General features: G+C 39.6%; 117 protein-coding genes, 1 pseudogene and 1 other annotated feature (1 of these 119 running past the window's edge). Of the genes and pseudogenes, 36 read left to right on the top strand and 82 right to left on the bottom strand.

All coding sequences use genetic code 11. From position 1 onward, the window contains the following. Positions 1-652, bottom strand: the beginning of a protein-coding gene (locus tag BN1609_RS03160) for an ABC-F family ATP-binding cassette domain-containing protein (protein ID WP_088840525.1). The gene continues 860 nt to the left of window position 1, outside the view; the window shows 652 of its 1,512 coding nt (coding positions 1-652); it begins with the start codon at positions 650-652; its stop codon lies off the left edge, out of view. Between the two features lie 390 nt (positions 653-1,042). Here BN1609_RS03160 and BN1609_RS03155 point away from each other — a divergent pair, with 390 nt between their 5' ends. Beyond that, positions 1,043-1,459: a hypothetical protein gene (locus BN1609_RS03155; RefSeq protein WP_088809288.1), complete on the top strand. Its 417-nt coding sequence runs from the start codon at positions 1,043-1,045 to the stop codon at positions 1,457-1,459. Positions 1,460-1,525: 66 nt separating this feature from the next. Beyond that, a complete protein-coding gene (locus BN1609_RS03150) occupies positions 1,526-2,044 on the top strand; it encodes a GNAT family N-acetyltransferase (protein WP_240310317.1) in 519 nt (172 codons plus the stop codon). Between the two features lie 36 nt (positions 2,045-2,080). On the opposite strand, the gene BN1609_RS03145 is transcribed toward BN1609_RS03150, so the two are convergent. From BN1609_RS03145 to BN1609_RS03090, 12 genes are all read right to left on the bottom strand, one after another. Then, on the bottom strand, positions 2,081-2,683 hold the full coding sequence (locus BN1609_RS03145) for a DJ-1/PfpI family protein (protein WP_088840502.1): 603 nt from the start codon (positions 2,681-2,683) through the stop codon (positions 2,081-2,083). Between the two features lie 90 nt (positions 2,684-2,773). After that, positions 2,774-3,832 carry a Gfo/Idh/MocA family protein gene (locus tag BN1609_RS03140; RefSeq protein WP_088840501.1) on the bottom strand — a complete coding sequence of 353 codons (1,059 nt, stop codon included), beginning with the start codon at positions 3,830-3,832 and terminating at the stop codon, positions 2,774-2,776. After that, a complete protein-coding gene (locus tag BN1609_RS03135; RefSeq protein ID WP_088809292.1) occupies positions 3,832-4,800 on the bottom strand; it encodes a sugar phosphate isomerase/epimerase in 969 nt (322 codons plus the stop codon). The genes BN1609_RS03140 and BN1609_RS03135 overlap by 1 nt, the downstream gene beginning before the upstream one ends. A 6-nt stretch (positions 4,801-4,806) precedes the next feature. After that, complete coding sequence (locus tag BN1609_RS03130) at positions 4,807-5,529, bottom strand: ThuA domain-containing protein (protein WP_088809293.1); 723 nt, start codon at positions 5,527-5,529, stop codon at positions 4,807-4,809. Next, entirely contained in the window at positions 5,526-6,260 is a 735-nt protein-coding gene (locus BN1609_RS03125; RefSeq protein WP_179946618.1) for a sugar phosphate isomerase/epimerase, read from the bottom strand. Before BN1609_RS03125 ends, BN1609_RS03130 begins: the two co-directional genes overlap by 4 nt. Positions 6,261-6,276: 16 nt before the next feature. Then, entirely contained in the window at positions 6,277-7,347 is a 1,071-nt protein-coding gene (locus tag BN1609_RS03120) for a Gfo/Idh/MocA family protein (RefSeq protein ID WP_088825517.1), read from the bottom strand. Between the two features lie 62 nt (positions 7,348-7,409). Next, entirely contained in the window at positions 7,410-8,297 is an 888-nt protein-coding gene (locus BN1609_RS03115) for an AraC family transcriptional regulator (protein ID WP_088809296.1), read from the bottom strand. Between the two features lie 61 nt (positions 8,298-8,358). Further along, entirely contained in the window at positions 8,359-9,726 is a 1,368-nt protein-coding gene (locus tag BN1609_RS03110; protein WP_088840499.1) for an Nramp family divalent metal transporter, read from the bottom strand. A 226-nt stretch (positions 9,727-9,952) separates the two neighbouring features. Then, a complete protein-coding gene (locus BN1609_RS03105) occupies positions 9,953-11,089 on the bottom strand; it encodes a low temperature requirement protein A (protein WP_088840498.1) in 1,137 nt (378 codons plus the stop codon). After that, positions 11,086-11,391: a GNAT family N-acetyltransferase gene (locus tag BN1609_RS03100; protein ID WP_369821460.1), complete on the bottom strand. Its 306-nt coding sequence runs from the start codon at positions 11,389-11,391 to the stop codon at positions 11,086-11,088. The genes BN1609_RS03105 and BN1609_RS03100 overlap by 4 nt, the downstream gene beginning before the upstream one ends. Beyond that, on the bottom strand, positions 11,381-11,632 hold the full coding sequence (locus tag BN1609_RS03095) for a (4Fe-4S)-binding protein (RefSeq protein ID WP_088809300.1): 252 nt from the start codon (positions 11,630-11,632) through the stop codon (positions 11,381-11,383). The genes BN1609_RS03100 and BN1609_RS03095 overlap by 11 nt, the downstream gene beginning before the upstream one ends. A 12-nt stretch (positions 11,633-11,644) precedes the next feature. Then, positions 11,645-12,271 carry an MBL fold metallo-hydrolase gene (locus BN1609_RS03090; RefSeq protein WP_088840524.1) on the bottom strand — a complete coding sequence of 209 codons (627 nt, stop codon included), beginning with the start codon at positions 12,269-12,271 and terminating at the stop codon, positions 11,645-11,647. A 134-nt stretch (positions 12,272-12,405) separates the two neighbouring features. Between BN1609_RS03090 and BN1609_RS03085 the strand changes: the two genes are divergently transcribed. Beyond that, positions 12,406-12,786 (top strand): VOC family protein, encoded by a 381-nt coding sequence (locus BN1609_RS03085; protein ID WP_088809301.1) that lies wholly within the window; start codon positions 12,406-12,408, stop codon positions 12,784-12,786. 41 nt (positions 12,787-12,827) lie between these two features. On the opposite strand, the gene BN1609_RS03080 is transcribed toward BN1609_RS03085, so the two are convergent. Next, positions 12,828-13,862: a nucleoid-associated protein gene (locus BN1609_RS03080; RefSeq protein ID WP_088809302.1), complete on the bottom strand. Its 1,035-nt coding sequence runs from the start codon at positions 13,860-13,862 to the stop codon at positions 12,828-12,830. 86 nt (positions 13,863-13,948) lie between these two features. Between BN1609_RS03080 and BN1609_RS03075 the strand changes: the two genes are divergently transcribed. Next, positions 13,949-14,248 carry an MGMT family protein gene (locus BN1609_RS03075; protein ID WP_088809303.1) on the top strand — a complete coding sequence of 100 codons (300 nt, stop codon included), beginning with the start codon at positions 13,949-13,951 and terminating at the stop codon, positions 14,246-14,248. On the opposite strand, the gene BN1609_RS03070 is transcribed toward BN1609_RS03075, so the two are convergent. Continuing rightward, positions 14,245-15,033 carry a Cof-type HAD-IIB family hydrolase gene (locus BN1609_RS03070; protein WP_088840497.1) on the bottom strand — a complete coding sequence of 263 codons (789 nt, stop codon included), beginning with the start codon at positions 15,031-15,033 and terminating at the stop codon, positions 14,245-14,247. The genes BN1609_RS03075 and BN1609_RS03070 overlap by 4 nt on opposite strands. Before the next feature lie 190 nt (positions 15,034-15,223). Here BN1609_RS03070 and BN1609_RS03065 point away from each other — a divergent pair, with 190 nt between their 5' ends. Then, complete coding sequence (locus tag BN1609_RS03065) at positions 15,224-15,559, top strand: DUF898 family protein (protein WP_088809305.1); 336 nt, start codon at positions 15,224-15,226, stop codon at positions 15,557-15,559. 189 nt (positions 15,560-15,748) lie between these two features. Here BN1609_RS03065 and BN1609_RS03060 read toward each other — a convergent pair whose 3' ends face one another. The 11 genes from BN1609_RS03060 to BN1609_RS03010 all read right to left on the bottom strand — a co-directional run bounded on the left by BN1609_RS03060 (position 15,749) and on the right by BN1609_RS03010 (position 29,364). Beyond that, positions 15,749-16,078, bottom strand: coding sequence for an Imm59 family immunity protein (locus BN1609_RS03060; RefSeq protein WP_088815411.1), 330 nt, complete (start codon positions 16,076-16,078; stop codon positions 15,749-15,751). Positions 16,079-16,081: 3 nt separating this feature from the next. Then, entirely contained in the window at positions 16,082-17,899 is a 1,818-nt protein-coding gene (locus BN1609_RS14035) for a glycohydrolase toxin TNT-related protein (RefSeq protein WP_244169927.1), read from the bottom strand. 846 nt (positions 17,900-18,745) lie between these two features. Beyond that, the gene (pepF, locus tag BN1609_RS03050; protein ID WP_088840496.1) at positions 18,746-20,560 is read right to left on the bottom strand and encodes an oligoendopeptidase F; all 1,815 of its coding nucleotides are present in this window, start codon (positions 20,558-20,560) and stop codon (positions 18,746-18,748) included. Positions 20,561-20,635: 75 nt separating this feature from the next. Further along, positions 20,636-21,739, bottom strand: coding sequence for a competence protein CoiA family protein (locus tag BN1609_RS03045; RefSeq protein ID WP_088815413.1), 1,104 nt, complete (start codon positions 21,737-21,739; stop codon positions 20,636-20,638). A 122-nt stretch (positions 21,740-21,861) separates the two neighbouring features. Continuing rightward, positions 21,862-22,518, bottom strand: coding sequence for an adaptor protein MecA (gene mecA / locus BN1609_RS03040; protein WP_088809308.1), 657 nt, complete (start codon positions 22,516-22,518; stop codon positions 21,862-21,864). 190 nt (positions 22,519-22,708) lie between these two features. After that, on the bottom strand, positions 22,709-23,104 hold the full coding sequence (gene spxA / locus BN1609_RS03035; protein ID WP_007474633.1) for a transcriptional regulator SpxA: 396 nt from the start codon (positions 23,102-23,104) through the stop codon (positions 22,709-22,711). Between the two features lie 336 nt (positions 23,105-23,440). After that, positions 23,441-24,397, bottom strand: a complete 957-nt coding sequence (locus tag BN1609_RS03030) for an ABC transporter ATP-binding protein (protein WP_240310315.1) — start codon at positions 24,395-24,397, stop codon at positions 23,441-23,443. Beyond that, positions 24,390-25,469 (bottom strand): ABC transporter ATP-binding protein, encoded by a 1,080-nt coding sequence (locus BN1609_RS03025; protein ID WP_088809310.1) that lies wholly within the window; start codon positions 25,467-25,469, stop codon positions 24,390-24,392. Before BN1609_RS03025 ends, BN1609_RS03030 begins: the two co-directional genes overlap by 8 nt. Positions 25,470-25,486: 17 nt before the next feature. Continuing rightward, positions 25,487-26,518 carry an oligopeptide ABC transporter permease gene (gene opp3C / locus BN1609_RS03020; protein WP_088809311.1) on the bottom strand — a complete coding sequence of 344 codons (1,032 nt, stop codon included), beginning with the start codon at positions 26,516-26,518 and terminating at the stop codon, positions 25,487-25,489. Next, positions 26,518-27,447 (bottom strand): oligopeptide ABC transporter permease, encoded by a 930-nt coding sequence (gene opp3b / locus BN1609_RS03015; protein WP_088809312.1) that lies wholly within the window; start codon positions 27,445-27,447, stop codon positions 26,518-26,520. The genes opp3C and opp3b overlap by 1 nt, the downstream gene beginning before the upstream one ends. A gap of 237 nt (positions 27,448-27,684) precedes the next feature. Then, on the bottom strand, positions 27,685-29,364 hold the full coding sequence (locus BN1609_RS03010; protein WP_088809313.1) for a peptide ABC transporter substrate-binding protein: 1,680 nt from the start codon (positions 29,362-29,364) through the stop codon (positions 27,685-27,687). A 636-nt stretch (positions 29,365-30,000) separates the two neighbouring features. On the opposite strand from BN1609_RS03010, the gene BN1609_RS03005 reads away from it, so the two are divergent. Both BN1609_RS03005 and trpS read left to right on the top strand, forming a co-directional pair. Then, positions 30,001-30,348, top strand: a complete 348-nt coding sequence (locus BN1609_RS03005) for a DUF3899 domain-containing protein (protein WP_088809314.1) — start codon at positions 30,001-30,003, stop codon at positions 30,346-30,348. 46 nt (positions 30,349-30,394) lie between these two features. Beyond that, positions 30,395-30,605 (top strand) — a binding site (T-box leader). Positions 30,606-30,676: 71 nt separating this feature from the next. Further along, a complete protein-coding gene (gene trpS, locus BN1609_RS03000) occupies positions 30,677-31,669 on the top strand; it encodes a tryptophan--tRNA ligase (RefSeq protein ID WP_088809315.1) in 993 nt (330 codons plus the stop codon). Between the two features lie 41 nt (positions 31,670-31,710). On the opposite strand, the gene BN1609_RS02995 is transcribed toward trpS, so the two are convergent. The 6 genes from BN1609_RS02995 to BN1609_RS02970 all read right to left on the bottom strand — a co-directional run bounded on the left by BN1609_RS02995 (position 31,711) and on the right by BN1609_RS02970 (position 37,426). Continuing rightward, complete coding sequence (locus BN1609_RS02995) at positions 31,711-32,127, bottom strand: organic hydroperoxide resistance protein (RefSeq protein WP_088840495.1); 417 nt, start codon at positions 32,125-32,127, stop codon at positions 31,711-31,713. Between the two features lie 11 nt (positions 32,128-32,138). Continuing rightward, complete coding sequence (locus tag BN1609_RS02990; protein ID WP_088809317.1) at positions 32,139-32,579, bottom strand: MarR family winged helix-turn-helix transcriptional regulator; 441 nt, start codon at positions 32,577-32,579, stop codon at positions 32,139-32,141. Between the two features lie 114 nt (positions 32,580-32,693). After that, the gene (gene fabF, locus BN1609_RS02985; protein WP_088809318.1) at positions 32,694-33,935 is read right to left on the bottom strand and encodes a beta-ketoacyl-ACP synthase II; all 1,242 of its coding nucleotides are present in this window, start codon (positions 33,933-33,935) and stop codon (positions 32,694-32,696) included. A 254-nt stretch (positions 33,936-34,189) separates the two neighbouring features. Next, the gene (locus BN1609_RS02980) at positions 34,190-35,131 is read right to left on the bottom strand and encodes a beta-ketoacyl-ACP synthase III (RefSeq protein ID WP_088809319.1); all 942 of its coding nucleotides are present in this window, start codon (positions 35,129-35,131) and stop codon (positions 34,190-34,192) included. A gap of 129 nt (positions 35,132-35,260) precedes the next feature. Continuing rightward, the gene (locus BN1609_RS02975; protein WP_088809320.1) at positions 35,261-36,214 is read right to left on the bottom strand and encodes a DUF4822 domain-containing protein; all 954 of its coding nucleotides are present in this window, start codon (positions 36,212-36,214) and stop codon (positions 35,261-35,263) included. Positions 36,215-36,334: 120 nt separating this feature from the next. Then, the gene (locus tag BN1609_RS02970; protein ID WP_088809321.1) at positions 36,335-37,426 is read right to left on the bottom strand and encodes a glucosaminidase domain-containing protein; all 1,092 of its coding nucleotides are present in this window, start codon (positions 37,424-37,426) and stop codon (positions 36,335-36,337) included. Between the two features lie 286 nt (positions 37,427-37,712). Here BN1609_RS02970 and BN1609_RS02965 point away from each other — a divergent pair, with 286 nt between their 5' ends. Then, positions 37,713-37,901 (top strand): YjzD family protein, encoded by a 189-nt coding sequence (locus BN1609_RS02965; protein ID WP_007474606.1) that lies wholly within the window; start codon positions 37,713-37,715, stop codon positions 37,899-37,901. A gap of 30 nt (positions 37,902-37,931) precedes the next feature. Here BN1609_RS02965 and gpmA read toward each other — a convergent pair whose 3' ends face one another. The 7 genes from gpmA to hemE form a co-directional block, all read right to left on the bottom strand. Next, on the bottom strand, positions 37,932-38,621 hold the full coding sequence (gene gpmA / locus BN1609_RS02960) for a 2,3-diphosphoglycerate-dependent phosphoglycerate mutase (protein WP_088809322.1): 690 nt from the start codon (positions 38,619-38,621) through the stop codon (positions 37,932-37,934). Between the two features lie 180 nt (positions 38,622-38,801). Beyond that, the gene (gene clpB / locus BN1609_RS02955; protein WP_088809323.1) at positions 38,802-41,402 is read right to left on the bottom strand and encodes an ATP-dependent chaperone ClpB; all 2,601 of its coding nucleotides are present in this window, start codon (positions 41,400-41,402) and stop codon (positions 38,802-38,804) included. A 139-nt stretch (positions 41,403-41,541) separates the two neighbouring features. Further along, a complete protein-coding gene (locus BN1609_RS02950; RefSeq protein ID WP_088809324.1) occupies positions 41,542-42,213 on the bottom strand; it encodes a Bax inhibitor-1/YccA family protein in 672 nt (223 codons plus the stop codon). A gap of 99 nt (positions 42,214-42,312) precedes the next feature. Beyond that, the gene (locus tag BN1609_RS02945) at positions 42,313-43,101 is read right to left on the bottom strand and encodes a GNAT family N-acetyltransferase (RefSeq protein ID WP_088809325.1); all 789 of its coding nucleotides are present in this window, start codon (positions 43,099-43,101) and stop codon (positions 42,313-42,315) included. Positions 43,102-43,278: 177 nt separating this feature from the next. Further along, positions 43,279-43,626, bottom strand: a complete 348-nt coding sequence (locus BN1609_RS02940) for a hypothetical protein (protein ID WP_088809326.1) — start codon at positions 43,624-43,626, stop codon at positions 43,279-43,281. Between the two features lie 144 nt (positions 43,627-43,770). Then, positions 43,771-44,706, bottom strand: coding sequence for a ferrochelatase (hemH, locus tag BN1609_RS02935; protein ID WP_088809327.1), 936 nt, complete (start codon positions 44,704-44,706; stop codon positions 43,771-43,773). Then, positions 44,700-45,761: a uroporphyrinogen decarboxylase gene (gene hemE / locus BN1609_RS02930; protein WP_088840494.1), complete on the bottom strand. Its 1,062-nt coding sequence runs from the start codon at positions 45,759-45,761 to the stop codon at positions 44,700-44,702. The genes hemH and hemE overlap by 7 nt, the downstream gene beginning before the upstream one ends. Before the next feature lie 162 nt (positions 45,762-45,923). Here hemE and BN1609_RS02925 point away from each other — a divergent pair, with 162 nt between their 5' ends. Then, entirely contained in the window at positions 45,924-46,427 is a 504-nt protein-coding gene (locus BN1609_RS02925; RefSeq protein ID WP_088809329.1) for an antibiotic biosynthesis monooxygenase, read from the top strand. Positions 46,428-46,590: 163 nt separating this feature from the next. On the opposite strand, the gene BN1609_RS02920 is transcribed toward BN1609_RS02925, so the two are convergent. Beyond that, the gene (locus tag BN1609_RS02920; protein WP_088809330.1) at positions 46,591-47,811 is read right to left on the bottom strand and encodes an ABC transporter permease; all 1,221 of its coding nucleotides are present in this window, start codon (positions 47,809-47,811) and stop codon (positions 46,591-46,593) included. Further along, complete coding sequence (locus tag BN1609_RS02915; RefSeq protein WP_088840493.1) at positions 47,798-48,547, bottom strand: ABC transporter ATP-binding protein; 750 nt, start codon at positions 48,545-48,547, stop codon at positions 47,798-47,800. Before BN1609_RS02915 ends, BN1609_RS02920 begins: the two co-directional genes overlap by 14 nt. Before the next feature lie 180 nt (positions 48,548-48,727). Here BN1609_RS02915 and BN1609_RS02910 point away from each other — a divergent pair, with 180 nt between their 5' ends. The 4 genes from BN1609_RS02910 (at position 48,728) to BN1609_RS02895 (ending at position 51,258) form a co-directional block, all read left to right on the top strand. Next, positions 48,728-49,156, top strand: a complete 429-nt coding sequence (locus BN1609_RS02910) for an HIT family protein (protein WP_088838862.1) — start codon at positions 48,728-48,730, stop codon at positions 49,154-49,156. Between the two features lie 34 nt (positions 49,157-49,190). Then, positions 49,191-49,553: a YtxH domain-containing protein gene (locus tag BN1609_RS02905; RefSeq protein WP_088809333.1), complete on the top strand. Its 363-nt coding sequence runs from the start codon at positions 49,191-49,193 to the stop codon at positions 49,551-49,553. Between the two features lie 154 nt (positions 49,554-49,707). Further along, positions 49,708-50,247 carry a DUF3267 domain-containing protein gene (locus BN1609_RS02900; RefSeq protein ID WP_088809334.1) on the top strand — a complete coding sequence of 180 codons (540 nt, stop codon included), beginning with the start codon at positions 49,708-49,710 and terminating at the stop codon, positions 50,245-50,247. Positions 50,248-50,379: 132 nt separating this feature from the next. Beyond that, positions 50,380-51,258, top strand: coding sequence for a peptidylprolyl isomerase (locus tag BN1609_RS02895; RefSeq protein ID WP_088809456.1), 879 nt, complete (start codon positions 50,380-50,382; stop codon positions 51,256-51,258). Positions 51,259-51,294: 36 nt separating this feature from the next. On the opposite strand, the gene yhaM is transcribed toward BN1609_RS02895, so the two are convergent. Genes yhaM through BN1609_RS02880 form a run of 3 tightly spaced genes read right to left on the bottom strand, consistent with a single transcriptional unit; the run spans position 51,295 to position 56,203 of the window. Beyond that, positions 51,295-52,242 carry a 3'-5' exoribonuclease YhaM gene (gene yhaM / locus BN1609_RS02890; protein WP_088815420.1) on the bottom strand — a complete coding sequence of 316 codons (948 nt, stop codon included), beginning with the start codon at positions 52,240-52,242 and terminating at the stop codon, positions 51,295-51,297. Positions 52,243-52,280: 38 nt separating this feature from the next. Further along, positions 52,281-54,986 (bottom strand): AAA family ATPase, encoded by a 2,706-nt coding sequence (locus BN1609_RS02885; protein WP_088840492.1) that lies wholly within the window; start codon positions 54,984-54,986, stop codon positions 52,281-52,283. Next, a complete protein-coding gene (locus BN1609_RS02880; RefSeq protein WP_088809337.1) occupies positions 54,983-56,203 on the bottom strand; it encodes a DNA repair exonuclease in 1,221 nt (406 codons plus the stop codon). The genes BN1609_RS02885 and BN1609_RS02880 overlap by 4 nt, the downstream gene beginning before the upstream one ends. A gap of 143 nt (positions 56,204-56,346) precedes the next feature. Here BN1609_RS02880 and BN1609_RS02875 point away from each other — a divergent pair, with 143 nt between their 5' ends. After that, positions 56,347-56,802, top strand: coding sequence for a hypothetical protein (locus BN1609_RS02875; protein ID WP_088809338.1), 456 nt, complete (start codon positions 56,347-56,349; stop codon positions 56,800-56,802). 41 nt (positions 56,803-56,843) lie between these two features. Here the strand turns inward: BN1609_RS02875 and BN1609_RS02870 are convergent, their stop codons facing one another. The 8 genes from BN1609_RS02870 to BN1609_RS02835 form a co-directional block, all read right to left on the bottom strand. Then, positions 56,844-57,194: a YlbF family regulator gene (locus tag BN1609_RS02870; protein ID WP_088809339.1), complete on the bottom strand. Its 351-nt coding sequence runs from the start codon at positions 57,192-57,194 to the stop codon at positions 56,844-56,846. A 63-nt stretch (positions 57,195-57,257) separates the two neighbouring features. Then, complete coding sequence (locus tag BN1609_RS02865) at positions 57,258-58,391, bottom strand: DUF445 domain-containing protein (RefSeq protein WP_088809340.1); 1,134 nt, start codon at positions 58,389-58,391, stop codon at positions 57,258-57,260. Positions 58,392-58,479: 88 nt separating this feature from the next. Further along, complete coding sequence (gene fumC / locus BN1609_RS02860) at positions 58,480-59,841, bottom strand: class II fumarate hydratase (RefSeq protein WP_088809341.1); 1,362 nt, start codon at positions 59,839-59,841, stop codon at positions 58,480-58,482. Positions 59,842-59,978: 137 nt separating this feature from the next. Next, positions 59,979-60,680 carry a PoNe immunity protein domain-containing protein gene (locus tag BN1609_RS02855; protein WP_159458143.1) on the bottom strand — a complete coding sequence of 234 codons (702 nt, stop codon included), beginning with the start codon at positions 60,678-60,680 and terminating at the stop codon, positions 59,979-59,981. 208 nt (positions 60,681-60,888) lie between these two features. Further along, positions 60,889-61,677, bottom strand: a complete 789-nt coding sequence (locus tag BN1609_RS02850; protein ID WP_088815425.1) for an ABC transporter permease — start codon at positions 61,675-61,677, stop codon at positions 60,889-60,891. After that, positions 61,674-62,579, bottom strand: a complete 906-nt coding sequence (locus tag BN1609_RS02845; RefSeq protein ID WP_088840491.1) for an ABC transporter ATP-binding protein — start codon at positions 62,577-62,579, stop codon at positions 61,674-61,676. The genes BN1609_RS02850 and BN1609_RS02845 overlap by 4 nt, the downstream gene beginning before the upstream one ends. Further along, on the bottom strand, positions 62,576-62,779 hold the full coding sequence (locus BN1609_RS02840) for a PLD nuclease N-terminal domain-containing protein (protein WP_088840490.1): 204 nt from the start codon (positions 62,777-62,779) through the stop codon (positions 62,576-62,578). The genes BN1609_RS02845 and BN1609_RS02840 overlap by 4 nt, the downstream gene beginning before the upstream one ends. Positions 62,780-63,068: 289 nt before the next feature. Continuing rightward, entirely contained in the window at positions 63,069-65,210 is a 2,142-nt protein-coding gene (locus BN1609_RS02835; RefSeq protein ID WP_088809346.1) for a transglycosylase domain-containing protein, read from the bottom strand. 255 nt (positions 65,211-65,465) lie between these two features. Between BN1609_RS02835 and BN1609_RS02830 the strand changes: the two genes are divergently transcribed. The 4 genes from BN1609_RS02830 to BN1609_RS02815 all read left to right on the top strand — a co-directional run bounded on the left by BN1609_RS02830 (position 65,466) and on the right by BN1609_RS02815 (position 69,232). Beyond that, positions 65,466-65,891 carry a hypothetical protein gene (locus BN1609_RS02830; RefSeq protein WP_088809347.1) on the top strand — a complete coding sequence of 142 codons (426 nt, stop codon included), beginning with the start codon at positions 65,466-65,468 and terminating at the stop codon, positions 65,889-65,891. Positions 65,892-65,941: 50 nt separating this feature from the next. After that, positions 65,942-66,814, top strand: coding sequence for a cation diffusion facilitator family transporter (locus tag BN1609_RS02825; protein WP_088809348.1), 873 nt, complete (start codon positions 65,942-65,944; stop codon positions 66,812-66,814). Between the two features lie 220 nt (positions 66,815-67,034). Beyond that, complete coding sequence (locus BN1609_RS02820; protein WP_088809457.1) at positions 67,035-68,339, top strand: hemolysin family protein; 1,305 nt, start codon at positions 67,035-67,037, stop codon at positions 68,337-68,339. Positions 68,340-68,380: 41 nt separating this feature from the next. After that, entirely contained in the window at positions 68,381-69,232 is an 852-nt protein-coding gene (locus tag BN1609_RS02815) for an RluA family pseudouridine synthase (protein WP_088809349.1), read from the top strand. Between the two features lie 8 nt (positions 69,233-69,240). On the opposite strand, the gene BN1609_RS02810 is transcribed toward BN1609_RS02815, so the two are convergent. The 3 genes from BN1609_RS02810 to BN1609_RS02800 are packed head-to-tail and all read right to left on the bottom strand — an operon-like array spanning position 69,241 to position 71,161. Continuing rightward, positions 69,241-69,636: a VOC family protein gene (locus BN1609_RS02810; RefSeq protein WP_088825506.1), complete on the bottom strand. Its 396-nt coding sequence runs from the start codon at positions 69,634-69,636 to the stop codon at positions 69,241-69,243. Further along, complete coding sequence (locus tag BN1609_RS02805) at positions 69,633-70,301, bottom strand: DNA alkylation repair protein (RefSeq protein ID WP_088840489.1); 669 nt, start codon at positions 70,299-70,301, stop codon at positions 69,633-69,635. Before BN1609_RS02805 ends, BN1609_RS02810 begins: the two co-directional genes overlap by 4 nt. After that, a complete protein-coding gene (locus BN1609_RS02800; RefSeq protein WP_088809458.1) occupies positions 70,298-71,161 on the bottom strand; it encodes an aldo/keto reductase in 864 nt (287 codons plus the stop codon). The genes BN1609_RS02805 and BN1609_RS02800 overlap by 4 nt, the downstream gene beginning before the upstream one ends. Before the next feature lie 429 nt (positions 71,162-71,590). Between BN1609_RS02800 and BN1609_RS02795 the strand changes: the two genes are divergently transcribed. The 3 genes from BN1609_RS02795 to BN1609_RS02785 all read left to right on the top strand — a co-directional run bounded on the left by BN1609_RS02795 (position 71,591) and on the right by BN1609_RS02785 (position 73,816). Next, positions 71,591-72,211, top strand: a complete 621-nt coding sequence (locus tag BN1609_RS02795) for a DUF47 domain-containing protein (RefSeq protein ID WP_088809352.1) — start codon at positions 71,591-71,593, stop codon at positions 72,209-72,211. A gap of 11 nt (positions 72,212-72,222) precedes the next feature. After that, positions 72,223-73,221 (top strand): inorganic phosphate transporter, encoded by a 999-nt coding sequence (locus tag BN1609_RS02790; protein ID WP_088809353.1) that lies wholly within the window; start codon positions 72,223-72,225, stop codon positions 73,219-73,221. An 88-nt stretch (positions 73,222-73,309) separates the two neighbouring features. Beyond that, on the top strand, positions 73,310-73,816 hold the full coding sequence (locus BN1609_RS02785; RefSeq protein WP_088840488.1) for a hypothetical protein: 507 nt from the start codon (positions 73,310-73,312) through the stop codon (positions 73,814-73,816). 59 nt (positions 73,817-73,875) lie between these two features. Here BN1609_RS02785 and BN1609_RS02780 read toward each other — a convergent pair whose 3' ends face one another. Then, positions 73,876-74,202 carry a DUF3592 domain-containing protein gene (locus tag BN1609_RS02780; RefSeq protein WP_088840487.1) on the bottom strand — a complete coding sequence of 109 codons (327 nt, stop codon included), beginning with the start codon at positions 74,200-74,202 and terminating at the stop codon, positions 73,876-73,878. A 173-nt stretch (positions 74,203-74,375) separates the two neighbouring features. On the opposite strand from BN1609_RS02780, the gene BN1609_RS02775 reads away from it, so the two are divergent. The 3 genes from BN1609_RS02775 to BN1609_RS02765 all read left to right on the top strand — a co-directional run bounded on the left by BN1609_RS02775 (position 74,376) and on the right by BN1609_RS02765 (position 77,761). After that, positions 74,376-75,833 carry an ABC transporter permease subunit gene (locus tag BN1609_RS02775; protein WP_088825504.1) on the top strand — a complete coding sequence of 486 codons (1,458 nt, stop codon included), beginning with the start codon at positions 74,376-74,378 and terminating at the stop codon, positions 75,831-75,833. After that, positions 75,826-76,551, top strand: coding sequence for an amino acid ABC transporter ATP-binding protein (locus BN1609_RS02770; protein WP_088809357.1), 726 nt, complete (start codon positions 75,826-75,828; stop codon positions 76,549-76,551). Before BN1609_RS02775 ends, BN1609_RS02770 begins: the two co-directional genes overlap by 8 nt. A 61-nt stretch (positions 76,552-76,612) precedes the next feature. After that, entirely contained in the window at positions 76,613-77,761 is a 1,149-nt protein-coding gene (locus tag BN1609_RS02765) for a pyridoxal phosphate-dependent aminotransferase (RefSeq protein ID WP_088840486.1), read from the top strand. A 34-nt stretch (positions 77,762-77,795) separates the two neighbouring features. Here BN1609_RS02765 and BN1609_RS02760 read toward each other — a convergent pair whose 3' ends face one another. Next, positions 77,796-78,437 carry an HAD family phosphatase gene (locus BN1609_RS02760; protein WP_088838870.1) on the bottom strand — a complete coding sequence of 214 codons (642 nt, stop codon included), beginning with the start codon at positions 78,435-78,437 and terminating at the stop codon, positions 77,796-77,798. Between the two features lie 174 nt (positions 78,438-78,611). Here BN1609_RS02760 and BN1609_RS02755 point away from each other — a divergent pair, with 174 nt between their 5' ends. Beyond that, positions 78,612-79,904 carry an NCS2 family permease gene (locus tag BN1609_RS02755; protein ID WP_088840485.1) on the top strand — a complete coding sequence of 431 codons (1,293 nt, stop codon included), beginning with the start codon at positions 78,612-78,614 and terminating at the stop codon, positions 79,902-79,904. A 108-nt stretch (positions 79,905-80,012) separates the two neighbouring features. Next, entirely contained in the window at positions 80,013-80,279 is a 267-nt protein-coding gene (locus BN1609_RS02750; protein WP_088809361.1) for a hypothetical protein, read from the top strand. Positions 80,280-80,734: 455 nt separating this feature from the next. On the opposite strand, the gene BN1609_RS02740 is transcribed toward BN1609_RS02750, so the two are convergent. Then, a complete protein-coding gene (locus tag BN1609_RS02740; RefSeq protein ID WP_088809362.1) occupies positions 80,735-80,926 on the bottom strand; it encodes a bZIP transcription factor in 192 nt (63 codons plus the stop codon). Between the two features lie 130 nt (positions 80,927-81,056). Between BN1609_RS02740 and BN1609_RS02735 the strand changes: the two genes are divergently transcribed. Next, the gene (locus tag BN1609_RS02735; RefSeq protein ID WP_088809363.1) at positions 81,057-81,401 is read left to right on the top strand and encodes a PTS lactose/cellobiose transporter subunit IIA; all 345 of its coding nucleotides are present in this window, start codon (positions 81,057-81,059) and stop codon (positions 81,399-81,401) included. 41 nt (positions 81,402-81,442) lie between these two features. Here the strand turns inward: BN1609_RS02735 and BN1609_RS02730 are convergent, their stop codons facing one another. Then, positions 81,443-81,751, bottom strand: coding sequence for a metal-sulfur cluster assembly factor (locus tag BN1609_RS02730; protein WP_088809364.1), 309 nt, complete (start codon positions 81,749-81,751; stop codon positions 81,443-81,445). Positions 81,752-81,825: 74 nt separating this feature from the next. Further along, positions 81,826-82,578, bottom strand: coding sequence for an esterase (gene yjfP / locus BN1609_RS02725; RefSeq protein WP_088809365.1), 753 nt, complete (start codon positions 82,576-82,578; stop codon positions 81,826-81,828). A 135-nt stretch (positions 82,579-82,713) separates the two neighbouring features. Here yjfP and BN1609_RS02720 point away from each other — a divergent pair, with 135 nt between their 5' ends. Next, positions 82,714-83,520 carry a Cof-type HAD-IIB family hydrolase gene (locus tag BN1609_RS02720; RefSeq protein WP_088809366.1) on the top strand — a complete coding sequence of 269 codons (807 nt, stop codon included), beginning with the start codon at positions 82,714-82,716 and terminating at the stop codon, positions 83,518-83,520. Positions 83,521-83,568: 48 nt separating this feature from the next. On the opposite strand, the gene BN1609_RS02715 is transcribed toward BN1609_RS02720, so the two are convergent. From BN1609_RS02715 to BN1609_RS02700, 4 genes are all read right to left on the bottom strand, one after another. Then, on the bottom strand, positions 83,569-83,931 hold the full coding sequence (locus tag BN1609_RS02715) for a YisL family protein (protein WP_088809367.1): 363 nt from the start codon (positions 83,929-83,931) through the stop codon (positions 83,569-83,571). A 57-nt stretch (positions 83,932-83,988) separates the two neighbouring features. Next, on the bottom strand, positions 83,989-87,669 hold the full coding sequence (addA, locus tag BN1609_RS02710) for a helicase-exonuclease AddAB subunit AddA (RefSeq protein WP_088840484.1): 3,681 nt from the start codon (positions 87,667-87,669) through the stop codon (positions 83,989-83,991). Beyond that, on the bottom strand, positions 87,666-91,145 hold the full coding sequence (addB, locus tag BN1609_RS02705) for a helicase-exonuclease AddAB subunit AddB (protein ID WP_088840483.1): 3,480 nt from the start codon (positions 91,143-91,145) through the stop codon (positions 87,666-87,668). Before addB ends, addA begins: the two co-directional genes overlap by 4 nt. A 148-nt stretch (positions 91,146-91,293) precedes the next feature. Further along, on the bottom strand, positions 91,294-91,530 hold the full coding sequence (locus BN1609_RS02700) for an IDEAL domain-containing protein (protein ID WP_088809370.1): 237 nt from the start codon (positions 91,528-91,530) through the stop codon (positions 91,294-91,296). A gap of 232 nt (positions 91,531-91,762) precedes the next feature. Here BN1609_RS02700 and BN1609_RS02695 point away from each other — a divergent pair, with 232 nt between their 5' ends. Beyond that, positions 91,763-92,359, top strand: a complete 597-nt coding sequence (locus tag BN1609_RS02695; protein ID WP_088809371.1) for a competence protein ComK — start codon at positions 91,763-91,765, stop codon at positions 92,357-92,359. Between the two features lie 107 nt (positions 92,360-92,466). On the opposite strand, the gene BN1609_RS02690 is transcribed toward BN1609_RS02695, so the two are convergent. Continuing rightward, positions 92,467-92,814 carry a helix-turn-helix domain-containing protein gene (locus BN1609_RS02690; RefSeq protein ID WP_088809372.1) on the bottom strand — a complete coding sequence of 116 codons (348 nt, stop codon included), beginning with the start codon at positions 92,812-92,814 and terminating at the stop codon, positions 92,467-92,469. Between the two features lie 232 nt (positions 92,815-93,046). Here BN1609_RS02690 and BN1609_RS02685 point away from each other — a divergent pair, with 232 nt between their 5' ends. Next, positions 93,047-93,304 carry a CD3324 family protein gene (locus BN1609_RS02685; protein ID WP_088815492.1) on the top strand — a complete coding sequence of 86 codons (258 nt, stop codon included), beginning with the start codon at positions 93,047-93,049 and terminating at the stop codon, positions 93,302-93,304. An 89-nt stretch (positions 93,305-93,393) separates the two neighbouring features. Then, complete coding sequence (locus tag BN1609_RS02680; RefSeq protein WP_088809374.1) at positions 93,394-94,041, top strand: FusB/FusC family EF-G-binding protein; 648 nt, start codon at positions 93,394-93,396, stop codon at positions 94,039-94,041. Positions 94,042-94,062: 21 nt separating this feature from the next. Here BN1609_RS02680 and BN1609_RS02675 read toward each other — a convergent pair whose 3' ends face one another. From BN1609_RS02675 to BN1609_RS02650, 6 genes are all read right to left on the bottom strand, one after another. Then, the gene (locus BN1609_RS02675; RefSeq protein ID WP_088809375.1) at positions 94,063-95,082 is read right to left on the bottom strand and encodes a DUF916 and DUF3324 domain-containing protein; all 1,020 of its coding nucleotides are present in this window, start codon (positions 95,080-95,082) and stop codon (positions 94,063-94,065) included. Between the two features lie 62 nt (positions 95,083-95,144). After that, positions 95,145-95,864, bottom strand: a complete 720-nt coding sequence (locus BN1609_RS02670) for a WxL domain-containing protein (protein ID WP_088809376.1) — start codon at positions 95,862-95,864, stop codon at positions 95,145-95,147. Positions 95,865-95,933: 69 nt separating this feature from the next. Next, positions 95,934-96,635 carry a WxL domain-containing protein gene (locus BN1609_RS02665; protein WP_088815495.1) on the bottom strand — a complete coding sequence of 234 codons (702 nt, stop codon included), beginning with the start codon at positions 96,633-96,635 and terminating at the stop codon, positions 95,934-95,936. Positions 96,636-96,665: 30 nt separating this feature from the next. Continuing rightward, entirely contained in the window at positions 96,666-97,397 is a 732-nt protein-coding gene (locus BN1609_RS02660; protein WP_088809378.1) for a WxL domain-containing protein, read from the bottom strand. Continuing rightward, positions 97,390-97,770: an LPXTG cell wall anchor domain-containing protein gene (locus BN1609_RS02655; protein ID WP_088809379.1), complete on the bottom strand. Its 381-nt coding sequence runs from the start codon at positions 97,768-97,770 to the stop codon at positions 97,390-97,392. The genes BN1609_RS02660 and BN1609_RS02655 overlap by 8 nt, the downstream gene beginning before the upstream one ends. A gap of 15 nt (positions 97,771-97,785) precedes the next feature. Beyond that, complete coding sequence (locus BN1609_RS02650) at positions 97,786-100,746, bottom strand: pectate lyase-like adhesive domain-containing protein (protein ID WP_088840482.1); 2,961 nt, start codon at positions 100,744-100,746, stop codon at positions 97,786-97,788. Between the two features lie 321 nt (positions 100,747-101,067). On the opposite strand from BN1609_RS02650, the gene BN1609_RS02645 reads away from it, so the two are divergent. After that, positions 101,068-101,793: a Crp/Fnr family transcriptional regulator gene (locus BN1609_RS02645; protein ID WP_088809381.1), complete on the top strand. Its 726-nt coding sequence runs from the start codon at positions 101,068-101,070 to the stop codon at positions 101,791-101,793. Between the two features lie 68 nt (positions 101,794-101,861). Here the strand turns inward: BN1609_RS02645 and eis are convergent, their stop codons facing one another. Beyond that, positions 101,862-103,019, bottom strand: coding sequence for an enhanced intracellular survival protein Eis (gene eis / locus BN1609_RS02640; RefSeq protein WP_088809382.1), 1,158 nt, complete (start codon positions 103,017-103,019; stop codon positions 101,862-101,864). Between the two features lie 153 nt (positions 103,020-103,172). Between eis and BN1609_RS02635 the strand changes: the two genes are divergently transcribed. Further along, complete coding sequence (locus tag BN1609_RS02635; protein WP_088809383.1) at positions 103,173-103,799, top strand: FMN-dependent NADH-azoreductase; 627 nt, start codon at positions 103,173-103,175, stop codon at positions 103,797-103,799. Positions 103,800-103,968: 169 nt separating this feature from the next. Here BN1609_RS02635 and BN1609_RS02630 read toward each other — a convergent pair whose 3' ends face one another. The 5 genes from BN1609_RS02630 to BN1609_RS02610 all read right to left on the bottom strand — a co-directional run bounded on the left by BN1609_RS02630 (position 103,969) and on the right by BN1609_RS02610 (position 109,060). Then, entirely contained in the window at positions 103,969-104,367 is a 399-nt protein-coding gene (locus BN1609_RS02630) for a peptidoglycan-binding protein (RefSeq protein ID WP_088840481.1), read from the bottom strand. 207 nt (positions 104,368-104,574) lie between these two features. Next, complete coding sequence (locus BN1609_RS02625; RefSeq protein ID WP_088809385.1) at positions 104,575-104,856, bottom strand: rhodanese-like domain-containing protein; 282 nt, start codon at positions 104,854-104,856, stop codon at positions 104,575-104,577. A gap of 178 nt (positions 104,857-105,034) precedes the next feature. Further along, positions 105,035-106,864, bottom strand: a complete 1,830-nt coding sequence (locus tag BN1609_RS02620; RefSeq protein WP_088840480.1) for an ABC transporter ATP-binding protein — start codon at positions 106,862-106,864, stop codon at positions 105,035-105,037. Next, positions 106,861-108,585, bottom strand: coding sequence for an ABC transporter ATP-binding protein (locus BN1609_RS02615; RefSeq protein ID WP_088809387.1), 1,725 nt, complete (start codon positions 108,583-108,585; stop codon positions 106,861-106,863). Before BN1609_RS02615 ends, BN1609_RS02620 begins: the two co-directional genes overlap by 4 nt. Further along, positions 108,569-109,060 carry a MarR family winged helix-turn-helix transcriptional regulator gene (locus BN1609_RS02610; protein ID WP_088809388.1) on the bottom strand — a complete coding sequence of 164 codons (492 nt, stop codon included), beginning with the start codon at positions 109,058-109,060 and terminating at the stop codon, positions 108,569-108,571. Before BN1609_RS02610 ends, BN1609_RS02615 begins: the two co-directional genes overlap by 17 nt. A gap of 193 nt (positions 109,061-109,253) precedes the next feature. Here BN1609_RS02610 and BN1609_RS02605 point away from each other — a divergent pair, with 193 nt between their 5' ends. From BN1609_RS02605 to BN1609_RS02595, 3 genes are all read left to right on the top strand, one after another. Beyond that, positions 109,254-110,594, top strand: a complete 1,341-nt coding sequence (locus BN1609_RS02605) for an MATE family efflux transporter (protein WP_088809389.1) — start codon at positions 109,254-109,256, stop codon at positions 110,592-110,594. A 107-nt stretch (positions 110,595-110,701) separates the two neighbouring features. Beyond that, positions 110,702-111,046 (top strand): DUF4870 domain-containing protein, encoded by a 345-nt coding sequence (locus BN1609_RS02600; RefSeq protein ID WP_088840479.1) that lies wholly within the window; start codon positions 110,702-110,704, stop codon positions 111,044-111,046. Positions 111,047-111,163: 117 nt separating this feature from the next. Then, the gene (locus BN1609_RS02595; RefSeq protein ID WP_088825493.1) at positions 111,164-111,562 is read left to right on the top strand and encodes a hypothetical protein; all 399 of its coding nucleotides are present in this window, start codon (positions 111,164-111,166) and stop codon (positions 111,560-111,562) included. A gap of 465 nt (positions 111,563-112,027) precedes the next feature. Here the strand turns inward: BN1609_RS02595 and BN1609_RS02590 are convergent, their stop codons facing one another. The 5 genes and pseudogenes from BN1609_RS02590 to BN1609_RS02570 form a co-directional block, all read right to left on the bottom strand. Next, entirely contained in the window at positions 112,028-112,318 is a 291-nt protein-coding gene (locus BN1609_RS02590) for a hypothetical protein (protein WP_088825492.1), read from the bottom strand. A gap of 172 nt (positions 112,319-112,490) precedes the next feature. Beyond that, on the bottom strand, positions 112,491-112,859 hold the full coding sequence (locus BN1609_RS02585) for a hypothetical protein (RefSeq protein ID WP_088840478.1): 369 nt from the start codon (positions 112,857-112,859) through the stop codon (positions 112,491-112,493). A 10-nt stretch (positions 112,860-112,869) separates the two neighbouring features. Beyond that, positions 112,870-113,511 (bottom strand): hypothetical protein, encoded by a 642-nt coding sequence (locus BN1609_RS13960; RefSeq protein WP_179946617.1) that lies wholly within the window; start codon positions 113,509-113,511, stop codon positions 112,870-112,872. Positions 113,512-113,875: 364 nt separating this feature from the next. Beyond that, positions 113,876-114,388, bottom strand: a complete 513-nt coding sequence (locus tag BN1609_RS02575; protein ID WP_088811083.1) for a hypothetical protein — start codon at positions 114,386-114,388, stop codon at positions 113,876-113,878. Positions 114,389-114,402: 14 nt separating this feature from the next. Next, positions 114,403-115,343 (bottom strand): annotated as a pseudogene (locus BN1609_RS02570) (hypothetical protein); the annotation flags it as partial.

The raw sequence follows: 115,343 nt of genomic DNA, 5'->3' as shown, positions 1-115,343 counted from the left end.
TCACTGCCTCTAAGAACGCCTGGTCATGCGATACCACAATAAACGCACCTTCCGCAGATTGCAATACGCCTGAAAGCCACTTAATATGGAATTCATCTAAAAAGTTCGTCGGTTCATCTAAAATCAGAACATCTGGCGCTTCGAGTAGTAGCTTCGCCAAAATCACCTTGGCGCGTTGACCGCCGCTTAAACTTTTCACTTGCTGCCCTAAAAACGCATCAATCCCTAGCCCCCGCGTCACTTCCGCAATTTTTCGGTCAATCCCGTAAAAATCCATTTGGAGTAGTGTTTCTTGGATTTTCGCTGCCATTTCAATTGCTTCTGCATCACCAGTCGCGTACAGCTCATTCATTTTTTCTTCTTTATGAAAGAAATCCGCAAAGGCAAGCTTCAAATAAGCTTCGATGTCGTGATCGCCGTCCACTTCCGCATATTGGTCTAAATGCCCAATTTGTAAGCCTTGTTGCCACTTGATGACACCATTATCTGACAAAAGCTGTCCAAGTAGAATTTGTAAAAGCGTGCTTTTGCCTGCGCCGTTTTGACCTACGACACCAACATGTTCTCCTTTGTAAATACTAAATTCCGCTTCTTTATATAGTAAGCGATCTGGAAAACTTTGCGTTAAATTTCTCACTTCTAAAATACTCATTTCAATCTCCTCTTTCGAACAAAATAAAAAAACAGGAAGCGTTCCGTTCGCCTCCTGTTTCCTATCAAAACAAAAGGCCAAAGACAAGCGCACTTGTCTTTGGCCTTTTAAATAAATTTCAGTCACTGTCGGTAAAAATACAACACAAATAAACTACCTCAATTTGCGGCTTTTACCGACAAGGAATTTCGAATTTATTAGCCTCTACACAATGCCTTGTCGCATTCAGTTGTGCAGAGGAAATCTTTTCTACTAACGGTACAATTAATCTCAATTTCAACACTTCCTGTTCATTAGCAGAATAAACCATATTTTAATTTCTGTCAAATGCGTTTTAAACAAACCGAAAAAAGGTATAAGAACGTTAATTAGAAAGAAAGGGGAATTTTTATGTGGCTCTATGAAAAATCTGTAGCTGAACGTATTGTTTCTGCCCCTATTGACAGAGTTTGGGAACTATTAGCCAATCGTAGTAATGTATCTTGGCGGACAGATATTATACGTGTAGAAACTGAACCTTCCTCAAATAAAATAACTGAATTTTATCCGAACGGGCAAAAACTGGAATTCCATATCATTGATGAACAACCTACTAAATATCGCGTTTATAAAATTAAACATCGCTTTTTTAGCGGCTACATTTGGGAGGAATATAAGACGGCGAAGGACAACCAAACGCGCGTCATTATTACGGAGAAAATTCGAATGAACAACGACCTACTAGGCGTTATCTCCCGGCTTGCTTTAAACTTAGAACAAGGGCAGGTCAAGTACTTGCATGACATTGAAATGGTTTTAACGCGTTAAAAGTCGCCTGACCTTTCCAACTCGTGTATACTAAAAATAGTTAAACGTTTTTTGGGGGGCTTTATGATGCACATACGACAAATGGGACTGTCTGATGCAGAGGACTTACTTGCGCTCGAACTGCGCAACCGGGAATTTTTCCAAAACTACACAGGGCTAAGAAATGAAGAATTTTATACGCTTGCTGGACAAAAAAGACGCATCATGCAAGCCATGTCAGACCGCGAAAAAGATCAAGCTTATTCGTATCTAATTGAAGATGATCAAACTATCATCGGTCTTATCGCGCTCACTGGTGTACTGCGCCATAGTTTGCAAAGCGCTTGGATTGGTTACTTTTTAGATAAAGAAATGAATGGCCGTGGTTATATGACTGAAGCGGTCAAACAAGTTGTTGAAATCGCCTTTTCTGAGCTAAAATTGCACCGTCTTGAGGCTGGTGTCATGCCGCACAATATTCGGAGCATGCGTGTTTTAGAAAAAGCTGGCTTTGAAAAAGAAGGTATTGCACGGAAAAATGTTAAAATTAACGGAAAATGGGAAGATCATATGACGCTTTCCATTCTTAATCCGGAAGATATTTAAACGAGGCAAATGACAAACGGCCATATTCGCCGTTTGTCATTTGCCTTTCTTTTTCGCCTCGTAATAGCCTAGTTTAAAGAAATCATACCATTCCAAAATTTCCTCTTTCGGGAAGGCTTCCATCGCAAGCATAACTTCCTTCCCAAACTCAAAAATGGCGGAACCATTCGCTGTAACGATTAAGCCATCTCGAACGGCTTGCTTTTCTTCAAAGTGTTTTTCGCCTTTATAAACGGGCAATTCCCGCAACTCCTCTAAATAATTCGCTGTATGTTGCACTTCATTTAGAACGCCATGCGAGCCAATGAAATAAGCCGCATCACAAATCGCACCTAAGACGGCGTTGCGCTTAATTGCATAGTGCACGAGTTCCATAACATCTTCGCTTTCTTTTTTGCGCCATGAATTTCCGCCAATCAAAATAAGTGCCACAAAATCTGTTGGGACTTCATTTAGCGCGTAGTCGGGCAGCACCGTAATTCCGCCAATGGACTTAATGGGTTCTTTTGAAAGGGACACGGTTTCTACTAAATAACGCTTTTCCTCGCCATTTTCTGGTGTTTCATTGATAGCCGCTGCAAGGGAGGCAATTTCCCAATCGGCAAATTCGTCGAGCAACACAAATAGTACTTTTTCCAAGACTACCACTCCTTTTTCTAAAAAAAACAGCCTGATTCCTGCTTTTAAGAAATCAAGCTGTTTTTAGTAATGTTCCACCGTGGCGTTTTTTTAAACGATATCAAAGTTTTCAATAATTTTATTTTCTTCTGCAGCTTTAAAAATCGCTTCGATTAAAATCAATACGCGGTAAACTTCTGCATTTTTAATAATTGGTTCTGCCTGATTTAAAATGACGTCCGCAAAATTGTTATACAGGCTCGTCTCCATTTCAAGTGGTGCCGGCAGCGAAACGGTTTCCGTCGCCTCTTCGGAAGGTGGCGCCATCGTTTTGGTTAGGCCTTGCCCTGCTTGAATCGGTGTCGGCTCGGAATTATGCAGATTTTCCATTGCAATTACCATCTCCCCGCTCATATCCCAGTCGCGAATGACCGCCGTTCCGTTCGTGCCGAGGACATACCAGCGTGGTAGCTTAATAAAGTTCGTCGTCCCCACTTCAATATGCGCCGTCACACCATTTTCAAACGAAATTAAACTCGTAAAACCATCGTCCACTTCATCTCCTAAAATAAAGCTTAGGTTCGCAGACACACTCTTGATGCGCGAATCAACCATAAATAGCAGCTGATCGAGCAAATGAACGCCCCAGTCAAGTACCATGCCGCCACCTTGCGCTTTCAAATGACGCCAGTCACCCGGAATACCATTTGCCCCTTGCACGCGCGATTCAATTCGAAATACATCGCCAATTGCTTTCTCCTGAAGCATGCGTTTTATGATCAAGAAATCCTGATCCCAGCGCCGATTTTGATGCACCATAAACGTCCGCCCAGTCTTCTTTGCCACCGCTAAAATTTCTTTTAGCTCCTCGCTATTTAGCGTAACCGGCTTTTCACATAAAACGTGCTTGCCAGACTCTAACGCGCGAATGACTAGCTTTTTATGCACATCATTTGGTGTCGCAATTAAAACCGCATGAACCGACTCGTCAGCCAAAACTTCCTGATAGCTCCGATAAACGCGCAAGCCTTTTTCACGAATTTTTTCGTGCACATTTTCATCAATATCATAAGCCCCAACAGGAACAACATGGTCGCTCATTTTAGCAAGCTCCACATGGTACGTCCCCATGCCACCGAAACCAACAATAACTAAATTCACCTTTTCCATTATGCCCACCACATATCTTGCGGCGTATCACGAATCAAAATCGAACGCAAATTCGTTACCGCGCGCTTGAAACCTTCGTCAATCGACATGAGCGGATCTTCATGCTCAATACTCACAACATAATCATATCCGTACGTACGAAGCGCACTCATCATATCAGACCATTCTGCGAGGCTATGACCACACCCCACTGAACGGAATGTCCACGCACGCGTTTTTACTTCCCCATAAGGTTGCATATCTGTAAGGCCATACATATTAATATTATCTTGGTCTAAATAGGTGTCTTTCGCATGGAAATGATGAATCGCACCGGCTTCGCCTAAAATTTTAATTGCGCCAACCGGATCAATCCCCTGCCACCAAAGATGACTTGGGTCAAGATTGACCCCAATTGCATCGCTCGTTTCTTCCCGTAATTTTAAAATTGTGTAAGGTGTGTGGCAAAGGAAGCCGCCGTGTAGCTCGATACCAATTTTGATGCCATGCTCCTCCGCCAATTTGCCAATTTCTTTCCAATACGGGATGAGTTTCGTTTCCCACTGCCACGTTTTCATGTCGCTATAAACCGTCGGCCAAGGAATGACAGGCCAGTTTGGCGCCTTCGCTTCGTCTGAATCCCCTGCAGTCCCCGAAAACGTATTGACAACCGGAACGCCTAAAAGTGCCGCCAACCTAATTGTTTTCCGCAAAATCAGATCCGCCGCCTCGCGTTCCTCTTTAACAGGCGAAATCGGATTATCATGACAGCTTAGCGCACTAATTTGAATCCCGCGCTCTTGAAATTTCGCAAGATACGCCTCGCGCGCAGCAGCACTTTCCAAAAGCTCATCAGTTGGGCAGTGATGATTCCCAGGATTTCCTCCCGTTCCAATTTCCACCGCGTCAAGCCCGCTTTCTTTCGCCTTATCTAGCATTTCCTCTAAACTTAAATCCGCAAATAGCGGCGTAAAAACTCCTAATTTCATCGCTCATTACTCCTTTCCAATTGTATAAAATGGTTGCTGATTCCCATACTCTGGATACGTCTTGCGATTTTCCGAACACCATTTAACCCCGTTTACAATCACCTTTTGCACCCATTCATGGTGATAAGTTGGGTAGGATTCGTGGCCTGGTTGGAAGTAAAAAATTCGCCCGTTGCCGCGTTTATACGTAATTCCGCTCCGGAATACATTTCCGCCTTCAAACCAACTTAAGAACACCGTTTCATCAGGCGCTGGAATATCAAAATGCTCGCCGTACATTTCTTCTTTTTCAAGCTCAAACGATTCTGGAATGCCTTCTGCAATCGGGTGACTCGGATCGACCACAAAAAGCCGCTCGCGCTCGTCCGCCTCACGCCACTTCAAATCGCAACTTGTGCCCATAAGACGCATAAAAATTTTCGACATGTGCCCCGAGTGAAGCACAACAAGTCCCATACCACGGAGAACATGCTTTTGCACACGCGAAACAATTTCTTCCGATACCTCGCCATGCGCCATATGCCCCCACCAAATCAAACAATCGGTTTTGTTTAAAACGTCTTCCGTAAGACCGTGTTCAGGCTCATCAAGCGTGGCCGTCTGCGTATCGAAGCCCGCCGCCTTTAGAAATGACGCTATCTGACCATGAATCCCATCCGGATAAATGCTTTTCACGACCTCGCTTTCTTTCTCATGGCGAAACTCATTCCAAACTGTGACTTGTGTCATTTTGCTACCATCCCTTCTAGGCTACGAAAGCCCGTTTCAATGCTCTCAAGCGGCTCGAATTTCTGAAACGCTTCCTGTTCCACAATAAGCCATTCCGTGCCATTTTTACGTGCCGCATCAACAAAACTTTGGATATTTAAATCGCCATTTCCGATTTCAGTGCTTTCGTCGCCTAAACGGTCTTTCAAATGCACAAGCGACATTCTGGTTTTGTATTTTTCCATGTAATCGGGCGCCGACACACCCGCAAATTCCGCCCAATACGTGTCCAGTTCGAGCGAAATATGTGGCGCTTTTTCGAGCAAAAAGTCTAAAATATATTGGCCGTCAATCATTCGAAATTCATGTGCATGGTTGTGATAGCTAAACGTCATGCCCGCCTGTGTCGCGACTTGCGCAATTTGTTCAAACTGTTCAGCCAGTTCCGCCCACGCTTCAGCCGATTTAAAATCCGCATATGGACAAACGATATGTTTATTACCAAGCGTTTTTTCGTAGTCAATCACTTCACGAATGTTGCCAAGCAAGCGTTCAAGCGGAATGTGCGAACCTGCTACCGCAAGATTAAGTTCCGCGAGCTTCGCCTTCAAATCCGCCGCACTCACGCCGTAATAACCCGCAAATTCAACGCCGTCGTAGCCCATTTCCGCAATTTTTTCAAGTGTTCCAAAAAAATCGCGTTCTGCATCTTCCTTCACACTCCACATTTGCAGTCCGATTTTTTGTTTCATCAAAACCCCCTACTTTCTAATTAAAAAATACCGGTTTTCCAGTTTTTGCCGATTCATAAATGCCTTCTAGAATTTGTGTCACAACTAGTGCCTGCTCTGGCCTAACGACTGGATCGCGACCCTCCCGAAGTGCCTCAATCCAAGCTTGTGCTTCAAGAACAGCTGGATCCTCACCCGTGCCATCATAGAAATCCACGCCACCAGTTTCAAGGTCAATTTTTTTCTCATATGTTAAACCGTGCGCCTCACCATTAATTCGTAGGCCATCTTCCATATCCGCACCGCCTAGCGTCCCTGAAAGCACCGTTTTCGCTTCCCCAACGTCTAGCGTATTCAGCGCCCAGCTCGCTTCAAGCACAATTGTTGCGCCGTTCTCCATCGTAATAAAACCAAACGCCGAATCTTCCACAGTAAATTTGGCTGGATCCCAAGAACCCCAAGCATTGGCCGCATTTTCCGTCCCTGAAAGTTTATGGTAGCTATTTCCAACTACATATTTCGGCTTATAGTTATCCATCATCCATAATGTTAAATCAAGCGCATGTGTGCCAATATCAATCAGCGGGCCGCCGCCTTGAGCTTCCTCGTCTAAAAATACGCCCCATGTCGGTACAGCTCGTCTACGAATTGCTTTCGCCTTCGCATAATAAATATCGCCCAGTTCCCCGTCCGCGCAAACCGTATGTAAATAACGAGAATCTTTGCGGAAACGATTTTGATACCCAATGGTTAATTTCTTCCCTGTTTCCTTTGCCGCATCAATCATCGCCTGAGCTTCCTTAGCTGTTTTCGCCATCGGTTTTTCACACATCACATGTTTATCCGCATGTAACGCCGCAATTGTAATTTCGGCATGCGAAATATTCGGCGTACAAACATGAATCACATCAATACTTTTATCCGTTAACAGTTCTTTGAAGTTCGTGTATACGCTTGCATTTTCTGTCCCAAAATCACGTTTTGCCGCCTCTGCACGTTCTGGAATAATATCGCAAAAAGCGACCATTTCCACACCTTCAACTTGCGCCAAACTAGGCATATGTTTTCCGTTTGCAATACCACCACAACCGATAATTCCAATCTTCATAAAAAAATCCCCCATTCGTTTTGTATAGCCTTATCATACAAAACAAATGAGAGAAATTCTTCCTACTTTATTGTCCGATTCTTCTCGTATATTGTCTTCCTGAATTTAAGTGGCGCAATTCCCATCGCTCGCTTAAAAGCATGGTGGAACGTTTTGACGCTACTAAAGCCCGTCATTTCCGCAACTTCCGTAATTGGATAGGCTTCATTTATTAAAATCCATTTTGCTTTATTTAAACGATAATCATTTAAAAAGGTAACAAAAGTCATACCCGTGTTGCGTTTAAAAAACTTTGTGAAGTAATACGTGCTAAAGCCAGTCAAATCAGCCATTTCCTGTAAAGCAATTGGCTCTTTGTAGCGCTGTTCAATATAAGAAAAAATTTCATCAAGCATCTCTAACGTTTCCTGCGATTTCAAAACGGCCTCGCCTTGAAACAAGTTATCTGGAATAGCTTCATTTTTTGGCACTTCGCGGTATAGCAAAACGAGCATCTCCAACATTTTGGCCTTTGTCGCATATTCAAATCCGTCTTTCTGCTTTTGCTCTTCTTCGTGAATCGCCAAAATCAGTTCGCGCATCTTCGAACGAATCGGATCGTCCCAGTGCCTGCTTGAGCTTACGCATGTTTGAAACAAACGCCGTAAATCGGCTTGCTCATCTGACTTCTTATCTTGTTGGAAAAACGCCAAATCAAATTGAATCACGATTCGCTCGCTGTTCGGGGAACCAAGAAAATAATGTACATCGCCGCCATTAATGATTTGAATTTCTCCCGCATTCATCTGAATCGGCACATCGTTCACACCTAAATTCAAACTGCCACGAAGCACATAAATGATTTCGATTTCTTTATGCCAATGAGGATACACAAGCACTTCGCCATCATTTGTAAATGTACGAAACGGAAAATTTTTGTCCAAATTCGGGATTTCAAGATAATTGCCCATCGTATATGCTCCTTTTTCCTTAGGCTTCTCATCCATTTTACTATAAATCCCCCGCCGTGTGTTACCCTAAATCTTGACCCGTCATAACGATATAACTAAGCAAGAAAATATTCAGCGCCACAATCACAATTGTTGCACACCAGGCGGTGATTTTCACTAAGCGGCTATTCGCAAACTCACCCATTTTTTGTTTGCTACTCGTAAACAAAACGAGTGGTACAACCGCAAACGGCAATTGCAGGCTAAGAATAACCTGACTCCAAAGCAGCAGCGAACCCGTTCCTTTTTCGCCTGCTAGAAGCGTCACGATAAACACAGGAATGACCGCAAGAAGCCTCGTAATCACACGCCGTAGCCACGGTTTCATACGAAGGTGAATAAAACCCTCCATGACGATTTGACCGCTTAAAGTACCCGTAATGGTCGAATTTTGCCCAGAAAGAAGAAGTGCCACAGCAAAAAGCGTGCTCGCAATCCCCATGCCAAGCGTCGGACCGAGCAGATTATACGCCCCCTCAATCTCCGTCACATTCAGCCCCGTACCGTGAAATGCCGCGGAGCCGAGAATCAAAATCATAGAATTAATAACAAAAGCTACGGTTAGGGAAAAAGTGGAGTCAATCTTCGCGAATTTGACCGCTTCCTTCTTCCCATCTCGTGTCCGGTCGTAGCGCCTCGTCTGCACAAGTGACGAGTGCAAATACAAATTGTGCGGCATCACTGTCGCCCCAAGTATGCCAAGCGCAATGAAAAGCATCGCAGGGTTTGTCGCAATTTCTTTTTGCGGAATATAGCCTTTCATAAGCTCCGCCACGTTCGGGTGCGAAACCACAACCTCAAACCCAAATATTAAAAGAATGGTTGTCATTAAAACAATGACGATGGATTCAATAATACGAAACCCTTTTTTCTGTAAAAGTAAAAGCAGCAAGACGTCGAGCGTCGTAATCGCCACCCCTAAAAGCAGCGGGATACCAAACAATAAATTCAGCGCAATGGCAGAGCCAATGACCTCCGCAATATCCGTTGCAATAATAGCAAGCTCCGTCAAAATCCACAGCACCACCGCCGTTTTTTTCCCAACAGCAGCCCGAGTTGCCTGCGCGAGATCCATTCCCGTCACAATTCCAAGCTTCGCCGACAAACTTTGCAAAAGCATCGCAATTAAGTTGGAAATTAAAACGACACTAAGCAACGTATAGCCAAATCTCGCGCCCCCAGCAATTGATGTCGCCCAGTTCCCCGGATCCACGTAACCAACCGCAACAAGCGATCCTGGCCCCATAAACGCCAACAATTTTTTCATAAAACCAGCATTTTTAGGGATCCGAACCGTGCTATGCACTTCTTCCAAACTAACATTGTGCGCGTCTTGAATCCACGCTCCCTTTTTCTTTTTTTTATTTATGATAAGCTCCTCTGACTCCATATGCCTGCCTTCTCTCTATTTCTAATAAATATATTTTGCATCAAGGAAACATTTTTGTCAATAGGAAAATATCGAGTTTTGTAAAAAAAGAGCCGCCCCCATAAAGATGAGTCGACTCTCACTATCACATTGATAGCAATCTTTTTTATCTAATTCCATTTCCACAAAAGAAGCATTTATCCAGTCAGATAAGCAACCACCAGTGCCCACCTATTTTCAAATAAATTCACTTCCCGCGCACCCTCCGCGTCTTCCTAAATTGCAGCGCCAAATCGAGAAGCGCAATAAGCCACAGCGAAACGAAGCTCGCTACAACAGGTAAGGTCGTCAATTGGTTGATTAAAAACGCGGCGATTAGAAGCAGCACTAGCATGGTGTCTTTCCAAAAAGAAAATTCGATTTCCGCTTTTTGATGAAACCCAAACACAATTTGTTTCGCAATAAAAAATACGGCGACCGCACCATAACTAAACAGCAGTAGAATGTTCTTTTCAAGATGCCCAGCAAAGAGCAAATGAATATTTGCGGCAAGAATCATGATGGCCACGATGATAAAATAATGCCCGTAAAGTAAAACTTGCCCGTTTGTTTCCTTTTCATTGTCTAAAGCATGTTCAAAACTGTGGAAGTAAGACACGAAAAGCGTGGCAATTAGACCGAAACTTAATATCGTATAAAGTAACATGTATAAATTTTCTGTATGCCCAACTAAAAGGCTGGTAATCGCAACGATACTTTCCCCAAAAGTAATAATGACAAACAATCCAAAGCGCTCCGCCAAGTGCGAGAAATCCACGGGTACTTTTTTTAGGCGACGTGTGAGCACAATCGGCATAATAATATCAAATGAAATCCCCACATACATGACAAAATAACGAATTGGGCTAGCAAAAAACATCGAACTTAGCGAAATGAGAATGCCTATTAGAAAAATCGTTCCGAGCAACTTCGAAACACGCCTAGCATCCGCCAAAAGCCTTTTGCTCACAATAAAATATTGTAAAACCGTAATCAGCCGAATCCCCGCATACCCAATGATAAACGTATAAAATGTATTGTTAAAGTTCAAATCAAAACTCGCCGTCATCAAAATGAGGAAGAACATCTGGCTCAACATAAACATCTCGGGTCTTTTCACTTGTTCCCCGTAGCGATTGAAAAACATCGTCTGACCAATCCATGCCCAAAACATCGGCGTCACCATCAGCAAATATTCGCCAAAATAAACAGCAACTTTCCCCGGATGCTCGTCAACTTCAAGCAATAAATGCGTCGTACTCGACACCGCAGTTACGAAGACTAAATCGAAAAAGAGCTCAAGCCAGGAAACTTTTCGCTCTTTCTTCAAGTCTAAAACATTCATTTACGGTTCGCTTCCACTTCTTGGTACTCCTTCTTACGTGCAAACTCAGCTTTAGCAAACGGACAAAGCGGAATCACTTTTTTATTTTCCCGTCTTGCCTTTTCGACAGCGTGCGCCACTAATTGGCTAGCAATTCCTTGGCCACGCATCTTATCATCCACACCAGTATGATCAATGATAAACATCGTTTCACCTGCATCTGTAAATGTAATCTCGCCTACTTCTTCTCCGTTATCATCAAGTGCATAAATTCGGTTCTCACCATTTTTGAATTCCATCACACATCTCTCCCTACTTTTCATTTTCAGTCGTATGAACAATGTACTTCAGCGCCCCACTCGGGCACGTATCAATGACGCGAACAACCTCTTCTGGCGCAACATTATCTGGTAAAATCCATGGTTTCCGGTCCAAATTAAACAGCTCACCATTCCCGCGCACACAATTTCCCGAGTGTGCACAAATTGACGTATTGAAAAACACATCTACTTTTTCCCCGTCATACTTGCGGTAGCCCTTTTCGAGTAATTCTTGTTCATTCATCAAGCATTCCTCCTAATTAAAATATGGATTTGTCGCTTTTTCAAAACCTATCGTAGAAGACTCTCGGTGCCCCGGGTAAATAATCGTTTCATCAGGCAAAGTAAATAGCTCAGTTTGAATACTACTAAGAAGCATCTCCGTGTCACCCGTATAAAGGTCTGTCCGCCCAATGCTGCCTTTAAATAAAGCGTCACCAACTACGGCAAAATCACCGAAAATAAAACTCACACTCCCAATGGAATGCCCTGGCGTCGGTACGACTTTAAATTTGATACCAGAAAAATCATAATCTCGCATCTCCAGTTCAAATTCCGCGGGACGCGCTTTAATCAAAGCAAATCCGTAATCTCTTAACATAATCGAACCATTATGCTCCGGATTCCCAAGCCATTCCTCTTCAAGCGGACTCACGTAAACAGGAATCTCGTAGTGGTCACGAATCGTGTCTAACGCACCAATATGGTCATAATGCGTATGCGTCAGCAAAATCGCCACTGGCTTTGCACCTGTCCCTTCAATCATCTCAATGATTCGCTCCGGCTCACTTCCCGGATCAATGACCAGAAGCGACTTCCCGTCATGAACCACATACGTATTTTCTTCCACTGGCCCTGTCACAATATGCTCTACTTTTAGCATGCAAACACCCACACCTTCATTATAATTTCTAGCTTCATTATAACGCACGAATCCAAACAACGCGAGTCCTCGAGGTTGAAATTCATAGACCGCTATACTAAAATAAAACAAGAACCAGAAGAGGAGGAAATAAAATGGCAAATATGCTACATACATGCATCCGCGTCCAACACTTAGACAAATCCCTTGATTTTTACACGAACGCTTTTGCATTAAAAGAAACACGCCGCAAAGACTTTCCAGAACACGAATTCACGCTCGTATATCTCGCTTTCGAGGAGGGTGGATTCGAACTTGAACTCACTTATAATTATGATAAAAAGGAACCTTATAATATTGGCGACGGCTATGGCCACCTAGCTGTTGGTGTAGACGACTTGAAAGCCTCTCACCAAAAACACGTCCAAGCGGGCTACACCGTTACAGACTTAAAAGGTCTTCCAGGTAGCGATCCAACTTATTACTTCATCACCGACCCAGACGGCTACAAAACAGAAGTTATTCAAAATCGCTAAAAATAAAAGCCAAGCATGCGTTCACAACATGCTTGGCTTTTTTACTCATCAAAATAAACAATCATATACTTCCGTCCACGTTCCTGATCATACCCTTGCACAAAATCATCTTCGTTCAAGTTTTCCAAATCCTTAACCGTAAGCGTAATATTTCGCCCCAATTTAAGCGTTTTTCTCACTTTTTTAGAAAGCTTCTCCGCTTTTTCCTCGTCCACCTGAAATTCCTTCGGCAAACGAAAATTATTTTCCTGCTCAAAGTTCTCCACAATCGTCTTAAATTCCGCCTGTTGCACCGGACTCTCAATCGTTTTCTCCGTAAACGCATCAATATCAAGCATTTCTGACGACTGCATATACTCGCTCGTCGCCTTCACAAAACTCGCCTTCTCCATCAGCGACTCCTCTTTTTGCTTAATATAGTCCGTACAAATATTAACAAAGCTCTCTGTATAAAATTTTTCATCCGCAGTTTTTTCAATCGCTAAAAAGCGGTCCTTCCAATATATCGAGTCATTTTTCGAAAGCCGACTGAGCACCAGCACTTTGCCTCCATCTTCAAGTGCATCATTAAAAATAAAGCACCCTTTATCTAAATCAGTACCCGTCACCCCTGAATCATAACTAATCGTGAATTTTTCCCCATTAAAATCATTTTTAACATATACTTCTTTATTTTCCACTTTAAAGATCCCAATTGCATTCGTGAAATTCCCATCCACAACGCAGCCTTCCAATTCAAAAATCCACACATCACCACTTTTAATATTCGGATGTGTCGATTCACTATATAAATGCTTTAAAATTTGCTCTGTATCCTCTAAAAAATGCGTATTATCAGCAAAAATATTATTAGAATATGTATAAACCTCATTGAAATCCAAACTCGTTTCATGCGTAAAATGAAAAAAATCATCATTTTGAAAACCATCACAAAAAATCGAAACAAGCGTCCGGTTCAAATCTTCCGAAATATCCGTCAAACAATTTTTTGACACCTCATAGCCTTCCTCCTGCGCTTTATTCCCCACAAAATGAACTACGAGCTGCTTCACTTTCGCATATGTAAAATCCACCATCTAATTCGTCACTCCAATCTTTCCAACTATTAGCATACCTGACAATCCAAAAATTTGCTATACTAAACTAAAAAGGAGTTTTTCAAATGGCCACTCAAGCATTTATCAACAGCGTCTATTCCGTCATCCAGCGAATCCCAGAAGGCAAAGTAACCACATACGGCCAAATCGCCTATATGATTCACCATCCTAAAAACGCCCGCCTAGTCGGCAACGTCCTAAAACATACCGACCGCACACTTAACATGCCTTGTCATCGCGTTGTGAACTCATCCGGACGCACCGTTCCCGGCTGGCCCGAACAAACAACATTACTACATCAAGAAAACGTCCCCTTTAAAAAGAATGGTTGTGTCAATTTAAAACAATGTTTCTGGCAAGGCTAGAAGCGCTTATCCAGCTCAACTAACACACCCGAATCATTATTTGATTTCGCCTCAAAACAAGCTGCTTTTTTCACATAATCAGGCGCATTCTCCATCGCAAAACTAAATTCCGCGAGCCTAAGCATCTCTAAATCATTGCCACCATCTCCAAAAGTCATCACTTCGTCTTTAGAAATGCCCCATTTCTCCATCAAAATCTCAATCGCATGCCCTTTATGATAACCCGGCTGAATCAAATCAATACTACCATGCCCACTACTAACAGGCGTCGCCAAATGACTAATCGAACCACTTAACTCGTCCAGCAAGCGGTATGTTTCCTCCTCCTTGCAAGAAAGCGCAAATTTAAACACCACATCATCAATCTCCGAAAAGTCAGCCACTTTTATTAAAACCGGGCAATAAAATTTCACAAAATCACAAAATTCTTCCGACACCGTCTCCAGTACATACGCGCCTTTCTTCCCACAAATAATGGTCTCAAAATCCGTTTTCTCACGCAGAACTGCCGTAATCTCAGTAAAAGCACGCTTATCAAAAATGCCCGCAAAAATATCCTCGTCGCCTTTCCGCACATACGCCCCGTTATCCGAAACGAATGTAATCTCCTCTTTTATCTCTTCAAAAAATGTAGCTAATTGGACATACTGGTTGCCACTCGCAACAACAAATTCCGCTCCTACGCGCCTCATACGCCCATAAATATCCAAAAACCATTCCCTATCATAGTTCTTCTTATCATCCAAAAAAGTCCCATCCATATCTACTGCCACTAATTTAATCATTCCAACACACCTTTCCTCATCTCCACTATACCAAATGAAATGCATTTCATGTCAACTGTTTATAAAAAATATTCTTCAAGTGCATTATTAATAAATATTTGCAAATCGAATCCAAACTAGTATAATTAAAATTACTGCGACACAATCTAAAAAAGTCTGTAGTATTACTTATATTTCAGGAGGAAAACTCATGTCAGAAACTATCTTAGAAACAAAGAATGGTAGATCCTCATTCTTCGACGGCGGGCTATTACAGTATATTGGTTGGAGTATACTAGGCGCTCTAGTCACAGTATGCACGATTGGAATTTGCTTCCCGTGGGCTCTATGCATGGTCTACGGCTGGAAAATAAATCACACAGTTGTGGAAGGGAAAAGACTACAATTCAACGGCTCAGCAGTTGGACTGTTCGGCAATTGGATAAAGTGGTTGCTCTTGACAATCATCACTTTTGGAATTTATAGTTTCTGGTTATTTATCAAACTAGAAGACTGGAAAGTAAAAAACACCACGTTCAAAAACTAGAATTCCAGCAGCAAACAAACGAAAAAAGCCGTGGACTTGGTCCACGGCTCCTTTCAGCGCAATCAAATATTGATTAAAAAGCTAAAAGGTATAATCACTGTTTTATTCATTCCAATCGCAATAATTATTAATAACCGGTAAATAAATTAAGGCGACAAAAATTCCGACTTTTTATCAGGGCTTTATAGTTTATTTTGCTTTATCCCATAAAGGACATGGGTATTCAGGAGGTTCACCATCTCTAACTTTTCTACGATTTGTTAAAACTCTACTCTGCATAATATCTAAAAATTTATCCATTGCATCAAATGGGCTCTCAAATTTATACTTTCCCATTACACTAGCTCGGTCAGCAGTCATATAAACATCATAAGTATTTTCACTTTTTTCCATTCTAAGTTGATATTCTTCTCTACCATTTTCTGATCCCTCAAAAATTGAATATCTCAATTTTTCATAACCCAATAAACGAATATCATCTTCCAATAAATTTTTAATTTCTTTTAGTTCATCGTTCATGATTTATTTAACCTCCTTCAGTAACCCTAATTTTTCATACCAGTCTACGACTGTACCTAGTTGGATTTGAGTTCCTCCACCTGCTCCAAATACTTCAGCTATTGTCCCTTGTTGCGGATTAGCTATATCTTTAAAAGTAAATTTATAGTCTTTCATGGAATCTAGAAGATTCCTTTGTTCTCCCATGTTCAAGCCATTAAAAGCTTCCTTAACATTTTCTAAATTTATATCTTTTATGACTTCATATTGATGATACGGCTTCACACTTTCAGGGTAAGGAAGTCCTCTTGTATCATATTCTAAAATTCTTCCGTCTTCAACTGGACTAGTGAATTTACCAAATGGATCTCCATATCTATCAATAACTTGCCCCTTCTTCAAATTTGCATCTATAGTACTAGGTTTTCCAGCACTGTCACATACAAACCCGTCTGCATCAGGCCATTTTATTTCCCCTTCCTTATTCAAACAATCGGGAGAACGAACAAGTTCGCCATGTGTAGATTTATAGGCGGTTTCTCCATTTTTCAATACCACTTTTTTAGGTTCAAACACTTTGTTTGTTCCTTTGATTATATCATCTACCTGACGTCCGCCACTATTCAAATTCAGATCATACTTTTGTAAAACCTCTTTCATCTTCTCTGTGGCATTGCTTACTCTAGATGACCCACCCAGCGGAGCAGCTCCAAGACCATCTGCAGCTAGTTGGCGCCTTGGATTTAAATTCAAGTTATTTTTTAAATTATCGGCTACTTTTCCGACTTCATCAAGAACCCTTGTAGCTTTTTCAACTCTTGTATGTATGCCTTCCTTTACAGTCACTTTTAAACTGTTTATTCGAGTTAAAGCGCTTTTCTGTCCAAGATTGATCAAGTCATCTACCTTGGATGGAACACTTTTAACCCCCTGCAAAAGGTTATCGCTTAAATCAGCTAGTTTTGTGCCTGATCGAATGACTTGCGTTCCGCCCGAAAAAGCTTTCACCCCCGGTACAATATCCAAAATCGAAAATGCTCCACGTATCACTCTTTCTGATGTATCCAGTTCGCGCCCTGTTAACCAGTCTTTGCCACGAATAGCCGCACTTGCTTCTAATCCTCCATAAGCTAGACCTATCCCCGCAATAACAAGTGTATACGGGCATAAAACAGCTACTCCCACAATAACAACGGTGGCAATCACGTTCACCCAGAATTCTTTTTTCTGTTGCTCATCTTTGATGGAGGTATACTCAAAGGCTCGTGAGTTTAACATAGCACTTCTGAACTCTTTTTGGCTCACATCTTGATCTTTATTCTGCCTTTTCCATTCTTCGTACTGAAGCTTCATTTGATTAGCATAATCATTATCCCCACTAAACAAGTCATCTAAACTAACTTCTTTTTTGGGGACCTCCATTTGTTCTTGCGTGTAACTATTTGCATATGTTGTGACGGTTTTAGTCGAGCCTATTCGGTTTTTGGTTGTAACTTTAGAAGCATCTAAATCCCGCATACCTTCCACAAATTCATCTAATACCTCGTAAAAAGGTTGGTCAATCTTGTCATTCACAATTCCCCCCACTTCTCCCGCAAAGTCATGTAAGACCTCAAAATCTTCATAGAGTTCTTGAAGCTTATGTTTGTTATCTGTGTGAGAAAAAGGAATAGCACCATCTGCGTCTAATCTAGCGATATCTATTTCCACTTCTTCTAAGTTCTTGGAAACACCTTTTAAACTGTCTATAGCACCCTTTCCCCAAGCACCTTTACCTATTAGGTTTCCGATGCTTTTTTCTGCTTTTTCAAAATCATCCTCCTGATAATGAACATCTTTCACCAAATGCATTCACCTACCTATTTAGTTTCTCTTCCAGTTTAGCATAAGAAAGAAATGAATATGTGGACATTTTGTGGTTTTTTTATCGAAACGTATACAAAAACATATCCCCAAAACTTTATTTCATCCACTAGTTTGGTGAGCAAGATACTTTCTTTTATTTCGTAATTTGAGCCCACTTTTTTCAGGATACTGTTTAAATTTTGTTTCAGACTTATAAGTCAAATCTGTCGGCCTCTTAAATCCTGATTATCCAAAAAAACAGCAAATAAAATTACTGTAGAAGAGATGAGCCCTTTGTTATCAGGTTTGCTTAGAGTTTTTAAGAAGCTTTGATAAATAAAGTCTTCTTTTCCATCAACGTAAGCCCGACATCAATATGCATTGTATTTGTACACTTTTATCTTAGTCTCTGTTTCCCCGTAGTTGAATCGGTTTTCGGCTCTTAAAAGGAAAAAACACCAAATAACGAAAAAAGCTGTACCTCAATGGGCACAGCTCCTTTCAGCGCAATCAAAAGGAGAAATTCACACAATCAAATAAAGGGGGTATTTGTTTGTGATATATTTCACTGTATAAATATATCACATTCTTTCAATTAATTCAACACTTCACAAACTTTTTATTTTAAATTCATTCCCATCTAATTATTACTATTAAAAAATAATACACACACAGGCAATTTCCAGGCGATGTAACACCTCTAGCGACTTGTTCTTAACAATACTCTTAACTGTTTTAATCTAACACGTAAAAACTATAACAAAAAGAAGCTTTCTCAAATAGCAAAGCTTCTTTTTATAAGTTTCTCGAGAAAATTTTTCACAAACCCAATATTTCACAAATTTATTTTGTTAATGATTCTAATTCATTTAGCTTTTCTTCAAAGACCTTGAGCGCATCTTCAACAGGTTTTGGTGTTGTCATATCCACACCAGCGCGTTTTAATACCTCAATTGGGAAATCTGAGCTCCCAGCCTTTAAAAATTGCACATAATCCTGAACAGCTTTCTCTCCTTCATTCAAAATTTTCGCGCTAAGTGCAGAAGCAGCAGAAAACCCAGTTGCATATTGGAAAACATAATAGTTCATATAGAAATGTGGAATTCTAGACCATTCATAACCAATTTCATCATCGTACTTCATGGCATCAGACCCATAATAATTCTTATTAATTCTAAAATAGTTTTCTGTTAAATATTCCGCTGTAAGAGCCTCGCCTTCTTGATCAGCTTGATGAATCAGATGCTCAAACTCAGCAAATTGCGTTTGCCGGAAAACCGTTCCTTTAAAACCATCTAAGTAATGATTTAACAAATAGGCTCTAACTTTTTTATCCTCATACTTCTTCAATAAATAATCTGTTAGTAGATTTTCATTTGTTGTCGAAGCAACTTCCGCTAAGAAAATAGAATAATCCCCATATACGTATGGCTGATTTTTCCGCGTATAATAACTATGCACACTATGCCCTAATTCATGCGCAAGTGTAAATACGTTGTCAATTGTATCTTGCCAATTCATCAATATATATGGGCTTGTACTATACGCACCTGACGAATATGCCCCGCTCCGTTTCCCTTTATTTTCAACAACGTCAATCCAGCGTTTATCAAAAGCTTCTTTTAGAATTTCTTGATACTCCGCGCCTAATGGAAGCAAGCCATTTAAGACAATATCCTTGGCATTCTCATACGTAAACTCAAGGTTCACATCATTTGATAGCGGTGTATACATATCATACATATGCAATTCATCTAAGCCTAAAAGTTCTTTGCGAAGAGCGACATAACGATGTAATAAAGGCAAATGTGCATTAACTGTTTCAACAAGTGAGTCATAGACCGATTCTGGAATGTGATTTGAAGACAAAGCCGCTTCTCTGGCCGATTTATATCCTCTTGTTTTCGCATAAAAATTAGATTTCTTCACTTGTCCACTAAGTGTCGTTGCAAGGGTATTCTTTAAGCCTTCATAAACCGAATACATACCCAAAAAGGCTTCTTGGCGAACGCGGCGGTTTCCACTTTCTAAAAGCTTACCATATTGACCATGCGTGATTTCAATTTTGTTTCCATCTTCACCCTCTATCGTTGGAAATTTCAAATCAGCATTATTTAATGTATTAAATGTTCTAGACGGGCTTCCCAGTACTTCACCAGCACTTGCTAAAATGGCTTCCTCTTTCTCCGACAAAATATAAGGACGACTTAAATTCAAATCATCTAGCAGATGTTTATAGAGTTTTAAGTCTTCATTTTCTTTCAAATAAGAAGCTAATACGTCCTCATCTATCGCTAAAATCTCCGGATCAAAATAGGATATCCCCGAGATAACTTGTGTAATTAAGCTTCCCGCACGGCTATTTAAACCTTGATATTTTGCATCCGCCGTATCTTGATCTAACTTCAAATGCGCATACACATACACATTTTCTAATTTATTTAATAAATCATCTCTAAATTGCAATGCACGAAGCAAATGTTTCGCGCTTTCGCCTAGCGTTCCTTTATAAGCAGCACTCTTCCCGCTTAACTGCTGCACCTCTTTAAAACCGTTTTCCCATGCCTCATCACTTTCAAAAATAGTCGTTAAGTCCCATGTTAAATGTTCAGGCACTTCGTTTCTTGCAGGAATTGTTTTGATTTTAATTTCCACCATAAATCCATAACCCCCAAAGTCATATTTCTTTTATTATGAGCCAAGAATTCATAAATTGCAAAAAATCACAACTCTTTATCTAAACAACTTTTCGATATAAATAATCTGCCGTTTTATGCGGAAACGTCCCGCAATATATTCCACCAAAACACCCTCACTCTCTAAGAAAAGCAAGTATTCCTCAAGTAGCAAATGACATTCATTAAGTGGCAGGAAAATCATTTTAATTCCAACAACATACTTTCTGAAATATTGTACGATATGCTCTTTACTAAAAGTATCACCCACTTCAAGTAGCTTAAAGAAATTTTCCCATAGCAAGAACTGCCATTCTAATGCTGGTGTGTGGGTCAGAAACTGCCGTGACAACTGAACACCAATTTCTGATGGTAGATTCAAAATGGCATAGCCTGATTGATACAGCTGCTTTGAAAACATACTCTTACTTTTATACTTTGCGTAGAAATAACTTAAATGCTCCCGTTCCATTTTACGGTTGCGTTTAATGTATAAACTTTTAAAACGAATTCTCGCTATTTTAGCTTGCATTTCTTCGAGTGAAATAGAAAGTGGTAACTTCATCGATGAAGCAAAAAAATATTTCCCCACATAATGATGAATATGATAAATTAACTCAAAACACTTTTCTTCTGGATGAAAACAAAATAAGTAGTAGCCTAAATCTTTATCTTTTAGCAAAAAAGCTAACTGAAAAGCTGAAAACAAATACTTGCCCCCGCGCATTGTTAATTCTTGTCCTAATATCCAGTAGGGCTTTAAACTAAGAGATAAGTAGTTTTCCGTTCGTTCAATCATTTCTTTAATTGGTATTGTTGAACATTGATACTCGAGCACAATATTTCCCTCAACAAATAAATCTGCTTGCCGCTTAATCTCCGAGAAATAATGTTCTAAATCCACTTGAAAAGCTTGGGCAGTGAGCCAACCTAATAGTAGCTCTTTAGCCTTCAAATGCTTAGCTGATTCGCCCTCAGAAGCAGTCTTGCACTTGCCACCTTTTTTATGAGCAAAATGTGGTACTTTAATATCGCCATTTTTTAAAATAACTTCTTCTTGACAGCAACAACATACGTAACGCATTTTATTCTTTTCTAATAAATCTCGATTGGTCTTTGTAACTGTAATGACTTTACCAGTTTCAGTTTGAGCAGTAAACATAGATGCACCTCTTTTATATTTTAAATTCGCCGTGTAATCTCAAAATCCTTCTTTAATCAAAAAAATTCTTGCATAAAAAAAGACCTATTCCACAATCAGCGGAAATAAGTCTTTCATCGTTTCTAATTAAAATGTTTCTTAATTTGTTCTAAAGCAGGCGTATCCAAGACTAGATTGCCATATTCTTCAAGAATATAACCTGTCAAGCTTGATTCCAAACCATACTCAAGTAAAATACTTACAACATTGTCAATGTTTTTTTCGTTAATTTCTACTTCAGGAAACTCAACATACAAATAATAGTTGTCCTTGTATGAAAATAATTTTGTCGTTACATGTTCAAGCCCAGTTGCTTGGCTCATTGTAATCAAATCTTCAAAATCATTAAATTCTAAAATAAACTCTAACGTATCTTCAGTATTTGAATTATCCTTTTTAACTGGATTAAAATTTTCCTCCAGCATTTTTTCAATTCGTTCTTCCGCCAATTCATCGCCCTGTGTTACACTGAGGTTTAAATTTCCCTCACCTTTACCAGAAATACTTGCTTTTGTAACAAATACTTCTAAGCCATGTTTTAGCGCTTGTACTTGAATCCAGAGCGGACCTTCCGGAGAGAACTCTTCTTCATATTTCAGCTCGTCCATCATTTCCCAGAAAAGTTCTTCACTTTTCTCACGGTCATACCAGACATCTTCCTGATTAAAACCACGCTCTTCTAAATCAAGATAAGAAATATAAAACTTGATTGTATCTTCGTTAATTCGTTCAATTTCCATCGTCACACTCTCCCTTCCAAATTAGTCATTGACAATGAAGGGTACTACTTTACTTATATTTTAGCTCAAAACTGCATTTTATACCACCATTATTTACTGGTAGTCTTATAATATTAGCCGAAAATCCAAAAATAAGCAAGAAAAAAAGTTGCTGAACAAAAATTCATTCAACAACCCTAATATAATCAGTTTAGTTAACCATTTTTTGTGCTTCTCGAAGTTGATAAGTTCTTACTTTTCTTGGTAAAAAACGACGAATTTCATCTTCATTGTAACCAACTTGTAAACGCTTCTCATCAATAATAATCGGGCGTCTAAGCAAACCCGGATTCTTTTGAATTAACTCAAACAACTCTTGTAGAGGTAAACTGTCCAAGTCAACGTTTAGTTTCTGGAATGTTTTAGAACGTGTTGAAATAATTTCATCTGTTCCATCTTCCGTCATACGGAGGATTTCTTTTATTTCATCTAAACTCAGTGGTTCAGAAAAAATATTTCTTTCTTTATAAGGGATTTCATGTTCTTCTAACCATGCACGTGCTTTACGGCAAGATGTGCAACTAGGTGAAGTGTATAACGTTACCATTAGACATTCACACTCCTTAATCGGTTTTAATTTTGTTTCATTCACAAACGAATCGCTAATTCATTTCTCTATTTTGAAAATAGCAATATAAGAACTTACATTTCCATTATACACTAAACTTGTGAAATTCTATATACTATTTTCGAAAAAATTATAACAAATATGTAGAAATGTTTTTTAGTAAGTCGCTCTTAGTATGTACCCTTACTATACTTGGTTTAAACTAGAATCACATGAAAATTTCCTCAGATTTATTAAAATTCAATGAGAATTCACTATCAATATTTCTCATTAAACAAAAGAATTCTAGCAAAATGCTAGAACTCTTTTACTTATTTATACACTAGCTATCAAGCTAGCATGCTTCTCTTTATAAGACTCAAGTTCCGCTTCCGAACAATAAACAAAATGTCCCTCAGCAACTTCACGCATTTTCAATTCTTCACCGTCTTTATAATTATGCATCGTTGGATCATATGCTTTACGCACACGAGTACGTTCATAATTCGGGTCTGGAAGTGGAATAGCAGATAAAAGCGACTCCGTATAAGGATGTAGCGGTGCACGGTACAAATCATTAGCTGGAGCTAACTCAACTAATTTCCCAAAATACATGACACCAATACGATCACTAATATATTTTACCATTGAAAGGTCATGTGCAATAAAGAGATACGTTAGTCCCTTATCTTTTTGCAATTCCTTCAAAAGATTGACCACTTGAGCTTGAATAGAAACATCAAGTGCTGAAATCGGTTCATCTGCAATGATAAATTCTGGTTGAACAGCAAGTGCTCGAGCAATTCCAATACGTTGTCTTTGTCCACCTGAGAACTCATGTGGATAACGACCAGCATGTTCTTTGCTCAAACCAACTGTTTCAAGCAACTTATAAACTTGTTCATCAGCGTCAGCTGGAGAACTTGCAAGATCATGAATATTAATTCCCTCTGCAATAATATCACGCACTTTCATACGCGGATTTAAAGACGCATAAGGATCTTGGAAAATCATTTGCATTTTACGACGAAATTCATGCATCTCTTTACGAGATTTTTTTGCATGAACATTTTTACCGTTGTATAAAACTTCGCCACCTGTTGCGTCATACAAACGAATAATGGTACGACCAGTCGTTGATTTCCCACAGCCTGATTCACCTACAAGGCCCAGTGTTTCACCTTTATAAATATCAAAAGAAATATCGTCCACAGCACGAACTTCATTCGCTTTGCCTTCATTGAAGTATTGTTTTAAATTGTGGATTTCAAGTAATTTTTCGCGTTCACTCACCTTGTTCGACCCCCTTCGCATGAACAGCTTGCATACCAGGATGTTCCTTCGCAAATTGTTCTTGACGTCTTAATACAGCATCTGGAGGCGTTACTTCAGGCGCATCCGGATGGAGTAACCAAGTCGCCGCATAATGCGTATCGGATACTTTAAACATCGGCGGTTGCTCTTCCAAATCTATCGCCATCGCATATTGGTTACGCGCAGCGAACGCATCACCTTTTGGCGGTTTTAATAAATCAGGAGGAGTTCCCGGAATAACATATAATTCCTCATCATCTGTATCAAGCGTTGGCATTGAACTAATCAAGCCCCATGTATACGGGTGTTGCGGGTTATAGAAAATTTCATCTACCGTCCCAATTTCAACAATTTTCCCTGCATACATAACAGCAACTCTATCCGCCACATTCGCTACTACACCAAGGTCATGCGTAATGAAAATGATAGATGTATCAATTTTTTGTTGAAGATCTTTCATTAGGTCTAAAATTTGAGCTTGGATTGTTACGTCTAGTGCTGTCGTAGGCTCATCCGCGATTAAAATCTGCGGGTTACACGCGAGTGAAATGGCAATAACAACACGTTGGCGCATCCCTCCGGAAAATTGGTGCGGATACTGCTTAACGCGTTCCTCAGCGTTCGGAATTCCTACCAGTTGAAGTAAGCGAAGTGCCGTTTTACGCGCTTCTGTCTTACTAATTTTCTGATGCTTAATAAGCGGTTCCGCAATTTGCTTCCAAATCGGCATTGTTGGATTAAGCGACGTCATCGGATCTTGGAAAATCATCGAGATATCTTTACCACGAATCTTTTGCATTTGCTTTTCAGACGCTGTTGCCAAGTCCTTCCCATCAAATAAAATTTGACCGGATTTTATGCTAGAGTTACTTTCAGGAAGCAACCTCATAACTGCTTTTGTCGTAACTGATTTCCCAGAACCTGATTCTCCCACAATAGCAAGAGTTTCACCTTTATGAAGATCAAAATTCACTCCACGAATGGCTTGGACTTCGCCGGCATAAGTGTGGAAGGAAATGTGTAAATCTTTAACTTCTAATAGTTTTTCCATTTTTCCTCACCTCTCCTTTAGTCCCGCATTTTCGGATCGAACGCATCGCGAAGTCCGTCAGCTACTAAGTTAAATGCAATCATAATAATACATAATACAATCGATGGATATAAAACCATATACGGCAATACTTGAAGGGTTTTATACCCGTCATTAATTAATGTTCCAAGTGAAGCTGTCGGCGCAGGTAAACCTAAACCGATAAAACTTAAGAAAGCTTCAAAGAATATCGCACTTGGAATACTAAACATAACGTTAATGATAACAACACCTGCTACGTTAGGTAAAAGATGCTTGCTTAGAATCTTAGGAACAGATTCACCTAGAGTTAAGGATGCCAGAACAAATTCTTGGTCTTTCAGTTTTAAAACTTGTCCCCTAACAACCCTGGCCATCGTTATCCAACTCGTCATCGCAATGGCGATAATTATTGAAACCATACCAGCTTTCAGTACTAAAATCATCAAAATAACAACCACTAAATTAGGAATAGCGGAGAGTACTTCCAGTATTCTTTGCATGATACTATCAACTCTGCCACCTTTATACCCGGAAATAAGTCCGTATGCAACGCCGACAACCAAGTCACATAGTGCCGCAACAACAGCAATAATAAGTGAAACTCGTGTCCCAGCCCAAATACGAGCAAATTGGTCACGACCTAATGTATCACTTCCTAACCAATAGTATGTGCCTTCTTCAACATTTTTTTGTTGATAAACATCTACTTCTGTACCACCAATATTCTGTTTACCATTCCAAAAAGGCATATTCTCAAAACCAGGTACTTTCGGAGGTAAACTTGCATATTGATTATTTTGGTAGTTAACACTATTTTTAGGACCTAGATTTGGTGACATATATTGCCCAAAAATAGCCATCAAAACGATAACCCCTAATACTATGATTGAAACTAAAGCAGCTTTATTTTTCCGTACGCGTATCCATGAGTCTTGAAGGAAAGTCAAACTTGGGCGTGAAATTTTTTCTGCTTCAGCATCTTTAATTTGCACTGGCTGGAACATTTCTTTTGCAATTTTTTCTGCCATTATTTTTTCCCTCCAGACACACGAATTCGAGGATCAATTAGTCCATATAAAATATCTACAATAAGAATGACTAGTATTAACATCACAGCAAATAGTAAAGTAGTTCCCATAATTACCGGATAATCATTCGTTTGTATAGACATTACAAATTGGCTACCAATCCCAGGAATCCCATAAATATTTTCAATTACAAGTGAACCTGTCATCAGCGCAACAGACAATGGTCCTATAACAGTAATAAGCGGAATAAGTGCATTTCGAATAGCATGTTTCACTGCTATTTCAGGTCGACTGTTCCCTTTTGCTTTGGCAAGCAAAATATAGTCAGATGCAAATACATCAATTAATTCAGTTCTCATGAAACGTGCTGCTGTTGCAAGTGGAAACATTGCAAGCGCAAATGCTGGTAAAATAGATTCTGCAAAAGTCCCCCACCCAGCTACAGGCAACCATTGTAATTTTGCTCCAATCCAGTATTGCAGGACTGTAGCGAAGACGAAAGAAGGAATCGATTTTCCTAGTATCGCAATGAAGGTACTGGTATAGTCAGGCCACCTATTCTGATACATGGCGGCGATAACTCCTAAAATAATACCAAAGAAAAGACCAAAAACCATTGCTTCTAGTGCGAGTGTGATGGATGGACCAATAAGCGCGCCTAGAATTTCAGATACAGGACGATTGTCAAGTTGGAAAGATACCCCTAAATCCCCTTTTACTAAACCTGTCATATAATTAAAATATTGAACAGGCACCGGATCATTTAAACCGTATTTCTCATTCATAATATGAATTTGCTCATCAGATAGTTTTTCCTGATTACGATACGGTGTACCCGGCAAAAGCTTCATTAGGAAGAATGTAACCGAAGCAATAATGAAGAGTGTTATTAACATGTAGAAAACGCGTTTTAACGTATATTTTGCCATCTATCTCTACACCTCCCAAATTTATTTTTATGTGTTAAAGGTTTTCAAAAATTCGCCATATGCTTAGAGCCTTTATTTTATTTCATTACATATGTTAATCAAGTAATTTTCTCAAAACCTACTTTTTCCAAATTTAAATATGACGTTAAAGCGTTTTGTTGCATCTCGCAAAACATCAGCAAAATGAGAGAGTATATCGAAATATACTCTCTCTCAAGTCAAGCATTTCTTAAAAACTTATTTAGTCAAATACGTATTTTTGTACGTATAGTCAGGACCAAATGGATTTTTTTGTAAATCCTTAATATAAGATTGTTGCAAGTATGCATTTGAACGGTGGTAAAGTGGCGAAATCGCTACATCATCTGTAAGCAAGATTTGCTCTGCTTTAACCATTTCATCCCAACGTTTTTGTGGTTCAGCCGCATAAGTCACAGCTGCATCTTCTAAGATTTTATCATAATCAGGATTAGAGTAGCTCATTCTGTTTTGAGCGCCACCTGTTTGGAATAAATCTAAGAAAGTAGATGGATCTTGATAGTCAGGACCCCAACCACTCATAGAAACATCATAATCTTGGTTTTGGTCGTTTTGCAAGCGAATCTTGAATGGTACATTTTTAAGGTTCACTTTCAAACCATCAAGGTTAGTTTCTAATTGGTTTTGAATAAATTCAGAAGATTTTTTAGCATTTTCAGTATCATCACTTGTAAATTCTAAAGTAAGGTTACTTACTCCTAGCTCTTTCAAACCTTGTTTCCAAGCTTTTTGAGCTTCTTCTTTATTGTATTCTAAGTGTGCGCCAGATTCTTTCACATAGTCTTCTTTGTTACCTGGATCAAATGTGAAATCTGGTGGCACTAAGTTGTTAGCTGGTTTAGAACCATTTTGAAGTACAGTATTTACATACGCTTCTTTATCAATTGCAAGTGCAATTGCTTTACGAATGTTTTTATTTGCAAGTGGAGTTTTCTTCCCTTTGCGTTCTTGGTTAAATTTAATGTAGAAAGTTGAAGAATCATTAACTACAGTGTAGTCTTTATTATCTTTATTTTGGGCAGAATATTCAGCACTTAGAAGCGCGCGGTCAATTTTACCAGTGTTATAAAGATTTAAGTTAGTTCCTGCGTCTTGAACAACTTGAACATTGATTTGTTTCAATTTCACAGCGTCTCTATCCCAGTAGTTATCGTTTTTAACGTAAGTCCATTTTTTATTCGTTCCTGTCCAATCTTTCAATACGAAAGGACCGTTATATAAAATATTATCACTGTTTTGAGCATATTTTTCGCCTTTTTCCGTTACAAACTTCTCATTTAATGGGAAGAATGTTGGGAATGCGAATAATGAATTAATGTAAGCAGCTGGTTTAGATAATGTAATTTCAAGAGTTTTATCATCTACTGCTTTAATCCCTAATTCTTCAGGTTTCATCTTACCTGCTACAATTTCTTCACCATTTTTGATAGCGGAGAATAAGTAAGAATACGTTGCAGCTGTGTCTGGGTTAACCGCACGTTGCCAAGCAAAGACATAATCTTTGGCTGTAACAGGGTCACCGTTAGACCATTTTGCATCGTCACGTAATTTGAAGGTATAGACTGTTTTGTCATCACTAACTTTTGGTTCTTCAGCGGCTCCAGCAATTGCAGGAATACCATCTTTGTCAAGCGCATATAGACCTTCATTTGTTTGGTTAAGTACATTTAAACCAACTTGGTCATCTGCTTTTGAACTATCAGCAGAAGGAATTAATGCTGATTCTGACAAGTTAAGAACTTGTTCCCCTGATGCTTTACCATCACCTGAGCCTTTTTTATCGTCGGACGAAGAATCATTTCCTCCTCCACATGCTACTAAGACTAAGCTCAGTACAAGTGTCAATCCAAGAGCTAAAAATAATTTAGATTTTTTCACTAAATATACCTCCCTTTTTTATTTTTCTGAAAAATTGTTTCACTTGTTATTATACCTCAGTTTTTTAAGCTTTGTAAATTGATTTAACCAAATATTTCAAATCAAGGCTAAAAGTGATAAATTTCAAAAAAATTCTCACAATGGCTAAAGAATATGAAAAGTCTGACAAATAACACATACGTTTAGTACATTGATTTGAAAGACGAAACACCATTGATTAAGTTTTCAGAAAATAAATCTAGTTTAGTCAAACTACTTTTGCCTTGAATTCGGAATTTGTCTATCAAAAAACAAGCAAAACTAAAATACTAACAAAAAGTGATGTTAATCCCGAATAATTTTAGGATTATATTTATTTATATACTTTTTTTTTGCTCTTGTCTATATAAAAAGACTAAAAAATAAATTTAATTTATGAATCATTAATAAAAAGGTTGATATAATGGGATTTTTCAAAATAAAAAATTGTAACATTTCATTACATCATCAGAAAGCCAGTCACTCACTCATTTATTACTAAATATCTACAATTGTCCGAATAATCTGTCGTCATATCTGCTAAACAATTAAAATTCGTCTACCTTCTTTTTTTATGCTAAAGTAATACAAGAATCAAAAACGCGAGGTGACATGCATTTGTTAAAACGATTAATCATCTATACGGTTATTCAAGAAGTTCTTATTCTAATTATAATGCTTTTTCAGCAACATTTTACGCTCCTGCAGTATATTGACCTTTCCTTTTATGTTGGTTTTAGCGTCTTCATAATAGGTCTTATCGTTTATATTATGCGCTCTGGCTTTCTTGACCGCGTACACGACGGTTTTCGTAAAGTGTCCCGGAAATTTAAAGGCGAAGAAGATAACGAGTTTTCGGATATGATGCTCTCGGAACTTGTCGGCATTCCGTATCTCGATATTTTGATTAGTTCTCTCATTGTGCTTGCTTCAAGTTTTCTTGTTATGCTGTTTTATTATATGTAAGAGTTTGACAGCTTATTCCATTTCTTGGTAAAATGTCATTACTATAACTGATGCGTTAGAGGGAAAATAGTACATTTTGTGTAAACTATTTATAGAGAGCTTGTGTTTGGTGGAAACAAGTATAGAACAAAATGGAATGGGCTTCCCGAGAACTGCTTGTGAACTTTTAGTAGCAAGTGGCGGCTTAAGACCGTTATCTTATGAGTGCTTTTTAAAGCAATTAGGGTGGTACCGCGGACAAACCGTTCGTCCCTAGCAGAATTTTTTGCTAGAGACGGGCGGTTTTTATGTTCTCTCGATCGCATATTAATTTTAGGAGGAAAACAGGATGAAAAAAGTTATTTTTTCTGGTATTCAACCGAGTGGTGATTTAACACTTGGGAATTATATCGGCGCATTAAAACAGTTTGGTAGCTTCCAAGACGAATATGACTGCTACTACTGTATTGTTGACGAGCACGCCATTACGGTGCCTCAAGACCGCTTAAAACTTAGAAAGCAAATTAGAAGCTTGGCCGCACTGTATTTAGCGGTTGGTTTAGACCCAGAGAAAGCGACCTTATTTATTCAATCAGAAGTTCCGGCGCACGCGCAAGCTGCATGGATTTTGCAATGTAATGTGTACATTGGTGAGCTGGAGCGAATGACCCAATTTAAAGATAAGTCTGCTGGGAAAGCTGGTGTCAGCGCAGGACTACTAACTTATCCGCCGCTAATGGCTGCCGATATTTTACTCTATCAAACCGATCTTGTTCCGGTTGGTGACGACCAAAAGCAGCACATTGAATTAACGCGTGATTTAGCGGATCGCTTTAACAAAAAACATAACGAAATCTTTAAAGTGCCCGATATTTTCGTTCCAAAACAAGGCGCGCGCGTGATGTCTTTACAGGAACCAACGAAAAAAATGAGTAAATCCGATGAAAATATTAAAAGTGCCATCTATTTGTTAGATCCTCCAAGCACGATTAGGAAGAAAATCAAGAGTGCGGTCACCGATTCATCTGGTGTCGTGCAATATGACAAGGAAAGTAAGCCTGGTATTTCTAACTTACTCTCCATTTATTCTGCTTTAACGGGCGAAACGGTTTCTACCATCGAAGAAAAATACGCGGGGAAAGGCTATGGCGATTTTAAATCTGACCTTGCCGAATTTGTTGTTCAGGAATTAGAGCCGATTCAAACGCGCTACGAAGACTTTCTGCAATCTGATGAATTGGATAGAATTCTTGATGAAGGTGCTGAAAAAGCCCGTTTTGTTGCTAATAAGACCCTTAAAAAAATGGAAAATGCCATTGGACTCGGCCGCAAACGCCGTTAAAAAAAGAAGCCAAAATCAATTTTTTGATTTTGGCTTCTTGCTTATACAATTTGCAGCGTAACATCGATGTTGCCGCGTGTTGCTTTGCTGTACGGACAAACTTGGTGGGCTTTTTCAATCAACTCTTTGGCAGTCGCTTCGTCCACGCCGTCGATATGTGCTACCAAATCCACACCAACTTTAAATCCGTTGTCTTCTGGATCGCTATATAGGGAAACTGTTGCGGTTACTTCGCTTTTGCCTGTTACGCCTGCTTTTCCCATAACAAGTTCCAGCGCGCTATTAAAGCAAGAGCTATATCCGGCGGCAAATAGCTGTTCTGGATTTGTGCCACCGCCTCCGTCGCCACCAAGTTCCTTCGGCGCCGAAATATCAAAGAAAAAGACATTGTCCTCTGAATGCACTTCCCCGCTTCTGCCACCTGTATTAACAACCGTTGTTTCATATAATTTTTTCATTTTTTCTCCTCCTAAATTAAATAACTTTTAAGTGTCTCATTCAAGTTTTTCACATCTGCAAGTAAATTTGTATGCCCAACTTGCCCAGAAAACAATTGCTGAATGCATGCATTCACTGCGCCAATAACTGCGCCTTCCAATTGGCTACCCTTTTCCGTCAAAGAGATGATGACGACACGCTCGTCGCTTTGCTTGCGGTTCCGGAGGACTAGCCCATCTTGTTCCATTCTTTTAAGCAAAGGGGTCAGTGTTCCGCTATCTAAATCTAGCTGTGCGCCAAGTTCCATTACGCTCTGTGCGTCTTGTTCCCAGAGGGCGAGCAAAACGATGTACTGTGGGTAGGTTAGCTGGAAGGGACTGAGCGCTTTCCGGTAGTATTTTGTGAAGTTGCGCTGGACGTTATAAATTGCAAAACATAGCTGCTCATCTAGTAATCGATGATTTGTTTCCATAAAATCATCTCCTTTTATATTGTTCGCAATTTAATTGTAAGCAATATTTTAACAAAAAGCGAATTGTTTGCTCAAAAAAAAGGACTTGAACAATATTGTTCAAGTCCTTTATCATCACGCCTCAAATTTTTTAAATACTAGCGTCGCATTATGTCCGCCGAAACCAAATGAATTGGACATTGCCACTTTTACATCTTGCTTCCGCGCAACATTTGGCACGTAGTCAAGATCGCAAAGCTCATCTGGATTTTCAAGATGGATCGTTGGTGGAATCACACTATCGCGAATCGTTAGAACAGAGAAAATGGCTTCAATTCCGCCAGATGCGCCTAATGTGTGCCCTGTCATAGATTTTGTTGAACTAACAGCTAACTTATAAGCATGGTCGCCAAAAACCGTTTTAACTGCAGCTGTTTCGAATTCATCGTTATAACCTGTACTTGTTCCGTGTGCATTAATATAGTCTACACTTTCCGGCTCTAATCCAGCATCGTTTAAAGCTTGTTTCATCGAACGTGCTGCACCTTCGCCGTTTGGAGCTGGTGCTGTAATATGATGCGCATCACTTGTTGAACCGTAGCCAACAACTTCTGCATAAATTTTAGCGCCACGTGCTTTAGCGTGTTCATACTCTTCTAAAATAACAATTCCTGCACCTTCACCGATAATAAAGCCATCGCGGTCTTTATCAAATGGACGGCAAGCTGTTTCAGGGTCTGGATTTAGCGACAAAGCTTTATTAGCACAAAAGCCAGCGAGCGCCATTTTTGTAATTGGTGCTTCACTTCCACCTGTAATCATCACGTCGGCATCGCCACGTTCAATCACTTTGAAAGCATCACCAATTGAGTTTGTGCCTGTTGCACAAGCCGTCACCGTTGCGGTATTAATTCCTTTGGCACCAAAACGGATTGATACTTGACCAGAAGCCATGTCTGGAATCATCATTGGAACAAAGAATGGGCTAACTCGGCGAAGACCACGATTAATATACGTATCATATTGTGTTTCAAAAGTTTCCATTCCGCCGATACCAGAACCAATCCAAACGCCTACACGCTCAGCATTGGAATCATCAATTTTAAAATCAGCGTCGTTTAATGCCATTTCTGCACCTGCAATTGCATAGTGAGTGAAACGATCCATCTTACGAGCTTCTTTTTTCTCGATATATTTTTCAACATCGAAGTCCTTTAATTCAGCAGCAATTTTCACTGGGAAATCATCAGGATTTAAACGCGTTAATTCTTTAACACCGTTAACACCATTTTTCGCGTTTTCCCAAGAAGTTTCTGCATCATTTCCAAGTGGTGTAACTGCTCCAATACCAGTAACGACTACTCTTCTTCTTTCCATGTACTCATCTCCTTGTCTTTGGGCTCATGAAAAAACAACTTCTGTCAACTGACAGGAGTCATCCTTAATATTTGTTGCTTCAAAATAATAAATAAAAATATAGCAAAAACATATAGCCAACTTGGCAGCTATTGTACAAATAAATAGAGCTTGGTTTGAAGCAAAATTCAAGCCGATTTTATTATACCACAAAAGAAAGAAAGGTGTCTTTATCTATACATAAAAACACCTCAAACATCTAAAAATCAAAGCATTTATTTACCCCAACGGAGAACTAGCGCTCCCCAAGTTAAACCTGCGCCGAAGCCAACAAGTAATAAGTTGTCGCCGTCTTTTACTCGTCCTTCCTCGACCGCATCGATTAAAGCAAGTGCGATGGACGATGATGATGTATTGCCGTATTTATGAACCGTCTTCATTAATTTTTCTTCTGGTAAATCTAGACGCTCACGCGATGCTTCCATGATACGAATATTTGCTTGATGAGGAATTAGCAAGTCTAAGTCCGCTTTCTCTAAGCCAGCTTTTTCTAACACTTGCATTGACGCATCACCCATTTTACGCACAGCAAAACGGAAAACTTCACGTCCATTCATATACATTTTATTATTCTCTGCTTTTAAATTTAAATATTTACCGCCTGAACCATCAGAACCTAAAACAAACGATAGCAAACCTTTATCTTCAGAAACTGGCCCCATCACAACTGCGCCAGCACCATCACCAAATAATACAGCTGTACTTCTGTCGTCCCAATCGGTAATTTTTGATAACTTATCTACCCCAACAACAACAACATGCTTGTAAGCCCCTGTTTGGATAAATTGAGAAGCTGTCACAACGCCGTAGGTGAATCCGGAGCATGCTGCTTCTAAGTCCATGGCTGCAGCGTTTTTAGCCCCCAAACGATCTTGAATAATATTCCCAACGGACGGAAAAGTAGCTTCTTGGGTTATCGTTGCCACAATAAATAAATCAATATCTTCAGGCGTCAACCCTGCATTTTCAATTGCTTTTTTGGCCGCCTCATAAGCCATGTCATGTGTATATTCATCGTCACGCGCAATACGTCTTTCCTGAATTCCTGTACGCGTGCGAATCCATTCGTCAGATGTTTCCATCATTTTTTCCAAATCAAAGTTAGTTAATACTCTTTCAGGAACATATTTCCCTACTCCTAGAATACCTGCGTTCATTGTTTCTCCTCCATATAAAGCTGTCTTTATGACCTGGTGCTAATTTTAACAGATATTAGTCCGATTAGCAATTTTATTGTTTTTTTATGTAAAAAACCCCCAGCACAAAAACTGTACTAGGGGAATAAATTAGAAACTAAATTTCGGATTTAATTGTCCTTTATAAGGCTCATGTTCCACAAAAACAACAACATCATTTCCTGCTGCATCTTTGCCGATTCGTTTATACGTAAATTTATTTGGATTTAGTTCTGTAAGTTCAAGTGCGGCGCCGTATTTATTTGTTCCAATTGAAACGTGCGCGCGAATTTTATTGCCATGCAAAACGTCAAAGTAGCCATAGTCCATCCGACTTTCACCCGTTTGCAAGTTGTAAAATTCATATTTATTCGTCTTGCTATCAAATTTTGCTAAGCTAATGAAGTTGCGATTTTGAGCCGTCACATCATTTCCTTTTTCATCTAAAACTTTTGTGCCATTCCAAAGCCGGTTTCCTAAAATTTTATCTCCGTCAACATATTTCATAATTTTTCCAGTTTGCGAATTCAATTGTTTGTCCGGTTGTGTAAATTGTAAATCTTTGCCTTTATACGGAATGTGCTCCACGTATACTTCTACGTCTTTGCCCGCTTTATCTTTTCCCATGCGTTTATAAGTGAAAATATCGCGATTGATTTTTTCCATCTCGACAACCGCTTGATAGTTTAACGTTTCCGAAATTAAAACGCGTTTTTTACCATCATTGGTTACAAAGAAAGTTCCCGCATCATTTCTTGACTCCCCGGTTTTAGCATCAAAGAACTCGTAGCGTCCAGTTTCAGACTCGTATTTTGCTAAGCCGATAAAGTTTTGATTTTCTGCTGTCAGGTCATTCCCCTTTTTATCATAAACTTTCGTGCCTTGCCAGTTGGTGCTCCCGAGTATTTGCGTTGCTTTTTCCCCAGAAACATACTTTTTCTTTTGTTCATATTTCTTTGCTTCGACATTTTTCGCCTCACCGTAAGTAGTTTGCCCGTATGCTGTTGTGAATAACACCGCTCCGCCGAGCAGAAATGCCCCCATTATTTTTACTTGTTTATTCATTATTTTTTCCTCCTTTGTTAATTTCTATCGTCATCTTACCGAAAGAAACTAAACTCCAACTAAAGAAAAAATAAACTTTTTATGAACAAAAAAATCGCACTAGGCGATTTTTTTAACTATCTATTTATTAGGGTTGTTGTCGGAAAAACCAGGCGCTTTTGACCAGCCGACCGATTTACCATCTTTGTCAGTGATGCGATACCAATATTCATTGTTGACATCAGCGCGTTTATCGATAGTGACTTTCTTACCTTTTAAATCGTTAAGATTACCTTTTATTTGTGAGCTGTCTTCTACTGGATACGTATAAATTTTTTGGTCATTTTCAACGACATATTTTTTCATTTCTTTTTGCACTTCATTTTTTGGCGTATAGAAAATTTCTACTACATCTGTGTCCACGTAGCCAAGACGTTTGCCATTTTCAAAAATTTCATACCAGTCGCCACTTTCAGTTGTTACTTTCTTACCTAAACGTAAACTTTTCTCTTTATAAGCGGAAGCATTGGCTACTTTTTTTGCTCCTTTTGTCCCGTACGGGGAGGTCCAAATAGCGGCGTTTTTAGGATCTTCCATTTTTCCATAAGCGAGCACGTATTCTGATTTTTGAATCGAATCATAAATATCATCATATGCGGTTAAATTATAGCGTTCAATGGTTTGGATTAAAGTATTGGCATAGTTTGGATCTGTCGCATATCCAGCTTCTTGAATGGCTTTTGAAGCTTGTTTATAATCTGTTTCATTTAATACATCATGATAGAGGTAAGGATCGCTGCTGATTCCATTTACAAATAACATCGTATGATCTTCTACAGAGGCTGCTCTGCTCGGGTAAGAACGAAATGCCGCATCTGTTTTATAGGCCTCATCCCCGGCATATTCTGTTGTTTGCATGGTGATGGAATCACCATTATAAGAACCTTTAATCCCAAATAAATTATTCGCTTGCGTGGATAATCCACTGTTTCCCCAATTCGATTCTACGATAGCTTGGGCGATTGTGACGCTTGTTAACACACCATATTTTTTTTGTAGTTCTTGCGCTTTTGGTGCTATATCTTGAACAAATTGTTGCTGTGAAACTGTCATTCCTTGAAGTGACGCTGTTACACCCGATTTATCAGCAGCTTCCGCTTGTACAGTAGCAAACGGCAGTAAAGCAGAAGTAGCAATAACCGACGCTATAACAGCATGTTTAATTTTTTTCATCTTTCTTTATTGCACATCCTATTCTTTAAAGTTGTCTTGCTGTAAACCTCAATTGCAAAACTTAGTTTAACAGCTGTTTATTATAAAAAGATGTGAAAAATATAACAGTTTTATCACATCATGAATACACAACAAAAAAAGTATTGCTATCACACGCTTTTAACTGTTTTTCAGCTAAATGTTACAATCCAGTGACACTTTTTATTTGTGTCTTTGCTAAAACTGGAATAATTTGTTTCTTTATGCTAAAATTAACCAAGTAATAATGTGAATCGAGGTGTCCGCTATGCGTTATATCGTAACAATCATTTGGGTGTTTTTCCTTTCGATGATGGCTGAATTCGTACTTTCTTCCATGCTTTACGTGCCATTCGATTTCACTAGAGGACTTATTTTGACAGTTGGGATTTCATTTTTCGTACTTGTTATTCCACTTCTTATGCCAAAAGATAGCGAAATTTACGATATTAAATAAAAAGAAGCGTCCCGTTTGGGACGCTTCTTTTTATTTGTCGAGATAATATTTGTTTAGCGGTTGCAATTCATTATCCAGCTCATAAACAAGCGGAACGCCTGTTGGGATTTCGAGTTCCATAATGTCATCATCGCTAATGCCTTCTAGGAATTTCACGAGTGCGCGCAAACTGTTTCCGTGAGCAGCAATCACAACGCGATTTCCTGATTTAATTTCCGGCGCAATTGTGTCCATCCAGTACGGGATTACCCGTTCAAGCGTAACCTTCAAATTTTCCCCAGAAGGAATCGCATGTGTATCAAGAAGTTGATAGCGGCGATCGTTTTTAGCTTGGCGCTCGTCATTTTCTTCTAACAGCGGCGGCAACGTGTCATAGCTGCGACGCCATTTTTGCACCTGGTCGGCACCATATTTATCGGCTGTTTCTTGTTTATTCAATCCTTGTAAAGCCCCGTAATGCCGTTCATTTAAACGCCACGATTTATGTACGGGCACCCACATTTGATTTGACTCCTCTAAAGCAAAATTGAGCGTTTTAATCGCACGCGTTAAAACGGAGGTAAAGGCGACATCAAATTCTAGACCTGCTTCTTTAATGCGCTTTCCAGCAGTTTTTGCTTCCAAAATGCCTTCTTCGGATAAGTCCACATCATGCCAACCAGTAAACAAATTCAGTTTATTCCACTCACTTTGACCATGACGGATTAAAACTAATTTCATAACTTCATCATCCTCTCTACACCTACTATACACCTTAACACCAAAATTTTCCCTTTTTTAGTAGAAAATAAACCTTAAAAGCAGTTGGCTTACTCCTTTCAACTAAGCGACTCCTCGTTTTTTTATGATGTGAGTTGCTAAAAATAGCAAAGAAGTAGGAGCGGAAATCCGCTCCTACTTCTAATCCGTCACATTAAATGTAAATTCTCCGTCCACAAGTCCAATTTCAACAGTTGTATGCGGCATAACTGCGCCAGAAACAATTTCGCGTGCAAGCGGGGTTTCCACATGGCGAACTAAATAGCGTTTTAGTGGTCGCGCACCGTAAACTGGATCATAGGCCTCCTCGGCAACAAATTGTTTGGCTTCATCTGTCATCGAAATGTGAATTTCCTGCGCTTGTAGCCGCAGCTGTAACTGGGCAACCAGTTTCTCCACAATTCCTTTGACATTTTCTAGCGTAAGAGGTTTGAATAAAACAATGTCATCTACACGATTTAAAAATTCCGGCTTGAACGACGCTTGCAGCACCTTTTGCACATCTTGTTCGAGCTCAGCAGAAATTTCGCCATCTTCCGTGCGTTCAAGTAGCATCGTCGAACCGATGTTGCTCGTCATAATGATGACCGTATTTTTGAAGTCCACAAGTCTCCCTTGCGAATCTGTAATGCGACCATCGTCTAGCACTTGTAGCAAAATATTGAACACATCTGGATGCGCCTTTTCGATTTCATCTAGCAATACAATCGAATACGGGTTACGCCGCACAGCTTCCGTCAATTGCCCGCCTTCCTCATAACCAACATAGCCAGGAGGCGCACCGACCAGCCTTGAAACCGCATGTTTCTCCATATATTCCGACATATCAATCCGAATCATATGCTCTTCCGAATCAAACATATTGTAAGCCAAAGCTTTCGCAAGCTCCGTCTTCCCAACACCCGTCGGCCCTAAGAAAATAAACGAACCAATTGGACGATTCGGATCTTTAATTCCAGCGCGCGCACGAAGCACTGCATCGCTGACTAAATCGACCGCATTGTCTTGCCCAATCACCTTTTCATGAAGTGCGTCCGCCAGTTTTAATAGCTTCTCTCGTTCGCCTTCAACAAGTTTTGTCACCGGAATACCCGTCCAGCGCCCAATAATTTCAGCAATTTCATTTTCCGTCACTTCTTCTTGAAGTAAACGCTCCTCATCTTGCGCCTTTGCATGATTTTCCGCTTCAAGTTGCGCTAATTCTTTTTCGAGTTCTGGAATCTTCCCGTGACGCAGTTCCGCCGCCTTCGCTAAATCATAATTATTTTCAGCCTCTTCAAGCGCGTGGCGAGCTGCATCAATTTGCTCACGCACTTCGCGAATTTTACCAATCTCACTTTTTTCAGATTCCCACTTCGATTTCATTTTGTTCGCTTCTTCTTTGTAGTCCGCTAATTCTTTTTGAAGCATTTCTAGGCGTCTAACACTTGCTGGATCTTTTTCTTCTTTTAAAGCTGCCTCTTCAATTTCGAGTTGCATCACTTTACGTGTCACTTCATCAAGCTCACTCGGCATCGAGTCAATCTCCACCCGAATTGTCGCACACGCCTCGTCAATCAGGTCAATCGCCTTATCTGGCAAGAAGCGGTCGGTAATATAGCGGTTCGAAAGTGTTGCGGCCGCTACAAGCGCGTTATCGTGAATATTAACCCCGTGGTGGATTTCAAATCGCTCCTTTAATCCCCGTAAAATCGAAACCGTATCCTCGACAGTAGGCTCAGGAACTAATACTTTTTGAAAGCGGCGCTCTAGTGCAGCATCTTTTTCGATGTACTGGCGATATTCATCAAGCGTTGTCGCGCCAATACAGTGGAGCTCGCCCCGCGCGAGCATCGGTTTCAGCATATTCCCAGCATCCATTGCCCCGTCCGTTTTGCCGGCCCCAACAATCGTATGAATTTCATCAATAAAAAGCAGGACTTGCCCTTCTGATTCCTTCACTTCTTGCAGAACCGCCTTCAAACGCTCCTCAAATTCCCCGCGGTATTTCGCGCCAGCAATGAGCGCCCCTAAATCAAGCGAAATAATCGTTTTATCTTTTAAGCCTTCTGGCACATCTTTGCGTACAATTCGCTGTGCAAGTCCTTCCACAATCGCCGTTTTCCCAACGCCTGGTTCCCCAATTAGAACCGGATTATTTTTCGTTTTCCGCGATAAAATCCGAATCACGTTACGAATTTCCGTATCGCGCCCAATAACCGGGTCAAGTTTCCCGCTGCGCACTTCCGCAACTAAATCCCGCCCGTATTTCGTTAAAGCCTCATAATTTTCTTCTGCATTTTGACTGGTCACACGCTTACCTCCTCGAATTTGCATCACCGCATCTAAAATCATTTTTTTATTTTTACCTTGTGACAAAATTTCCTCCGCCACAACCGTTTTCTTTTGATTCATTATCGCTAAAAGTAAATGTTCCGTTGAAATAAATTCATCATTCAACTCTTTTTCTTCTTTCTCAGCGTCCATCATTAACGTATAAAGCTCTTGAGTCATCGAACTCCCGTATTCAATGTTCGTTCCACTTACAACAGGAATTTTGTCTAAAGCATTCGTAAGCGTTTCGTTAAGCGCGTCCGCGCGGACTTCCGCGATGTCATACACACGTTTTGTAAAGTCGCTCTCATCTAGCAGCACTTTAAAAATATGCACCACATCAATCGCCTGATGCAAAGCACCTTGCGCCAATTTCTGCGCCTCCTCAATTGTCTCCTGAACTTGCGTTGTAAATTTTTGCATTTCCATCATATGGCCTCCTTTAAAATACACTTTGACCAAATTTGACCTTAATAATATTATAGGACGTTTGACCTTCTTTGTCCAATGAAATTATAACTTTTTTCAAAAAAACTCACCGAAGATATCCCCCGATGAGTTTTGACTATTAATCGCGTCCAGTGAACAATTGGAGCAAGTATAGAAATAGATTTAGAAAATCTAAATATAAGCTAAGTGCAAGCATTGGAACATCATCAAGCGTTACGTCTCGTTTCATAATTTGGTTGAAATCAAACAAAATGTAAAGCGAGAAAATTAATGTTCCTGCTCCCGCAATAATCATTGAGAATCCGCCTAGCGGCATAAACAATCCAAAAAGCGAGAATAGCACTAAAATAATTAGTCCCGCGAACAAAGCTTTCCCTAAAAAGTGTAAGTCAGTTTTCATTTTTGCTCCGACAAAGCCTAGTACTGTGAACGTAACCGATGCCGTCACAAAGGCAAGTAAAACGGCTGTTCCTGCGCCGGCGTTAAAATAATACGTTAACGTTGGGCCAAGCATCAGACCTGTTACGAAGGCAAAAGCAAGTAAAATTGGGAAGCCCCATGTTCGACTCAATTCTTTTTTCCTACGAACAACAATGGCCGCAATTAAAAGCGCAAATTCTAACACAACAAGCGGGATAAACCAAGCTGGATTAAGCGAGTTTCCCACCGCTGCCCCGAGTGTTGCAACTAGTAATGAAATCACGAACCAGTTTAATGTTTTTTGCATAATCACTTGCTTATTCGTCGCTTCTTCAGCGTGTATCCGTTCATTTTGTCTTACTTCACTCATCATAAATCTCTCCCGTCTTTAAACTCATAAAAAAAGTATAGCATATTTCCAAAGGAATCCCTATCAGACTTGCGTATGGTTTTCATATCGGACTATCCCTTATCTGTAAAGCGCAAAATCACTCACATCTTCAAAGCCAATTTTATGATAAATTTTTCCAGCAACCGGATTATCATAAAATAAACATGGCGTTTTACCTTCCGCAAGTAAATCACAACAAATTCGTTTCATCAGTGTACTCGCAAATCCGTTCCCTCTGTATGTATCAAGTGTTGCCACACCCGTAATCATCGCTGAAAAAGAATTCTCTGCTGACGATTCCACAACAGATACAACACGATTATCTTGTTCAATATAATAAATCCGTTTCGACCCTTGTTCTAATTGCCGAATAACAAGCTCCTCATTTTCCACGCGTTCACCAAATTCTTTAATCTCTGCGCGCATCGTAATAATTTCCGCAACATCTTCAGCTTTTGCCGACCGGATAATCACTTCACGATTCGCATTCATCATGCTCGCATTATTGCATTTTCCAAAGAAAGAATCATGACGCTTCTTGTTTAAATCTGGAATATACTTCTCAAATTGCTTCGTCACACGCGGAATCCCGCTAATATTAAAATTTTCATAACCTTTAATGATTTCCGCAAAACCTTGCGCATTGAAGTTTTCTGTTTTTGAATAAGGTAAGAAATTACGTTCAAACCGTAATAGACAAGCAATTAATTCAGAAGAATCTTCATTGTATTCGCCCCAAATGTCAATAATATCATTATCATAGCCGAAATTTTCGATATCTCCTAAAATAAACAAATTTAAAAGTGCTTCTGGTTTAAGTAGTTCGTTCAGTTCTTGTTCATTTGCTGATGTCAGTTTTTTAATCAAGTTCTTCCACTCCCTATCCAAAATAGCTCATCAATAGCTCATCAAAAAGTGCTTTCATTTTAGTTGATAAATGAAAATTAGTCAACAAGTTGGACATAAAAGAGCCCTGTGCTAGCAATTATTTTAAAGCAAATAAAAACCCCTTATCTCAAATGAAATAAGGAGCTCTTGTCAATTTTATTCCCATTCGTAATGTATTTCGCCAATTTTCAGCATCAAACTTAAGGTGTTGAATTTTTCATCGCCAAGATGAAGTTTATTTTCGTCTTGGAATTTAATTGGTTCAGCCGCAATTTCCGCTTGATCTTTTTTAAAATAATTTACTTCTAATTGAAGTTTTTCGGTCATGTCGTGTATGTATTTATCAAATTTCTTTTGATTCCTCATCTTTCCTGTCATAACTGCCGTGATTGTATTTTGACTTACGCCAACTGCTTTCGCGAAAGTTCGTTTTGTATATCCATTCATCGTCATATAAAACGCTACATTATCAGCAATTCGTTTTTTCTCTTTTGTATTATTCATCATTTAAACCTCCTATGAACCTTAACCTTAATTCATTATGCCCCATAAAAATGAGAATCCGATTAAAAGTTTATAGTATTATGGTAAAAAAATCGAAAACGTTTTCATTTTTTCAGAAACAAAAAGAGCACACTAAGTGCACTCTCAGAATTTCGCTTTATATTTATTCCAAACAACCGTTTTTAAGACTTCTAAAAACTCTGGATCCGCATTTGGCATTGGTGGACGATGATAAGTCGCACCTACTTCGTCTGTCACCACTTTACATTCATAATCATTGTCGTAAAGCACTTCAAGGTGTTCTGCAACAAAGCCAACTGGTGTGTAAATGAAATGTTTGTACGCTTTTTCCTTGTATAAATCGCGCGTTAAGTCTTGCACATCTGGCCCAAGCCATGGCTCGCCAGTTTTTCCTTCGCTTTGCCAGCCTAGCGCGTAATGCGGTACGTTTACTTTATCAAAAAGTAATTTTGCAGTTTCAGCTAATTGGTCAGGATACGGGTCGCCGTGCGCTTTAATTTTTTCAGGCAAGCTATGCGCGGAAACAATTAGAATGCTTTCATCTAGTTCGCTATTTGGGATTTCATTTGTCGCGGCGTTAATTCGGTCCGCCCACATTTGAATAAATTTCGGTTCCGTGTACCAGTCGTTAATGTTTCTAATGACCGGCCCGCCGAGCTTGTCTGCTGCATCTTGTGCGCGCTTATTGTACGCTCGGACGCTAAAGCTCGAGTAGTGCGGTGCTAAAACAATTGATATCGCCTCATCAATTCCGTCCTTACGCATCTTTGAAACAGCGTCCTCGATGAAAGGCTCAATATGCTTTAATCCAATATAAGCTTTGAACTGCACTTCCTCTTGAAACTCATTAAGCGTCCGTTCGAGACCATACGCTTGCTCCTCGGTTATTTTGGCAAGCGGCGATAAGCCACCGATTGCGTGATATCTGCCGCGCAAGTCCGAAACCATCTCATCTGTTGGCTTTCTTCCGTGCCGAATATCTGTGTAATAACGCTCGATATCTTCATCTTTATAAGGTGTTCCGTAAGCCATCACTAATAATCCAACTTGTTTCATGATTTTCTGTCACTCCCTAATAAAATTTTGCTACGTTCATGAATAAAACGCGTCAATTCTTTCAACATTTCGGGCTCAACCTCAGGGAAAACACCATGACCCAGATTGAAAATAAAGCCCGGCTTTTTCGTTCCTTGCACGAGGATTTCATTCGTTTGCTCAAAACATTTTTCTTTTGCGAGAAGCATGGAAGGGTCTAAGTTCCCTTGTAATGCCATATTCGACAGCCTTTCTTGTGCTTCTTGTATCGTCATACGCCAATCAACACCAACAACATCTACTTGTAAATCGTTAAATTCATCTACAAGATGTGCCGCAGCGACCGCTTGCATAATGATTGGCACATCTGGATGCACCGCTTTCACTGTTCGAATGATTTCCTGCATCGTCGGTTTTATGTACTGCACATAATCGGCCCGACTGACTGCCCCGACCCAGGAATCGAAAATCTGGACGGCACTCGCTCCGGCTTCAATTTGGGCAATTAAATAGTCTGCTGTCATTTTTCCAAGTTTCTCCATAAATAAAAACCAGAGCGCTGGCTCACGATACATCAAACTTTTCGTTTTATGATAGCTTTTAGAAGGACCACCTTCTACCATGTAGCTTGCCAGTGTAAACGGCGCGCCTGAAAAACCAATGAGCGGCACAGTAAGTTGTTCCTCTGTTAATAACTTTATCGTGTCTAAAATATAAGGTACATCTGTCTGCGGCGAAAGCACGTCTAGCTTTTCAACATCTTGAATGGTCCGAATCGGATTATGGATGACAGGCCCAATCCCACTTTTGATTTCAACTTCGACGCCCATTCCGACGAGTGGCGTCATAATATCTTTATATAAAATTGCTGCATCTACACCATAATTTTCTACAGGAAGACGCGTCACATACGCACATAATTCTGGGTTATGCGTAATTTCAAAAAGCGAATACTTTTCTTTTAGTTTTCGATATTCCGGCTGAGAACGTCCAGCTTGTCGCATATACCAAACTGGTATCGTATCAACCGCTTCCTTTCTTGCAGCTCGTAAAAACAAGTCATTCTCGATTTTTTTCATCCCGTTGTCTGCCCCTCGCATATAATATTTTACAGTCCCACCCAAGAATACTAAAAATCATGTTTAAAACCAAACAAATTGCTTAAAGCTTGTTTAAAACTTTCTAAAGGTGGAAAATGAATTTCAGCAACATAATTTCAAAACAGAAAGCTGGTTAGGATCATGAAAAATATTTATATTACATCTGGAACGGAGCACTATTTGCGGCAAGTGCTGGCTGACCACCCAAATGAACCACTTATTCTTTTACAAAATTATAGTAATGCGGTTTTAATTGAAGAATCAAAAAATCCTACTGTTTTAAAGGAGGCTTCCACGTACCGTTTAATGCAATCTTACGGTGAAATAAAAGGTTTCGGTTCTGTAACCTTTGAATATATCATGGTACGTGATGAAGAGATTCCCATTTTTCTTAAGATGTATCAAAACATTGCTGCTATTTTAGCTGATACGGCAGGCTTACAATGTGTTCAGCTTGGACAATCAGTGACGCAAAACAAATACTTAATTTTGACGTTTTGGGATTCTGAACGGTATTACCAAGCGTGGAAAACAACGCCTCATCATGCGCAAGTAATTAAAGTGATGGAAAATAATAATACGCAAATTGGTTTTTCACATATTGATACGTATCATTTCCCTGAATTCTCGCATGACTCGAAATAAAATAAAGAAACGCGTTGTGAGCAGACCGCTCACAACGCGTTTCTTTATCAGACTGATGACAAACAGTTCTTGCCTCGGCTTTGCCTAAAATCTCACCATTTGTCAACAGTCTGATTATACGTGGTATGTTTTGCTTAAGTTTAGCATTTTTCTACAAGCTACTTTATGCGTACATTTTCTTGACGCGAAATGGAATGTATAGGAAGGAAAAAATGGCAACAAAGGCCAAATTTGCACCTAAAATGACTAATCCTCCAATTGTGCCATTTTGAGCGACTCCAACAATTCCGAATAGAACTGCTTGGGCGACAAGCAAAATACGGACGAAGTGAATGAAACTTCGTGTTCGGTAAGCATCTTGAATTGGATAAAGTTGAAGCATCATTTGTCCATCAAAATGTTTGAGCATTGGAATAAACTGAAAACCAGTTAAATATAGAAAAAGTAAGGAAACGATAATATTAATATAGAAGCCTTGAATGAAAATGAGTAGCAATAGCGCGATTGCTACTAGGCGCGTGTACAATCCAATATATTCGTTTGTTCTTACAAAAGTCCTGCTGAATAAATAAGCGAATGTTTTGCGTTTCGCGTAGGGAATCGGTTTATATAAGAAATCCAAATAACTTCTTCGTCTGACTGTACCTTTCAGATGCGGCACATCTGTAAAGAGGTTGACTAGGCGATAGAAGCGGTTCATGCGCGCCTCTTCTTTTTCAATTAGATACTCCCAGCGCAGTGTTTTTCCTACTACTTTTAAGCGGATAAAATAAAAACTTCCTGCAAATAAGATGATGACAAGCGGGATTGCCCAAAATAGTGAAAAAGCTAGCAGCACATATAAACTAAATGCGTTGATTAAAACGCGGAAAAACATCCATGTGGTGTCAGGATTATCCAGCTTAGCCACTTCAAATTGAACATATGTGTTCCAAAATTTAATTCCGAGAATCATGATAAATAATGGCATAAAACGTGTGTAGCTATAGCCTGTTACCGCCACATACATTGGCATTGCAGCAAGTAAGACAATGGCAAATAGATAGCTTTGCATGAAAGCCGTTGTCCATTTTGTTTTTTGAAAGTAGCGATGCATTTCTTTTTCTTGAACAATTAAATATACAGCATCAGGTCGTTTTAAAAGCGTAGCGATACTACCAAAACAAACTGTGCATGTTAATAATACAACCATGAGCGGTACTGCTGGAAAACTAGGCGAGATATGTTTTACCCAATCAGCATAATAAAAAATACCTGCTCCTATACCAATGATTAACACGAAAAGCAGATGGTCGTTAAACATATAACGGAGATATTTATTTAACTCATCTGTATAAGAACTAAATCTTTCGCGAAAAAGTTCTAGGCTGTCAAATTTCTTCATTGTTGTCTTCTTCCTTTGTTAATTGGACATAGATTTCATCCAGAGATGCTCCGCTCATCCCAAATTGTTCTTGCAACTCCTGAAGCGTCCCTTCTGCTCGTACTTCGCCGTGATGAAGAATGATAAAACTATCGCAATACTTTTCGGCTGTTGCCAAAATATGCGTTGACATTAAAATGCTCGCACCTTTATCACGCATTTCGCGAATCCAACCGAGCAAAGACTGGATTCCAAGCGGATCTAGACCGACAAATGGTTCATCGATAATATATAGTTTCGGCTCTACTAGGAAAGCAGACATAATCATCACCTTTTGTTTCATTCCTTTTGAAAAATGCGCCGGAAACCAATTTAATTTTTTTTCTAAACGAAATTCTTTTAAAAGTGGTGTCATTCGCGCTTCAAACTCTTCCTGCGTCAGGCCATAAGCCATTGCTGTAAGCTCTAAATGTTCGTGCAAAGTTAATTCTTCATATAATATCGGCGTTTCTGGAATATAGGAAAACTGTGAGCGATATTTTTCAACATCTTCCGTTAATTCGTGACCATTAATTCGAATTTGTCCTATTTTGGGTTGCATTAATCCGGTGATATGCTTTATTGTAGTACTCTTCCCCGCTCCGTTTAATCCAATGAGTCCAATAATTTGCTTTTCTTCAATTTCAAATGAAATATCTTTTAATACTGGTCGTTTCGTATAGCCACCAGTTAAGTGTTCTACTTCAAGTAAGGGCATTGTTTTAGAAGCCTCCTTAAATAATCTCAGTCTGTAATCTATTTTTTGCTTACTTTTAATAATAGCATATTTATAACTAAACTTCTCAATAATTATCTAGCCCTGAAACAAGCTTTTCCGATTTTTTTATGGTAAATTAGTATGTAGAAACAATTTAACTAACGAAAGGTGGTATTGCACGTGGAAGATTGTATTTTCTGCAAAATTATAAATGGGGATATTCCCTCTGCAAAAATCTATGAAGATGATGCCGTTTATGCCTTTTTAGATTTAGGACAAGTGACAAAAGGCCATACGCTTGTTGTTCCGAAAAAACATGCTCGCAACATGCTTGATTTAGATGAAGATACGGCTGCTCAACTTTTCAGGCGTATTCCTAAAATCGCAAACGCTGTAAAAAATGTTTACAATGCGGATGGACTAAATATTTTAAATAATAATGAAGAAGTGGCTTCACAAACCGTCTTTCATTGCCACGTACATTTAATACCACGTTATTCAAAAAATAATGATGACTTCGGTCTTAAATGGAAAGAGAACTCAAATACATATACCCAGGAAGAATTGCTCGAACGCGCCGAAAAAATTAGCGCTTTAATAAATTTATAGTTTTGGGTACCTAACTTGCTAAGGAGTGATTATTTTGGATAAAAAATCTTTGATATTCGGTATACTCGCGGGAGCTGTTACCGGTGCTGCGACATCCATTTTATTTGCACCAAAATCCGGTCGCGAATTGCGTCAAAACATTGTAGAAAAATCTGGTGAAGCATCCGTTATTTTAAAAGAGCTTGCGTATAATGCGAATGAATTAATACAGTCCGTCCAAGTTTTAGGCACGGAAGGAAGCGCGCTTTTAAAAGATGTTTCAGGTGATATTATGGAATCTGTTTCAAAATGGAATGAAGAAATGGAACCAGAGAAAAAACGTTTAAAAGATGAAATTAAAGATATGCAAAAAACAATTTCTGACTTAGAAAAAACATTAAAAAAAGATACAAAGTAATGTTTATCTCCCTCTATCACTTGGTAGAGGGATTTTTCTGTCAATTTTTCGTCATAATTCTTCCATCAAATTTCTAAAAAGACTTGAAATACGAAGCCGGAGAGCATACAATACTATGGTATGTACGAAGATGAATATACTGGAGGACGTTAAAATGCGCTGCTTTAAATCTGTTAACACAGAGCGCCGTGATGAATATAATCGTGTTATTTTAAAAAGTGCGTTCATTTCATTTATCGCACTTTGCGTGTTATTTTTGGTTCACAATTTTTTAGTTTTTGATAATTTTGATACTACGTATAACTTGGCTTCTTTTTTAGGACTCGTTTTCATTTATCCTATTCATAAGGTGCTACATGTGGTAGCTTTATTCCGTTATCACTCTGGACTACAAATTGGTATTAAAAAGCATTTTTATATACTACCTTGTCTTCATGTTCGTATTAAACAAATTGTTCCACGAAAGCGATATATTTTTTCATTGCTTTTCCCGTTTCTTTTCATTCTATTTATCTTTTTTGGCATTGCGCTTTTGATTCCGATTTGGAATTCACCGGTATTTCTCATTTTACTATCGGTCCATATTGGAATGTGTTGTCCTGACTTTATTCACGTCAACCGTATACGCAAATGCCCGAAAAATTGCTATGTTGAGGATGGAAAACGTGGCTTTTCTATTTTAATCGCTGAGTAAGTGCAAAAATTCCATGAGAATACCATTAAATTTTTGACATATTCATAAATTATGGAATAAAATGTGTTATGATAGTATTCGTAAACAAGAGATATTTACAATCAACTAAGGAGAGTGTTTAGTTTAATGAAAATCAAAAAGAAAATGACATTAGGAATCGTTTCTGCAATGGCAGTAGTCGGTTTAACAGCCTGTGGTAATGGCGGCGATGTTGTCAAAACTGATAACGGGGACGTTACCAAAGATGAGCTTTACGAAGCAATGAAAGATAAATACGGCGATCAAATTGTTCAACAACTTACTTTCGAGAAAATTCTTGAAGATAAGTATAAAGTGACGGACAAAGAAGTTGATGCTGAAGTTCAAAAATACAAAGATCAATATGGCGATCAATTTGCAACAGTTCTTGCGCAAAGCGGTTTAACTGAAGAAAGCTTCAAAGAAAACATCAAGTACAACATGCTTGTAACAAAAGCTACTGAAGCAAATATTAAAACCGATGATAAAACGCTAAAAGAATACTACAAAACTTGGCAACCAGATATTACTGTAAGTCATATTCTTGTTGGTGATGAAAAAACTGCAAACGAAGTAGAGAAAAAACTTAAAGACGGTGCAAAATTCGCTGACTTAGCAAAAGAATACTCTACTGATACAGCAACAAAAGAAAATGGCGGTAAACTTGAGCCATTCGGTCCAGGAAAAATGGATCCTGCGTTTGAAAAAGCAGCTTATGCTCTTAAAAACAAAGGCGACGTCAGTGCTCCTGTAAAAACTCAATATGGTTACCACATTATCCAAATGGATGAACCAGCAAGCAAAACTACTTTTGAAAAAGATAAGAAACAAGTAAAAGATGCTTATGTAGCTTCTCAAATCAACCAAGAAAACATGCAAAAAGCGCTTAAAGATGTTTACAAAGACGCTGATGTGAAAATTGAAGACAAAGATTTGAAAGATGCATTTAAAGATTATTCATCTTCTAAATCTAGCGACGACTCTAAAAAATAAAAGCAAAAAGGATAGCCTAAAATTAGGCTATCCTTTTTATTTATCATCGAAAGTTGGACGATAAAAAGCACGGTTATCCAAGCCGAAGATTCGTTCTGAAAATTCTCCTGGTTTTGTATGGCGTAGCGCTTTCTCCATCATGTTCATTGAAGCGTCCATCAAATCAATTTGATGCAAAATTTCCGCTTCTCGGACAAGTGGTGGCTTAGGGCTTCCCCACTCCCCTTTACCATGATGAGCAAGTAGAATATGTTTTAAAACAACTACTTCTTCCCCGTCAATATGCAATTCCTCAGCCATTTTACTCACTTCTTCTACGACAATCGAGATGTGCCCAATCAAATTGCCTTCTATCGTATACGTTGTGGAAACAGGCCCAGACAATTCAATAACTTTTCCCAAATCGTGTAAAATAACTCCTGCATAAAGCAAATCGCGATTAACGCTTGGATAAAGGTCACTAATGGATTTGGCAAGTCTCAGCATGGAAACGACATGGTAACTTAAACCTGATACAAACTCATGGTGGTGTCGAACCGCCGCGGGATAATCATAAAACTTATCCTGATATTTTTTTAAAAGCGAACGCGTGATGCGTTGTAAATTGGCATTTTTCATTTCAAAAATATATTGTGTAATCTCTTCGGCCATTTCATCTTTATTAACTGGGGCCGTTTCCATAAATTCGCCTGCGCTCACATTGTCTAAAGGGCTCGCCTGACGAATTTGACGGATTTTGAGCTGCTTTCTTCCGCGATAATTTTGAATATCACCTGCAATGTGAACGATATGTTCTGCTGCATAAGCCGCTTCATCGTTTTCTGACACATCCCAAAGTTTTGCTTCAAGTTCTCCAGATTTATCTTGCAAGACAAGGCTCAGGAATGGCTTCCCGTTGCTTGCCGTTCCTTTCACACTGGATTTTATGAGTAAAAACAACTCTATGCTCTCGCCGACATCAAATTCTAATAATTTTCTTTCCAATCATTTCGCCTACTTTCCGTCTATGCATTTTCTTATGTTTAGTATAGCATGAGTCTATCGTTAGGTGAAAAATATTTGCTAGTTTCCTCATGACACGTAAAGAAAATAACTTGATTGCTCGTTTTTTTATAGCGCAGAAGTTCCATCATTAAATCGAGACGCGACTGATCAAAATTAACAAAGCCATCATCAATCAGAATAGGGAATGGATATTCATCAGTTATCGTTTCAACTAAAGCAAAACGTAGTGATAAGTAAAGTTGCTCTTTTGTCGCTTGACTGAGTTCTTCTGGCGAAAACATCACTTGTTCAGTATTTTCAACACGTATGCGATTATTTTCAAAATAAATCCGCTTATATCTTTCGTGCGTTAACTTTTCAAAATAAGTCGAAGCAAATTGCAAAGCTTTCGGAAATTTTTCTTCTTGTAAGTGGACAACTGTTTGCTTCAACACTTCATGCGCGGTTTTTAAAACAAACCACTCTTCCGCAAGTTCCGTTAAATCCGTTTGCGCTAAATAAAACAGCTGTTTTTGTTCCGCATACAGACCACCTTCTTCAAGTCGTTCAATTTCGTGTTTCAATTCGGCACGTTGCCGCTCAAATTCGCGCGATTCTGCTTCTAAATTGGCGATTTTTTGCTTCACCAAAAATTCTTGCTCCTTCAGCTTAGAAAGTTCATCATAGCCCGCAAAATTTTCCCGTGCCGGCAATTCGGCTTCTAAAAGCAGTAACCGTGCTTTGGCCTCTTGATGCACTTGCGCTTCAAGCCCCTTTTGTCTAAAATCGTCCTCTGAATGCGCGCCGGCTTGCGCCATCAAGTTGCTTTTTTCCAGTTTTAAGTCCCGCAAATCACGTTCAAGCAAATCAATTTGGTTTGCAAGCTGGTCTAATTTTTCCTCACGCTTCGCAAAATCCGTTTGATTTTCCCGATATGAAATTAAGCTTTGCCGCAAATATGCTACGCGCTCTTCAGGCGAGGTCGCATCGCCAGGCAGGGCGAATAAATTAGCTTCCCAGTCCTTGATGAATTTTTCTTTTTCGACTAATTGGCGTTTGATGTCCACCAATCTGTTTTGCAATTCAATTTGTGCTTTCAGTTCGGCCATATCTACTGAAAAATCATTTTTAGGTGGCATATCCCATTTTTCATAGATCAAAGCTTGTTTTTGTTCTAAATATGCTTTTTTCTCTGATTTTTCTTGAAGAATCATTTCGCTCTGTGCTTTTTTATGGGCGATGCCGTCCATTTTCACATACAATTGCTGCCATTTGTTGCGGTATTTTTTCTGCTCTTCATAAATGAACTGCGCCTCCACATTTTGCGCTGGCCTTTTCATATAGAAAAAAAGCGAGCTTGCAGCGAATAAAACAGCCAGTCCATACAGCCAAAACGAGGAAAACACCATGGCTAGCACGACAGAAAACAGTGTCAAAATCATGGAAGTCGGCCACAAAAATTCGCGCCATTTGCTCGTATTTTTGTGGTTCGCACTTTCTTTCCATTTTTCAGCCGGCCACATTACTTCTTCCAATGCATCAATTTCTTCTTGCACACCATCTTCTTCTTTTTGGAGAAAAGCGCGTGTTAATTCTTCCGTTTTAACATCATTGTCCAGCTTTTCCTGCTCGCGACTAATTTGTTTTACTTCTTGATCAGTTTCAGCCGTCCAATGAAGTGGCAGCTCATCAAATTCCATTGTCACCTGTTCCAATTGTTTCCGCTCTTCAAATTGCAGCTCTAAAAATGCCGCTTTGCGTTCCTGATAAATCGGCCACATTTCAAGTTGCGATTCAATCTGGCCAATTTGTGATTTATCCGCAATCGCTCCGTTTTGAATCCCGCTGTCTTCCAGCACTTTTTTACGCTCTTTCAGTTGTAATAATTCATTTTCGCGTTCGCGTATCCGATTTAGAAAGTGCTCTAAACGAATATTTCCATCTACTGGAAATTCATCTGCTGCCGGTTTGATTTTCTCTTGTAAGGATTGCCACTCCGTATAAACCGGCCATTTTTCCTTCATCCATTCAAGTTTTGAAAGTTCGCCTGTCAACGTTTTGCGTTCGTTAAATCTTTCCGCCGATGCATCGTCTAGCTCTGTCAATTTCGCAAGTAGCTTGGCGTAATTATCATTGTTTTGCTTGGCCGAAAGATAGGATTCATGCACTTTATTTGTCGCTTGAATCGCTTGGTTGATTTGCGGATTCCGTCCATTTGGCTTAAACAAGAGTTCCATTTGCTTTTCAAGTTGCAAAAGCGCCTGTAAAAGCGTATCCGAACCGGCAGTTCCCGCTACTAGCAGCTGCTTTTCAAACTCAGCTTGTTTCATTTGCTGAACGTGTTGCAAACCGTGAATATCAAAAGAAAAAATCGCTTCGTACGTTTGACGATCCATCTCGCCTAAAATCTCCGCTAGCTTCTCCTCGCCAAACACGTCACCGTTTTCGAGTTGAACCGTTACGTCCCCCGTCGCTTTTCCGCGCAACCGTTCAACCGTGACAACGCCAAGTTTCGTGTCAGCAAGCGTTAATTTCCCACCGTATGGCCCTTTATTTTTTGGCTCCATACGCGGAATCGAACTTTGCTTTGTCGGAAATCCAAATAAAACGCTATGAATAAAAGCCATAATCGTAGACTTGCCAGCTTCGTTGCCGCCGTAAACAAGTTGGAAATCTGCTAAATCCGAAAACGTCACATTCGACCATTTTCCGTAACCTAAAATCGCAATGGCAGTTATTTTCATTTGCGCTCTCCCTCCACCTGATTTAGGATTTCATCTACTTTTTTGGTCGCCTGTAACACAATTTGGGCACGCTTATCTTCCGTTATATCTGGCAAAAATTTTCTGATGCCATTATGAAAATAGAGCGGCTCAACATTTTTGAAAAAAGCCTCTTCCTCGCTTAACTCCGCCGCTGAACGCGTCAATTCACCCTGCAAAATCCCTTCATGGAACCAATCTTTAGACAAACCTTTTTTTGTCATAAAGCTTAGACGATTCACCCATACAAAAGGCGTTTCATTAGCGCGACCGTCTTGCAACATGGGCAGCCATTCTTCGTGCGCAATGTTTTGATTAATCGAGACGTCAATGTCCAAAATATAAGAAGCCTCACGATTTTCAAATTCCAAAAGAACATCTTCTAATTTGCGAAAAAGGCTGTTATTCGTTACCTCTTCCTTAAATTCTAGGCGAATTTGTTCCCAAATAATTGGTGCCGTTTGAAAAAAATCAAATTGCACGCCAAATTCGTTTAACGTAACAATTGTGCCACCTTTTTCGCCAGCTTCTTTCCGATTTCGGCCTTGAATAACGCCCGGATAATATACGCCTGGGTTTTCAGACAAAATCTCGCGTTTATGAATGTGCCCAAGCGCCCAGTAGTCAAATCCTTTTCGAGTAATTTCTTCCAAACGAAACGGTGCATACACATCGTGCTCGCTCGATTTCGTAAGCTCCGAACCGTGTAACATCGCAATATGAAAATCCGCATCGCCACTTGTTTGATAAAGAGCCGTCTTATTTTCTAATACATGCCGCGCTGGGTAACTAAAGCCGTATATTTTTACTTTTTTGTCGCCATCTTGCCAAACCATATCGCTTACTTCCTCGAAAAACGTGTGCACATTTTCAGGCAAGGCAATTAAATCTTTTCCTTTTTCTAAAAAATCATGGTTTCCGTGAATAAGGAACACGTCAATTTTGGCTTCTTCCAGCCGTTTCATCTCTTTGTAAAATTGAACTTGCGCCTTAATACTGCGGTCTTCCTTATCATAAATATCGCCTGCAATTAGGACAAAATCCACTTGTTCGGCTACCGCCCGCCTGATTGTTTCTTGAAATGAACGATAGCTCGCTTCTTTAATTTGTTCGTAAATCGGCTTAGGAAGGGACTTCAAACCGACAAAAGGACTGTCTAAATGCAAATCTGCAATATGTAAAAATTTTACTTCTTTCATTTTTATCCACCTCCTAAAAACGAATGTATGTTCTAATTATACCGAGAATGACTTTTTTTCGCAAGTCCTGCCAGAGCCCTATTTTAATCAGCTAAAGTTGTGCTACAATAAACTATAGATTGTTAACGGAAGGGATTGATAATATGGGGAACTGGAACCGTATTTTTTGCACGTATGGCTTATATATTCATGAACAGCATATCCTGGTCGTTATGCGCGAGAATGGCCCGTTTAAGCAAAAATATGATTTGCCGGGTGGAAGTCTTTTGGAGGACGAAATGCTTGATGACGCACTAAAACGTCACCTGAGTATGTATCGCGTTTTCCCCGAAGCGAAAAGAACACTTGGTACATTTGATTTCTTAATCGGTCATGAAATGGACGGAAAACGGCTGCTGCACCAAATTTGTGCGCTTTATTTAGTCGATTTGAATTTTTCTAAAGACACTGTAGTGCCACTTATTTTTGAGGGCGTCAAAGAAGAGCCGCAGAAATATAAGTTGCTCTCATTTGAAAAAATAAACGCGCAGACGGCGTCCCCTATTTTAGTCCAAGCTAAAGAACTGGCTCTTGAACTTGAAGCACAGTCGTTCCTATAAATAGATGAAAACCGCACCAAACACTTGGCGCGGTTTCTTTTTTATTGTTGTACTTCGTATAAATCTTGTAGTGGTGTCATGATAATGCGATTCAAATCGTTAATGATCGTGCTCATCGCTTGTTCTTTTTCCATTAAAGCAATAATCAGTTCGTTTTGTTGCACATCCTCAGCAACTTCTTGTGCAGTTTGAACCGTTTCATCATCAATCGGCTGACCCGTCATTTGTTTTTCTTGAATCGTAACTTGAATTTCACGAAAACGATTGAACTTTGTTTTAGCTTCCTCGTCTGCGTTCACATTTTTGTATGCTTCTTGCAAGCTTTTAAATTCGTTTGTTTCACGAATTCCTTTGTCTAAACCATGTGCTAAATCATAAATATTTTCGCTCATTAGTAAGTCCTCCAAAATAGTTTATTTCTTCTTAACTAACTATAACAAAAGTCTTAACGCTTGTCACACCCAAATCGCTAGAATTCCTTGAATAATTCCGATAAAACCACCTAAAACACCGCCGAGATACGTAATCATTTTTAGCTCGCGTCCCGAAATATCGATTACAATCGCTTCTACCTCTTCTAGGGAAAATGTCTCGATTTGTTTTTCGACAAGGCCTGAAATATCGAGTCGCTTCATCATGTCGGCACTGTGGCTTGCGACAAAATCGAGTACGCGAAGTGTGGCATACGGAATGAGATGCTCCGAAATATGCGTTTCATATTTCCTCAAATTATCCTGAAGTGGCTTATTCAACCATTTCTCCGAACGTAAAAATTGCTCACTTTCATGTTTTATTTGCTGAGTAAATTGCTGCCATTTATCCGCTGCCAAAATGTCATTTAATTTTTGTGAAAATACATGGTCGAGTTCGGTTTCACATAAATTTAAAATCATTTGTTCCGTTTCAGGTTGCGCAAGCATTTTCACCAATTCTTTTTGCGCTTTTTCCGTCAAGGATTCCACATTTAAAACGAGCTTTGCAAAGCTGCCCATTTTGCCATGTTCGGTGAAAAACTTGTTTAACATAGCGGCAATTTGTGCGGCGCCGGCTTCGCTTAAAATGTAGCTTTGAACGCGTTCAGTGCCTATTTTTGTCATATCAGGCAAATGTTTCTTTACACTGTTTTTTAGTTCGGCGGGAACAAATTGCTGCAATGCCACATCCTGTTTTTCTTCCAAAAAGCGGGTTAGCTCTTGTTCGATTTTGTCCGAAACCCAGTGAATGAGCCTTTCCTTCCCGTCTTTAAATCCAGCGAGTTCTGCGAGTTCCTCTGGTGTCGTCCGCAGCGCCATTTTTTCTTCAAATAATTGTTGTACGGTTAGGATAACTTCCTTTTGAAGTGCCTCATCTTCTAGTTTGCGCTGTATCATATCGCCAGTGAGCAAGTGTTCGACAATCACTTCACCTATTTTTTTCGCGAGTTCGTCCCGTCTTTTAGGGATCAATCCCGGTGTAAACGGCACGCGCCATTTTCCGATATATTTCGCCTCAAATGGTCTAAAAAGCATGCGAATCGCAATAAAATTCGTCATCGCTCCAATAAAACCACCGATTAGCGCCATTAACCCAATTGTTACTATAGTTTGCATCTTTGCACCACCCTTTAGAGTGGTTTCATTATACGCGAAAATTCCCCAAGCGACAATGCTTCTCGGGGAATTTCATTCTAAAGTATGATTAAAGGTTCGTCATTTTAAGCGGGTCAATAAAAGCGTCAAACTGCTCTTCTGTTATGTAGCCAGAAGTGACCGCGGCTTCGCGTAATGTCGTGCCATTTTTATGTGCCGCCTTCGCAATTTCTGCGGCTTTCTCGTAGCCGATATGTGGATTTAAGGCTGTCACGAGCATGAGCGAGTTCTTGAGTTTTTCTTGAATGACAGCTTCATTGGCGACAAGCCCCGTTAAACAGTGGATACGGAACGATTTCATACCATCTGTCAGCAAACGTACAGATTCTAAAAAGTTGTCGATAATGACCGGCTTATACACGTTTAATTCCAAGTTCCCTTGGCTGCTCGCCACATTGATTGTTGTATCATTGCCCATCACTTGTGCGGCAACCATTGTAAGCGCCTCACACTGCGTCGGGTTGACTTTCCCCGGCATAATAGAGCTACCGGGCTCGTTTTCTGGAATGCTAATTTCGCCAATTCCACTTCTTGGTCCGCTGGCTAAAAAACGAATGTCGTTTGCTATTTTCATGAGATCAGACGCAAGAGCACGAATGGCGCCATGCACATAATTGATTGGGCTGTGGCTTGAGAGCGCAAAAAACTTATTTTCGTCCGACACAAATGGATTGCCGGTCATCTTGCCAAGCTCGGCTGCGACTTGTTCTCCGAAATCTTTCGATGCATTAATCCCGGTTCCAACGGCGGTGCCACCAATTGCCAGCGCGCGAAGTGAACCGCTACTTTCCTCAATAAAACGTTTGGCATTTTTAATCATCGCCTCATAACCACTAATTTCTTGTCCGAGCGTAAGCGGCGTTGCATCTTGTAAATGCGTCCGCCCGATTTTCACGACTTGCATATAAGCTTCTTTCTTTTCTTTTAAAATAGCTTGAAATTTATCGAGTTCTGGCAAAAGATTTTGATGAATCACCTTATACGCAGCAATGTGCATTGCGGTCGGAAACGTATCGTTTGAGCTTTGCGACATGTTCACATCATCGTTAGGATGCACCTTTGTTCCATTTTCCTCCGAAACAAATGCAATCACTTCATTCACGTTCATATTTGTCTGCGTGCCGCTCCCTGTTTGGAACACAACAAGTGGAAAATGCTCGTCTAGTTCGCCGCTCAAAATGCGGTCACAGGCACGGCCAATTGCTTGCGCTTTCTCCATTTCAAGCTTCCCAGCAGCAGCATTCACATTTGCGCAAGCTTTTTTCAAAAACGCAAAAGCATCAATAATTTCAAGTGGCATTCGTCGCTCACCAATTTTAAAATTTTGCCGACTCCGCTCAGTTTGTGCCCCCCAAAATTTACTCGCATCAACAGAAATCTCACCAAATGAATCCTTTTCAATTCGTTCCACAATCCTCACCTCGAAAATAGTATAGCATATTTAAAAAGAGTCTGAGTCATAAAAATAAGCAAAAAACCGTTTTTAAAGATGGCTTTTTGCTTCTCTATTTTTTTCACGGAACAAATGCTAAGTACGCTCCAGACTCTTCATTGTTCATATTGTACAAAATCATAAGGATAATATTTAATAGTTTGAAATTCCGCATCATTAAGTTGCATAATTTTAGCAACTGCCCCACTTTCATAACTCCAATATCCGTTATAGATAGCATGAGGGCTTTTATGTGAATTATACCAACCAGCATCACGATGACCTTGATACCATTCTTTTTCCACATATTGCTTCAGTAATGTTTCCGCTACCTCTTTTGTGTGAGCTTGCGTCACAGCTTTCAAAGTTTCATATGGTCTAGTGAATGCAAGCTCATTAGTTTTCACCCATGAATTATCTACACTATGAAACATATAATCAATCAGAAAATCATGAAAACCTTCTCTTTGTACTAACTGCTGCAATATTTCAAGCTCTTTAGTCTCCTCTAAGAGTATTCCAAGTGAAACAGCTTGAAGTAATTGTATATAACTTCCAGTTTCTTTATCCCATGTTTTCTCAATTAAATTTACATATCTTGGCAACAATTTATTAATTATTTCTATCGGATCACCAATAGAATATGAACAATTAATTTTTGATGAATAATAGTTTAACAATGAGAGATACGCACTCCTAAAATTTACATTTGTTGAATCTTTGTATTGAATTAAAAGCTCTTCAAACTGATTAATACTTTCATCTAAATAAGCCAATCTTTCTTTAAAATATGTGTTACTTTTCAATTCATCTCGCATAATGCTCTCCTTTATTTCTTGATTCATTTCCTAACAGAATCTAAAGTTTTTTTACCATTTCCTATGTTCCACATTTTGATTCTATATCAACTGGCAATAAAAGTCGATTTGTGGTCTAAGTTACGACGGACAACTTGTTTATCAGTTGCAGCTAAAAAACGCACTCTTCAAATGAAAAGTGCGTTTCTTTATGAATCTATTTGCTCTTTTAATGGTTCTCAACCTGTAATGGTTTTTTTCGCATCACGACAAGCGTTAAAACGAATAGTGCGACTAGATAAATCACCGTAAGGACTAAAGAGACGTAAAACCATTCTAAAACCTTACCACTGGCTAAAAATTCGACCGCGTTTTTGCTTAAATAGGCTGGATTTAGTGCTAGCCATTTTGAGTCTACCGCATTGAGCGCAGTGAAAACAATCGCGAGCACGACAGCGGTACTCGCTACAGCGGCACTGCTTTTGAAGAAGGCACTGGCCAAGATGACAATTCCGACCACGAAACAAAACCAGACAAAATAAATCAAAAAGGCGATGATGACTCGTTTTAAACTTAAATGACCGAATAAAAGAATCGTGTAATAAGCGGATAGCGCGTAGCCAAACAGCAGTGCGCAAAATGCGGTTGCGAGCTGGCTAAGCCATTTCGTGCCAATGTAACTACTGAGTTCAACGGGACGCGTCATAATAAAAGCGAGCATGCCGCTTGTTCTGTCGGCCAAAATAGTGCCCATCGCTGCGACTGCAAAAATGATGATGCCGAGCTGGTCGAATTGCGAAGCGAGCGTTTGACCTAAAATGACTTCTGGCGTCGTGGGGCCCATCATTTGTGTGAGCGCATCTGCGTTTTGAATGCCGCCGACTGCTTTTAGAATTTCTGGTAGGAATTTTACAATAAGCGGCTGCGTTAAGCCAAGAATCGCGAAAACAATTGGCAACCATAATAGCTTTAAGTTGCGTTTCATTTCGAGCCATTCTTTCACAAGTAATGCATTCATTCGCTCACCTTCTTCATAAAAATTTGTTCGAGCGTTTCATGCACATTCATAAAGCGCACCACTTCGACATTCGCTGATGCAAGCGACTGCAACAAAAAAACACTCATTTCCGCTTTATTTTGCACTTCAAACCGGTAAACCGAGCCTTTTTTTTCGGAAAACAAAATGTTTGAGTGTTCGCTTACTTCCGCATACCACGCTGCGTTTTCGCCTAATAGTTCCACTTCAAAAACATTTGTGCTTGCTTCTTTTAAAAGCGTTTCGAGCGGCTTATCAAGTACCACTTCACCTTTTTTGATCATCGTAATATGGTCACAAATTTCAGCGGCATCCGCCAAAATGTGCGTTGAAAACAAAATGGTCGTTTCCGATTTCAATTTCTCAACCAACCGAATGACTTCCATACGTCCAATTGGATCCAGTGCCGAGACTGGCTCGTCCATGACAAGCAATTTCGGGCGATGCAAAATGGCTTGAGCTATGCCTAAACGCTGACGCATGCCGCCTGAAAACCCACTAATTCGTTTGTTTCCTTCTTTTTCCAAACCGACGAGCACTAAAACTTCCGGAATGCGCACATTTAAATCGGCTTGATTCATTTTGGATAGCTTGCCCATAAAGTTCAGGCATTCTTTCGCCGTCATCCAACCATAAAAATGCGGATACTGCGGCAAGTAGCCAATCAAATTTTTCAAATGCCGAATTGGTTTCCCGTCAAGCAAAATCTCGCCGCCATCTGGTTTCAAAATTTGCACCAGCATATTAATTAGTGTCGTTTTCCCAGCACCATTTGGGCCAATCAGTGCGAGGCACGCCCCGTCTGGCACAACTAAATCCACATTTTGAACTGCTTTTTGCGCGCCAAAACGCTTGGACAAATTTTGAATGCGGAGCTCTGTCATTTGAACTCCTCTTTTCTTCCAAAAATAAAGTAAATCACTGGACCAATTGTATTAATAAAACAAATAACGACAAGCCAAATGATGGCATTTTTGCGCACATTCCAGTGTCTAATTAAGTCGACAAGCGCCGTAATAAGTAAAACAAGATTTAAAATTAAGATAGGTAAAATTAAGGCCAAATTAATTCCTGCAAATTCCATATTAAACACTCCTTTTCTGTTATATATATTGTATAACAGATAACACTTCTAGTCAATCACATAAAAAAAGTTGGAGCTAAATGCTCCAACTCAGATTGTAGAAAAACACAAAACAAAACGTAATCCCGCTATATTTAGACTGATGACAAATGGTGAGATTCTAGGAAAAGCCGAGTACCGCACCGGAGCGTACTCGAGTACACGAGGAGCGGAACGGAGGCTTTAACGACGAAGATCGCTGTTTGTCATCAGTCTGATTTGGAGCTAAATGCTCCAACTTAATTGCTTATTACCACGAACCAATCCAATCTCCGATGCCATCTTTGACTTTCCCGCCGAATTCAACGACTTTGTCAGCGCCTTTTTCGATGGCGTCTCCAGCATCATTTGCTTTTTCTTTGACGGTATTCCAGAAATCATCTTTTTCTGCCGCTTTTTGTTTTTCTTCTTTTTCCTTCGCTTTTGTTTCTTGTGCGGCACTCTTCGTATCAAAATCTTGCGGCGTTTGATAGCGCAATCCGCTCTTCATGACGTAGTGTGCCAAATTAGCAACGCCTTGCGAACTAGTTGTTTTTAAGTAGTGCGCCTCATCCGTTTTATCGAAGCCAATCCAAACAGCGCCTACTAAATCGGGTGTGTACCCGACGAACCACTGGTCTTTCGTTCCACTTGTATCATCAAACGGAACTTGCGTTGACCCCGTTTTCCCGGCCATTTCATATCCTGCAACAGCAGCGTTTGTACCTGTTCCAGTGTTAACAACGTCTAAAAGCATCGAGGTCATTGAATTCGAAGTTTTTTCCGAAATGATGCGTTTTGTTTCTGGTACATGTTCATAGATTGTGTTACCCGCAGGATCGACAATCTTACTAATGATGTAACCCTTTTCCGGTTTAACGCCCTTGTTCGCAAAGGTTGCGTAAGCCGTTGCCATATCAACTGGTGAAGCACCTTTGCTTAAGCCACCAAGCGCAAGTCCGAGCGTATCATCGCTTTCTTCAAGCGGAATACCAAATTCCTTCGAAGATTTAACACCTTTTTTAATTCCTATTTGATCAAGAAGCCACACAGCAGGCGCATTAATCGATTTAGCGACAGCCTCATACATCGGCACTTCACCTTGATAGTAGCCACCAACATTGGTCGGGGTATAGTTGCCTTCATACGTTGTCTTCTCATCTTGCAGCATGTCGTCTACTTTCCAGCCTGCTTCAAGCGCTGGCACATACACTGCTAAAGGTTTCATTGTGGAACCTGGTTGAGCTTTCATTTGCGTTGCACGGTTAAACCCTCGGAAAGTATGTTCTCCGCGTCCGCCAACTAACGCCCGAATTCCGCCAGTTGCTGGATCCATTAATACCGCACCAGATTGAACAAGCGTCCCGTCTGCCGCATTTTTCGGGAATAAACTGTCATCGCTATACGTTCCTTCAAGCGAAGTCTGATAGTTTTGGTCAAGTTCTGTGTAGATTTTATAACCTTTTTTCATGATTTCATCTTGCGTCACATCGGCTTCATTGACCGCCTCATTAATGACCGCATCAATATACCACGGATATTTATTCGCAAGTGGGTCTTGCGCCTTGTTCGTTAACACAATTTTCGTGTTGCTATACTCTTTATACTGCGCTTCCGTAATTTTCCCATTTTCCTGCATCGCTTTTAAAACCATATTTCTACGGTTCGTTGCTTTGTCTAAATGCTTGTAAGGGTCATACGCACTAGGCGCCTGAAGTAAACCCGCAATTGTAGCGGCTTCTGGAACGTTTAAATCGGCCGCTGATTTGCCGAAGTATTTTTTAGATGCGTTTTCTACACCCCATTCACCGTTACCAAAGTACGAACGGTTTAAGTACATCTCTAAAATCTCATCTTTCGAATATGTCCGCTCAATTTCACGTGCCATAAACAATTCTTTTGCTTTACGTGTAAACGTCTGTTCTTGGGTTAGCAAAGCATTTTTAGCGAGCTGCTGCGTAATCGTACTTCCTCCGCCGGTTATCCCACCAGTTGAAACGAGTCCAGCTGCAGAACGCATTATCCCTTTTATATCAAAACCATTATGCTCATAAAATTTGCGATCTTCAATGGAAACAACTGCGTCTTGTAAGTTTTGGGAAATTTTATCAATTTTAACAAACGTCGCATCAGTAGACGAAAGTTCCCCTGCTTTGTCCCCGTCCTTATCATAAATAATCGTAGCTGTTTCAAGTCCCTTTTTAAGCGCGTCAATATCTGCTGATTTGGCCACAATCGTCAAGTATACAATAAATCCTAATACCGCTAATAAAACTGCTAAAATAATAATTTTAATTACATGACGATTTCTCAAAAAGCGCCTAAATTTGCGCCATCCAATGCCAATCCATTTCCAGATAAAGCTGAAAAATTGTTTAAAATACTTCACAATCAGCTGCTTAAAATTTTCCAAATTTATCTCCTAGCTTTCTCTAATTAGTTTTCTCCGCGCATATAAAAATACACGGGAATATAATCATTTTACGCTAAATCAGAATTTTTTTCTACCTTCTTAAGTCTTATTTTTAGTCAAAGTAAACACTTGCCATAACATTGTCACAATTCCTCTAAAACTTTTCCTATAAATCATGTTTCTAAACGCGAAAAAGGGGTACTTTTACAATATTGCTAGATTATTTTTCAGACTGATGTAGAAAGGATTTGGAATATGACTCACAAGCTTATTTATTTTTTGTCACAATCGCATATTCGTAGCAGCATTGCGCTTGCTTGGGCAAAGAAACTACCGCTTCGTGATGTCACTTTCATCAGCGGCTCTTGGTCAAAAGCGCGGGAAACTTCTTTTGTAAATGATGTGCTTCATGAATTTTCAATGGAAGCTCCAAACAGTTTTTCTTACACGCCTAGCCAAAAATTGCTTGAGGATGCAGATTTAATTGTGACGATTTACGATTCTACAAATGAATTAGCACCGAATTTCCCAGATGCGTTTAACAAAAAAATCGTTTACTGGGATATTGAAGACCCCGAACACATCAATGAATTACCAGCAAAGTGGGCGCACTACCAAGAAGTGTGTGACACGATCGCACTTTCGGTAAAACAATTAAAAAAAGCTTTTATAGAAGTTTAGCTCTCCGAATTTTTTCGGAGAGATTTTTGTAATGAAATGAGGAATGAAAAGTGGAAGCCTATCAAGATATTAAAAAAGCAGAAAAAGCCGCTTTCCTAAGCATGTTTGCCTACATCTTTGTCGCCGCGCTAAAAGTAACAGTTGGACTTATTGGGCATTCTGACGCTCTTTTTGCAGACGGCTTAAACAACACAACCGATGTTATCGCCATTATCGCCCTATTAATTGGCCTTCGAATTTCGCGTATTCCGCCGGACAAAGACCACGCCTATGGCCATCGCCGAACCGAAACCATCAGCTCACTAGTTGCCTCTTTTATCATGCTACTCGTCAGCTTACAAGTTGTCTTTGAATCCATCGTCAACTTAATTCAAAAAAATTACGGCACACCGAGCATGCTCACTGCCATTGTAGCCTTCTTTTCTGGCGTGTTTATGTACATCATTTATCTTTTTAACATTCGGCTTTCGAAAAAAATCGACAGTCAAGCCATTCGTGCTGCCGCATATGATAATCGTTCCGACGCTTGGGTCAGCTTTGGGGCTTGTCTTGGGATTTTAGGCGCCATCATTGGGTTGCCGTGGCTTGATGCGGTCACCGCCCTTCTTGTCGGCGTTCTCATCGGCTACACCGCCGTCAAAATTTTCTTTGATGCCGCGCATAGTTTGACAGACGGATTCGATGTCTCCAAACTGGAAGAAATCCACAAGCTAATTGCGGGCGTGGACGATGTCAAAGAGGTGAAGGATATTAAAGCACGTTTTAACGGTAATCGTATTTGGATTGACGCAACTATCTCGGTTGATGCGGCGCTAAATGTAACCGAAAGTCACGCCATTACCGAGCGCATCGAAAGCGTGATTCGTACGGAATTTCCAAATGCTTACACGCTTGTACATATCGAGCCTTTTTCTAAAGAATAAATTCGTTGTTTTCTTTTGGAAAGTCCATTATAATTTGAGTATGTATAGCTTTTTAAGGTTGGGAGGGAATATACCGATGGGGCAGAGAAACTAAATCAATTTATGCAGGGCGATGCTTCTAGTATTTCCTCTTGGGAACTAAGCTCACACCTGCTTTCATAAAAAAACAGATACCATAGGAGGTGTTAGCCATTTATAGTGTTCTATAGATGGCATGCGATTGATATTAACGATTAAGTTTTTAATTATTGCATTTTTAATTGCAGTTTCCGCCTTTTTCGTGGCGACAGAATTTGCAATTGTGAAAATGCGACCGAGTAGGCTAGACCAGCTTATTTCAGAAGGAAACAAGCGTGCTAAACTGGCACGATACATTTATAACCATTTAAATGCGTACTTATCTGCCTGCCAGCTTGGGATTACGATTAGTTCGCTAGGTCTTGGTTGGCTCGGTGAATCTACGGTTGAGGCGGCCTTACATCCACTCTTCGACATGCTTGCCATTCCGAGTTCGGCTGTAACAATTCTTTCCTTTGTGATTGCTTTTGTATTCATCACCTTTTTACATGTGGTCGTTGGGGAGCTTGTACCAAAAACGCTCGCTATCGATAAAACAGAAGCTGTCGCACTTACAGTTGCGAGACCGCTACATTATTTTTATAAAATCATGTTCCCGTTCATTTGGTTGCTCAATGAATCTTCTGTTCTAATCTCGAAATTGTTTGGCTTGGAGCCAGCTAGTGAGCATGAAATTGCCCACACGGAAGAAGAACTGCGCATCATTGTTGGCGAAAGCTACAAGAGCGGCGAAATTAACCAGTCGGAATTTCGTTATGTAAATAAAATTTTCGATTTTGATGAACGAATGGCAAAAGAAATTATGATTCCGCGTACGGAAATTGTGACCGTTGATTCCGGCTCTGATATTTCTGGTCTTTCTGACATCATGAAAAACGAGCGCTACACGCGTTATCCTGTCATTGACGGTGATAAAGATCATATTATCGGGGTTTTAAACTTGAAGGAAATCTTGTCGGCTTACGTCGAACATGAATCAAGTAAGCCGTTCCCAATTGACCCGTTTGTAAAACCAATTATTCGTGTCATTGAAACGATTCCCATTAAGGAACTTTTAATTCGCATGCAAAAAGAGCGTTCACATATTGCCATTCTTTTAGATGAGTACGGCGGCACATCTGGCCTTGTCACGGTAGAAGATATTGTCGAGGAAATCGTTGGCGATATTCGCGATGAATTCGATGCAGATGAAATTCCAGAAATCAGAAAAATTAAAGATGGGCATTTTATCGTGGACGCAAAACTCTTGATTGACGAAGTAAATAATATTTTAGGTACGGATCTCGCGGAAGATGAAGTCGACACAATTGGTGGTTGGTTCTTAACGCAAAACTACGAAGTCGAAGTCGGAGACGAAATTGAATATGGCGGATTTATTTTCCGCGTAAAAGAGGCAGAACCGCATCATATCGAGTACTTAGAAATCTTTAAAAAACTGGAAGAATAGGCCACGTGCTTATTCTTTCTTCTTTTGTAGGAGGGATTACTGTGGAAATTCAAATTTTGCCGAGCTGGGACGGGCTGACGCTTGCAGAAGTGCTAAAAGAGCTTTTTCATCTTGGGAAAAAGGCGCGCCATGAGTTGCGTATGGCAGGAAATGTGCTGCTTAATGGGGTTTTGATAGACTTCGACAAACCGCTCGTTTCTGGCGGCATTTTGACCTTGCCCACGCAAGACAAGCCGATTCATGCGACTAAAGCACCGCTTGATGTGGTCTTTGAAGATGCGCATCTGCTTGTTGTGAACAAAGCGGCTGGCGTGAAAACTCATCCGAATGCGCCAAGTGAAACGGATACGCTTGCAAATCACGTTCAATTCTACTTGAATAAAACGCGTGGCGGCACCGCTTTGCCTGTCCATCGCCTCGATCAAACGACATCCGGGCTCATCCTTTTCGCGAAACATTCGCTCAGCCTAGCTGCCCTTTCGTATAAACTCGAAATGCGGCAAATTAAACGCGAATATTTAGCTGTCCTAGGCGGCGTTTTAAACGGTGACTGCATCATCAACCAGCCCATCGGAAATGACCGCCACCAGTCTGGCAAAAAACGTGTGAGTCCAAACGGGCAAGCTGCCGAAACGCACATTCACGTTTTAAGCGCCGACAAAACAGCAGGTGTCACGCTCGTCCGCTGCACGCTTAAAACTGGCCGCACCCATCAAATTCGTGTCCACACGTCCAGTATCCACCACCCAATTGTTGGCGACACACTTTACGGTGGTTCAAAGCGCGCAAGACGTGTCTTGCTGCACGCCGAACGGCTCCACCTCACCCACCCGTTCACCGAAGAAAAAATGACATTTGAAGTGTCCCCCGGGCGCGATTGGGTATACAAATAGCAGTAGCCTCACCGGCTACTGCTATTTGTTATCTCGACTTTCATACCGTCTGGGTCTTCAAAAAAGACTGCGTAATAATCGGCTCCTGCCGCATATGGATAACGCTCATCGTAAAGCAATTTTACCCCGCGCTCACGCAAAGTTGACCGCCATTCATCGATTTTTGCGCGCGACGCCTCATAAAACGCCAAGTGATTTAAACCAATTCGCGCTCTGTGGTACCCAAAAGGCAAAAATGGCTCCTCCACCTGCACAAAGACGATGTAACAATCCGAATCTGAGTAGCTAAAACCTTTCTCCCACTGGGAAAAAAGCGAGTAGCCAAGTTTTTCCAACACAAACGACCAAAATTCCCGCGACGCCTCTAAATCCCCCACGTAAAGTTCCACATGATGCAACTTCATAGCGTGTCCTTAAAATGCTTCAGCGCTTCTCGTTTACTAAGCGGCGCAAGGTTCGCACGAAGTACATATTGTTTCACCTTGTCAGGTTCCGCTTTGGCATACTCGCGGAGCGCCCAGCCAATTGCTTTTTGAATAAAAAATTCCTTGGAATGACGCCACTGATCGCAATTTCCAAAAAGAATCGCTTCATTCGTCTTTTCTTTATACTTCAGTTGAAATAAAATCGCGGTTCTAACAAGCCACATGTTGTCGCTCGTCACCCATTTATGATTGTAAGGCGCCATTTGTTCGGGATATTTCAAAAAATAGTGACCAACAAGCGTGCTAGCTAGCAAATCAACCGTATCCCACCAAGATTTTTCTCGAATGAGCTTCTCATAAACAGAAATCACATTTTCATCTGCTTTTTTCATGTAGCGGATCAATAAATCAATCGCCACGTATTGGTATTCCCGGTAAGGTTCGCGGTATAGTTTTTCTGCCAGCAATTCGAGATTTTCGGGAGCACCGTGTATCTTTACATAGTCGCGTACAAATTCCTTGCGCGGACCAGCTTTTATCCCCAAAAAAGCGAACTGATTTTTCATATAGGCTTCCATTTTGGGCTGATTCTCCGCATTGGCAAGTTTTTGTAACGTGTCTTTGATTTTTTGCAAGTCGCTCATGCGTCCTTATCTCCTGATTCAATGAATTCCCGCTCGCGCTCCACACTGTTCAAAAAGTAGTCCAAGTCGTCCGGGTCAGGACCAACATATGTCCCCGTTTCCAACTTATTTAATTTCCGCATATCTTCATTGTCCAATTTAAAATACGCCAAATTGGCATTTTCACGTATTCTACTTGACGTAATCGATTTCGGGATAATAATCGTATCTCGATTTAAATGCCACTGCAAAATCACCTGATCCACAAACGCCCCGTGCTTTTTCGCGATATCGACAATAACCGGATGCTGCATCAGCGTCCCTTTCGCAAGCGGCGACCATGCGGCATGCGCAATATCATGTTTCTTCAAAAATTCGCGCAGCTCATTTTGCGGCAGTAGCGGGTGCGTTTCCACTTGGTTTAAAACGGGTTTCTCTTGTGCCACTTGGAATAATTTTTCGAGGTGATGCTGTTTAAAATTCGCGACCCCAATTGATTTCACAGCCCCCTCGCGCAGTAGGCGTTCGAAAGCCCGCCACGTATCGAGATATTTCCCCGCAATCGGCCAATGAATTAAATATAAATCTAAATAGTCCAGCTTTAAATTTTGAAGTGTGCGTTCAAACGCAAAAAGTGTTTCGTCATAACCTTGATTGCCATTCCAAATTTTCGAACTAATAAAAAGTTCGTCTCGTTCTACGTCACACGCATGAATCGCATTACCAACTTGTTTCTCATTATTATAAACAGCTGCCGTATCAAATAAACGGTAGCCGCATTCAATTGCCTGCATAACAGCTTGCATAATATAATTGGGTTCGCTCATCTGAAAAACACCTAAGCCAATGTATGGAATTTGTTCCCCGTTTGTAAGCATCATTTTGTCCTTTAAAGTCTTCACTTTGACAAACCTCCTTTAGCTATCCAAAAAAGATTCTACATAATACTCCCAGTATACCGAAATTATTCTTTTCTTCCCACTAAAAAGGATAATTTCATGAGCTAATTTTGTGTCAGCAATCGTCCGAAAGAAATGAACTTAAAAAAATTTATTTCTTAGTTAAAGCTACGCAACGTTTTATTTTTGGCAATGGAAGCGTTTACGACCGATTTATGTAACTTTATACTTAAAAAAAAGTTACTATTTAGAGCATCAATATGTTAGTATTAACATGTGGTAAATTTCAAGTAAAAGTTTTTTATTTTTTTGTAAGCAAATTGTAAAGAGAGAACCCTTCCTGTTCTAACTTGAAGGGCAACTTAAAATGACCAAAATGACTTACTAAAAAGATCGGGGGAATTGAAAAAAATGGCTTTTAAAAACAAAAAAGACCGTTTTGCATCTTTGCTTCATGATATTGCAGTAAATTTGCATGAAGGCGCCAACTTTTTTGCATCTTACAACATCAATTCAGTGGAGGACTTGCATACTTTCTCAGATAAAATGAAAGAGTATGAAACAACTGGTGATACAATGGTCCATAAAATGATTATGGAACTAAACGATGCTTTTATCACGCCAATCGAACGTGAAGATATGCTTGAGCTTACCAATCGTCTAGACGATGTTATGGACGGCCTTGAGCAAACAGCTTTTTCACTTGAAATCTGTCAAATCACGCATTATGACGACTATATGCTTAAATTCATTGAAGCTATTCAAAAAAGTACGGTTGAAATCGAAAAAGCAGTAGATTTAGTTTTCGATAAGAAACTTAAAGACGTACGCAAGCTTGCGATTCAAATTAAAGATTATGAGTCTCAGTGCGATGAAGTTTACCGCGAATCATTAATTAAGCTTTTCCAAGAAGAAACCGATGCGGTTAAAATCATCCGCAAAAAAGAAGTTTATGAAAACCTAGAAGAAATCGCTGACAACTGTCAAAGCGTTGCAAACACGCTTGAATCAATTGTCATGAAAAACGCGTAAGGAGCAACCAGATGGAAGGAATGTTACTAATTACCGTAGTCATCGTACTGGCCGCGCTTGCATTTGACCTGATTAACGGGTTTCATGATACAGCCAACGCCATTGCGACGAGTGTTTCCACAAAGGCTCTTAAGCCCAAACATGCAATTGTTTTAGCTGCTGTTATGAACTTTGTCGGGGCAATCTCCTTTACTGGTGTTGCCAAAACGATTACGAAAGACATCGTAGATCCATTTAGCGTGCCGCACGGCGAAATTGTAATCTTAGCCGCACTTTTAGCCGCTATCTTCTGGAACCTACTTACTTGGTACTATGGTATTCCAAGTAGTTCTTCGCATGCTTTAATCGGTTCCATTGCAGGAGCTGCGATTGCTTCCGCAGGATTTTCTGCCATTGAATACGGTGGGTTTTCCAAAATATTGATTGGTCTTATCGCTTCTCCGTTCCTAGCTTTTGCTGTCGGGTATACGCTCTACACTTTATTTAAGATTTTCTTGAAAAACTTAAATTTAGCCGCGACAAATCGCCGCTTCCGAATGATTCAGGTCGGAACAGCAGCCCTCCAGTCTTATACGCACGGAACAAATGATGCACAAAAATCAATGGGTATTATTACAATGGCGCTCATCGCAAATGGATTCCAATCCGATGATGAGGTGCAATTATGGGTACAGGTTGCCTGTGCAGTTGCCATGGCTGTTGGAACAAGTATTGGTGGTTGGAAAATCATCAAAACCGTTGGTGGTAAAATTATGAAAATCAAGCCAGTAAACGGGGTTGCAGCTGACCTCGGTTCTGTTATCGTTATTTTCGGCGCTACTTTCATTCATTTACCAGTCAGCACTACGCACGTTATCAGCTCGTCTATTCTTGGCGTTGGTACCGCGCATCGCGTAAAAGGGGTCAAATGGGATACCGCACAACGTATGATTATTACTTGGATTATCACACTCCCAATTTCCGCTGTTATTGCAGCGCTAGCCTTTTTCATTTTACGTTTATTCTTATAAAACTGTTCAAACCATTACCGCTTCTGGTAGTGGTTTTTTTGTTTTAAAAAAGGGAATATGTATACAAAATAAGGAAAGGAGTTTTTTGATGTCCAGGTTTTATTATGAAAAGCCACTTTATGTCGCTAAAAATCGGCCCATTGAGGTGAAAAACGAAAAAGATGAAAGCATCGGGCAACTTGTCAAACTTGCTTCCAAAATTGCTTTTTCTAAAAATCATGATATTTTCGCCTATACATCTACAATGGATCAAGAGCTCGGCTCGATTACCCTCGAAATTGGTTGGCTTGGTAAAGACGGAGCTTCTATCGTCTATCATGATAAGCAAAACAAAAAGGCCATTTCTTTTGTAGAAAAAGACCTTCCTAATTATCCCCTACATATTATTTCTACGGACGGCGAGTTTCCAATTGAGATTATTCAAAAGCAAAAGGATGCTCCGATTATTATTTTATTCCACGGACAAGAAAGTGCAGTCATTACGGAAAATGAAAATGATGTCACTTTTGACTTTTTATCCGACAATACGAATATCCCCGATAATTTTTTCTTCCTCGGATATTTTATCCAGAAATTGATGAAGGAAGAATTTTGACTGTAGACAACTAATCTTGTCTATAGTTTTTTTATGAGCAAAACATTTTCCTTCCTCATTCATTGACCTAAACAAACTGACGGTGTCCAATTTGAATAGAGCACTGAAATTGTATTTCCAACGTAATAATAATCAGCTTCATACACATCAACAGTTTCCCTAAAACTTGTTTGGATTTCTTCCTGATTGTCTGTTTTATATGTGACATATATTTTATAAACGTTCCCAGAATTCGTTTTTTCGAACGTTCTTTTCACTTGAGTAATTTCGGCTGTCGTTTCTGTGTTGTTCAAATAAATATAGATTATCTTAAGAAATCCTGATAGCCAAAGAATGACCAATACAATGCCAAAAATAATTAAAATCTTTAAAAATCTTTTCTTCATCGTTCTAAGCTCCCTTATGTTACAACAAAACTTCTGTATCGCTTTAAATATACCTTACCCGTAGTAAAATAGCAATTTAAGTTTCAAGTGCTAAATTTTCAAAAAAACATTGCATATTTAAACATATTGATGTATTATTATTACATCAATGATACAAAAAAGGAGTTATGCACATGGCACAGAAAAATATCTTGCAGAAGCTCGCAGTTATTGGACTTATTTTTCTTTTCATTTTTTCAAGTTTCATTCCTGCACATGCAGCTTCCGACAATTCTTTGCAAGCAATTAAAGATAAAGGGACGCTTGTTGTTGGCTTATCTGCTGACTATCCACCTTATGAATTCCACCAAACAATTAACGGAAAAGATAAAACGGTTGGTTTCGATATTAGTATCGCGCAAAAAATTGCGGACGATATGGATGTTCAACTTGATATTAAAGAGATGGGCTTTGATAGCCTCCTAGGCGCCTTAAAAACCGGGAAAATTGATTTAATCATTTCAGGCATGTCGCCTACACCGGAACGTTTAAAGGAAGTCGATTTCTCGAACCCGTATATGACCGTACAACAAAAAGTGATTGTTCGAAAAGCGGATGTAAATAAATTTACGTCCACACAAGACTTTAACGGCAAGAAAGTTGGGGCGCAGAAGCAGACGACACAGGAAGAGCTGGCTCAAAACGAGCTGACGGGATCTTCGGTCGTTTCACTTCAAAAAGTACCTGACCTGATTTTAAACTTAAAGAGCAATAAAGTAGACGGTGTTGTGCTTGAGGGGCCTGTTGCTGATGCTTATGTTAGTCAAGATAAGGCGCTTGCCATTTCTGATATTACATTTGTAAATGGCGAAAAAGAAACAGCGATTGCGATGCAAAAAGGGGCAACCTCGCTCAAAGATCAAGTAAACTCATCTATTAAAACGATTAAAGATGAGGGGCTTTTGAAAGACTATCAAAAAGAAGCGAATGAGCTAATGTTCCAAAAAGGTGGTTTTTTTGAGCAGTATGGTAGTTATTTTGTAAAAGGAACACTTTATACGATTGCGCTCGCTGCGATTGGCGTGTTTTTCGGTGCTATCTTTGGTGCTTTCCTTGCTCTCCTCAAACTAGCGAAAACAAGATGGTTGCGCTGGCCGGCGACTTGGTACATCGAATTTGTTCGTGGTACCCCACTACTCGTGCAAATTTTCATCGTTTTCTTCGGCACACAAGTTTTCGGGCTGAATTTATCTGCTTTTGCATCAGGTTGCATCGCGCTATCTTTAAACAGCGCCGCATATGTAGCAGAAATTATTCGTGCTGGTATTTCGGCCGTGAATAAAGGTCAGATGGAGGCGGCTCGCTCGCTTGGCATGACACAAGGTGCAGCAATGCGTTACATCATTCTTCCGCAGGCGATTAAAAATATCCTCCCTGCGCTTGGAAATGAATTCGTAACAGTTATTAAAGAATCTTCCGTTGTTTCCATCATCGGCGTCAGCGAGCTGATGTTTATGACAGGTGTTGTTCAAGGCGCAAGCTTCAAGCCATTTATTCCGCTTATCATCACATCGCTCATCTACTTTGTTTTAACGTTCAGCTTATCAAGACTGCTAGGCGTTGCTGAAAGGAGAATGAAAACAAGTGATTAAAGTCAATGATTTACACAAATATTTTGGGAAAAATGAGGTTCTAAAAGGAATTGATTTAGACATTCAAGCCGGAGAAGTGGTGGTGGTCATTGGCCCCTCTGGAAGCGGCAAAAGTACTTTCCTACGCTGTTTAAATTTACTAGAAACACCGACAAGCGGTGAAATTTTATTCGAAGGCAAAAATTTGCTTGCCAAGGGTACGGATATCAACAGCTTACGCCAAAGAATGGGCATGGTCTTTCAAAACTTCAATTTATTTCCACATAAAACTGTACTTGAGAATTTAATGCTTGCTCCTCTGAAGGTCAAGCAAGAGAACGCCGACAAAGCGAAAACACACGCGACTCAGCTTTTAACCAAAGTGGGGTTAGCAGAAAAAGCATCAAGTTATCCGTCAAGTTTATCTGGCGGTCAACAGCAACGTGTGGCTATCGCTAGAGCGCTCGCGATGAATCCCGATGTGATGCTGTTTGATGAACCTACTTCCGCGCTTGATCCAGAAATGGTCGGCGAGGTGCTAAGCGTCATGAAATCTCTTGCGAAAGAGGGCATGACGATGGTGGTTGTCACACATGAAATGGGCTTTGCTCGTGAAGTGGCTGACCGTGTCGTCTTTATGGACGCTGGTGTTGTTCAAGAAATGGGCACACCGGAAGAAATTTTCGGCAATCCGCAAAATGAACGGACGAAAGATTTTCTAGGAAAAGTTTTAGCTTAATGCTACAATACAAGAAAAAGGGATGCTCCGTGCGTTCCTTTTTCGTTAGGGAGATGACATAATGGATAAAAGTTTTATTAGTGCGAAATGGCAGGAAACGCCTGTTAATATTTTAGCGGATATTGGGACGCTTGCGAAAACAACGCCAAACATTTGGGACCTTTCCATTGGGGATCCGGATTTAATTACGAATCAGAAAATCATTGAGGCGGCTTTCAAAGACGTTACAGCGGGGCATACGAAATACACGGAATCAGGCGGCGATGTCGAGTTGATTGACGCCATTCGTGATTTTTTCAAGCGTACATATGAACTTTCTTTTGAGCGAAATCAAGTTCGGGCAACTGTTGGCGCTTTGCACGGCATGTATTTGGCGCTACAAGTCATTATAAATCCAGGCGACGAAGTTATCATTCATGAACCTTATTTTTCGCCGTATAAAGATCAGGTTTTGGCAGCTGGTGGCGTGCCGGTCATCATTCCTACTTTTGAAAAAGATGATTTTATGATTCATACGGACATTTTAGAGGCGGCCATCACGGATAAAACGAAGGCGCTTATTTTAAATTCGCCGAACAATCCAACTGGCGCGGTTTTTTCACTTGAAACGCTTGAGAAAATCGCGGAGCTTGCTAAGAAACATCATTTTTATATTCTTTCTGACGAAGTGTACGACGGTTTTAGTTTTTATGAGCCTTTTATTCCGATGGCGCGTCTTGCGCCGGAAAACACGATTACGTTCGGCAGCATGTCGAAAAACTTTGCGATGACAGGCTGGCGGCTTGGTTACATGGTTGCGCCGAGCTATATTAACGAGGCAGCCAAGCTTGTAAACGAGGGCATCACCTACTCTGCCCCTACTCCTTCACAGCGTGCGGCTATTTACGCTTTAAATCATGCGGAAGAACTTATCCCAGAGGTAAGTAAAGTCTTTCAGGAACGCCTGGAATACGTCGCAAAACGCGTCAAAGGAATTCCCTATTTATCACTTCATCCTGTGAAAGGTTCGATTTACGCTTTTCTAAATATCACGAAAACAGGCATGGATTCTGTAACTTTTAGTGAATATCTGTTAAAAAAAACGCAAGTTCTCGTTATCCCGGGACGCGCATTTGGCGATGGCGGCGACAATTATGTCCGACTAGCGGCAACTCAAGACTTAAAAACACTAGAAGAAGCTTTCGACCGACTGGCGGGGCTTGAATTTTAAAAGATAAAGATAAGCCATACGCTTGGCGTATGGCTTATTTGAATACTTCTGTTAATGGAATTGCTTCAAAGTTGGGATAGATTTTGACGTCTGTAGGGAATTTGATGCCGCTTGTTGCTTCATTTGGGACAACGATGACTTGGATGCCGGCTTCTTTTGCGGCTAGCGTACCGTTTAAGGAATCCTCAACGGCAAAAGTGCGTTCAATTCCCGCCCCCAGTTCTTCGATTGCCTTTATGTAAAGTTCAGGATGCGGTTTTATGTTTGTAACATCATCGGCTGTTTGGATGCTAGAAAAATGTTTCAACAACTCAAATTTTTCTAAAACAGGAATGACCCAATCGCGACCAGAACTGGTTGCTAAACCAATTTTAAAATTATTTTGAACGGCGTAATTAAAAATATGTAGGAAGCCTTCCCGAAGTTCTAATTCATCTACACCTCCGTGTAAACGTTCCGCAATATGGGCTGTAAATTTTTCGACATTAAACCGCCCGGCTGTTTTTTCCAATAAGTATTCATGTAATGGTTCTTCTGATGTTCCAATTATCGCTTGATAAATATGCGCGGGAATTGTAATATCATAATTTTCTTTGACATAGCGCATGGTTTCCTCATGCCATAAATTTTCGGTATCAATCATCGTACCATCAAAATCAAATATAATCGCCTTCAAATTGCGCCCTCCTTCTTTTTGTAATCCTTTTCATTGTATCATAATTCACTTTTTGACGGTAGCGCGAAAAAATTGCCAAGCCGCACTTGCTTTTTAACTAAAAAACGAATATTATTGTATGTGTAATAGTTATTGTTCGTAAATAACATTAATTAAAGGGAGTGTCACTATTTTATGTTTCAATTAAAAGCAAACGGAACCGATGCTAGAACAGAAATCATCTCCGGATTTACAACTTTCTTAACGATGGTATACATTATCGTCGTGAACCCAGCGATTTTATCTGCAGCAGGCGTGCCGTTTAACACAGTGTTTATGGCCACAATCATTTCCGCTGTTGTAGGTACCCTATGGATGGCATTATTCGCCAACTACCCAATCGCTATCGCACCTGGCCTCGGAATGAATGCTTATTTCGTCACTGTTGTCACCACTCAAAAACTCGATTATTCAGTAGCTTTCGCGGCCGTTTTTGTCGCGGGACTTATTTTCTTACTGCTCTCATTAACACCGTTTCGGGAGAAAATCATCACGGCTATTCCGCATAATCTAAAAGCTGGTATCACCGCCGGAATTGGCTTGTTCATTGCATTTCTTGGCTTCCGAATGACCGGCATCATCGTACAAAACGATTCAAACTTGGTCGGCCTAGGAAACCTACACTCGCCAGAAGCACTGCTTGCCATTTCTGGCCTACTTATCACGTTAATCTTCCTGGCTCTAAATGTAAAAGGCGCTTTATTCATCGGTATGATTGCCACAGGTATCATCGCCTTTTTCACCGGCGAACTAAAATTCACAGATGGCTTCGTAAAATTGCCGCCAATGCCTGAATTTGTATTTACAAACCCGCTTAACGCATTTTCAGATGTTATCACACACAGTTTATACGCTGTCATTTTATCATTTTTACTTATTACCATTTTCGATACGACTGGCACAATGATTGGCGTAGCCAAGCGAGCAGGCCTAATGAAAGGCGAATCATTGCCGAATGCCAAACAAGCTCTAATGGCGGATGCGGTCGCAACTACAGTCGGCTCTGTTTTTGGAACAACCCCTACGAGCGCTTATATTGAGTCCACAGCAGGTGTGGCAACTGGCGGACGAACCGGCTTGACGACGCTAACGGTTTCGATTCTGTTCGTCATCTCAGCCTTTTTCGCACCACTAGTTGGCGCTGTTTCCGGCATCTCAGCCATTACAGCTCCCGCTCTTATCATCGTTGGAAGCATGATGATTGGCGCTGTTAGAGAAATTGATTGGGATACGCTTGACGAGGCATTCCCAGCATTCCTAGTCATTCTAGCGATGCCACTAACTTCAAGCATTGCAATCGGACTTGCGTTTGGTTTCATTTCTTATCCAATCCTAAAAATATTTACTGGTAAATGGCGTGAGCTTAACGTATTCCTCATTGTTATCGCCGTACTATTCTTCATTTTAGTCGCCTTCTTACCACATTAATGCCAAAAGCCAGAAGTTTCCTCCGAGACTTTTGGCTTTTTTTACTAGACAAAAAAAGCTACGTTTGCTATAAAGAAAGTAATCTTAATTTAGAAAAGGATGACTACTTTGTACTTAAAATCATTTTTAGCCGGCATCGGTTTAGCATTTCTTATCTTTTTATCTAGCTTCATCTTACCAAATTACACGCTTTCGACCTTATTTTCATTTATCGCTGCGCTACTCGTGTTCGCCTCTATTTTCTGTTCTGCTTTCGTCTCTTTAGGTGGCCGCGCTGGCAATCCAAATCGAAAAAAACAAATGCAGTGGAGCATCATGTTCGCCATTGCGGCAGTCCCAAATTTCATTGGTTTTATTATTAGCTATTATTTTTAAAGAGAGGAAGTCATACTTCTTCTTTTTTTATGGCAAAAAAAATACGCTGAATAGAAATTCAGCGTCGCCATCATGTTCATCAGTCTATGCATAACGGGATGAGGCATAAACAGAACTACACGGCAAATGAGATGAATGAAAACAAATAATGGTTCGGTGTCAAAACAGACGATTAACAAACGTTAATCTATTGGAAGATGGATACACCGAAAGCCACTATAACCATGATAGGGTCTTATCCCCATGAAAACAAAATATACAATTTCGCTTTCATCAGGATAAAACTCTATACTTTATATTGTACTATTCTTCTCAAAAAAAGCAAGGGAACAAACTGTGGAAAATTTGTGACCAATTAGAATAATTCTTTTAAAAAATAGCACCTTTATACATAATATCTAAAAATGACAAAAAAATCGAGTAAAAACCCTTATATTTTTTACAAAATTTTTTCATCAATCCAAAATAGTAATAAGAACACCGCCAATAATGGCTATAATGGGAATTAAAACCCACACTTGTCCGCCTAGCAAACCCCTACTTTCATTCGGATGACTTTCCAGCTCATGGACTTGTTTTTTCAATTCAAAAATTTCAAGCTCTAAATCTTGAACCTTATCTTCTAGCTCGTATAAACGCTCTTCCATGAAAAATCCCTCCTACTCAACTAGATACTTTCATTATAAACAAAAAAACTCTTCACTAAATCCATCTATAGGCTGATTTATTCGCTTTATTCTGCTAAAATAAAAAGAAAGTATATGTTGAGGTGAGATTATGGGGATTAAAACTGAGGAAGCCGTTGTTAAAATGATTTTTCATGGTGGCAACACACGAAAAGAAGCCTTTAACGCAATTGATGCCGCCGAAAAATATGATTTTGCGTCCGCAGAAGCACACCTACAAGCTGGTTTAGTTGAATACCAAAGCGGTCACAGTTGGCAAGTCAAATTAGTTTCACAAAGAGAAACTGAAAATACCGCACCTAGTTTTTTATTAATTCATGGTCAAGATCATTTAATGACCGCGCACACCGAATTGAATCTCGCTAAAAAGCTTGTAAAAGTTTATGAACGTGAAGCCGCTCTCGTTAAACGAATTGAACAACTTGAAAAAAAGTGAGAGCTAGCATCCTGTGTAGATGCTAGCTCTCACTTTTTTATTTAACGGATACCGAGTGCAATTTTAGCATAACGTGACATCCGGTCCTTTGTCCAAGGTGGATTCCAAACTATTTCAACATTCGTATCTTTAACTTCTGGGATATCACTTAACGCTGCGTGAACCTGATCTGTCAGCACGCCAGCAAGCGGGCAGCCCATCGTCGTTAACGTCATGGTTACCGTACATAAACCGTCTTCATCTAAATCTACATCGTAGACTAAACCAATATTGACAATATCAATTCCAAGTTCAGGGTCAATCACTTGTTCAAGTGCACCCATAATATTTTCTTTTAGTTCCTCATCCACTAGGTACGAACCTCCTTTTAGCTGTTTGTAAAATTATTGTATCATACATGAGAATCATTTTCACTATCGTTGTTCTAGAGGTGCTTCTCAAAAAACGCCACGCCAGCTAAAATTCCTTCAATGCTCACTTTATGTTTCGCTTTTTGATCAACAATAAATTCTACATTCTGATCTAATTGCTGTTCCACCAATGTTTGGAACAGTTTTTCACTATAAGCGAACGGAACGACATCGTCTTTTTTCCCGTGCCATAAAAGCAGTGGACGGTTCTCTATTTTTTCAAGTTGCTCACTTAAATCGTACGGATTCAGCGCCGCAATCCTACTTTCAACATCAAAAGGAAATTCCAACCCGTACTCTACGGACTGCTTGACAAGCGCTTTAGCAAAATGACCATAATAAGCACTTCCCATGAGGCTCACAACAACTTTTATCCAGTCATATTTGGCTAATATTCCAAGCGAAGTAATCGCTCCCATGGATACACCGCCAACGCCCACTTCTTGCTTATTAGTAAGTCCTCTCTCAACAAGCTCATCAACAATTCCACCTAGTTCATCAATATTTGCCTGCACAGCATCCCAAAAATACATCGCTTGCTCTTCTTCGCTAATATTCCCTTTTCGTTCTCCGTGAAATTTCGCATCTGGCAAAATCACTCGAATCCCTTTTTCAGCTAAAAAATAGCCATACTGAAGGTACAGCTCTTTTTGGGACTGAAATCCATGATAAAATACTACAGTTCGAATCTTTTCTGCACTATATTTTTCGCCAACAATATGTAAAACTGGAATATCTTTTATTTTTTCATGAAATACTTGAATCAATTGCACGGCCTCATTTCTATTTGTTTTTCTTACCAATTATTAATGTTCTTTCATTTACAAAGATTCTTTTACAGTCTATCATGATAGTAGATTATGCTAACAAAAAATATCCAACTTAATTAAAAGGAGCTAACTATGGATAAAAAATTAATTGTACTTGATTTAGATGGCACAACTTTAAAAGATGACCAAACTATCTCGAAACGAACAAAGGTAGCTCTTGAATCAGCACGTAACCTTGGCCACGAAGTAATGATTGCAACTGGTCGCCCTTACCGTTTAAGCAGCTTCTATTATAGCGAACTAGAACTTACAACACCTATTGTTAATTTTAACGGTGCTGTTTTGCATCACCCACTCGACGTCAATTTCCATGATGGTTACCACGAAGCAATCGACTTAAATATCGTAAGAGATATACTTGATTACTCTTATCAACTACCCCTTGCTAATATTGCTGCTGAAGTTCAAGATAGCGTTTTTTTAGAGCGTAGCGATGACACTGTGCCCGACACCTTTCATTTAGGCGTCAACAACATGATCATCGGAAATATACGAAATGCAATTAACGCCAACGCAACTTCACTACTTTTCTTTGGAAAAAATGAAGAACTGGCTTTAATGAGCAAACATCTTGATGAACAATTGGCTGATGTTATTTCTCATCACACTTGGGGTGCGAGCTGGCCAGCTGTTGAAATCGTAAAATACGGCATTCATAAAGCCGTTGGAATCCAAAAAGCAGCAAAATCACTTGGCATCTCTCAAAAAGACATCATTGCTTTTGGCGATGAATCAAATGATTTACAAATGTTGGACTATGCTGGCGTTGGCGTTGCGATGGGAAACGCTGTCCCATCTGCAAAAAACGTAGCCAACACCATCACACTTTCCAACGAAGAAGACGGTATTGCCGTTTATTTAGAAGAAAATATCTTATAAACTGCTGGACTGATGAAAACTCTTTTAGGGAGCTCCATTAGTCCTTTTTTAATTAAATAAAGGCGCTCCACCTGATAGGTAAAACCCAAGAGATACCGTTACAATGACAGCCACAAAAAACAATATAAAAAACATTCCTGTCGGCTTTTGTTTTTTCCGATAGCTAAGCAACATTTCAATCACACCAATTGTAAGAAGTCCCATTAAAATTTTAAAAATCGCAATGAGCCAACCTTTCTCTACACTATATTGAATCATCATAATCCCACTAAAAATAACAAGCAAGTAGAAAACACGATTAATCATCGCAAGTATCGTAAAGCTTTTTTCTGACTTTGGATATGCAATAAACGCCGCAATTGTCAGTACAAAAATAGCCGCCCACGATATTAAATGTAAATATCCCCACATAAAAATCCCTCTCCTCTTTTATTATATGTTCTATCATAGCATGAACGCTTATAGTCCTCAAAAATCCAGTATTTCTCCCGAATCAAAGAAGTACAGTGAGGCTTGCTTCACCGGCAAGCCTGTGATAGCTTGTACAGCCTCCCGGTACAATTCCAATTGCGTATGATAACGGCTATGCATGGTTTTCTCCATTTGCTCCCTAGACGCATATTTCCCCTCGGTACGATCCGTCTTAAAATCAATCAAAATAATCCCATCATCCTCTATTAACATACAGTCTACTACACCTTGGATTAAAATGGTGTCCGCGTCGTCTGCACCTTCAGACACCCGATTAGCAGGAAGCTGATACACAAATGGAACCTCCTTAGCTAATTGATCCACCCCTTCAACCATTTTTTTACCAAGTGCTGTTTGAAAAAAAGAAAGGATTTGTTGCTTACGAATTGCTCTACTCTCTGTTTCTGTTAATTTGTACTCTGCCACCATCTCATCTAAAAGTTGATCTAATTCTGCCTCATCAGGTATCGCTTCAAACGATATCGCCTGCATGACAGTATGCATTGCCGTCCCAATTTCCGTACTGCTTAATTTATTTTCCTGCATAAATTTGGGGCGCTTAAGCGAAGCTTGTTTTAACGTTTTCAAAAAGCGGTCATCACTAAAACTATCTTGAATTTGAAACTGCCTTTTTAATTCTGTAACCGACTGTTTAGAGCGAATTTCAGTTGCTGCTTGCTTCTCATATTTGAAGGAAAAAATCTCAGCAATTTGCCCTTCTGCTCCGCCAGAAAGCGGGACTTCTTCAAGCGTTTCTAATGAGCGCAAATAGGGCTGGGCTTGTTCATTCACAAAATCATCTGTCAAAGTTCCCTTCTCAATAATCGTAACACACAATTTCATATCTGTTGGCAGTGTTACGCCTGCTGTTTTATTAACCTGCTCCGCAAAATCAGGATGCCGAATTAGCGTCTGAAGTATCCAGTCGAGATAAGTTCTTGCCTGCACTCTAATGCTCGGCGGCAAGACCCAGTCGGTCATTTCCGCTACTTGAAACGCGCTTTCTAATGTTTCTTCCCATTCCGGAATCGTCCCAACAATAATTAATTTTTCTTCTGCTCTCGTCATAGCGACATATAGAACGCGCATTTCTTCTGCAATCATTTCATTTATTTTTTTCTTACGGAAAACTTGTTGCATGATTGTCGGATAAGTAATTCGTTTCTGAACGTCCGTATAACTTGATGCAAAACCAAAGTCTTTATCAAGCAATACTTTACTATTAATATCACGCATATTAAATTTGCGTCCTACTCCCGCTAGAATAACAACTGGAAATTCCAAGCCTTTGCTTGAATGAATGGTCATCATACGAACAACATCTTCTTTTTCGCCTAATACCTTCGCTGTACCAAAATCATCGCCACGCAGTTCTAAACGTTCTACGAAACGAACAAATCGAAATAAGCCACGAAATGCTGTCTTTTCGTATTGTCCCGCCCGCTCATATAGCGCTTGTAAATTGGCTTGCCGCACTTTGCCACCTGGAAGTCCACCTACAAACTCAAAAAAGCCGGTTTCTTCATAAATCTGCCAAATAAGCGTTGTTAGATTCTCACGAATGGAAAGTTCTCGCCATTTTACTAGTTTTTCTAAAAAAGAGCTTATTTTTTCTGCTGTTTGGTTTGGTTGTTTGGCATATTCTTCTAATGCATCGAAAAAATAGCTGCGATTGTTAACCAGTCTGACAGAGGCAAGCTCTTCTTCTGATAATCCGATAATCGGTGAGCGTAAAACCGAGGCAAGCGGAATATCCTGATAAGGGTTATCGATAATTTTAAGCACCGAAATCATGACGGCCACTTCAACCGCTTCAAAATAACCACGTTGGCTAGATGCATAGAAAGGAATATCTTGCTCTCTCATAGCCTCCTCGATGTCAGGCGCACTAGTCATCGCTCTTGATAAGATGACAACATCTTGGTAGCGAATTGGTCGAAATTGCTTCATTGATTTATCAAAAACAGGATATTTTTCATCTATCATCTTTTTGACTTTCTGGGCAATAGCTCTCGCTTCAAGCTGATTTTTTTGTAATTCGTCCTTTGATAAGCCCTCTTCTGTATCGAGCGACTTTTTCTTCATGTCTACTACCATCAGTTCTGTTTCAGTATTATTATGTTCTTCGAAACTAGCACCAAGAACAAGTTCTGCTGCCGAATCATATGCAATTTCGCCGACTTCTTTATCCATAATTTGTTTAAAAATAAAGTTAGTCGCATTTAGAACTTCTGCTCGACTTCTAAAATTTTTGGCTAAATCAATACGTAAACCAGTATCTTTTCCGTCTAGTCGGTAATTTTCATATTTCCACATAAACAGTGTAGGTTCAGCAAGACGGAAGCGGTATATAGATTGCTTCACATCGCCTACCATAAATAAATTCCCATCCGCTTCGCCCGAATAAGTCACATATTGCAAAATAGTTTCTTGTACTAGATTAGTATCTTGATATTCGTCAATCAACACTTCATGATAGCGACTTTGGAGCTCTTTTGCTACAAATGAGGGCGAATCGTTTTCTGATAAAATGGCAAGCGCTAGATGCTCTAGGTCATTAAAATCGAGCACACCTTTTCTTTCTTTTTCCCGAAAAAACTGTTCGGAGAAATTTTGAACAAGTTGAATAAGCGTGGCAACATCTGGCTTCATATTTTCTAAATCGCTTAAATATGCTCGTTCTTCACGTTTAAACCAATCTGTCGCTGCATCTTGAATATATTTCTTAGCACGATCTCTAGCTTTTTTTGCTTGCTTTACTAACTGTTCATCTACTTCCTCTTTATTTTTAAGCGGCTTCAAACGACCGAAAACGACTTGAGAAAAACCTTCGCGCAGTTTGTTCCAGTCATCGTCAAGAAGTCCAGTCAACGTTTCTACCTCAGCGATATCTTCTGTAAAATTTGTTATGTAGCTTTCTGGACCATCGACCATTTTGGCAATATTCATTCCTTGCTGAAGCGCACCTAGTGCTTGTTGAATGGACAATTGAATCTGATTCATGATTTCATCATAAAATGGTAGATCCTTTATCCCTTGCAAATCCTTAGTTTCATAAAAATCAACGAGCTGTTTTAACCACTTTTCTGGATTTGGATTCGCTCTCGAAAAGTCATATAGCTTCGAAACCACTTCTGTTAAATTTCGGTCTGACCGATCGTCTGTCAGACTATCCACGAGATGGAAAAAAGCTTCATTATTTGGCTTTGCATATTCTTCCTCTAGTAACTTATCTATAACTTCATCTCGCAACATCATACTTTCAATGCTGTCCATCAACCTAAAATCCGGGTCGACACTTGCAATATAATAATATTTGCGAATTAAATCTAAACAAAAGGAATGGAGTGTTTGAATCGATGCATTATTTAAAAGTGCCAGTTGTTTCTTCAAGTGTAGTGAATCCGGTTTTTGCACCAGGGCATTCTCTAATGCTTGTCCGACGCGATGTTTCATTTCAGCTGCCGAAGCATTCGTAAATGTAACGACCAGTAACTCGTCCACATTGCACGGATTTTCTTCATCTTGAAGCCGTTCGATAATTCTATTTACTAACACAGCTGTTTTCCCCGAACCGGCCGCTGCCGCAACTAGAATATTCTGACCTCTCGCATGAATCGCTTGCCACTGCTCATCAGTCCATGTTGCATTTTCTGGCTTAGCAGGTAGTTGATTCATTGACTCTCCCCTCCTTCTTCTCTCATTTTCTGAATAATTACTTCTGGTTTTTCTGACGCCAAATAGCGATACTTGTCACTTTGTGAACCTGGATCAAATTGACATACTGAGCGAAACGGACAAAAATTACACGGCGTTGTTTCTTTTAAATGATACGGATTGATTGTTACTTCCCCATCTAAAATTTTGTTCCCAGCCTCCTGATATTTGTGGCGAACAAAATGCCGCATAGAATCAAAGTCCTCTTTAGAAGCTGTTTTTGACCTTGCGCTAAGCGTGTTATCTTTTTTAATTTCGGCAGGAACAATTAAAGAGGCTCCCCCGTCTTTAATTGAGTTATCCATAAGCGTTACAGCAAGAGGATCGCCTAAAACAATTCCTTTCATCTTAAAACTTTTCTGAAGCTCTTTTTCGAGTATTTCATCATCTAATGGACTATCGGCACTGACAAGCTTATTGTGCATATGAAAATAAAGAACACCTGCTGGGTCAGCATCATTTCCTACTAATTTCTTAGCATTTGTCACGACTATATCTAAGTAAGTTAGCATTTGGAGCGCAAGTCCATAATAAATTTCGGGAAGTTGTAAATCTCGTGCGCTAGATTTATAGTCGATAATGCGGAGATAATTTCGTTCATCTGCACTAGCGTAATCAATTCGGTCGATGCGCCCTTGCAAGAACAATTCACGCTCGCCTTTTAACGGAATCTTCATTGCAGGAATACTTTTTCCAATACCGAAATCAACCTCTAAACCAAGCGGACGAAATGTACTTTGTTTCGCTTGTTCATTTAGCACATTAGTTGCACGTAAAATAATGTGAAGCAACTTATATTGAATATACGCCATTCTTTTTGTACTAAGAAGTATTTCATGTTGCAGTTTCGGCGCTAAATAAGTCATCGCTTGATTAGCTAGAGTCAAACAATCATTTTCAGATAGAGCTCCCCAATCAATGCCGCGTTCTTTTAGCTGAGCGGATATCCACTCCATCGCCCCATGGAAGATTTCCCCCATATCAACAGCTTGTAATTGATATGTTTTTCTTTCTTCAAGCTTCAAGCCATACTGAGCAAAATGTTGAAACTCACAACTGAAAAATTTTTCCATACGAGAAACACTGGCATGAATTTTATCACCGAACAATTCTGTAGCTGTCTCCTCGGTCAATCTAGTTGTATCGTTATGATAGTTTAAACTTGCAAGCACTTGTAAAGCTAGTTTATTTTTACTCTTAATAAAAATGTTATAAACATCCCACCAGATTGGCGCAATCTTATATCCTTGCTTATACATTTGTAGTTGAGCGGTAAGAAAACCTAGCGCATCCATCTCACCCGCAATATACTCCATTTGCTCTTTTTCTGATAAAAGTGATGGATCACTTAAATATAGCTCTTCATTTAAAGTTGGAAACACCGTTTTTATCTTACGTACATAGTTAGAAGCTGAAAGCAATTTCCCTTCTGAATCAGCAATTGGATAGCTTAAATACAGCCGGTCACTTGCAGCTGTAAATACACGATAAGCTATGAACTCTTCTTGAATAAGTGATTGATAGCTTCTTGGTTTTAAAGCAATTCCATCATTTGTCATGGTTTCGCGTTCTTCGTCTGAGATAATGCCTTTATCGCCCACTTTCTTCGGAAACACACCATCATTAAGACCTATTGCAAAAACAATCTTTTCTTCTAACAAACGAGCATGTTCCATATCCGTGACAACAAATTGATCAAGAGAAGGTGGAAGCAATGAAAACTCCATCGACTCAAGTCCTGTCTGAATAATTTCAATAAAATCATCCAGCGAAATTACGGTATCTCCTAATAATTCCACAAATTCATCGAGGAGATTGATAACGGCATGCCAAGCTTGTTCATGCTCACGAGATAGTTCAAGTAGTCCTTCCTCGTCTGCACGAGCACGCCATAATTCAATACGTTCAGCCACATTTAGCTTTTCTAAATAAGCAAATAGACTTTCTGCATATTCTTTTCCTGTCTTAGCTGAATGCAATTTATCTTCAAGAAAAAGAAGTGGAATTTGAATAAGGTTACGGACTTCATTGATTTGTTCTTCGATTTCGAGTTCAGCGTCCGTTTGCGTCTGCACATTCGTTTCAAGGCCGCGAATTCGCCGATATGTCCATTTATCGCTTTTCATAAAACGTCCGCGATTAAAAATACCATTCTCTAATAAATAGTTCTCAAATAAATCTACTTTTTTCCGGTAGATACTAATATCTTTCTCAATTGGAAAGAAAAACTCTGTTCGAACTGTCTGAAAAAGCGTTTCATACTGCCAATTTAGTTTTAGTGCATCTAAACTAGAACGAATAAACTCAATCAAAGGATGTTTTGCCATAGAACGTTTTTTATCCCAAAAATACGGTAGCTTATGGGCGCGAAATACGGAAGAAATGGTTTCTTCATAATCAGCCATATTGCGAACCAGTATGGCGCAATCAGAAAAATGATAGTTTTCCTCGCGAACTAAGCGTTTCACCTCACGGGCAATTCCTTCTAGCTCAGAATGTCTATTATTCGCTTGATGAAGGCGGATTCCAGATATTTCTCCTTCATATTTTGCAGACCTGCTTTGTCCCCAAGTTGCTTCAAGGTGAGTAAGATCTTGGTGTTGTAATCGCTTGTTCGTATTTAAAAACACAAGTGATTTTTCATGTATTCCTAAATTATTAGCTGCTTCTCTGATTTGTAATAAGGACTCTCGGGTCAATTCAAACATATCAAAATCATTTAATTGTCCAGCGACAGCTTCCTTACTTGTAGTCAAAGTAATTTGCACTTGGTTAGCAACTTCCATAAATTTTGAAATCACCGAAATTTCCTGTTTTGAAAAAGAGTCGAAGCCATCAAAATAGATAGAGGCATTTTGGGCATATGGACTTTTGTCCATTTTTTCATTTAACAAACGTAAATAATCTTCATTTTCAAGAAATTTTCCGAATAATTTTTCTTGATAACGCTCATAAATTAATGAAATATCTGCTAGTTTTTCGCGCATCGCAAAATCATTTGCTTCTTCAGACTGTTGCTTTAGCTCAGCTAATTCTACTTCGTATTGCTTTAATTCTTGGAACAAACTAGTTAATTCTTTGTAAAACCCTCTTTTAGAAGAAGCTTTCCCAAACAGCCTCAACTCACCAGCTTCTTCTTGCACAACTTGTCGTACAAGCATCTCCATACCAGAATGGGTCAAAAATACTCGAGAAAGTCCACCAGTTTCTTGTAATACTCGCCACGCTACTCGGCTGAAACTGTAAACTTGAATATTCATCATCCCTTTAAATCCGGTTTGTTTAAAAAGAAATCGCTCCATTTGATATGTCATTTGATCTGGCACAATGAGAATTTGATTCTCACTGGGATTTTCTAGCATTCTTTTTTTGAGTTGCTCAATCAAAAAAGTTGTTTTTCCGCTTCCAGCCCTTCCAGATATAAACTGTAAACTCATAGCCTCACCACCGAACATACGTTTTGTTTTATTTTAACCAAAAATACTAACTTCGTCTAGTATTATTTTGAGGTCCATTTATAAAATTTTAAGCGCTACAATAAAAAAACTAAGGCAAATTCTTCTTTACCTTAGTTTTTCATAAAATTCACTGAAATGCTAGCATTTCCTTTTGAATTTCATTTATTTTATTTGTAAGCTCTATAAAACTTTTTTCGTCCTTCTTATCGAGAGCAATATCGACTTCTTTTTTCAACTGTTCTACTTTCCTCTGATCTAGGAGCATTGTCATGTAGCACTCAATAAAGACGTTTGTTAACTCTTTTTCTCCTTTTAAAATGCCAACTTGATTCATTAATGAGTTTGAAAAATCTCGCATTTCCACGACTAATCACTCCTTTCACTACTATATGGCGAAAACAACTCCGAAAATTCACAATTTGGCTTCAAAAATCATTGTACTGCTCCAAAACTCTACTTTCCCAAAATATACTGACTCCCGTTTTTTTCTGTGCTATAATTACGAAAAAATAGTAACTCCTTAACATTGGTGTTTTGAAGTGAACTACTTCTTTACATAATTAAAAAAGACTATCACGAGAAAGGGATGTATGAAAATGGAAAACAAGAAAGCAGAGAAACAAATCTATGAGGTGAATCCACATACGATGATTATTTTGCCACACTCGGCCGGAGGTCCACTTTTTTCGAGGGTAATTGAAATTGGGTCTGACTCTATTTCTAAATTTACCCCATTTGAGTTAATTAAAACCAGTTGCAAGTTTTTCGGTGCGAATTATGATGGTAGGAGGGAAGGAACTAAGCATCTAATAGGCATCACTCATAAGCCGCCAATTATTATTGATCCTATTTCATTTACGTATACTTTTCCGACAGCTTCACCAACAAATCCAAACTGCATTTGGGTTTTTCCGCAACATATTAAAGAATACCACGGGACAAAAGATAACCAGACACTTGTACAGTTTTCTAATTTTGAAATGATTAAAATTGATGTTTCGATTTCCTCTTTTAATAATCAAGTTGCACGTACATCTATGTTACACATGAAGTTCTCGCAGAAGATGCGTATGATGGAAACACAATTCCCGTATAATAATGCATTCTTTCCACCATCTGGAATTGTGGCTGAACCTTTCACATCGTACAAAACATCGCCCAAAAATGGGCCGCATAATCCATTCATAGAGTAAAAAAATAGTGGAGTTTTAAATAACTCCACCAATAACATAATCGTTCGAGTATGTATATGGTAAACTAAATAGGCATTCAACTATATGTTGAATACCTCGATGTATCGTTATTTTTGGTTTTCAATAGCACTTGAAATATCTTTAAGTAACTGCAAATCTTTTTCAGAAAACGAGTATGGTAGTTCTAAATACCATTTTTCTAGTTCTGGATTTCCAATTAGCGGGAATGCATTGACAGAATTTTTTTCTCTTAAACCTGCTACATCGTCAAGCAAAAATTCTGTGGTTGTCCCTAGTGTTTCTGCTAATTTGGCTAAAATAAAAATTGGTGGTTTATGTGTTGCGCTTTCATATTTACTGATTGTTGAAGGTGTCACACCAATTTTCTTAGCAAGTTCTTTTTGTGTTAGTCTATTTTTCTTTCGTAGATTAATTAACTTTTCACCAAAATCCACTTCAACCACCTCTTTTCTACTTTCTATTATAGCAATGTCAGAAAAAGAATTCGACATTTGTTAGCTACTTTTATAAAATTATTTTTAAATTTAGGAGGTGATCAGCATGTCTGCTAATGTAATGCTGTTCCATGCAAAGCCTGAAATGGCGATTCTTTGTATGGATTATTCTTAATCGCCAATACTGGGCTTTGCTACTTATTATGGATTAAATAATAAAGGAGCTAGCCTTATGAAGTATCAAACTGTTGAAAATATATTACCTGAAAAATTAATTCTTGAAATTCAAAAATATGTAGATGGGGAATTTCTTTATATCCCTGTACGGTCAAAAAAGGCTTGGGGAAGCGAGTCTGGAATTAAACTGCGGCTAAAAGAACGAAATGCACTGATAAAGAAGGATTTTGAGAGCAGTTCTACGATTCGAGAACTTGCTGAAAAATACTTTTTATCTGAAAGCACTATCAAAAATATTGTTTATCGAAAATAAAGTCAGCTGCTTTATTTGACTATAAAATGTTCTTAGACTATATTTTAAGTGTTCTTTCGTTGTAAAATAAGAATTGGAGGTGATTTTATATGGAAGCATTTATCGAAAATCACGTGTTAAATCAAATTTTACGGCAAGCGAAACATGTTCTTGATGCAGAGCAAAGAGTAAATGATATTAAAGTAAAGCAAGAATTTGCATATTACTCGCTAAACAAAGCTGAAAAAGCATTTGACTCTTTAATGACAGACCAATTAGAGCTTTTGAAACCTCTTGTTTCTATAAAAAACGAGTCGGATTATACGCATTTTAAAGATTCGCTTGAGCCTTATTGCATTCCATTTCGCGCTACTACAGATGCGCAATTAAAAAAACTGTTTAAAAAAGCGAAGAAACTTCATCCGCCTCATTTAAGTCCTGCTGATTTTTCACACCTGACTTATTTAAGTTGGTACGATAAAGGAAGTATGAAAAAATTTATTGTTCGTGAAATTGACGGGACAATGCGCGGCTTGTCCGGAAGTTTCCTACCTAGCCCGCAAAAAGGCATTTGTCATTTTTGTCACCATATGGGGGCTGTTGGACTTTTTACAGTAGATGTTAAGACGGATACGAAAAATCATAATTACAAAGCGCTTAGCAACTATATTTGCCAAGATGAGGCAACTTGCAATGCGCATATCACGGACACTGAAAAATTAGATTTCTTATTTGAATATGTTCGGGGAAATAAGTAAAGCGAGCCAAAAAGGCTCGCTTTACTTATCTTTTTTACGACTAGAACGCTTGCCAAGTAAGAACACAAGGATAAGCAAGATAATGCCTAACAAGACGGCGCCTAGAATGAGCCACATTGTATAGTCTTTTTCTAGTTCCACTGCTTTATTGTTCAAAGCTTTCGCTTCATCGCCTTTGATTTCAAAGTCTTTTGTCCACTTCCACTCGTTTTCATTGGATTTAGCGGTCATGTGGAGGGTGTATTTGCCCGCTTTAAACTCTTGATTTTCCCAATTTATACCATAGTTGAAGTTAGAGTTTGGAGCGAGACGCATATTTTTTTTATTTGTTTCATGTAATGTTTTATCGCGGCCTTTTTTAGTAACTCGCGCTTTTACTTCTAAATCTGTTAGAATTACTGGCTGCGTATTTTGCAAGTTCGCTTTTAGCACATTGCGGTAATTAATTTGCGCTGGATTAATGTCACCTAGTTGCATGTCTGGCTTGACTTCAGTGTCGTTTTCTGTCAGTAAAACGCCAATAACATAGGCATATAAATTTTTAATTTGTACGCCTTCCTCTTCTGTTTCCGATTCTTTATCTAGTTTTTCAGTAAAATGAAGTCCACCTAGAATTTGTCCGTCATATTCTTCTTTTGGCATGGTTACGTTCACTTTAACAGTTTTTGTACCATTTGCTGGGATTGTTATTTCTTCGTCCATTTTGGCAATTTCGGAAAATGGGGTTTTCAAACTCTTATCTAAATTGGGCTTCGTATTGCTGTAGTCGACAATCCCATTATCATTCGTTACGGCTGTGTTAGCATGGCTTTCAATTGTGATGGTGCGATTTAGGCCGTTTGTTACGACGACCTCGAGGGCTTGCGTCTCACCCGGTTTCATTCTCAAATCGAAGTATGTTTTTGATTTATCGATTTGGTTATCTGGTATCACGGCTGTTACTGAGAAGTTCATCGTCGAAGCTGCGTCAGCATGAGAAGGAACTAGCCAAATTCCTAGGCCTAATAGGCTTATTAAAATGCTTGCTAAAAATTTTTTCATATTTTTACTCCTTAGCCACCCTTTCTTTTGGGAAAAGGGGGATTTTGCGTTCCCCCTTCTGTTTATGGTGTCGCTTCAAGGGTCCATGTTATCGTTGACGTATATGTTTCGCCTGCTATTTTCCTTGCCTCAGCAGGAATGTGGAGTGATACGTTAGGATTAGTTGCCAACTCATCCGCTCCTGAAAGGTTACCAAATGCGATTGCCCATGTTGCCATGCCTTCATTTTCTCTAGCAGTGACTAAATTTTGACCTGACGCATTTAAAGTTACATCTGTTGCAACAACGCTTGGTGTAAATTTAGAATCCATAGTGGAGGTGAGATGAACCCCTGACATTGTAAGGGCAGCACCTTCTAAAACAGCATGGCTAGCTGAAACAAATTCAGTGCCCGAAACCGAAAGTGACCAACCAGAATTAGAGCCGCGATTATCTGTTACTTGCACAAAGTTTGGTACGTATTTCTTTCCACCTAAAGCGGTTGTTACTTCTGTATAAAGCGCGTTATAGTTCTTGGCTTCTCCAGAAATTTTTTGTGTACCGAAATTTAATGCCGCAGCAAAATCAATGCGAAGCGCGCCACTTGTTGGATTTACAGGTTCTGTTGGTGTCACATCCGCTCCAGGATCGGTTGGATCAATTGGTGGTGTGACTCCTGTATCATCAGCTTGGAACGTGACATCTGCATTTGTTTCTGTGCCTACAGCGAAAGCGTTGCCGGAAAAAGTCATACAGCCGACAAGTATGGTAAGGAGACTCATGCTCCATTTTAGTTTACACATCTATGCTTCTCCCTTCCTTTAAAATGGCGTCACGCGAAAGTGGGTCTTCCGCGCGACTTTTTGACCGTTTTAAGCAGGAGTGTCAGTTAATGTCCATTTTAACTCAGCTTCATATTTCCCAACGATTTTTGCTGTGTCGCCGGGTACGGAAAGTGAGATACTTTGCGCAGCTGTAGTCGCGTCACCGAATGATGTTGACCATGTTCCCATTCCTTTATTTGCTGCTGCATCGACAACATCTGATGCAGTGCCCGCTGGATCAAGTTCAAATGAATACGCTGTCGGTGTGTTTGTTGCAGTCGCTTTTGATGATTGCATCGTTGCATTTTGGAAGGATAATTTTGCTCCTGTTAGTGTGCTTGCGCCATTTTTAAATTGACCTACTTGTTCTACCGTTAAGTGCCAACCTGCATTTGAGCCGCGGTTGTCGGATACTTGCACAAAGTTTGGTACTTCCACTTCTGTACTAGATGCGGAAAGCGTTACTTTATCTAGATTGGCATAATAAACTTCGTTGTTACCAGAAATCATTTGGTCCGCGAAATGAATATTGGAAACATAGTTAATACTTAGCGGCCCAGGAGTTGGCGCTGGCGTTCCTGGATCAATTTCTTCACCTGTTCCTGGAACTTCTGGTTTTCCTGGATCTGTATTTTGAGTAAAAGTAATGTCCCCTTTAGACGTTACATCAGCCGCAAAGGCTTCTGTCCCGTACCCTACTCCTCCTGCTACGATAACGCTAATTGCTGCTACTTTTAATAATTTCTCCATCAAAAATCTCTCCTTTTTTTAAATAAAATATCACGCTGGTGAATCTACAAGTTCAAACGTGAGAGTCGTTTTATATTGACCTTCTACTTTTTGTGTTTTTCCTGGCACAACTAATTTGACACTCGTTGCCGCTTCGGATACATCTTTACCAAACAAGTTCGCCCAAGTTCCACTACCAGTTCCGGCTTGTGCATTGACAATTTCAACTGCATCACCAGAAACGGGATCGAGCGTTATAAGCGTATTAGCCGTTGGGACATTTCCATCATGCAAAGTGACAAGCGTGCTATTTAGCAAACTAATTTGGGCTCCCTCTAAAGCGTTCGCTCCGTTCATAAGTTGACCATTTTGCTTCACAGTCAAGTGCCAACCGCCGTTTGAGCCACGGTTATCCGTTACTTGCACATAGTTTGGCACCTCTTTTTTAGCGCCAGTTGCAGTCTCAACAACTTTAGTTAAATGAGCATAGTAGGTTTCTTGTTTACCCGACATCTTTTGCAAACCAAAACGTAAATTGGAAGCAAAATCAATACTTAATGGCCCAGCAGTCCCAGGTTGTCCCGGATTATCTGGGTCAGGTGTGATAACATTGCCTGGCTCAGTCGGGTCAATCGGGTTTGTCGTACTTGTGTTTTTTTCATAAGTCAGGTCTGCATCTGACGTTATACTCCCCCCGTCAACCGCCAAAACATGGATACTTTCACTAAAAATTGCAGTCGTTAAAACCGCGCTCGCTACTAGCCATTTCGTTCCCTTATTCATATTTCTTACTCCTCCCATAATCGTTATCTTCTTTTCTTTTTTGTAGTAAAAATAAGCTACAGCCAATCGCCAAACACTCCATACCGATAATCAATCCGAAAACTGAAAATTGGTCCCCCGTAGTCGGTAACTTGCCTAAAGCCGTTTGCTCCAATTGATTCGGCTTAGTTCCACCTTGATCCGTTGGCGTCTGCCAATTAGACGTGCCTCCTTCGGGTAAATTTCCATGTGGTGTTTCACTTTCAATCGACTGCCCACTAAATGAAATCCCTACTTCAACATCATAGTTTTGAGCCTTTGTAAAAAGCGGATTCGTTGTGAGTAACACAGAAAGTAACAGAAGATAACTTGACCATTTTATTATGCGTCGCATCGTTCTCTCCTTTCATCAAGGGGCGTCTTGAAGTGTCCATCTAATTTTTGTATAGTAAGCTTTAGCTTTTGCCAGCCCAGGTAAAACATTAAGCAATATCCCCTCATCTTGCGTCGTATTTAAGTCGATGACCGTTGTACCTGTAGTAGCTGATTTATTCGTGTATACAGGTGTAGTTCCTTGATCCGTCAGCTCTAAATAGTCGGTTACGCCATTTTGTTTTGTGCGAATAACCAAACTGTTTAGCGCATCTCCGCTGTCCGTTGCAAGCGGCGTCGTAAGTTGTGCCATCAGCATCCATTCTTTAGGAGTAGCTCGTGAATCTTCAATCGTAATCTTTACATCATTTTTTGGAGTAACAAGTTGTGGTTTCGATTTGATGGTCACGTTGCCAAATGAAATGTCAGTTGGAATTTCTTTAAATTCTAGCGTTCCTGCTTTAACGGTTACGTGGATTGTCCGTTCAACACCTAAAACAGAAATTTTCACATCATATTCACCCGGTGTGCTTGATAGCCCGCCTCTGTTTACAATCACAACTTGATCTGTAATATCTTCACCAGAAGGCTTTTTCCAAGCTTTTACTTGACCGTTCGTTACAATTAATTCATCTAATTCCGCTTCTGTAGCAGGTACGCTTTGTGCTAGTATCGTAAAATCAGTACTTGTTAACATCGCATCATTATTCGAACTCGTGCTACCATCTTCCACAAAAACTGGAATTGTAAAATCACGATAGTTCGCCGCACGGTCTTGAATCCTTACAACAGCCGTCGAATGACCAATTCGGCTCACGTCTGGCTCTGAAATAATCGTATAGGTCAAATCCTCCAAACCCGCATTATCAAAAACATTTTCTACAAGACTTTTAGCATCTGTTGTAAAAGGCGCGCCAAGTTGCACGGTTTGAGTAATTGGATTTGCTTCTGGCGGTGTTGTATCACTTACCAGTTCAAAATTGGACTGCTCACTAATATTTCCTGCCGAATCAGTCGCGGTTGCATAGTAAGACACATACGGTGCTAGCGGGCGCTTATCTGCCGGAATCGAAATTTCATAATCTTCTGTATTTGATGTCCCGCTTGCCAATATACGTTTATCCGATGAATCATAAATGGTAACTGTCACGTTTGGTTCGGCTTTCACCTTAATGGATGCATCCACATCTTTTATGGGGCTTAAAACAGGCTTATCAGGCGGGGTTTCATCCGAGACAACTGTATTTGTTGTGGCGTTTTTTCCGTCTAAATACGCATAGGCCACAACCGTATTTCCTGCAGAGAAAAATTGCCCATCTGGAAGTGTATACGTGTAATTTCCAGAAGCGTCAGCTTTGACATGGTACATCTTAGTGTCGCTTTTATCTTGCGCGGGTATTGTTCCTGTTGGAATGGCTGAATCACCGGAAAACATGACCCACGCATTGGGGTTTGTAATTCCCGTAATCGTATGGCTATTTGCCTGCGTTTTATTATCGGATAGTGCATCTATGATGACGGAAACATCTGGAATATATTCAAATAATACACGCTTGAAGTTTTGCGTCCGGTAGTTCGCAATGAAATTATCTTGGGTTTCTTGAGTAATGCTATTCCCAGTTAGTGTCGTTTGAACATTGGCGCCGACATACGGGATATTCATGTCGTACATCGGATACCAATCATACGTTGGCGTGCCAGCGACATTGGCTGTCGTCCATGCTTTTACACGTTGAATGGAGGCTTTGAAACTTCCACTCACCATATAAATGGGGCGTGTATTGGCATTTGTATTGGCGGAAGCATCAATGTCAACTTCCCCTGCATCTTCAAAACTAAAAGTGGATGTTCCGCCGATACGAATGAGGTTTTTTGCTCCGGTTCCGTCGGCTTTTAATTTGAAAATTGATTTTTTGCCAATCTTAAATAGACTACTTGTTCCCGTATAAACTAGAGCGCCAGTTCCAGTTCCTTGACTCGTCGCATTGACGATGAGACTTGCTCCGTCTGCTACTTCAAATGAAGCGTTTGTTCCTACGTTAATTGGATTTTTATTATAAGCGTCAGTAAACGGACCATCCATATTAAGCGTTAGCTTTGCATCGTCTTGTACGAGTAGTTTTGAGTCGTTACCTAATTGAATCCCTCCACGGGTTGAGGCATTCGGCGTCGTAATGTTAACCTCGGAATTTCTTTGCATCTCAAAATTTCCATTTAGTTGAATGGTTGTCCATTGTCCTTCGCCACTAAGTCCGTTGCCGCCTCCTGTCAGGTTAAGCTTAGCGCCTTCTTCAATCACGGCGTTTCCTTTAGTTCCGCCAGTTCCAAGCATTAAAACTGTGGCATTTTCTGTTGTTCCTGTATAGTTAGATCCGCTTGTGAAGGTGATGTTCGTCACTTCAAGGTTTGTTTGGTTTGTTAAAGCATTGTAAGTGGTTCCATTAAATGGACTTACATACGAGTTAACAGAAGCATTCTTCACTGTTCCTTTTACAATGACATCCGCTTGATAGGAAGCGGTTAGTTGGGCCCCTGTGTATTCGATATTATCGAAAGTAAAAGTAGAACCAACACCAGCCGTTCCGTAAATTCGGAATGGTCCCCAGTAGTTTTGGCCATACATCTTAATATTTTGAAGGGTGATGTTAATTTTTGTCGAACCAAAGTTCATCAAGTAACCCCGCTTACGAAAATCCACATGATGATTGTTACCATTTATTGTAATGCTCCGAGCTGGAACTGTTACATTCACTTCACCCGCGCTTGTTGATGGATAGTTCGTAAATTCAATATCATTCATAATATTTATTTCAGTAATTGCTTGATTTCCCATTGCGGTTTCAAGTTCCTGATATGTAGTCACATTCGCAACATTTTCGGCTTCAGCTTTGACCGTTTGAAACATCCTATCGAAAACCCCACTTCCTTGTAGTGGAATTATGATAGCTAAGCTCGCAACAAGAAATATCGTTGTGATGATGCGAAATCCCTTTTTCAAATTTTCTCACCTCTTTCACTCTTGAAATGAATCAAAAGGTAAGTTTGACTCCCTTTGATACTTTTTAGTATACAAGGATAAAATCATTGGAAATATTTACAGCGATAATTCCGCAACATAATTGTGAACAAATTGTGTCTGAAAATAAAATAAACCGCTTTATTTATTGCGATTTATACAAATAAATGTTACTTTTGAACATTTTGTGTCTAAAAAAAGGGGATTTTCATTCGTTTTCTCTTGTTCAAATTGACTATAACGGTTATATTTATTATTGTATAATCGTATACTATATATAAAATCAATTTTCTGGAGGAATGTATGGAATTTATTTCAGAAGGCTCCACTTCCAAGCCAATGAAAGAACTACTTGATTATTTGCACCAAAATACCAGTCTATCCGATAGTCACATTCGAAAACTTCATATAAAAAGGAATCAAATTATCACCTCAAGCCAAAGTGATCAAGAGCACACGATTTATCTTATTCAAAAGGGTCTCGCTTTTTTTGAAGTCTTTTATCAAGATAAACCGCATGTGACTACTTTTTATTCTGATTGGACATTGTTTCATGCTAAACCCATCTTAAAAAATTTATTCACGTTCGAAGTTAAGTTACCTTACCGAGTTCGAGCCGCTACAGAAATGACAGTATATGAGATTAATCGTGATTTCTTAGTTGATCACCTTTACGTTCAGCCTAAATTTTTCCACTTTTTAGCCGAATTAGGTTTAGCTGCTCTTTCTTTTTCAACATTTATGACAGCTGTCAATAAATTACCTCCTGTTGAAACGCTAGCGATTAACTTGCAAATTTTAGCCACTTATATTGGCGAGAAGCAAGGCAACGCCTCTCACCTCCCTGCAGCAATTTCCCAGTCTGTCTTAGCTTCTTTGTGCAACTGCGCTCAATCAAGCATTTCAGGACACCTTAATTTTTTCGTAAAAGAGGGTATTTTAGAATCTAGCTCTAAACCATTTATTATTAAAGATATTGAAGGCTTGGCAAGTTATTATGACCCGTCTATTGCTATTTCTTCTATGTAATTAAAAAAGTCCGAAATAAATCTTTTCGGACTTAATAGGAAAATAGAGACCAAAATGGTCTCTATTTTTTAAAACCCATCATAAAATCGGGGTTTCACATTTGGAATTGCTGCTTCAAAAATCGCAAGCACCTTATCACTCGCCGTCATTTTTCCGTAATAGGCAAGTTCTTTCGGGCGCATAAAGCCAAACATCATTTGGCTAAACGTTCCTATATCTGTTTGTAAAAGCAAATCGTTTGGTGCACTTTCGACTCGCCGAATTTTGTCACCTATCTCAAAAATGCCATGATTGAAGTCAGCGACATCATTTTGGATTTCCACATAGACTTTTTCTGCCGTTTGAAATGAAATTGCGTTTAAAAACGCCTCCACCTCAACAATGCGCGCCATCCAATTGAATTCCGTTTCCATCTTAAGACCCGTCACATTTGGTAGCGCTAGTGCCACTTCAGCTGGCGTCCCAAAATGCGTCGCCTGGACGGTTTCAAACATCGAATCATGGCTCGAAATAAATGCCCACAGCTCACATTCCGCAGCGAAATCAAGCGCAACCAGTTCATGCACAAGCATTTCTGATCCTTTGAATCCGTATAGAAGGTAGCCTCGCGGTTCATTTTGCTCATCTCGAAATAAGGCCACTTCATTCGTATAGCCGCGCCGACTAAGTCTGCCCCACCAGTCGTCACCGCGAACTAGCATGCCGTGGTGATTTGTCGCATACGTTTCATAGACCGCCCGCACATCGCTAAAATCAGGCTGGTTGGCACTTGTCCGCACAATCTCGCCGCGACCACTCGAACGCCGCTTCAGATTTTTCAGCTTTAGGCTCACGCTAACCTCATTTGCCACAAGGTCAAACCCAAATTTTTGATAAAAAGGAATGTCGAAAGGGTGTAAATAAGAGACAAGCTGACCTAATTCCTTCATCTCGTTTAGCGACGCTGTCATGAGTGCCCGAATAAAACCACTGCGTCTATTTTCTGGAAATGTAGCTACATAAGCCACACCGCCCATTTTTATTTTCTGACCTAAAAACGATACGTCTAGTGGATACGTCATCACTTGTGCGCTTAGTTTTCCGTCTGAAAAGGCCCCTAACCTAGTTGCCCGCTCCATCCAAAATAAAAAGTCTTCCTCCCCACCGCCGCCTGGTGTGCGAAAAGCATAATCTCGCAATCGTTTAATTTGGTGGATTTCTTCTTCCGCAATTTTTCTTATTTCCAAATTAAATCCCTCCTGTCCCCTTTAGTGTATCATGTTCCTATTTAGAATTCTTCTTAAAAGCTACTAATTTTTTGTAAGCTAAGAACTTGCTATTTTGTGTGGTTTTCAGCTAAACTGTATAAGTATTATTAAAAATTTGGAGGAATCAATCTTATGTCAAACGTATTATTTATTAAAGCGAATGGATTACCTGCAGAGCGTTCTGTCAGCGTGACGCTTTATGAAACATTTTTGGATGCGTATAAAAAAAGTCATCCCGGAGACCAAGTTACTGAACTGAATTTATTTGAAGTAGACCTGCCTTACTACGATGGTGTGATGATGAGTGGGCTACATAAAGAAGCTGCCGGCGAGCCTTTAACAGAAGACGAAAAACGCCTTTCTGATATTGCAAACGGCTACTTAAACCAATTTTTAAAAGCTGATAAAGTCGTTATGGCTTTCCCTCTTTGGAATTTCAGTATTCCCGCGCAATTTTTAACTTACCTGTTTTATTTAAACCAAGCTGGTAAGACGTTTAAATATACGCCAGAAGGTCCTGTTGGTTTAGTAACTGATAAAAAAGTTGCTTTGCTTAATGCACGTGGTGGCATTTATTCTGACGGTCCACTAGAAAGTTATGAAATGTCCTTAAACTACGTCAAAAACATTTTAAGCCACTTCGGTGTTACGGAAACGGAAATGGTTGTTGTTGAAGGACACAACGCTCGTCCTGATCAAGCAAAAGATTTAATCCAAGCTGGTCGTGATGAAGCTATTAAGCTTGCTGAACAATTTTAAAAAATAGAAAGTGAACCGCCCCCCAAAAGTTAGATTTGGGGGGCGGTTCACTTTTTAAGACGCTAATTGATAACACCGATAGATTCCTGTCTTTCTCACAATTTCAACCACGCTAGTCTTATTTTAAACAGAAAAGAGTTGTTCGTGTTTTTATGTATGTCAATATTTATTATTGCCAGTATAAGTAATGCCACGTATGCTGTCCTACTGATCCGTCAACAGCTAAATTTCTGTCCCAATATTTTTTCACATAACTTTGAAACACTTTCACTGCTTGCGTTGTTTTCGAGCCAAAGTAGCCATCTACATTAAGTTTATGGTTATTGTAGTAACTGTAGGAATGCGTGTTAAACAGCCATGCATTATAGTTATTTTGAATAACTTTTACGGCTTTTTTATAGTACCTGCTGTCTTTGCTTTGATTAAAGTACGATGCACCTAAATCTCGCTTAATATTCCCAGAATATCCTGCTGCTTCAACTACTTTAGGCGAGTCAATAATCGTAATCCCCACGTAACTAAATGATAGAATACCAATGAAACTAATTGCCATCCATATTTTCTTCATTTTCCTACCTCCTTTTTTAATTCTTATTCATTGTATCATTTAATGCCTTTTCAAAATTTGTATTTTTTGTCATAACTTAATGTATATGGCCTTTAATAATGTCCATATTCCACAATTTGATTCACTTATGCTAAATCGCTTTCCTTTTACAACCAAATAAACAGCTCTCGGATTAGTACCGAGAGCTGTTTTTATAACGTCTGCTTTTTATTTTGACCACTCATTCATGCCGCCACTTACATTGGTCACTTGGAAGCCTTGGCTGTCTAAAAATTCAGTTGCTCTTTGAGAGCGTCCACCTGCATAGCAAATGACTGCGTATACTTTTTCTTTGGAAAGCGTGTTTACGTTTTCTTCCAATTCGGAAATGGGGATATTCGTTGCACCTTCTATGTGTCGCGCACTAAAATCATCTGCATCGCGTACGTCTAGTATTTCATAAACATCTAGTTTTCCTTCTAATTCACTTGTTGTGATTGATAAAAACATCTTTATTCCACCTCAACTTTTTTTATTTCCCGGGAAATAAGTTACCTTCATCATAACGAAAAATTCTCCTAACATTCAAGAAGACTGCTCAAAAGAAATTTTACCTAAAAAATAAGGTGTGACTTTATTTTTTAAGCACAGAAAAACCGAATGACTTATCATTCGGTTTTTCTGACTATTACACTGCTTGCGAACCTGTAAATTGGCTATTGTATAGGTCGGCGTAAAAGCCGTTTTCGCTAAGGAGTTGTTGGTGTGTACCTTGTTCGATAACATCACCGTGGTTCATGACAAGAATTAAGTCGGCGTCGCGGATAGTGGATAAACGGTGGGCGATGACAAAACTTGTTCGGCCTTCCATTAAGTTCCCCATTGCGAGCTGAATGTTTAGCTCGGTTCTTGTGTCAACGCTAGACGTTGCTTCGTCTAGAATTAAAATGCTTGGGTCGGATAAAATCGCGCGGGCAATCGTTAGTAGTTGTTTTTGCCCTTGTGAAATATTGGTCCCCTCTTCATTTAAAACGGTGTCGTAACCGTCTGGCAAGCGGCGAATGAAATCGTCTGCATACGCCGCTTTGGCAGCTCCGACTACTTCATCAATCGTGGCACCTTCCCGACCATAAGCGATGTTTTCAGCGATGGTTCCGCTAAAGAGCCATGTGTCTTGCAGCACCATTCCAAATTTCGCGCGGACTTCGTCTTTCGTCATGTCGCGCGTGTCTATGCCGTCGATGCGAATCGCGCCGTTATCTACATCGTAAAAACGCATGAGCAGGTTGATAATCGTTGTTTTACCTGCACCAGTTGGGCCAACAATTGCTACCATTTGCCCTTTGCTTACGTTAATTTTCAGGTCCTGCATGAGCGGTTTATCAGGCGAATACCCAAACTCTACATGGTCGAAAACAATCTTACCATTTTCTTCGTTAATCGTAGGAACAGTTTCCGGAATCATGTCTTGTTCTTCTTCTTCGTCCATAATTTCAAAAACACGTTCCGCAGAAGCAATGGTTGATTGAATAACGTTCGCGATGTTTGCTACGCTAGAAATGGGTTGTGAGAACAGTTGCACGTATTGCGTGAAGGCTTGAATATCACCGACTTGCAAGGTGCCGTTCGTCACAAAAATCCCACCGCCAACACAGACGGCTACGTAACCTAAGTTACCTACAAATTGCATCATCGGCATCATGATACCCGAAATAAATTGGGCTTTTTTAGCCGCTTTGTAGTAGTCTTCGTTGACTTCATCAAATTTGACGAGCGTTTTTTTCTCTTGACCAAACGCCTTCACAATCGTTTGACCGCCGTAAGTTTCCTCGACCGTATCATTTAGAATCCCTAAATTGCGCTGTTGCGCCGCGAAGAATGCCTGCGACTTGCTCGCGATGATACCTACAATAATGATACTTAGCGGTACAGTCGCCACAACAATTAGGGTCATCTGCCAACTAATTGTTAGCATCATAATGAGTACGCCGACAATTTGAACAATCGCCGTTATGGCCTGCGTCAAGGATTGTTGGAGCGTATTCGCGATGTTGTCCATATCGTTGACAGCGCGACTTAAAATATCCCCGTTAGAACGGGTATCGTAATATTTGAGCGGCATACGTGCCATTTTTTCCTTTAAATCGCGACGCATATCATATACGGTACGTTGCGCGACACTTGACATCACGTATTGCTGAACAAAGCTGAAGACTGAACTTCCGACATAAAGGAGGAACACGAAGAATAGAATGTTGAAAATTTTATCGTCATTAATGCCAGCTGGGCTCATGACGCCTTTGAAAATTTCAGTTGTTGCTTTCCCTAATTCTTTCGGGCTAAAAATATTAAAAATGGTGGAGAGAATCGCAAAGATAAAGACGACTGAAATCGCTACCGTTCGGGGCTTCATATAGCCAAGCAAACGGAATAATGTATTTTTAAAGTCTTTTGGTTTCGATTTCACACCCATTGCTCCGCCGTGAGAGCCTCCACCTGGACCTGGTCCTGGACTCATGCTATCTCCTCCTCTGAAAGTTGTGAACGCATGATTTCGCGGTAAATCTCATTGGATTCTTTTAGCTCATTATGCGTACCAATTCCGGCAACTTTACCTTCATTTAAAACGATGATTTGATCTGCATCAACAACAGATGTAATGCGCTGCGCCACAATAATCATAATGGCATCTTCTACTTCTTCTTTTAACGCACTGCGCAACTTCGCATCTGTTTTAAAATCGAGTGCGGAGAAACTGTCGTCGAAAATGTAGATTTCTGGCTTCCGGATGAGCGCTCTCGCAATTGCAAGCCGTTGCTTTTGCCCGCCGGAGAAATTGTTTCCGCCTTGCTCAACGCGCGAATGAAGACCTTTTCGTAATTTGGAGACAAAGTCTTTCGCTTGGGCGATTTCGAGAGCCTTCCACATTTCTTCTTCCGTGGCGTCTTCTTTTCCGTAGCGGAGATTTGATTCGATGTCGCCCGTGAAAAGAACCGCTTTTTGTGGCACAAGCCCAATTTTTTCGCGCAATTCTTCTTGCGACATATCGCGCACATTGACGCCGTTCATTAGGATGCTGCCGTTTTCGGTGTCATAGAAGCGGGGAACCATATTAATTAATGTGGATTTCCCAGCGCCTGTACTCCCAATTATGGCAATCGTCTCACCCGCTTTAGCCTTAAAGCTAATGTCTGCAATAACTGGTTTTTCTGCGCCTTCATAACGGAAAGATGCGTTTTGGAATTCAAGCGTTGCGCGTCCGTCAGCCGCTTTTGGTGCAGCAGGGTCTAAAATTTCTGCGCTCATATCGAGCACTTCGTTGATACGTTCTGCGGAAGCACCAGCACGCGGAATGAAAATGAAGACAGCAGAAAGCATCATAAAGCTCATCATAATTTGCATGGCATATTGAATGAAAGCCATCAAGTCGCCGACCATCATGTTACCGTCACTAATGAAGTGAGCCCCAAGCCAAATGATGGCGATGGACGTTAAATTCATAATGAGCATCATGAGCGGGCTCATAAGCGACAGCAGGCGGTTTACGCCAATTGCCGTTATGGCATAATCATTATTCGCTTCTTCAAATTTATTTAATTCATCTTGATTGCGGTTAAAAGCGCGAATAACGCGGATACCTGTTAGACCTTCACGGATAACTTGATTTAATTTATCCATTTTCTTTTGCAGTTTTTTAAACATCGGCATTGCTTTACCGCCTAGTAACACGACAAGTAATAGCAAGATTGGCAGAACGACCACAAAAATTAACGATAGTTTTGCATCGCGTCCAACCGCCATAATAATCCCGCCGATAAGCATAATCGGCGCCATAACCATCATTCTAAGCATCATATAAAGTACATTTTGAATTTGGACAACATCATTTGTCGTTCTCGTAATAAGCGATGATGTCCCCACTTTGTTAAATTCCTGCAAAGAGAAATTTTCAACTTGTGTAAAGATTTTATCCCGTAAATCACGTCCAAAGCCCATGGAAATACGTGATGCGATATACACGATAATAACCGATAAAACAACTGCTCCAGCCGAAAGTAAGAGCATTAGCCCACCGGTTTTCCAAATATAGGGCTTATCGCCCGTCACAACACCTTTATCAATGATGTTTGACATGAGTGTAGGCAAATAAAGCTGCCCAATAACTTGGATAAAAGTTAAAACTAATACAACGATAATCCCCCATGAATAGGGCTTCAGTCGCTTAAAAAGTTTTATCATTTGGCACTGCGCCTCCTTCTTGTTTCGCCTTCTCGTTCAAATAATCCGTTAATTTTTCAAGTAGCATAATGAGTGTGCGCATATCCTCTTCCCCGAGAAAATCGCGCATATCTTCGAAGTTTTTATGAAAAGATTGAATCATTTTTTCTGTCAGCGCTTTTCCTTTTTCAGTAAAGTTCAAATAAGCAGCGCGTTTGTCGGTCGGATTTTGAGTGCGGATAATGAGCCCTTTCTTTTCAAGCGCATTAATTTGCTGGGTCACACTTGGTTTCGAAATGCGCAGTCGCTTGCCAAGTTCGGAAACGCGCACGCCAAGCTCTGAATCACTCATTTTAATCCCGTGAAAAAGAACAAACATAAAACGCGTTTCAGCTTTCGTGTAGCCTTCCATGTGGAAACTCGACATTTCAGCTCGCTTAAAATTCATGAACGCTTTAATGACTGACTGCCCCAAATCTTCATCAGACGGGTACATGTATGCCCCTCCTTTTAATTAGTTTACCTAACTAATTATATCTAGTTTGAATTAAAAGTCAACTAAAAAAGGCGAAGTCCTAAAAAAGCCTATACTTTTAAGGTTGAATCCCTTATAATGTTCCTTGTTGTACACGTACTTTTTTATTATTCACATTTGCCCGGAAAAACAAACATCAAAAGGGGGTTTTCACATGGCAGATCATACAAATATCGCAAAAATGAGTCTTTTTACATTGGCGTGGCCTATTTTTATTGAACAATTTTTACGCATCATGATAAATTATGTTGACGTTTTCATGCTAGGGCATTACTCAGATGAGGCTGTTGCCGCAACCGGTGTCGCCAGCCAAATTCTCGTAATTTCCATTATTATGTACGGCTTTATCAGTGTCGGTGTGCAAATTTTAGTTGCCCAAATGATTGGCGCCGAACGCCATAAAATGATTGAACGCGTCATAACTAACGGCCTAATTGTCGCTTTTATTATCGGAATTATTATGAGTATTATCTTTTTATTTGCAAGCGATACATTCCTTAGACTTGTCGGTTTAGATGAAGAACTTATTCGTGTTGGCTCACCTTTTCTTGAAATTATTGGCGGCAGCTCTATTGTCATCGCAATTCATTCGTCCATTTTACCGATTATCCGTGTCCACGGTTACGTGAGGCAAGCAATGCTTGTCCCCATCACAATTAGTGTCATTAATGTTGTCGGGAACTATGTATTCCTTTACGGACCACTTGCTTACTTAGACTTAGGTGTCGCCGGAGTTGGGATCGCTACAGCCATCGCCAATTTCATCGGTATGATTATGGCTATTTTCATGCTCAAAAAATATATCGGCTACACGTTTACTTTTGGGAAGCTAAAGCATTATTCCAAAAAACTTCTTTATTCGATATTAAAACTAGGTCTTCCTTCAGCTGGCGAAAATATGTCTTACGCTGGCTCGCAGCTGGTCATAACAGCAATTATCGCCATTCTAGGCACCGAAGCCCTTACAACCAAGGTGTATGCCTCTAGCGTCAGTCAATTCGTTGCGCTTTTTGCAATAGCGATTGGTCAAGCTTCACAAATTTTAATTGGCCGCGCAGTTGGCGCAAAGGAAGTTGAAAAGGCGTATCAGCAAGGTATAAAAAGTTGGAAAATCGGCGTAGTTATCGCGCTCGTCGTTAGTATTTTACTTTACCTTTTCGCCGAACCAATTATGAGCCTCTTTACGTCCAATGAACTCGTGATTGCTATGACGAAAAATTTATTCTTGCTTTCCATTGCGCTTGAGCTTTTCCGAGCAACCAACATCATTATTATTAGCAGTTTAAATTCAACTGGCGACGTTAAATTTCCATTTATTGTTGGCATCATCGTCATGTGGATTGTCAGCTTGCCGTTTTCATACGTGCTTGGCATTACAGCAGGACTTGGACTAGTCGGCGTTTGGATTGCCTATATTATTGACGAAGGCATTCGTTCCTTCCTGATGTTCAGGCGCTGGCGCAGTAAAGTATGGACGCTTAAATCTGTTATCTAAACTTACAAAACTGTCATTCCAAAACTTAAAATTGTCACTTCATTCGATGGTTATCATTTTCTCCCTTCTTTATAATAAAGTTATCAGTTAAAGGAGGGTGTTCAAAATTGAATAACCATAGAATTGTCAATGCGCTTAGTTATTTCAGTATTTTATTTGCACCAATATTAGTCCCTTTATTCATTTGGGTTTTTGGAGAGGCTCGCGATGTTAAACATCATTCAAAAGTCGCCCTGTTCACACATATATTGCCTACAATTGGCGTATTTCTAACATTTTGCATTCTTTCACTCGTTGCCGTCAGCACGGACAGTTCACATACAGTAGGTTTTGTTGCCTTTGGGGTTGTGGTTACCTTGGTTATTTTAACAGCCATTTTATTCCTGTTTAACATCATTCAAGGTGTGCGCATGCTAGTTGGTCGAGAAGAAGATGCTTTTCTCACGGAATAAAAAAACGCTTGTTTGATTCACTGAAACGTTCAAGGTGAATCAAGCAGGTGCTTTTTATTTTAAACAAAAAGTTCACACTTATTTTATGATATACTGTTAACGGAAGGAGTGTTCAAATTGCGTTTTATCATCGCCTATTTAACGGTATTTATTTTAGGGATTTTGGCTGTTCTTGGAATTGAGGCGCTCCTATTTGACGCGCTTACAACGGCCGATATTTTTTCAGCAATTCTCTTTGCCGCCCCACTTGTTTTAGTGGGCAGTACAATAGCTGAAATTTTTTACGGTTTTAGCCAAAAAGTGAGTTTAGGGTGGTTTGCTCTTTACGGCTTTATTTACGGTTTAGTTGCCGCTGTTGTTATTTTGGGAATTATGCAACTTGCTGGAGCGATTGTGCTTGTTGGTATTTCTTTACTTGGCGGAATTATTAGCGCGGTGCTTGGCGTTATTTTCTTTGTTTTTCGAGGTGGAAAAGCTCTAAGTGGGCGTGCATCTGGAAATCGGTCAGACGGGTAGCAAACGGTAAGTTGTGTCGCCAGAGTTTAGCATTAGTAAAGCGAGGGGGGCATAGCTTCATACATAGTCGATAAATGAGTAATAAGAAAGAGGGCAGCATTTTTTTAGCTGTCCTCTTTGAGTGAAATGATCAATCAACATTAATTTAATCCCATTATGCTACAATCCTATAAGCTTAATGTATTAGCTATTATATCTTCAAATTTATTTATACTCTATTTCAGATTCCATTGTAGGGTACTTTTCGTTAAATTTATGAGGCATTTCTTTCTATGAATTTGCTTCCACTGGAATAGGATTTTCTAATTCTGGCCAATATTAAAATGTTATTTTCTCTAGTGATTCAACTAACCCAGTTATAGTATCCCAAAAAGCATCCCAATTTGTAAATAGCTACCCAAGATTTTTTCTTCTACTGGAATTATTTGAAAATACTACACTCCGTTGCAAAAAAACACAAAATATTTAGTTTAGCATTTCCCATGTGATTCTTTTTGCATTATCGACAGGATTATTTAACTCTATGCGTTTATCAAAATCATCGTCCCAAATAAAGAATTCACTTAATCCAGCATACGGAGGATACAAAGAATGATTTAATTCCTCAAGCAACTTGACATCCGGGTTATCTTTGTCCAGTTCTGCCAATAATTCCTCAAGTATTGTAAGTTGGGGATTATTTGTTGAATCTCCGTACTGTTTTACAGCACAATATATGACTAGAAATTGTTTTTTTAATACATTAAAATCTATCATTAAAATCCTCCTCAAAAAAACATTCATTAGGTCTAGAAAAATCTTTTGAATTTCTGTACAATAAATACAACTAGCTTTTGTTAACTATTGGTAACTTGATTAGTGAGTTCACGCTTACTAATCAAGGCTTTACTATCCGACGCCAATCAGATAGTAAAGTGCCTTTTTATTTTTATTCACAGTATATTTGCAATCTATCCACTTCTAAAAAGATATACTGTCCTGTTAAATAATTATAATCCTCAAACAAATCACTTGTAATAAAAAAACCGACATCTAAAACATTATCTTCTAATAATTTTCCCCATAACATATATCTAAAATTATCAATATGTTCAATTCTTTTTATTTTTCTATTTGCTTGTTCTTTGATTTCTAAAAAGTCATTAGTAAATATATCTATTTCAGCTTTATATTCTTTTTCTACCTCTAATTTCTGAGGCGATACATTAAAAGCGACTATTTCATGGCTATTAACCATAACTTCTACTTCTTCTTCAATGATAGAATCAATTTTACTTACTTTAACTAAATTATCCATTATTTAACCTCTATTCAATTGGGTTGATAACTGGAATGTTACTCCCATTATTCATCATTTCCCAAAATGTTCTACCACTTTCAACATGATAAGTAGTAATTTCTCCTAAGTTATTTGTTCCTACAAACTCAAATTTAGCATAACTTTTTATTGGAACACCATTAGCATTAGTTAAACTACTATTTTTCATAAATTTAACGTACCCTGTTCTAATTTCACCATTATAGCTATACTGAACTTTTGTTCCATTCTTTATAACATCATTCGCTCCTGCTAAATACTCATCAGCGTTAGAAAAAGCCTTTCCGAATTCTCCGCCATGCTTTGAAAAATGACCTTCTAATTTTTCTACATTCCCAAAGTTAGCCCCATTCGCTTTCTCATACGTCATACTCCCCCGAATCGCCGCAGTACTCAAGCCTAGCCCCATCACCACGTCCATCAGGCCACTTTCATCCAGCATGCCTTTCACCGATTCCACATACGCTGATGCCCGGAGCGTGCCACCAGCCATGTCTGTGTATTGCGTGCCGGTTTTCCACGATTCAGTGATTTTTTTGTTTAAATCCTCATTCGTGATAATTTGGTAGTCACTTGGGGCTAAGTACTTTCCTGCCTTGTCTAAGTATTTCTTCAGTTTCGGGTCATGCACACCCACTCCTTTTTAGGAAAGAAAGGTAGTATTCAAAAGACTGTTTGGTTGTTAATTTTTTCTTTTGCTTCACCTCATTTATCTCTTAGTATGGTGTATGTATTGTATCATCAACTATTTTCACTCTCCTAGCAACATACTGCTTTTATACTTTTGAACATAGCTAAAAAGATATGAGTATGCTGCTCTCTCTATAGAGTTAGTTTTCTCATATCTTTTTCAGTAGTGCAACTTCTATTCAGTGAATACAGCTAGCTTTTGTTAGTTATTGGCAACTTGATTAGTGAATGCTACTAGTCAAGGCTTTACTATCCGACGCCTATCAGATAATAGAGTGCCTTTTTATTTTATTTAATATAGATGTTTAAAGTGATTTCAATTCTTCAATTTCTATACTTGTTAAATCTTTTATCGAAAAACCAATCACTTCATTCAATTTCAAAAACACTCTGATTCTATTTATATTGTAAGATGCATCAGGTTCAAAATTTTCCTCAAAACTACATACAAGTTCATCACTATCTAAAAATACAAAATAGTTAGAGTCAATATCTACATAGTCATTTTCTTTTTTAAAAATTGAAGAATCTACCATAATTAGTCCTTCATTTTCTTTAGTTAGGCTGAAATCCAATTTTTTAAAGAAATCAGAAGCAACATAAAAAACTATAGTTTGTATACTACCATCTGTTTTATCAATACCGATTTCTAAAGGAGGAATCCCCATTGTTCTAGTTAAACGCCAATAATCATAATAACTTTTATTGTTTTTTGTATCCATTTTTACTGAAATCATAAGTAAGTCATCTACAACTTTTTCCATGTAAACTTCACTTTTAATATTGATGTTCTCACTATTAATTTTTTTTAATAACATATTATCCTCCTATATTATGGTTTGTATAAAGCATGATATATTACCCCCGTATCACCATTAATACCGATTTCCCAACCATTCACATTGAAAAAATTTCTACCAGGATTTACTTTAGGTAATATGAAAGATACCGAATCTTGAAAGCTAAGCATCAATTCATTTTCAGTTATTATTGACCCCTTAGCAGAATTAATAAATTCTCCCATATGCTTACTCGCATTTCCATGAACCCAAACTTCTTTTCCATTTACGTTAGTTCCTTTTAAAGTAAAAGACTTTGGTATGTTGGTATTAGGAATTATTTCTTGAGTTGGGTTGATATTTTTGTCCCATGTAATTTCATATTTAGCTCCACTGGCTTTCTCATACGTCATACTCCCCCGAATGGCTGCCGTGCTCAAGCCCAACCCCATCACCACATCCATCAGGCCACTTTCATCCAGCGTGCCTTTCACCGATTCCACATATGCTGATGCCCGAAGCGTGCCACCAGCCATACCTGTGTATTTCGTGCCGTCCATATAATAGGTGCCAGTTTTCCACGATTCAGTGATTTTTTTGTTTAACTCCTCATTCGTGATAATTTGGTAGTCACTTGGGTCTAAATACTTTCCTGCCTTGTCTAAGTATTTCTTCAGTTTCGGGTCATTCACACCCACTCCGTTTTGTTCAAGCAGCCACATCACTTGCGGCTTTCCCTCCGCATCGTAGTACACCACTGCCAAAACTTGATAGGCTTTCAGCGCTTCGACCAGTTTTGGGTCTACGCCGCGAACGGTATTAAGCCGCTGTTTCAAGGCATCCATCGACTGGGTATAGCCTTTCGGGTATGTATAGGTGCCGGTTTGGGCGTTAAATTCGACTTCCTGCAAGAGTTGTCGCATCGTTCTTTGTGCTGTCATCACAAGCGCTAAAAGTTCTTGGAAAAAGTGGGTATGACTTTGCTCAAATTGTA

The organism is Listeria sp. ILCC797, from assembly GCF_900186185.1.
Taxonomy (GTDB): domain Bacteria; phylum Bacillota; class Bacilli; order Lactobacillales; family Listeriaceae; genus Listeria; species Listeria goaensis.
The sequence above is the reverse complement of the archived record's forward strand: the minus strand, read 5'-3'. Positions and strand labels throughout refer to the sequence as shown.

Bases quoted from the DNA above. Each gene is read 5' to 3' on its own strand.
- BN1609_RS03155 (WP_088809288.1), top strand. From the start codon at position 1,043: ATGTGGCTCTATGAAAAATCTGTAGCTGAACGTATTGTTTCTGCCCCT.
- BN1609_RS03150 (WP_240310317.1), top strand. From the start codon at position 1,526: ATGCACATACGACAAATGGGACTGTCTGATGCAGAGGACTTACTTGCG.
- BN1609_RS03140 (WP_088840501.1), bottom strand. From the start codon at position 3,832: ATGGAAAAGGTGAATTTAGTTATTGTTGGTTTCGGTGGCATGGGGACG.
- BN1609_RS03135 (WP_088809292.1), bottom strand. From the start codon at position 4,800: ATGAAATTAGGAGTTTTTACGCCGCTATTTGCGGATTTAAGTTTAGAG.
- BN1609_RS03130 (WP_088809293.1), bottom strand. From the start codon at position 5,529: ATGACACAAGTCACAGTTTGGAATGAGTTTCGCCATGAGAAAGAAAGC.
- BN1609_RS03125 (WP_179946618.1), bottom strand. From the start codon at position 6,260: ATGAAACAAAAAATCGGACTGCAAATGTGGAGTGTGAAGGAAGATGCA.
- BN1609_RS03120 (WP_088825517.1), bottom strand. From the start codon at position 7,347: ATGAAGATTGGAATTATCGGTTGTGGTGGTATTGCAAACGGAAAACAT.
- BN1609_RS03115 (WP_088809296.1), bottom strand. From the start codon at position 8,297: ATGGGCAATTATCTTGAAATCCCGAATTTGGACAAAAATTTTCCGTTT.
- BN1609_RS03110 (WP_088840499.1), bottom strand. From the start codon at position 9,726: ATGGAGTCAGAGGAGCTTATCATAAATAAAAAAAAGAAAAAGGGAGCG.
- BN1609_RS03105 (WP_088840498.1), bottom strand. From the start codon at position 11,089: ATGAATGTTTTAGACTTGAAGAAAGAGCGAAAAGTTTCCTGGCTTGAG.
- BN1609_RS03100 (WP_369821460.1), bottom strand. From the start codon at position 11,391: ATGAAAAGTAGGGAGAGATGTGTGATGGAATTCAAAAATGGTGAGAAC.
- BN1609_RS03095 (WP_088809300.1), bottom strand. From the start codon at position 11,632: ATGAATGAACAAGAATTACTCGAAAAGGGCTACCGCAAGTATGACGGG.
- BN1609_RS03090 (WP_088840524.1), bottom strand. From the start codon at position 12,271: ATGCTAAAAGTAGAGCATATTGTGACAGGGCCAGTGGAAGAAAATACG.
- BN1609_RS03085 (WP_088809301.1), top strand. From the start codon at position 12,406: ATGGCAAATATGCTACATACATGCATCCGCGTCCAACACTTAGACAAA.
- BN1609_RS03080 (WP_088809302.1), bottom strand. From the start codon at position 13,862: ATGGTGGATTTTACATATGCGAAAGTGAAGCAGCTCGTAGTTCATTTT.
- BN1609_RS03075 (WP_088809303.1), top strand. From the start codon at position 13,949: ATGGCCACTCAAGCATTTATCAACAGCGTCTATTCCGTCATCCAGCGA.
- BN1609_RS03070 (WP_088840497.1), bottom strand. From the start codon at position 15,033: ATGATTAAATTAGTGGCAGTAGATATGGATGGGACTTTTTTGGATGAT.
- BN1609_RS03065 (WP_088809305.1), top strand. From the start codon at position 15,224: ATGTCAGAAACTATCTTAGAAACAAAGAATGGTAGATCCTCATTCTTC.
- BN1609_RS03060 (WP_088815411.1), bottom strand. From the start codon at position 16,078: ATGAACGATGAACTAAAAGAAATTAAAAATTTATTGGAAGATGATATT.
- pepF (WP_088840496.1), bottom strand. From the start codon at position 20,560: ATGGTGGAAATTAAAATCAAAACAATTCCTGCAAGAAACGAAGTGCCT.
- BN1609_RS03045 (WP_088815413.1), bottom strand. From the start codon at position 21,739: ATGTTTACTGCTCAAACTGAAACTGGTAAAGTCATTACAGTTACAAAG.
- mecA (WP_088809308.1), bottom strand. From the start codon at position 22,518: ATGGAAATTGAACGAATTAACGAAGATACAATCAAGTTTTATATTTCT.
- spxA (WP_007474633.1), bottom strand. From the start codon at position 23,104: ATGGTAACGTTATACACTTCACCTAGTTGCACATCTTGCCGTAAAGCA.
- BN1609_RS03025 (WP_088809310.1), bottom strand. From the start codon at position 25,469: ATGGAAAAACTATTAGAAGTTAAAGATTTACACATTTCCTTCCACACT.
- opp3C (WP_088809311.1), bottom strand. From the start codon at position 26,518: ATGGCAGAAAAAATTGCAAAAGAAATGTTCCAGCCAGTGCAAATTAAA.
- opp3b (WP_088809312.1), bottom strand. From the start codon at position 27,447: ATGGCAAAATATACGTTAAAACGCGTTTTCTACATGTTAATAACACTC.
- trpS (WP_088809315.1), top strand. From the start codon at position 30,677: ATGAAAAAAGTTATTTTTTCTGGTATTCAACCGAGTGGTGATTTAACA.
- BN1609_RS02995 (WP_088840495.1), bottom strand. From the start codon at position 32,127: ATGAAAAAATTATATGAAACAACGGTTGTTAATACAGGTGGCAGAAGC.
- BN1609_RS02990 (WP_088809317.1), bottom strand. From the start codon at position 32,579: ATGGAAACAAATCATCGATTACTAGATGAGCAGCTATGTTTTGCAATT.
- fabF (WP_088809318.1), bottom strand. From the start codon at position 33,935: ATGGAAAGAAGAAGAGTAGTCGTTACTGGTATTGGAGCAGTTACACCA.
- BN1609_RS02980 (WP_088809319.1), bottom strand. From the start codon at position 35,131: ATGAACGCAGGTATTCTAGGAGTAGGGAAATATGTTCCTGAAAGAGTA.
- BN1609_RS02975 (WP_088809320.1), bottom strand. From the start codon at position 36,214: ATGAATAAACAAGTAAAAATAATGGGGGCATTTCTGCTCGGCGGAGCG.
- BN1609_RS02970 (WP_088809321.1), bottom strand. From the start codon at position 37,426: ATGAAAAAAATTAAACATGCTGTTATAGCGTCGGTTATTGCTACTTCT.
- BN1609_RS02965 (WP_007474606.1), top strand. From the start codon at position 37,713: ATGCGTTATATCGTAACAATCATTTGGGTGTTTTTCCTTTCGATGATG.
- gpmA (WP_088809322.1), bottom strand. From the start codon at position 38,621: ATGAAATTAGTTTTAATCCGTCATGGTCAAAGTGAGTGGAATAAACTG.
- clpB (WP_088809323.1), bottom strand. From the start codon at position 41,402: ATGGAAATGCAAAAATTTACAACGCAAGTTCAGGAGACAATTGAGGAG.
- BN1609_RS02950 (WP_088809324.1), bottom strand. From the start codon at position 42,213: ATGAGTGAAGTAAGACAAAATGAACGGATACACGCTGAAGAAGCGACG.
- BN1609_RS02940 (WP_088809326.1), bottom strand. From the start codon at position 43,626: ATGAATAATACAAAAGAGAAAAAACGAATTGCTGATAATGTAGCGTTT.
- hemE (WP_088840494.1), bottom strand. From the start codon at position 45,761: ATGAAAAAAATCGAGAATGACTTGTTTTTACGAGCTGCAAGAAAGGAA.
- BN1609_RS02925 (WP_088809329.1), top strand. From the start codon at position 45,924: ATGAAAAATATTTATATTACATCTGGAACGGAGCACTATTTGCGGCAA.
- BN1609_RS02920 (WP_088809330.1), bottom strand. From the start codon at position 47,811: ATGAAGAAATTTGACAGCCTAGAACTTTTTCGCGAAAGATTTAGTTCT.
- BN1609_RS02915 (WP_088840493.1), bottom strand. From the start codon at position 48,547: ATGCCCTTACTTGAAGTAGAACACTTAACTGGTGGCTATACGAAACGA.
- BN1609_RS02900 (WP_088809334.1), top strand. From the start codon at position 49,708: ATGCGCTGCTTTAAATCTGTTAACACAGAGCGCCGTGATGAATATAAT.
- BN1609_RS02885 (WP_088840492.1), bottom strand. From the start codon at position 54,986: ATGAAAATAACTGCCATTGCGATTTTAGGTTACGGAAAATGGTCGAAT.
- BN1609_RS02880 (WP_088809337.1), bottom strand. From the start codon at position 56,203: ATGAAAGAAGTAAAATTTTTACATATTGCAGATTTGCATTTAGACAGT.
- BN1609_RS02875 (WP_088809338.1), top strand. From the start codon at position 56,347: ATGGGGAACTGGAACCGTATTTTTTGCACGTATGGCTTATATATTCAT.
- BN1609_RS02870 (WP_088809339.1), bottom strand. From the start codon at position 57,194: ATGAGCGAAAATATTTATGATTTAGCACATGGTTTAGACAAAGGAATT.
- BN1609_RS02865 (WP_088809340.1), bottom strand. From the start codon at position 58,391: ATGCAAACTATAGTAACAATTGGGTTAATGGCGCTAATCGGTGGTTTT.
- BN1609_RS02855 (WP_159458143.1), bottom strand. From the start codon at position 60,680: ATGCGAGATGAATTGAAAAGTAACACATATTTTAAAGAAAGATTGGCT.
- BN1609_RS02850 (WP_088815425.1), bottom strand. From the start codon at position 61,677: ATGAATGCATTACTTGTGAAAGAATGGCTCGAAATGAAACGCAACTTA.
- BN1609_RS02845 (WP_088840491.1), bottom strand. From the start codon at position 62,579: ATGACAGAGCTCCGCATTCAAAATTTGTCCAAGCGTTTTGGCGCGCAA.
- BN1609_RS02840 (WP_088840490.1), bottom strand. From the start codon at position 62,779: ATGGAATTTGCAGGAATTAATTTGGCCTTAATTTTACCTATCTTAATT.
- BN1609_RS02830 (WP_088809347.1), top strand. From the start codon at position 65,466: ATGACTCACAAGCTTATTTATTTTTTGTCACAATCGCATATTCGTAGC.
- BN1609_RS02810 (WP_088825506.1), bottom strand. From the start codon at position 69,636: ATGAAGTTGCATCATGTGGAACTTTACGTGGGGGATTTAGAGGCGTCG.
- BN1609_RS02805 (WP_088840489.1), bottom strand. From the start codon at position 70,301: ATGAGCGACTTGCAAAAAATCAAAGACACGTTACAAAAACTTGCCAAT.
- BN1609_RS02800 (WP_088809458.1), bottom strand. From the start codon at position 71,161: ATGATGCTTACAAACGGGGAACAAATTCCATACATTGGCTTAGGTGTT.
- BN1609_RS02795 (WP_088809352.1), top strand. From the start codon at position 71,591: ATGGCTTTTAAAAACAAAAAAGACCGTTTTGCATCTTTGCTTCATGAT.
- BN1609_RS02790 (WP_088809353.1), top strand. From the start codon at position 72,223: ATGGAAGGAATGTTACTAATTACCGTAGTCATCGTACTGGCCGCGCTT.
- BN1609_RS02785 (WP_088840488.1), top strand. From the start codon at position 73,310: ATGTCCAGGTTTTATTATGAAAAGCCACTTTATGTCGCTAAAAATCGG.
- BN1609_RS02780 (WP_088840487.1), bottom strand. From the start codon at position 74,202: ATGAAGAAAAGATTTTTAAAGATTTTAATTATTTTTGGCATTGTATTG.
- BN1609_RS02775 (WP_088825504.1), top strand. From the start codon at position 74,376: ATGGCACAGAAAAATATCTTGCAGAAGCTCGCAGTTATTGGACTTATT.
- BN1609_RS02765 (WP_088840486.1), top strand. From the start codon at position 76,613: ATGGATAAAAGTTTTATTAGTGCGAAATGGCAGGAAACGCCTGTTAAT.
- BN1609_RS02755 (WP_088840485.1), top strand. From the start codon at position 78,612: ATGTTTCAATTAAAAGCAAACGGAACCGATGCTAGAACAGAAATCATC.
- BN1609_RS02740 (WP_088809362.1), bottom strand. From the start codon at position 80,926: ATGGAAGAGCGTTTATACGAGCTAGAAGATAAGGTTCAAGATTTAGAG.
- BN1609_RS02735 (WP_088809363.1), top strand. From the start codon at position 81,057: ATGGGGATTAAAACTGAGGAAGCCGTTGTTAAAATGATTTTTCATGGT.
- BN1609_RS02720 (WP_088809366.1), top strand. From the start codon at position 82,714: ATGGATAAAAAATTAATTGTACTTGATTTAGATGGCACAACTTTAAAA.
- BN1609_RS02715 (WP_088809367.1), bottom strand. From the start codon at position 83,931: ATGTGGGGATATTTACATTTAATATCGTGGGCGGCTATTTTTGTACTG.
- addA (WP_088840484.1), bottom strand. From the start codon at position 87,669: ATGAATCAACTACCTGCTAAGCCAGAAAATGCAACATGGACTGATGAG.
- addB (WP_088840483.1), bottom strand. From the start codon at position 91,145: ATGAGTTTACAGTTTATATCTGGAAGGGCTGGAAGCGGAAAAACAACT.
- BN1609_RS02695 (WP_088809371.1), top strand. From the start codon at position 91,763: ATGGAAAACAAGAAAGCAGAGAAACAAATCTATGAGGTGAATCCACAT.
- BN1609_RS02685 (WP_088815492.1), top strand. From the start codon at position 93,047: ATGAAGTATCAAACTGTTGAAAATATATTACCTGAAAAATTAATTCTT.
- BN1609_RS02680 (WP_088809374.1), top strand. From the start codon at position 93,394: ATGGAAGCATTTATCGAAAATCACGTGTTAAATCAAATTTTACGGCAA.
- BN1609_RS02675 (WP_088809375.1), bottom strand. From the start codon at position 95,082: ATGAAAAAATTTTTAGCAAGCATTTTAATAAGCCTATTAGGCCTAGGA.
- BN1609_RS02670 (WP_088809376.1), bottom strand. From the start codon at position 95,864: ATGTGTAAACTAAAATGGAGCATGAGTCTCCTTACCATACTTGTCGGC.
- BN1609_RS02665 (WP_088815495.1), bottom strand. From the start codon at position 96,635: ATGGAGAAATTATTAAAAGTAGCAGCAATTAGCGTTATCGTAGCAGGA.
- BN1609_RS02660 (WP_088809378.1), bottom strand. From the start codon at position 97,397: ATGAATAAGGGAACGAAATGGCTAGTAGCGAGCGCGGTTTTAACGACT.
- BN1609_RS02655 (WP_088809379.1), bottom strand. From the start codon at position 97,770: ATGCGACGCATAATAAAATGGTCAAGTTATCTTCTGTTACTTTCTGTG.
- BN1609_RS02645 (WP_088809381.1), top strand. From the start codon at position 101,068: ATGGAATTTATTTCAGAAGGCTCCACTTCCAAGCCAATGAAAGAACTA.
- BN1609_RS02635 (WP_088809383.1), top strand. From the start codon at position 103,173: ATGTCAAACGTATTATTTATTAAAGCGAATGGATTACCTGCAGAGCGT.
- BN1609_RS02630 (WP_088840481.1), bottom strand. From the start codon at position 104,367: ATGAAGAAAATATGGATGGCAATTAGTTTCATTGGTATTCTATCATTT.
- BN1609_RS02625 (WP_088809385.1), bottom strand. From the start codon at position 104,856: ATGTTTTTATCAATCACAACAAGTGAATTAGAAGGAAAACTAGATGTT.
- BN1609_RS02620 (WP_088840480.1), bottom strand. From the start codon at position 106,864: ATGAGTCCAGGACCAGGTCCAGGTGGAGGCTCTCACGGCGGAGCAATG.
- BN1609_RS02615 (WP_088809387.1), bottom strand. From the start codon at position 108,585: ATGATAAAACTTTTTAAGCGACTGAAGCCCTATTCATGGGGGATTATC.
- BN1609_RS02610 (WP_088809388.1), bottom strand. From the start codon at position 109,060: ATGTACCCGTCTGATGAAGATTTGGGGCAGTCAGTCATTAAAGCGTTC.
- BN1609_RS02605 (WP_088809389.1), top strand. From the start codon at position 109,254: ATGGCAGATCATACAAATATCGCAAAAATGAGTCTTTTTACATTGGCG.
- BN1609_RS02590 (WP_088825492.1), bottom strand. From the start codon at position 112,318: ATGATAGATTTTAATGTATTAAAAAAACAATTTCTAGTCATATATTGT.
- BN1609_RS02585 (WP_088840478.1), bottom strand. From the start codon at position 112,859: ATGGATAATTTAGTTAAAGTAAGTAAAATTGATTCTATCATTGAAGAA.
- BN1609_RS02575 (WP_088811083.1), bottom strand. From the start codon at position 114,388: ATGTTATTAAAAAAAATTAATAGTGAGAACATCAATATTAAAAGTGAA.